General features: G+C 61.8%; 102 protein-coding genes and 2 other RNA genes (2 of these 104 cut by a window edge). 61 read left to right on the top strand and 43 right to left on the bottom strand.

The features are described 5' to 3' along the window. The 3 genes from DMY87_RS08280 to DMY87_RS08270 form a co-directional block, all read right to left on the bottom strand. On the bottom strand, window positions 1–1,189 hold the 5' portion of the coding sequence (locus DMY87_RS08280) for a thiamine pyrophosphate-binding protein (RefSeq protein ID WP_110790806.1). It extends 464 nt beyond the left edge of the window; 1,189 of the gene's 1,653 nt are visible here — the first part of the coding sequence; the start codon lies at window positions 1,187–1,189; the stop codon falls past the left edge of the window. After that, entirely contained in the window at window positions 1,186–2,385 is a 1,200-nt protein-coding gene (gene caiB / locus DMY87_RS08275; RefSeq protein WP_110791016.1) for a succinate--glutarate CoA-transferase, read from the bottom strand. Before caiB ends, DMY87_RS08280 begins: the two co-directional genes overlap by 4 nt. A gap of 150 nt (window positions 2,386–2,535) precedes the next feature. Beyond that, window positions 2,536–3,462 carry an alpha/beta hydrolase gene (locus tag DMY87_RS08270; protein ID WP_110790805.1) on the bottom strand — a complete coding sequence of 309 codons (927 nt, stop codon included), beginning with the start codon at window positions 3,460–3,462 and terminating at the stop codon, window positions 2,536–2,538. Window positions 3,463–3,693: 231 nt separating this feature from the next. Between DMY87_RS08270 and ettA the strand changes: the two genes are divergently transcribed. The 3 genes from ettA (at window position 3,694) to metF (ending at window position 7,438) form a co-directional block, all read left to right on the top strand. Further along, a complete protein-coding gene (gene ettA, locus DMY87_RS08265; protein ID WP_110790804.1) occupies window positions 3,694–5,343 on the top strand; it encodes an energy-dependent translational throttle protein EttA in 1,650 nt (549 codons plus the stop codon). 177 nt (window positions 5,344–5,520) lie between these two features. Next, window positions 5,521–6,528, top strand: coding sequence for an ArsR/SmtB family transcription factor (locus DMY87_RS08260; RefSeq protein ID WP_425353479.1), 1,008 nt, complete (start codon window positions 5,521–5,523; stop codon window positions 6,526–6,528). A 1-nt stretch (window position 6,529) separates the two neighbouring features. Continuing rightward, window positions 6,530–7,438 (top strand): methylenetetrahydrofolate reductase [NAD(P)H], encoded by a 909-nt coding sequence (gene metF / locus DMY87_RS08255; RefSeq protein WP_110790803.1) that lies wholly within the window; start codon window positions 6,530–6,532, stop codon window positions 7,436–7,438. Window positions 7,439–7,990: 552 nt separating this feature from the next. Here metF and DMY87_RS08250 read toward each other — a convergent pair. The 4 genes from DMY87_RS08250 to DMY87_RS08235 form a co-directional block, all read right to left on the bottom strand. Next, window positions 7,991–9,139 carry a lytic murein transglycosylase gene (locus DMY87_RS08250; protein ID WP_245408865.1) on the bottom strand — a complete coding sequence of 383 codons (1,149 nt, stop codon included), beginning with the start codon at window positions 9,137–9,139 and terminating at the stop codon, window positions 7,991–7,993. A 168-nt stretch (window positions 9,140–9,307) separates the two neighbouring features. Then, window positions 9,308–10,087: a glycoside hydrolase family 25 protein gene (locus DMY87_RS08245; protein WP_110790801.1), complete on the bottom strand. Its 780-nt coding sequence runs from the start codon at window positions 10,085–10,087 to the stop codon at window positions 9,308–9,310. A gap of 147 nt (window positions 10,088–10,234) precedes the next feature. Then, entirely contained in the window at window positions 10,235–10,897 is a 663-nt protein-coding gene (locus DMY87_RS08240; protein WP_110790800.1) for a class I SAM-dependent methyltransferase, read from the bottom strand. Then, on the bottom strand, window positions 10,894–12,144 hold the full coding sequence (locus DMY87_RS08235; RefSeq protein ID WP_110790799.1) for a BtaA family protein: 1,251 nt from the start codon (window positions 12,142–12,144) through the stop codon (window positions 10,894–10,896). Before DMY87_RS08235 ends, DMY87_RS08240 begins: the two co-directional genes overlap by 4 nt. A gap of 318 nt (window positions 12,145–12,462) precedes the next feature. Between DMY87_RS08235 and DMY87_RS08230 the strand changes: the two genes are divergently transcribed. After that, window positions 12,463–13,833, top strand: coding sequence for a serine hydrolase domain-containing protein (locus tag DMY87_RS08230; RefSeq protein ID WP_110790798.1), 1,371 nt, complete (start codon window positions 12,463–12,465; stop codon window positions 13,831–13,833). 11 nt (window positions 13,834–13,844) lie between these two features. Here the strand turns inward: DMY87_RS08230 and DMY87_RS08225 are convergent, their stop codons facing one another. From DMY87_RS08225 to DMY87_RS08215, 3 genes are all read right to left on the bottom strand, one after another. Then, the gene (locus DMY87_RS08225; protein ID WP_110790797.1) at window positions 13,845–14,804 is read right to left on the bottom strand and encodes a lytic transglycosylase domain-containing protein; all 960 of its coding nucleotides are present in this window, start codon (window positions 14,802–14,804) and stop codon (window positions 13,845–13,847) included. 123 nt (window positions 14,805–14,927) lie between these two features. Beyond that, on the bottom strand, window positions 14,928–15,563 hold the full coding sequence (locus tag DMY87_RS08220) for a LysE family translocator (RefSeq protein WP_110790796.1): 636 nt from the start codon (window positions 15,561–15,563) through the stop codon (window positions 14,928–14,930). 46 nt (window positions 15,564–15,609) lie between these two features. Further along, complete coding sequence (locus DMY87_RS08215; protein WP_110790795.1) at window positions 15,610–16,824, bottom strand: pyrophosphate--fructose-6-phosphate 1-phosphotransferase; 1,215 nt, start codon at window positions 16,822–16,824, stop codon at window positions 15,610–15,612. Between the two features lie 330 nt (window positions 16,825–17,154). On the opposite strand from DMY87_RS08215, the gene DMY87_RS08210 reads away from it, so the two are divergent. From DMY87_RS08210 to ligA, 28 genes are all read left to right on the top strand, one after another. Further along, the gene (locus DMY87_RS08210; protein ID WP_110790794.1) at window positions 17,155–17,892 is read left to right on the top strand and encodes a J domain-containing protein; all 738 of its coding nucleotides are present in this window, start codon (window positions 17,155–17,157) and stop codon (window positions 17,890–17,892) included. Beyond that, a complete protein-coding gene (locus DMY87_RS08205; protein ID WP_110790793.1) occupies window positions 17,889–18,650 on the top strand; it encodes an N-acetylmuramoyl-L-alanine amidase in 762 nt (253 codons plus the stop codon). Before DMY87_RS08210 ends, DMY87_RS08205 begins: the two co-directional genes overlap by 4 nt. Window positions 18,651–18,906: 256 nt before the next feature. Beyond that, a complete protein-coding gene (locus DMY87_RS08200; RefSeq protein ID WP_110790792.1) occupies window positions 18,907–19,431 on the top strand; it encodes a lytic transglycosylase domain-containing protein in 525 nt (174 codons plus the stop codon). Window positions 19,432–19,515: 84 nt separating this feature from the next. Then, window positions 19,516–20,706: an NAD(P)/FAD-dependent oxidoreductase gene (locus DMY87_RS08195; RefSeq protein ID WP_110790791.1), complete on the top strand. Its 1,191-nt coding sequence runs from the start codon at window positions 19,516–19,518 to the stop codon at window positions 20,704–20,706. A gap of 79 nt (window positions 20,707–20,785) precedes the next feature. Further along, window positions 20,786–21,184, top strand: an RNA gene (rnpB, locus tag DMY87_RS08190) — RNase P RNA component class A. A 424-nt stretch (window positions 21,185–21,608) separates the two neighbouring features. Next, on the top strand, window positions 21,609–22,046 hold the full coding sequence (gene mraZ, locus DMY87_RS08185; RefSeq protein WP_110790790.1) for a division/cell wall cluster transcriptional repressor MraZ: 438 nt from the start codon (window positions 21,609–21,611) through the stop codon (window positions 22,044–22,046). 17 nt (window positions 22,047–22,063) lie between these two features. Beyond that, the gene (gene rsmH / locus DMY87_RS08180) at window positions 22,064–23,089 is read left to right on the top strand and encodes a 16S rRNA (cytosine(1402)-N(4))-methyltransferase RsmH (protein WP_110790789.1); all 1,026 of its coding nucleotides are present in this window, start codon (window positions 22,064–22,066) and stop codon (window positions 23,087–23,089) included. A 2-nt stretch (window positions 23,090–23,091) separates the two neighbouring features. Then, entirely contained in the window at window positions 23,092–23,487 is a 396-nt protein-coding gene (gene ftsL, locus DMY87_RS08175) for a cell division protein FtsL (RefSeq protein ID WP_110790788.1), read from the top strand. Next, entirely contained in the window at window positions 23,487–25,232 is a 1,746-nt protein-coding gene (locus DMY87_RS08170; protein WP_110790787.1) for a peptidoglycan D,D-transpeptidase FtsI family protein, read from the top strand. Before ftsL ends, DMY87_RS08170 begins: the two co-directional genes overlap by 1 nt. 59 nt (window positions 25,233–25,291) lie before the next feature. Then, a complete protein-coding gene (locus tag DMY87_RS08165; protein WP_110790786.1) occupies window positions 25,292–26,746 on the top strand; it encodes a UDP-N-acetylmuramoyl-L-alanyl-D-glutamate--2,6-diaminopimelate ligase in 1,455 nt (484 codons plus the stop codon). Continuing rightward, a complete protein-coding gene (locus DMY87_RS08160) occupies window positions 26,743–28,176 on the top strand; it encodes a UDP-N-acetylmuramoylalanyl-D-glutamyl-2,6-diaminopimelate--D-alanyl-D-alanine ligase (protein ID WP_110790785.1) in 1,434 nt (477 codons plus the stop codon). Before DMY87_RS08165 ends, DMY87_RS08160 begins: the two co-directional genes overlap by 4 nt. Before the next feature lie 24 nt (window positions 28,177–28,200). Then, window positions 28,201–29,301 (top strand): phospho-N-acetylmuramoyl-pentapeptide-transferase, encoded by a 1,101-nt coding sequence (mraY, locus tag DMY87_RS08155; protein WP_062279012.1) that lies wholly within the window; start codon window positions 28,201–28,203, stop codon window positions 29,299–29,301. Window positions 29,302–29,308: 7 nt separating this feature from the next. Next, window positions 29,309–30,718, top strand: coding sequence for a UDP-N-acetylmuramoyl-L-alanine--D-glutamate ligase (gene murD, locus DMY87_RS08150; RefSeq protein WP_110790784.1), 1,410 nt, complete (start codon window positions 29,309–29,311; stop codon window positions 30,716–30,718). A 1-nt stretch (window position 30,719) separates the two neighbouring features. Further along, window positions 30,720–31,874 (top strand): putative lipid II flippase FtsW, encoded by a 1,155-nt coding sequence (gene ftsW, locus DMY87_RS08145; protein ID WP_110790783.1) that lies wholly within the window; start codon window positions 30,720–30,722, stop codon window positions 31,872–31,874. Window positions 31,875–31,877: 3 nt separating this feature from the next. After that, on the top strand, window positions 31,878–32,999 hold the full coding sequence (gene murG / locus DMY87_RS08140; protein ID WP_110790782.1) for an undecaprenyldiphospho-muramoylpentapeptide beta-N-acetylglucosaminyltransferase: 1,122 nt from the start codon (window positions 31,878–31,880) through the stop codon (window positions 32,997–32,999). Further along, window positions 32,996–34,408, top strand: a complete 1,413-nt coding sequence (gene murC, locus DMY87_RS08135; protein WP_110790781.1) for a UDP-N-acetylmuramate--L-alanine ligase — start codon at window positions 32,996–32,998, stop codon at window positions 34,406–34,408. The genes murG and murC overlap by 4 nt, the downstream gene beginning before the upstream one ends. Further along, window positions 34,409–35,383: a UDP-N-acetylmuramate dehydrogenase gene (murB, locus tag DMY87_RS08130; RefSeq protein WP_110790780.1), complete on the top strand. Its 975-nt coding sequence runs from the start codon at window positions 34,409–34,411 to the stop codon at window positions 35,381–35,383. It abuts the gene before it with no gap. 79 nt (window positions 35,384–35,462) lie between these two features. Continuing rightward, on the top strand, window positions 35,463–36,317 hold the full coding sequence (locus tag DMY87_RS08125; RefSeq protein WP_110790779.1) for a GGDEF domain-containing protein: 855 nt from the start codon (window positions 35,463–35,465) through the stop codon (window positions 36,315–36,317). Window positions 36,318–36,523: 206 nt separating this feature from the next. Further along, entirely contained in the window at window positions 36,524–37,450 is a 927-nt protein-coding gene (locus DMY87_RS08120) for a D-alanine--D-alanine ligase (RefSeq protein ID WP_110790778.1), read from the top strand. Next, window positions 37,438–38,370, top strand: a complete 933-nt coding sequence (locus DMY87_RS08115; RefSeq protein WP_425353478.1) for a cell division protein FtsQ/DivIB — start codon at window positions 37,438–37,440, stop codon at window positions 38,368–38,370. The genes DMY87_RS08120 and DMY87_RS08115 overlap by 13 nt, the downstream gene beginning before the upstream one ends. Then, window positions 38,367–39,698 carry a cell division protein FtsA gene (gene ftsA / locus DMY87_RS08110; RefSeq protein WP_062278992.1) on the top strand — a complete coding sequence of 444 codons (1,332 nt, stop codon included), beginning with the start codon at window positions 38,367–38,369 and terminating at the stop codon, window positions 39,696–39,698. Before DMY87_RS08115 ends, ftsA begins: the two co-directional genes overlap by 4 nt. A gap of 95 nt (window positions 39,699–39,793) precedes the next feature. Then, the gene (ftsZ, locus tag DMY87_RS08105) at window positions 39,794–41,542 is read left to right on the top strand and encodes a cell division protein FtsZ (protein WP_110791014.1); all 1,749 of its coding nucleotides are present in this window, start codon (window positions 39,794–39,796) and stop codon (window positions 41,540–41,542) included. A gap of 262 nt (window positions 41,543–41,804) precedes the next feature. Further along, window positions 41,805–42,761: a UDP-3-O-acyl-N-acetylglucosamine deacetylase gene (gene lpxC, locus DMY87_RS08100; protein ID WP_110790776.1), complete on the top strand. Its 957-nt coding sequence runs from the start codon at window positions 41,805–41,807 to the stop codon at window positions 42,759–42,761. Between the two features lie 298 nt (window positions 42,762–43,059). Further along, window positions 43,060–43,863: an outer membrane protein assembly factor BamD gene (locus DMY87_RS08095; protein WP_425353488.1), complete on the top strand. Its 804-nt coding sequence runs from the start codon at window positions 43,060–43,062 to the stop codon at window positions 43,861–43,863. A 33-nt stretch (window positions 43,864–43,896) separates the two neighbouring features. After that, a complete protein-coding gene (gene recN / locus DMY87_RS08090; RefSeq protein WP_110790775.1) occupies window positions 43,897–45,570 on the top strand; it encodes a DNA repair protein RecN in 1,674 nt (557 codons plus the stop codon). 61 nt (window positions 45,571–45,631) lie between these two features. Further along, a complete protein-coding gene (cls, locus tag DMY87_RS08085) occupies window positions 45,632–47,080 on the top strand; it encodes a cardiolipin synthase (protein WP_110790774.1) in 1,449 nt (482 codons plus the stop codon). Between the two features lie 71 nt (window positions 47,081–47,151). Then, window positions 47,152–47,973 (top strand): endonuclease/exonuclease/phosphatase family protein, encoded by an 822-nt coding sequence (locus DMY87_RS08080; protein ID WP_110790773.1) that lies wholly within the window; start codon window positions 47,152–47,154, stop codon window positions 47,971–47,973. Window positions 47,974–48,050: 77 nt separating this feature from the next. Then, entirely contained in the window at window positions 48,051–50,219 is a 2,169-nt protein-coding gene (ligA, locus tag DMY87_RS08075; RefSeq protein WP_110790772.1) for an NAD-dependent DNA ligase LigA, read from the top strand. Between the two features lies 1 nt (window position 50,220). On the opposite strand, the gene DMY87_RS08070 is transcribed toward ligA, so the two are convergent. From DMY87_RS08070 to DMY87_RS08050, 5 genes are all read right to left on the bottom strand, one after another. Further along, window positions 50,221–51,075, bottom strand: a complete 855-nt coding sequence (locus DMY87_RS08070) for a GGDEF domain-containing protein (protein ID WP_165826176.1) — start codon at window positions 51,073–51,075, stop codon at window positions 50,221–50,223. A gap of 235 nt (window positions 51,076–51,310) precedes the next feature. Then, a complete protein-coding gene (locus DMY87_RS08065) occupies window positions 51,311–51,721 on the bottom strand; it encodes a TIGR02588 family protein (RefSeq protein WP_110790770.1) in 411 nt (136 codons plus the stop codon). 10 nt (window positions 51,722–51,731) lie between these two features. Then, complete coding sequence (locus tag DMY87_RS08060; protein ID WP_110790769.1) at window positions 51,732–52,601, bottom strand: TIGR02587 family membrane protein; 870 nt, start codon at window positions 52,599–52,601, stop codon at window positions 51,732–51,734. A gap of 163 nt (window positions 52,602–52,764) precedes the next feature. Then, window positions 52,765–54,858: a DEAD/DEAH box helicase gene (locus DMY87_RS08055; protein WP_110790768.1), complete on the bottom strand. Its 2,094-nt coding sequence runs from the start codon at window positions 54,856–54,858 to the stop codon at window positions 52,765–52,767. Between the two features lie 169 nt (window positions 54,859–55,027). Further along, window positions 55,028–55,567, bottom strand: a complete 540-nt coding sequence (locus tag DMY87_RS08050) for a GNAT family N-acetyltransferase (RefSeq protein WP_110790767.1) — start codon at window positions 55,565–55,567, stop codon at window positions 55,028–55,030. A gap of 256 nt (window positions 55,568–55,823) precedes the next feature. Between DMY87_RS08050 and DMY87_RS08045 the strand changes: the two genes are divergently transcribed. After that, complete coding sequence (locus DMY87_RS08045) at window positions 55,824–56,468, top strand: 3'-5' exonuclease (RefSeq protein ID WP_110791012.1); 645 nt, start codon at window positions 55,824–55,826, stop codon at window positions 56,466–56,468. Window positions 56,469–56,514: 46 nt separating this feature from the next. Next, on the top strand, window positions 56,515–57,003 hold the full coding sequence (locus DMY87_RS08040; protein WP_110790766.1) for a CreA family protein: 489 nt from the start codon (window positions 56,515–56,517) through the stop codon (window positions 57,001–57,003). Between the two features lie 80 nt (window positions 57,004–57,083). Here the strand turns inward: DMY87_RS08040 and DMY87_RS08035 are convergent, their stop codons facing one another. The 4 genes from DMY87_RS08035 to DMY87_RS08020 form a co-directional block, all read right to left on the bottom strand. Further along, a complete protein-coding gene (locus DMY87_RS08035) occupies window positions 57,084–57,446 on the bottom strand; it encodes a hypothetical protein (protein WP_110790765.1) in 363 nt (120 codons plus the stop codon). A gap of 229 nt (window positions 57,447–57,675) precedes the next feature. After that, window positions 57,676–58,140 carry a chemotaxis protein CheW gene (locus DMY87_RS08030; RefSeq protein ID WP_062278961.1) on the bottom strand — a complete coding sequence of 155 codons (465 nt, stop codon included), beginning with the start codon at window positions 58,138–58,140 and terminating at the stop codon, window positions 57,676–57,678. A gap of 1 nt (window position 58,141) precedes the next feature. After that, a complete protein-coding gene (locus DMY87_RS08025; protein WP_425353477.1) occupies window positions 58,142–60,109 on the bottom strand; it encodes a methyl-accepting chemotaxis protein in 1,968 nt (655 codons plus the stop codon). 190 nt (window positions 60,110–60,299) lie between these two features. Further along, complete coding sequence (locus DMY87_RS08020; RefSeq protein WP_110790764.1) at window positions 60,300–61,091, bottom strand: DUF2189 domain-containing protein; 792 nt, start codon at window positions 61,089–61,091, stop codon at window positions 60,300–60,302. A gap of 135 nt (window positions 61,092–61,226) precedes the next feature. Between DMY87_RS08020 and DMY87_RS24140 the strand changes: the two genes are divergently transcribed. The 3 genes from DMY87_RS24140 (at window position 61,227) to DMY87_RS08010 (ending at window position 63,083) form a co-directional block, all read left to right on the top strand. Continuing rightward, complete coding sequence (locus DMY87_RS24140) at window positions 61,227–61,382, top strand: hypothetical protein (RefSeq protein WP_165826175.1); 156 nt, start codon at window positions 61,227–61,229, stop codon at window positions 61,380–61,382. A 130-nt stretch (window positions 61,383–61,512) separates the two neighbouring features. Next, a complete protein-coding gene (locus DMY87_RS08015) occupies window positions 61,513–62,112 on the top strand; it encodes an SCO family protein (RefSeq protein WP_110790763.1) in 600 nt (199 codons plus the stop codon). Between the two features lie 86 nt (window positions 62,113–62,198). Further along, window positions 62,199–63,083 carry a 50S ribosomal protein L11 methyltransferase gene (locus tag DMY87_RS08010; RefSeq protein ID WP_110790762.1) on the top strand — a complete coding sequence of 295 codons (885 nt, stop codon included), beginning with the start codon at window positions 62,199–62,201 and terminating at the stop codon, window positions 63,081–63,083. 143 nt (window positions 63,084–63,226) lie between these two features. Here the strand turns inward: DMY87_RS08010 and DMY87_RS24135 are convergent, their stop codons facing one another. Then, window positions 63,227–63,400, bottom strand: coding sequence for a hypothetical protein (locus DMY87_RS24135; protein WP_165826174.1), 174 nt, complete (start codon window positions 63,398–63,400; stop codon window positions 63,227–63,229). Between the two features lie 266 nt (window positions 63,401–63,666). Here DMY87_RS24135 and DMY87_RS08005 point away from each other — a divergent pair, with 266 nt between their 5' ends. Beyond that, window positions 63,667–65,502 (top strand): aminopeptidase P family protein, encoded by a 1,836-nt coding sequence (locus tag DMY87_RS08005; protein WP_110790761.1) that lies wholly within the window; start codon window positions 63,667–63,669, stop codon window positions 65,500–65,502. A gap of 2 nt (window positions 65,503–65,504) precedes the next feature. On the opposite strand, the gene DMY87_RS08000 is transcribed toward DMY87_RS08005, so the two are convergent. Then, window positions 65,505–65,816, bottom strand: coding sequence for an AzlD family protein (locus DMY87_RS08000; RefSeq protein WP_110790760.1), 312 nt, complete (start codon window positions 65,814–65,816; stop codon window positions 65,505–65,507). Further along, the gene (locus DMY87_RS07995) at window positions 65,813–66,538 is read right to left on the bottom strand and encodes an AzlC family ABC transporter permease (RefSeq protein WP_110790759.1); all 726 of its coding nucleotides are present in this window, start codon (window positions 66,536–66,538) and stop codon (window positions 65,813–65,815) included. Before DMY87_RS07995 ends, DMY87_RS08000 begins: the two co-directional genes overlap by 4 nt. A 141-nt stretch (window positions 66,539–66,679) precedes the next feature. Between DMY87_RS07995 and DMY87_RS07990 the strand changes: the two genes are divergently transcribed. After that, on the top strand, window positions 66,680–66,928 hold the full coding sequence (locus DMY87_RS07990) for a DUF2164 domain-containing protein (protein ID WP_110790758.1): 249 nt from the start codon (window positions 66,680–66,682) through the stop codon (window positions 66,926–66,928). 3 nt (window positions 66,929–66,931) lie between these two features. Here the strand turns inward: DMY87_RS07990 and panB are convergent, their stop codons facing one another. The 3 genes from panB to pncA all read right to left on the bottom strand — a co-directional run bounded on the left by panB (window position 66,932) and on the right by pncA (window position 69,350). Next, a complete protein-coding gene (panB, locus tag DMY87_RS07985) occupies window positions 66,932–67,759 on the bottom strand; it encodes a 3-methyl-2-oxobutanoate hydroxymethyltransferase (RefSeq protein ID WP_110790757.1) in 828 nt (275 codons plus the stop codon). A gap of 1 nt (window position 67,760) precedes the next feature. After that, complete coding sequence (gene panC, locus DMY87_RS07980) at window positions 67,761–68,633, bottom strand: pantoate--beta-alanine ligase (RefSeq protein ID WP_110790756.1); 873 nt, start codon at window positions 68,631–68,633, stop codon at window positions 67,761–67,763. 90 nt (window positions 68,634–68,723) lie between these two features. Continuing rightward, on the bottom strand, window positions 68,724–69,350 hold the full coding sequence (gene pncA, locus DMY87_RS07975) for a bifunctional nicotinamidase/pyrazinamidase (RefSeq protein WP_110790755.1): 627 nt from the start codon (window positions 69,348–69,350) through the stop codon (window positions 68,724–68,726). A gap of 223 nt (window positions 69,351–69,573) precedes the next feature. Here pncA and DMY87_RS07970 point away from each other — a divergent pair, with 223 nt between their 5' ends. The 3 genes from DMY87_RS07970 (at window position 69,574) to DMY87_RS07960 (ending at window position 73,063) form a co-directional block, all read left to right on the top strand. Next, entirely contained in the window at window positions 69,574–71,913 is a 2,340-nt protein-coding gene (locus tag DMY87_RS07970; RefSeq protein ID WP_110791010.1) for a glucose/quinate/shikimate family membrane-bound PQQ-dependent dehydrogenase, read from the top strand. Between the two features lie 151 nt (window positions 71,914–72,064). After that, window positions 72,065–72,343, top strand: coding sequence for a DUF6074 family protein (locus DMY87_RS07965; RefSeq protein ID WP_110790754.1), 279 nt, complete (start codon window positions 72,065–72,067; stop codon window positions 72,341–72,343). Window positions 72,344–72,463: 120 nt separating this feature from the next. Further along, window positions 72,464–73,063, top strand: a complete 600-nt coding sequence (locus DMY87_RS07960) for a thymidine kinase (protein ID WP_110790753.1) — start codon at window positions 72,464–72,466, stop codon at window positions 73,061–73,063. Window positions 73,064–73,094: 31 nt separating this feature from the next. Here the strand turns inward: DMY87_RS07960 and DMY87_RS07955 are convergent, their stop codons facing one another. Together DMY87_RS07955 and DMY87_RS07950 are read right to left on the bottom strand one after the other, a co-directional pair. Continuing rightward, a complete protein-coding gene (locus tag DMY87_RS07955) occupies window positions 73,095–73,886 on the bottom strand; it encodes a glycosyltransferase family 25 protein (protein ID WP_110790752.1) in 792 nt (263 codons plus the stop codon). 76 nt (window positions 73,887–73,962) lie between these two features. Continuing rightward, window positions 73,963–76,428 (bottom strand): ATP-dependent helicase, encoded by a 2,466-nt coding sequence (locus DMY87_RS07950; RefSeq protein ID WP_205908152.1) that lies wholly within the window; start codon window positions 76,426–76,428, stop codon window positions 73,963–73,965. 275 nt (window positions 76,429–76,703) lie between these two features. Between DMY87_RS07950 and DMY87_RS07945 the strand changes: the two genes are divergently transcribed. The 4 genes from DMY87_RS07945 to DMY87_RS07930 all read left to right on the top strand — a co-directional run bounded on the left by DMY87_RS07945 (window position 76,704) and on the right by DMY87_RS07930 (window position 86,374). Further along, the gene (locus DMY87_RS07945; RefSeq protein WP_110790750.1) at window positions 76,704–77,912 is read left to right on the top strand and encodes an efflux RND transporter periplasmic adaptor subunit; all 1,209 of its coding nucleotides are present in this window, start codon (window positions 76,704–76,706) and stop codon (window positions 77,910–77,912) included. After that, window positions 77,909–81,058, top strand: a complete 3,150-nt coding sequence (locus DMY87_RS07940) for an efflux RND transporter permease subunit (RefSeq protein WP_110790749.1) — start codon at window positions 77,909–77,911, stop codon at window positions 81,056–81,058. Before DMY87_RS07945 ends, DMY87_RS07940 begins: the two co-directional genes overlap by 4 nt. Before the next feature lie 121 nt (window positions 81,059–81,179). Then, window positions 81,180–82,589: an FAD-binding oxidoreductase gene (locus tag DMY87_RS07935; RefSeq protein WP_110790748.1), complete on the top strand. Its 1,410-nt coding sequence runs from the start codon at window positions 81,180–81,182 to the stop codon at window positions 82,587–82,589. Window positions 82,590–82,660: 71 nt separating this feature from the next. After that, on the top strand, window positions 82,661–86,374 hold the full coding sequence (locus DMY87_RS07930; protein WP_110791009.1) for an AsmA family protein: 3,714 nt from the start codon (window positions 82,661–82,663) through the stop codon (window positions 86,372–86,374). A gap of 7 nt (window positions 86,375–86,381) precedes the next feature. Here the strand turns inward: DMY87_RS07930 and DMY87_RS07925 are convergent, their stop codons facing one another. From DMY87_RS07925 to DMY87_RS07905, 5 genes are all read right to left on the bottom strand, one after another. Then, window positions 86,382–86,630 (bottom strand): ribbon-helix-helix domain-containing protein, encoded by a 249-nt coding sequence (locus tag DMY87_RS07925; protein WP_110790747.1) that lies wholly within the window; start codon window positions 86,628–86,630, stop codon window positions 86,382–86,384. Between the two features lie 60 nt (window positions 86,631–86,690). Next, window positions 86,691–86,882 (bottom strand): DUF4169 family protein, encoded by a 192-nt coding sequence (locus DMY87_RS07920; RefSeq protein ID WP_110790746.1) that lies wholly within the window; start codon window positions 86,880–86,882, stop codon window positions 86,691–86,693. A 53-nt stretch (window positions 86,883–86,935) separates the two neighbouring features. Further along, the gene (locus DMY87_RS07915) at window positions 86,936–87,439 is read right to left on the bottom strand and encodes an SspB family protein (RefSeq protein ID WP_110790745.1); all 504 of its coding nucleotides are present in this window, start codon (window positions 87,437–87,439) and stop codon (window positions 86,936–86,938) included. A 178-nt stretch (window positions 87,440–87,617) separates the two neighbouring features. Then, window positions 87,618–87,994: a transfer-messenger RNA gene (gene ssrA, locus DMY87_RS07910) on the bottom strand. 41 nt (window positions 87,995–88,035) lie between these two features. Beyond that, window positions 88,036–88,767 carry an AprI/Inh family metalloprotease inhibitor gene (locus DMY87_RS07905; RefSeq protein WP_110790744.1) on the bottom strand — a complete coding sequence of 244 codons (732 nt, stop codon included), beginning with the start codon at window positions 88,765–88,767 and terminating at the stop codon, window positions 88,036–88,038. 206 nt (window positions 88,768–88,973) lie between these two features. Between DMY87_RS07905 and DMY87_RS07900 the strand changes: the two genes are divergently transcribed. The 5 genes from DMY87_RS07900 (at window position 88,974) to DMY87_RS07880 (ending at window position 94,397) form a co-directional block, all read left to right on the top strand. Then, a complete protein-coding gene (locus tag DMY87_RS07900) occupies window positions 88,974–89,768 on the top strand; it encodes a thymidylate synthase (RefSeq protein WP_110790743.1) in 795 nt (264 codons plus the stop codon). A gap of 18 nt (window positions 89,769–89,786) precedes the next feature. Continuing rightward, window positions 89,787–90,311 carry a dihydrofolate reductase gene (locus DMY87_RS07895; RefSeq protein WP_110790742.1) on the top strand — a complete coding sequence of 175 codons (525 nt, stop codon included), beginning with the start codon at window positions 89,787–89,789 and terminating at the stop codon, window positions 90,309–90,311. A 152-nt stretch (window positions 90,312–90,463) separates the two neighbouring features. Further along, window positions 90,464–91,597 carry an FtsH protease activity modulator HflK gene (gene hflK / locus DMY87_RS07890; protein ID WP_110790741.1) on the top strand — a complete coding sequence of 378 codons (1,134 nt, stop codon included), beginning with the start codon at window positions 90,464–90,466 and terminating at the stop codon, window positions 91,595–91,597. A gap of 1 nt (window position 91,598) precedes the next feature. Next, the gene (gene hflC, locus DMY87_RS07885; RefSeq protein ID WP_110790740.1) at window positions 91,599–92,561 is read left to right on the top strand and encodes a protease modulator HflC; all 963 of its coding nucleotides are present in this window, start codon (window positions 91,599–91,601) and stop codon (window positions 92,559–92,561) included. 261 nt (window positions 92,562–92,822) lie between these two features. Further along, on the top strand, window positions 92,823–94,397 hold the full coding sequence (locus tag DMY87_RS07880) for a Do family serine endopeptidase (protein WP_110791008.1): 1,575 nt from the start codon (window positions 92,823–92,825) through the stop codon (window positions 94,395–94,397). 3 nt (window positions 94,398–94,400) lie between these two features. Here the strand turns inward: DMY87_RS07880 and DMY87_RS07875 are convergent, their stop codons facing one another. From DMY87_RS07875 to serB, 3 genes are all read right to left on the bottom strand, one after another. Then, window positions 94,401–96,785: a putative bifunctional diguanylate cyclase/phosphodiesterase gene (locus tag DMY87_RS07875; protein WP_110790739.1), complete on the bottom strand. Its 2,385-nt coding sequence runs from the start codon at window positions 96,783–96,785 to the stop codon at window positions 94,401–94,403. Window positions 96,786–96,865: 80 nt separating this feature from the next. Continuing rightward, window positions 96,866–97,411, bottom strand: coding sequence for a GNAT family N-acetyltransferase (locus DMY87_RS07870; protein ID WP_110790738.1), 546 nt, complete (start codon window positions 97,409–97,411; stop codon window positions 96,866–96,868). Beyond that, window positions 97,408–98,310, bottom strand: a complete 903-nt coding sequence (gene serB / locus DMY87_RS07865; RefSeq protein ID WP_110790737.1) for a phosphoserine phosphatase SerB — start codon at window positions 98,308–98,310, stop codon at window positions 97,408–97,410. Before serB ends, DMY87_RS07870 begins: the two co-directional genes overlap by 4 nt. Window position 98,311: 1 nt before the next feature. On the opposite strand from serB, the gene miaA reads away from it, so the two are divergent. Next, on the top strand, window positions 98,312–99,223 hold the full coding sequence (gene miaA / locus DMY87_RS07860; RefSeq protein ID WP_425353476.1) for a tRNA (adenosine(37)-N6)-dimethylallyltransferase MiaA: 912 nt from the start codon (window positions 98,312–98,314) through the stop codon (window positions 99,221–99,223). 9 nt (window positions 99,224–99,232) lie between these two features. On the opposite strand, the gene DMY87_RS07855 is transcribed toward miaA, so the two are convergent. Next, the gene (locus DMY87_RS07855) at window positions 99,233–101,329 is read right to left on the bottom strand and encodes an ATP-binding protein (RefSeq protein WP_110790735.1); all 2,097 of its coding nucleotides are present in this window, start codon (window positions 101,327–101,329) and stop codon (window positions 99,233–99,235) included. A gap of 339 nt (window positions 101,330–101,668) precedes the next feature. Here DMY87_RS07855 and DMY87_RS07850 point away from each other — a divergent pair, with 339 nt between their 5' ends. Further along, window positions 101,669–103,447 carry an acetolactate synthase 3 large subunit gene (locus DMY87_RS07850; RefSeq protein WP_110790734.1) on the top strand — a complete coding sequence of 593 codons (1,779 nt, stop codon included), beginning with the start codon at window positions 101,669–101,671 and terminating at the stop codon, window positions 103,445–103,447. Window positions 103,448–103,464: 17 nt separating this feature from the next. Continuing rightward, window positions 103,465–104,037 (top strand): acetolactate synthase small subunit, encoded by a 573-nt coding sequence (ilvN, locus tag DMY87_RS07845; protein WP_110790733.1) that lies wholly within the window; start codon window positions 103,465–103,467, stop codon window positions 104,035–104,037. 68 nt (window positions 104,038–104,105) lie between these two features. On the opposite strand, the gene DMY87_RS24550 is transcribed toward ilvN, so the two are convergent. Beyond that, window positions 104,106–104,639 carry a metalloregulator ArsR/SmtB family transcription factor gene (locus DMY87_RS24550; protein WP_110790732.1) on the bottom strand — a complete coding sequence of 178 codons (534 nt, stop codon included), beginning with the start codon at window positions 104,637–104,639 and terminating at the stop codon, window positions 104,106–104,108. Window positions 104,640–104,806: 167 nt separating this feature from the next. Continuing rightward, window positions 104,807–105,652: an aldo/keto reductase gene (locus DMY87_RS07835; protein ID WP_110790731.1), complete on the bottom strand. Its 846-nt coding sequence runs from the start codon at window positions 105,650–105,652 to the stop codon at window positions 104,807–104,809. A 168-nt stretch (window positions 105,653–105,820) separates the two neighbouring features. On the opposite strand from DMY87_RS07835, the gene DMY87_RS07830 reads away from it, so the two are divergent. The 5 genes from DMY87_RS07830 to DMY87_RS07810 all read left to right on the top strand — a co-directional run bounded on the left by DMY87_RS07830 (window position 105,821) and on the right by DMY87_RS07810 (window position 109,290). Then, on the top strand, window positions 105,821–106,414 hold the full coding sequence (locus DMY87_RS07830; RefSeq protein WP_110790730.1) for a LysE family translocator: 594 nt from the start codon (window positions 105,821–105,823) through the stop codon (window positions 106,412–106,414). A 10-nt stretch (window positions 106,415–106,424) separates the two neighbouring features. Next, window positions 106,425–107,069, top strand: coding sequence for a nitrile hydratase subunit alpha (nthA, locus tag DMY87_RS07825; RefSeq protein ID WP_110790729.1), 645 nt, complete (start codon window positions 106,425–106,427; stop codon window positions 107,067–107,069). After that, window positions 107,066–107,725 carry a nitrile hydratase subunit beta gene (nthB, locus tag DMY87_RS07820; protein WP_110790728.1) on the top strand — a complete coding sequence of 220 codons (660 nt, stop codon included), beginning with the start codon at window positions 107,066–107,068 and terminating at the stop codon, window positions 107,723–107,725. Before nthA ends, nthB begins: the two co-directional genes overlap by 4 nt. Then, entirely contained in the window at window positions 107,712–108,086 is a 375-nt protein-coding gene (locus DMY87_RS07815) for a nitrile hydratase accessory protein (RefSeq protein ID WP_110790727.1), read from the top strand. The genes nthB and DMY87_RS07815 overlap by 14 nt, the downstream gene beginning before the upstream one ends. 73 nt (window positions 108,087–108,159) lie before the next feature. Continuing rightward, window positions 108,160–109,290, top strand: a complete 1,131-nt coding sequence (locus DMY87_RS07810; protein WP_110790726.1) for an ATP-dependent DNA helicase — start codon at window positions 108,160–108,162, stop codon at window positions 109,288–109,290. A gap of 15 nt (window positions 109,291–109,305) precedes the next feature. On the opposite strand, the gene DMY87_RS07805 is transcribed toward DMY87_RS07810, so the two are convergent. From DMY87_RS07805 to DMY87_RS07795, 3 genes are all read right to left on the bottom strand, one after another. Further along, entirely contained in the window at window positions 109,306–109,818 is a 513-nt protein-coding gene (locus DMY87_RS07805; protein ID WP_110790725.1) for a DUF4405 domain-containing protein, read from the bottom strand. A 101-nt stretch (window positions 109,819–109,919) separates the two neighbouring features. Next, the gene (locus tag DMY87_RS07800) at window positions 109,920–110,606 is read right to left on the bottom strand and encodes a MerR family transcriptional regulator (protein ID WP_110790724.1); all 687 of its coding nucleotides are present in this window, start codon (window positions 110,604–110,606) and stop codon (window positions 109,920–109,922) included. A gap of 210 nt (window positions 110,607–110,816) precedes the next feature. Next, entirely contained in the window at window positions 110,817–111,800 is a 984-nt protein-coding gene (locus DMY87_RS07795; RefSeq protein WP_110790723.1) for a hypothetical protein, read from the bottom strand. Between the two features lie 263 nt (window positions 111,801–112,063). Between DMY87_RS07795 and DMY87_RS07790 the strand changes: the two genes are divergently transcribed. Then, window positions 112,064–112,816 carry a pyridoxine 5'-phosphate synthase gene (locus tag DMY87_RS07790; RefSeq protein ID WP_110790722.1) on the top strand — a complete coding sequence of 251 codons (753 nt, stop codon included), beginning with the start codon at window positions 112,064–112,066 and terminating at the stop codon, window positions 112,814–112,816. A gap of 25 nt (window positions 112,817–112,841) precedes the next feature. On the opposite strand, the gene DMY87_RS07785 is transcribed toward DMY87_RS07790, so the two are convergent. Continuing rightward, complete coding sequence (locus tag DMY87_RS07785; protein ID WP_110790721.1) at window positions 112,842–113,555, bottom strand: aspartate/glutamate racemase family protein; 714 nt, start codon at window positions 113,553–113,555, stop codon at window positions 112,842–112,844. 162 nt (window positions 113,556–113,717) lie between these two features. Here DMY87_RS07785 and DMY87_RS07780 point away from each other — a divergent pair, with 162 nt between their 5' ends. After that, window positions 113,718–114,182 carry an Lrp/AsnC family transcriptional regulator gene (locus DMY87_RS07780; RefSeq protein ID WP_110790720.1) on the top strand — a complete coding sequence of 155 codons (465 nt, stop codon included), beginning with the start codon at window positions 113,718–113,720 and terminating at the stop codon, window positions 114,180–114,182. Between the two features lies 1 nt (window position 114,183). On the opposite strand, the gene DMY87_RS07775 is transcribed toward DMY87_RS07780, so the two are convergent. Further along, window positions 114,184–114,250, bottom strand: the 3' portion of a protein-coding gene (locus DMY87_RS07775) for a DUF4087 domain-containing protein (protein WP_110790719.1). Its footprint extends 320 nt past the window's final position; the window shows 67 of its 387 coding nt (coding positions 321–387); its start codon lies beyond the right edge, outside the window; its stop codon occupies window positions 114,184–114,186.

Here is a 114,250-nt window from a genome sequence, read left to right as displayed (position 1 = left end):
GATGGAAGCGATGCAGCCAGGTGGCGTAGTTGCCGGCGCCATTGGTGAAGATCGCGTCCTTCGGCGTATTGGCTTCTATCCACTCCATGATCTCGCCCATCTGGACGGGGCCGGGGCTTGTCTTCGGCGGGGTCGACCAGGCGAGATAGGCGGCGTGCATGGTCTCAGTGCGCTCGGCCCAGGCGGGGGCATCCTGCGCCTCAAGCGTGGCGAGGGCGGAGACGAATTCTTCGGGCGCTGCACAGATGGCGAGATCGGCGCGGTAGACGCGGCCGAGTTCGGACGGGTCAGGATGTATGTGAACCAGCTTTTGCGCCGGGTAGGGGATGTCCATCAGGGTGTAGGACGAGGACGGCATTTCGGAGAAGCGACCGCCGAGCAGGATCAGCAGGTCGGTTTCCTTCACTTCCCTAGCCAGCGCCGGATTGATCCCGATGCCGACATCGCCAGCGTAGGACGGATGCAGGTGATCGAAGAGCATCTGGCGGCGGAAGGAGCACCCGACCGGCAGCTTGAACTTTTCCGCGAATGCCTGGATGCCGGCGACGGAGGTCTCGCTCCAGCGCGTGCCGCCGAGGACGACCATGGGGCGCTTGGCGGTCTTCAGCATCGCGCCGAGGGCGGCGATCTGGCTTGGGCCGGGATGAGATTCCACGGGCGTGTAGGGCTTGGCGTCCGGAGCGTCGACCTCGTCGAGCAGCATGTCTTCCGGCAGCGTTAGCACGACCGGGCCGGGGCGGCCTGAGGTAGCGACGGCGAAGGCGCGGGTGACGAATTCCGGGATGCGGCGGGCGTCATCGATCTCGCCGACCCATTTGGCGAATTCGGTGAAGGCGCGGCGGTATTCGACTTCCTGGAAGGCTTCGCGCTCCTTCATGTCGCGACCGATCTGGCCGATGAAGAGGATCATCGGGATCGAATCCTGTCTGGCGACATGCAGGCCGGCGGAGGCGTTCGTGGCGCCCGGACCACGGGTCACCATGCAGATGCCGGGCTTGCCCGTCAGGCGACCCCAGGCGTCCGCCATCATCGCGGCCCCGCCTTCCTGGCGGCAGACCAGGGTCTCGATGCCGCTGTCCTTCAGCGCATCGAGCACGGCGAGATAGCTTTCGCCGGGTACGCATGAGACACGTTCGACGCCGTTTGCCTTCAGGGCCTCGACGATCAGGGCTCCGCCGGTTCTCTTCATTGCGTCTTCCTTTCCAGCTCGGCCAGTTCGGCCAGGATTTCTTCGCCGTGCTCGCCGATGCGCGGGCTCGGGCTCTCGTAGCGCAGGGGGGTCTCGGAGAGCACGATCGGCGTGCGTACGCTTGGGATCACAGTGCCCTTGTCGTCGGTCAGATCGATCTTGAGGCCGCGTGCCTGGATCTGCGGATCGGCGAACATTTCCTCGATCGAGTTGATCGGTCCCGCCGGCACGGCATTGGCTTCACAGGCCGAGAGCAGATCGCGCTTCTGCCACTTCTCTGTTTCTGCGGTGACGATGCGGCGGACCTCGACCTTGTTGGCGACGCGGGCCTTGTTGGTAGTGAAGCGCTCGTCCTCGGCGACCGAGGCTATGCCGAGGATGGTGCAGAGGCGCTTGAACTGCCCGTCATTGCCGACCGCCAGGATAAGATGGCCGTCCGCTGTCGGCACCACTTCATAGGGGCTGATGTTCGGATGAGCATTGCCGAGGCGAACAGGCGGCTTGCCGGAGATCAGGTAGTTCATGTTCTGGTTGGCGAGCACGGCCGACATGACGTCGAGCAGGGCCATGTCGACGAACTGGCCTTGGCCTGTTTTCATGACGTGGATCAGGGCTGCCTGAATGGCGGTGACGGCATAGATGCCGGTGAAGATGTCGGCGATGGCGACGCCCGCCTTCATCGGCTCGCCGTCCTTCTCGCCTGTGATCGACATGAAGCCGGACATGCCCTGGACGATGTAGTCATAGCCGGCGAAATCGGCATAGGGGCCGTTCTGGCCGAAGCCTGTTATCGAGCAATAGACGAGCTTGGGGTTGATGGCCTTCAGGCTCTCGTAGTCGAGGCCGTATTTTTCCAGCCCGCCGCGCTTGAAGTTCTCGATGACGACATCGGCAGACGCGCAGAGGCGGCGAACGGTTTCCTGGCCTTCCGGCGTCTTCAGATCAATGGCGATCGAGCGTTTGTTGCGGTTGGTCGAATGATAATAGGCGGCCGAGAGGTTTTCGCCATCGGCGCCCTCGACGAAGGGAGGCCCCCAGGCGCGGGTGTCGTCGCCACCTTCGGGGTTTTCGACCTTGATCACATCGGCGCCGAGATCGGCAAGCATCTGGCCTGCCCAGGGACCGGCCAGCACGCGGGCAAGTTCGATCACGCGGATGCCTGATAGCGGTGGCGGGGCAGAAGGCTTGGCGGTCATGCTGCTTCCTTTGCGCAGGGCGACACCTCGACCCAATTTGCCGGCTGTCATGAGTTTTCCTGCGATACAGACCGTCTTAGCGCCGGATCATGGCCTTCGCACTTGATTTTCTCTCATGGGATCATTCCGTTTTGACAAGCCTGGATGGCGTCATGCGGTGAAACGGTCGAGCCACGCGAGGAAATCCGCGACGGCCCGCTCACGGCCGATTTCATTCAGGGTCTCATGGCGCATCTCGTCATAGATGGTCGTGGTCACCTGGGTCATGCCAGCATCCATCATACGCCGGCCGAGCCAGCGGATCTCACGGCCCTTGTTGGTGGCCGGATCCTGCCCACCGCCGACGAGATAAACGGGCAGGCCCTTGGGCAAGAGAGCGAGGCGTTCCTTAGAGGCGCCAGCAAAGGCCAAGCGAAAGATATCCTGCCACATCGAGACGCTGGCGTCGAAGCCGCAGAGAGGGTCGGCAATGTAGGCGTCCACCTCCGCCGGATCGCGCGACAGCCAGTCGAACAGTGTGCGATGACCGGGGATGGATTTGCCCCAGGCGCCGAATGTGGCCTGGGGAAGGATGGTGGAGGGCACGTCGGAGCCCTTCAGGATTTTCTCGATGGCAAGCACGGCCTGAGCAAAGCGGCCGGCAGGGCCGGGATTGAAATTGGAGTTCCAGACCGAGAGCGCCTGGAATGCCTGCGGGTGTGTCGAGGCAGTATTGAGCGCGATCAGTCCGCCCATCGAATGGCCAAACAGGGTGACCGGGAGGCCGGGATGTCTGCCGACGGCGTGATCGCGCATGGCACGCACATCCGCGATCACCTTGGTGACGCCGTCGCGGGCAGCATAGCGGCCGAGGCTCGCATCCGGCGCGGTGGTCTCGCCATGGCCGCGATGGTCGTGTGCGTAGACGTGGTAGCCGCGTTTGGACAGTGCTTCCGCAAAGGCGGCATACCGGCGCGCGTGTTCGGCAAGTCCGTGGCAGACCACCACGATCCCACGCGGCGTCCCCGCTGCGGCCAGATGGTGATAGGCGAGGCGCGCGCCGGTCGGCGATTGATGAAAATTCAGATTTGAAAACATTCGGTTCTCCCAGTCGGGCGATAGGAGCGTATTTCCCACTGATGCGCAATATCCTGGAATTCTCGCTTGTGGAGGGGGCGGGCGTGCGCGAAGATAAGGCGGCTGCTCCAAGGCTGCGGTCTCAGAGATCCCCGTTATTTCTCGGCACTTTTTTGTGGGCCGCATTGCCCCGACCGGGCAATTCGCCTAGATAGCGTGCAAACCCCCATCAGCCGCCGGAGCAATTTCCCCATGGCACGCCAGTTCATCTATCACATGTCGGGACTGAACAAGTCCTACGGCGCCAAGAAGATCCTTGAGAACGTCAACCTGTCCTTCTACCCGGATGCCAAGATCGGTATTCTCGGTCCGAACGGTGCGGGTAAGTCCACCGTGCTGCGCATCATCGCCGGCAAGGACAAGGAATATACCGGCGAGGCCTGGCTGGCGGACGGTGCGACGGTTGGTTACCTGGAACAGGAGCCGCATCTCGATCCGTCGAAGAATGCCTTCGAGAACGTCATGGAGGGCGTGGCGGACAAGCAGGCCGTGCTCGACCGTTACAACGAACTGATGATGAACTATTCCGACGAGACGGCGGAAGAGGGCGCGAAGCTTCAGGATATCATCGACAGCCAGAACCTCTGGGACCTGGAACAGCAGGTCGAGATGGCGATGGAAGCGCTGCGCTGCCCGCCGAAGGATTCCGACGTGACCGTCCTTTCGGGTGGTGAACGCCGCCGTATCGCGCTTTGCCGCCTGCTGCTGTCGCAGCCGGATCTGCTGCTGCTCGACGAACCGACCAACCATCTCGATGCCGAGACGATCGCCTGGCTGGAAAAGCACCTGCGTGACTATCCGGGCGCCGTGATGATGATCACCCACGATCGCTACTTCCTCGACAACGTCACCGGCTGGATTCTTGAGCTCGACCGCGGCCGTGGCATTCCGTACGAAGGCAACTATTCCGCTTACCTGCAGGCCAAGGCCAAGCGCATGCAGCAGGAAGCCCGCGACGAAGCCGGTCGCCAGAAGGCTCTGTCGCGTGAACAGGAGTGGATCGCATCCAGCCCCAAGGCCCGCCAGGCCAAGTCGAAGGCGCGTATCAAGGCCTATGAACAGCTGGTGGATGCCGCAGAAAACATCCGCCCCGGCGATGCGCAGATCATCATCCCGGTCTCGGAGCGTCTCGGCCAGGTGGTCATCGAGCTTGAAGGAATCAACAAGGGCTTCGAAGGGCGTACCCTGATCAAGGATCTGTCGATCAAGCTGCCGCCGGGTGGCATCGTCGGCATCATCGGCCCCAACGGCGCGGGTAAGTCGACGCTGTTCAAGATGATCACCGGTCAGGAAACGCCTGACGCCGGTTCGATCCGCATCGGCGATACCGTTCATCTCGGTTATGTCGACCAGAGCCGTGATGCGCTGGATGGCAACAAGACCGTTTGGGAGGAAATCTCCGGTGGTGCCGAAATCATCAAGCTCGGCAAGTTCGACATGAACTCCCGCGCTTACTGCGGCGCGTTCAACTTCAAGGGCGGTGACCAGCAGCAGAAGGTCGGCAACCTCTCCGGTGGTCAGCGCAACCGCGTGCACCTCGCCAAGATGCTGAAGGCCGGCGGCAACGTGCTGCTGCTCGACGAACCGACGAACGACCTCGATACGGAAACGCTGGGGGCGCTTGAAAGCGCGCTCGAAGCCTTTGCCGGCTGCGCGATCATCATCAGCCACGATCGCATGTTCCTCGACCGTCTGGCGACGCATATCCTCGCCTTCGAAGGCAATGGTCACGTGGAGTGGTTCGAGGGCAACTTCGAGGACTATGAGCAGGACAAGATCCGCCGTCTGGGTCCGGATGCGCTCAATCCGGGCAGCCAGTCCTACAAGCGCCTCACACGCTGAGCGCCAAAGCGAGCGTTTCGCTTTGAATTCGAACGGGGATCGGCGCTAGCGCCGGTCCCTTTTTTTTGGCGGACGCTCCCGCAATTCCGTGATAAGCCGCAGCAATATTTGCGCTTGCCTCAATTTCGATAATCACATAAACATATCTTTATGTCGTTTTCGTCATTGGGGCTTCGCATGCAATTTGGTGTCGACACTCTGGTGGATTTGTTGAAGGCGGCGGGAGAACCGACCCGCCTCCGTCTTCTGGCGCTGTTGGCGGCGGGAGATCTTACCGTCACAGATCTTACCGAAATTCTTGGCCAGTCACAGCCCCGCATCTCGCGTCATCTGAAGCTGCTTGCCGAGGCCGAACTGATAGACCGCTATCAGGAGGGCGCCTGGGCCTATTTCCGCCTGAAGCAGGAAGGATCCGCTTCGACGCTGATCCGCACGCTGCTCGATGTCACCGACGAGGCAGACCCCGTGCTCGTGCGCGACCGGGACCGGCTTGCGTCGGTCAAGCGTGCCCGCGCGGAAAAGGCGCAGGAATATTTCAGCCGCAATGCATCCGAATGGGACGAGTTGCGCCGCCTGCATGTGAACGATGCCGATGTCGAGGCGGCATTGCTCGGTGTCATCGGCGAAGAACCGGTGGAGGCACTGCTCGACCTCGGCACCGGCACGGGGCGCATTCTGCAATTGCTGTCCGATCGGTATCGGCGTGCGGTCGGGGTGGATGCGAGCCGCGACATGCTGTCTGTCGCCCGCTCGAACCTGGACAAAGCGGGCGTGCTGTCGGCGACCGTGCGCCACGGCGATATTCTCAATCTGCCGCTCGATGCGAGCGACTACGATCTCGTCACGGTGCATCAGGTGTTGCATTTCCTTGAAGAGCCGGAACTGGCGCTTGCTGAGGCCGCGCGCATGCTGCGACCCGGCGGGCGTCTGGCGATCATCGACCTCGCGCCACACGAACTCGACTATCTGCGCAACGAGCACGCCCATCTTCGTCTCGGCTTCTCCCATGCCGTCATGGCGGAGTGGCTGGCGCGACAGGGCTTGTCGGTCGAGAATGTCGTCGACCTGCCGCCGCAGAGTGCGGCCGGGCGCGGGCTTACCGTGACAATCTGGCTGGCCAGACGCGAAAATGCGACTGCGGCACAGCCTCATTCCGAACCTCTTGTCCTGACGGGGAGCCGATAAGATGGCCCAGAACGAACGCGCCACCAGCCAGCCTTCCAAGTTGAAGGTATCCTTCGAGTTCTTTCCGCCGAAGTCGCCTGATATGGCCGACCAGCTCTGGCAGACCGTTGAGGCGCTTCAGCCTTTCCAGCCGGACTTCGTTTCGGTGACCTATGGCGCCGGCGGTACAACACGGGAACCGACGCTCTCGACGGTCGGCCGTCTGATCGCCCAGACGCCGCTTGCGACGGCCGCGCATCTCACCTGCGTCGCGGCAACCCGCGAGGAGGTTCGCCTGGTGGTGGACGAGTTCAAGGCGCTCGGCGTGCGCCATTTCGTGGCTCTGCGCGGTGATCCGCAGGGAGGCGTCGGTACGCGGTATGAGCCGCATCCGGGGGGCTTCGAAAATGCGGCCGACCTCGTGCGCGGTCTGCGCGAGATGGGCGATTTCGAGGTTTCCGTGTCAGCCTATCCGGAAAAACATCCGGAGAGCCAGGACGAGACGGCCGATATCGAGATGCTGAAGCGCAAGGTCGATGCCGGGGCGACGCGGGCGCTGACCCAGTTCTTCTTCGACAATGACACGTTCGAACGCTATCTGAACCGCGTGCGCGCGGCCGGCATCACCATTCCGATCGTACCCGGCATCATGCCGATCCAGAACCTGAGCCAACTCAAGCGTTTTGCCTCGATGTGCGGCGCAAGCGTGCCGGAGCGTCTGGATCGACGTTTCGAAGGCACTGAGGGCGACGCGCAGGCACGGGCCGAGGTTGCGGCCGATATCGCGGCCGAGCAGATCGTCGACCTTGCCAAGCGCGGCATTGCGGAATTCCATCTTTACACCATGAACCGCGCCCCGCTCACGGTCGCAACGCTGACACGCCTGGGTTTGGGCGCACGGTCGAGCAGTCTGTCGGGCGCTGCTGCCTGAAGAGAGTGTGCTTGAGGCCAAAGAGAAAGGCGCGTGACGGTTCCTGTCACGCGCCTTTTTTGAATGGTTGAAGCATTTCTGCTGGAGAGGCCTCAGCCGGCCGTCTCATGGCGGGTGGTTCGCCTGATCTGTGATCAGATGAACAGCATCGTGGCTATGAAAACAAACGCCGCACCGACGATCAGGACATTAAGCGAATTGGTCAGTCCCATTGTGTGCCTCCTTGCGTTGACCGTTAGATATTATGTCCGATTTGTGTCAGCGAAAAGCGGAATCTGTGCTGCGCTGCCGCATAGATCGGTGGATAAGGTCATGGCTGTTTGTAAAACACTCCAGATATCAGGGAGTTCCGGACCTCTCCCCAAATATTAATGGAGGTTAATTACGGTGAGGTTTGGCACCGTTTCATGGCGTGAACCGGCGATCTCGATGTCGCAATTCCGGCGGTTCTTCTTCTGAAGGTTCCGCCGACGGAACCATTCGCACTGCAAAAAAAAGGCCGGGGCAACAGCCCCGGCCGGCATAACATAGGAGCGCTCGGCGCTGATGCGTTCAGAGGGCGTTCAAGAGTGCTGACGTTGCCCATCCATCGGCCGGCAGGCCGAGGCGTTGCTGTTCCTTCTGGATGGCGACGCGCGTGCCCGAGCCGAGAATGCCGTCGATCTTTCCGACGTCATAGCCAAGACCCTGAAGCTTGGTCTGGAGAACCTTCATCTCGTCGACGCTGAGGCCTGGCTCCGGATTGCCCTTCTGATAGGGCGGAGCGCCGGAGAGACGGGTGGCAAAATAGGCCGCCGAGGTCGTGTAGATGAAGGACTGGTTCCATTCGAGGTAGATGTTGAAATTGGGGTAGGTGATGAAGGCCGGGCCCTTGCGGCCTTGCGGCAGGACGAGCGAAGCGGGCAGGGCGGCAAAAGCGGTGTCTCCGTCCCGCGGCACGACGCCCAGCTTGAACCAGTCCGCTGCCGTCATGGTTCCGCCGAGGCCTGATTTGTCGAAGGGCAGGTTGTCCGGAATGGTGACTTCCTGGATCCAGGGTTCGCCTCGTTTGAAGCCGAGATGCTGGATGAACTTCGCGGCCGTCAGGATGGCATCCGGGCTGCTCGTCTTGACGTTGATATGCCCGTCGCCATCGCCATCGACTCCGAACTCGATGATGTCCTTGGGCAGCATCTGGACCTGGCCGATTTCACCGGCCCAGGCGCCGGTATTGGTTGCGGGGTCGAGGTCGGCATGCTGGACCATCTTGATCAGCGCCAGAAGCTGGGGACGGAAGAGTTCCGGGCGACGGCAGTCATGCGAGAGAGTGACCAGCGCATCACGCGTGTTGAAGTCGCCCTGAACGGCGCCGAAATCGGTTTCCATCGCCCAGAACGCGGTGATGACGCCAGAGGGGACGCCGTATTCCTGTTCGGCGCGGGCGAAGGTGTCGGCAAACTGCTTCAGCTTCTGTCGGCCGATATCGAGGCGGGCCTGAGAGACCGTGCGCTGGGAAAATTCAAGGAAGGTCTGACGGAAAACACCCTGAGAGCGGTCGCGTGACAGCACCTTTTCGTTGATCTGCGCACCGGCGAGCGCTTTCTCCACGACGTCCGCCGGGGTGCCGGCTGCGAGCGATTCCTGGCGAACGCCGTCAAGGAAAGCGCCGAGGTCGCCGCCGCATTGCTGGGCGAAAGAGAGGCTGGTCGAGGCGAGCAACATGACGAGGGGGAGGCTGAGGCGGGGGGCGAGCTTCATCAATCGGTCCTTTGAATATGCCTTGGGGAGGTCGCGGCAACACTGGCCGGACATGACGACGGTTCTGTGGCGTTTCCGCAGCAAACGTAGCTCTCTGCCTGCCTTTGCGTCATGTATCGGCAGGCCGGTTTATCATTTCGAGACGGCGGCGACCCAATTGTGCCAGTTCTTCTGCGTTCCGGCAAAGACGTTGATGTCGGTATCGCCCTTGATGCCGGGGATCACGCCTGTGGACGTGTATTGCCAGAAGGCCCAGCGGCGCTCGGAATAGATCTCGCTCGGATGCTGGGCGACGGCGCGGACCCAGAAGTGATAGTCGTCGAAAGCGCCGGTCAGATTGTCGCGATGGAAATCGACCGACGTATAGATGATCGGCCGCTTGCCATAATAGGCCTCAAGCCGGTCCATGAAGCGCTTCATCTCGCTGCGCACCGTCGCTGCATCCGGCCGCGTGCGGCAGGTCTTGGAGGAGGGGTTCCATTCGGCATCAAGCACCGGCGGCAGCTGGATCGCCTCACGCGGGACGTTGGCGATGAACCAGTCGGCCTGTTGGTCTGCGGTCGAGCAGAAATAGTAGAAATGGTAGGGCGCGTAAGCGAGGCCGGCCGCGCGGGCGCCCTGCCAGTATTCGTTGAAGCGCGGGTCGAGACGGTCGCCTCCTTCCGTCGCCTTGATGAAGACGAAGGAGACGCCGGAGCGCTTCACCTGCCGCCAGTCGACGTCGCCGTTCCACTTGGACACGTCGATGCCGTGCACCTGATGGCGGTGCGGTGTCTTGCCGCCAAAATCCTGCGGATCTGTGTCGTGGAAACGCGGCGAGACGGAGGCCGTCTCCATCAGGTCATAACTGCCCGATGTGCAGCCGGCAAAGAACAGGCAGAGGGGCAGAAATGCCGTCGAAAGCCACCGCATCTGATATCCATGGGTCAGATTGAATCCTGTGCCCGGACAGACGGTGCGTGCGGTCCGATGCGTCGAGACTCCTTGTCCACCCATCATGGTTAAAACGGGGTTACATGCAATCCGTCTGAAGCAGCGATTTCGCTGACGGGGCTTGTCTTACCGTGAGAGCACGGCGTGCCAGGCATAGCCGCGCCACAGAGGCTCGAAGGTCAGCCGGGTTCCGGTTTCGGCGGCCCTGTCCTCCAGCACGTCCCGCAGGTCGGCCCGCGGGGTGACGTGGAAGCGTGCGAGCCAGGCTTGAAGGCCCAGTTGTGCCAGGCGGGGAAGGCGTTCCTGCTGGCCGAAATCGACGATGTGCAGAGAGCCTGACGGAGTAAGTGCGGCGATTGCGCGATCGATTGCGGCCTGCCAGTCCGGGATCATCGACAGGGCGTAGGAGATCATCACCCGGTCGAAGCCACTCGTGCCGAAGTCTTCGGGAGAAAAGCGGGTGGCATCTGTGACGCGGAGCAGCGGTTGATCGCTCTCCTTGCGGAAATTGTGCTTGGCAGAGACGAGCATTTCCGCCGAGATGTCGAGGCCGTGCAGAAGCGCTGTGGGATAGTGGCGGCGGGCCAGGAGCAGGTTGCGGCCCGTGCCGCAGCCGATTTCAAGCAGAGTGCCTCCCTTGGGCATATCGAGACCGGCGATCATCCGGTCGCGGCCAACAAGGTAATATTTGCGGGTCAGGTCATAGATGTGCCGCTGATAACGGTACATCGCGTCCATGCGTTCGGCATGGCCGGGCTGATCGAGGGCCGTGCTCTGGTCGGCGCTCATGCAGGGCGCTTCTCGTAGATGTGGAAGCCGCCATAGATGGCCGAGCGGTCGCGCTTGTCGAGGGCCGCAGACTGATCCGCCAGATAGGACCACTGTTCCAGCAGGCTGTCGGAGAGCTTTCCGTTGAGCACGCTGACTTCGGCTGCCGTGCGGAAAATGACCCGCGCGCCGGGGGCTGCGGTGCGGGTGATCTCGGTCCACAGTTCGTTCAGCTGGCGCGGGGTCATCCAGTCCTGGGCGTCGAGCAGGACGAAACGGTCGACAGTCCCAGCCGGCTTTGCCATCAGAAGCTCGGTAAAGCCGGCATGGTGGACCGTGACCCGGTCCGCGCAGTCGCGGATGGCTTCGTGATGCTGCGGCTGCAGATAGGTGGGCATCCGGCCCTCTTCGGGCCGCGGATAGCGGCGGGCGAAGGCCTGCCAGGCGAAGGGATTGTCCTTCAGCGGGAAATAGCAGGCGAGTTTCTCCAGCCGGTGGCGCAGGATCGGCGCGATCGTGCCTTCCTCGGACAGGCCAGCAAGCTCGTCATATTGCTGCGGTGGGATGCCGAGGCCAAAAAGCGAGCTCTTGCGTGCGGTCAACCAGCGGACGAAGGGGCGGTCGAAGAGCGGTGCGATGCGTGTATCGAAGACGTGGCGCTGTTCACGCAGCGACTTCGTCTCGACCATTTCTTCGAGCCTCACACCATGGGCGCGGGCGAGGAGGTGGCCGATGGTGATGAAACGGCCGAGCAGGCCTGTGCGGTAGATATTGCGGGTGAAAACGCTGACGCGCCGGCGCCCGGTGAGACCGCGCTGCTGCCAGTAGCGGTGCGAGGTTTCATCAAGATGCGGCGCGATGTGGCGGTCGAAGAGCGCCAGATTACCGCGGTCGCCTGCAGTGCCGAGGAAGCTGAGGACGGCGGCGTGATCCGGCAGGTGGCGGAAGGCGGTCAGCTTGAGACGGTTGAGGGCGACGTGGTTGGGGTTGAGGTCGACCACATCGATGGAGGCAGGGCGGCGGCTCAGATAAGCCAGCATGTTGCATCCCCCGGACCCGATGGTGACGATGCGATGGTTCTCGGAGAGTGCCATAGCCTCCATGTCGACTTCCGGATCTTCCCAGATCTGCGCGTAGACGAGGCCCGAGAAAAGCAGCCCGAACAGCCGCTCCGAGAGGCCTGCGGCCGAGAGAGGGGCGTGCTGAAGCAGCGCATCCTTCAGCTTCTTGTTCTGGTGAAACCCGGCATCCGGTGCAATCTCTGTCATGTCGATCCGCCTTCACTTGAGGGTTGCTGGCGTGTAGCGGCCCGGTGCTACAGTTTGATGACGTGGGGCAGGAACGGGCCGGGGCGGCGCATCATTGTCTTGAAAGGGGCGCCCAGACGGCTGCCCAAGGCCTGATAGTCAGTCAGAGGCCTCCTGGCCGGCTCAGGCGCCGTCTCGCTGATTCGTGCGCCGAAGACCGGGGCCTCCGGATATTGCACTCGCCGTTCTTTCCGCGTGTACAGATGTGGGCATCGTTGTTCACGCTCTTTCTCCCGTCATGATTTCCTGATTGCATGGCCGCCAACTGCGGAGGAAAACATGCGTCTCCTGTCGAAACTCGTAGCCGCCCTTGGCGCGCTGTTTGCCGTCTTGCTGATCGGCGTGTTCGCCTGGCTGTGGCTGGCGCCACCCGACCTGCTGCGCGTGGGGACGGGATATGCCGCGAAGATCGTCTGCTCCAACGTCTTCCTGGCCGGACGCGATGCGGACGATGTGCTGGCAGACGATGTCCAGGCGCCGGGGCATCCCCTGCTGAAACTGGTCGGCATCGACGTCGACATGGACAGGCGATTGGTCGAGGCGCGGCTGGCCGGCGTGATTGCGCCATCCGTTGCCGTCTATCGCGAAGGCCTGGGTTGTGCATCGGTGCCGGACGGCGATATCGTGGCCGCACAGGCGATTTTCGCGCCGGTCTCGGAAGCCGAGCCAGCCGTTGACACCATGTCTTGGCCCCAGGGGGAGCGGGTGGAGGCTGCAGACAGGCGTCTGGCCGCCATCCTGCAGGATCAGGCGCTCCTCGGCCCCTCTTACCGCGCCGTCGTCGTCGTGAAGGACAGACGGATTGTCGGCGAGAGCTACGGCGCCGGTTTCAACGCGCAGACCCCGCTTCTCGGCTGGTCCATGACCAAAAGCGTCAATGGCGTGCTGGCCGCCAAGGTGGCTGCGGAGCAAAACATCGACCTTGACACCGACCACCTGTTTTCCGACTGGGCCGGCGACGATCGTGCGCGTATCCGATTGTCGGACCTCTTGGCCATGCAGAGCGGGCTCGAGTTCAATGAAGACTACGGCGACGTTGCCGACGTCACGCGCATGCTCTACCTGCAGCCGGATATGGCGGCTTATATGCGTTCTCTGCCCGCGACCGCGGAACATGGCACGCGTTTCAACTACTCCTCGGGCGAGAGCGTCTTGATCGCGCGGTGGTGGATGTCGCAGTTTTCCGACCAGAAAGCTGCACTCGCCTATCCCCGGAAGGCCCTGTTCGACCCGATCGGAATGCGCAGCGCCGTTCTGGAGGCGGATGCCCGGGGAACACTGGTCGGAAGTTCCTATCTTTATGCGACGGCGCGGGATTGGGCCCGCTTCGGGCTTCTGCTAGCCCAGGGTGGCTTATGGGAGGGACAAGCCGTGGTGCCCGCAGAGTTCATCGCCCGCATGATGACGCGGACGTCCGCCTCAGACGGCGCGTATGGTCGCGCACAGGCATGGCGGCAAGGACCCGGCGACGATGCGGATACGCGTTTCGGCCTCGATACGGAGGTGTTGTGGATGCTCGGCCATGACGGGCAATCCGTCGCCGTCATCCCTTCCGAAAATCTCGTGGTGGTCCGCATGGGCCTGACGCCGAGCCGTGGGGGCTATCGGCCGCAGCGACTGTTGGCTGCGGTTCGCGAGGCCTTGCGATAAACGTGTCGAGGTTACTGCGTCAGGTGCAGCAGACCGCGACGCTTGGCGTCATAATAATAGCCACGGGCGTAAAGGCGAACGGCATTGTCGTGATCGGTGTCGGCCACGAGCCAGGCGCCCTTCAGGTATTTGACGGCATATTTGATATTGGTTTCCGCATCGAACAGGCCTTCCGCCGGGCCATCGTAACCCATGGCCTTGGCCGTGTTGTAGCGGATCTGCATCAGGCCGTAATTGCCCTTGCTGTAGGCGGAGGGATTGTAGCGGCTTTCGCGACGCACGACCCGATGCACGAGCTCCTCAGGGATCTCGTAAATCTTCGAATATTTCTTGATCAGCGCGTTGAGACGTGTCGGACCGACCGTCTCGGGTGTCGGCTTCAGATCTTCAGGCTCACCGGGGGGGGTAATGTCAAAGGGGTCGCCAAAGCTGGTCAGGGCCGTTCTGCGCAAAGGTGCCGCATAGGCGAGCACGACGGGGGCAGGGGAGGCTGTGCTTGCCGTCGCGCCGGGTTGCGCCACGGCGGGGGTGCTTCCGGGCGGAGCGACTGTTGCCTGGATTGGTGCCGCCGCAGCTGTCAGCGTCTCCGGGGCGGGAATGCCTGGCGGCGTGGTTACCATGGCCAGAGCCTGGGTTGCCGCAGTTTGCGGCGCCGTGGCCGATAGTGCGGATTCCTTCAGGGCCGGGATAGGGGCCGCCGTCTCTGTACCGGGGATGATCGGCGCGGGGCCGGGGTTGGCGGCTGCCAGTTCTGCCTGGGTCATCGGGGCCTGGCCCGCGGCCTGTGGCTGACCACTCGTTGCCGCTTCAGCAGCCTTTGCGGCAAGCATTTCTGGGGAGTTCGGATTCGCCACCGGCGCCGTCTTCACATCCGCCTTCACGCTTTCATCGATCGCGGTGCATCCGCCGAGTCCGGACAGTACGGAAACTGCCAAGCACAATGCGATTCCGCGGTCTTTTCTGACGATCATGCCAATATCCGTCTACAAGAAGCAGGCGATCAGCTGGCCAAATCACCGCCGATCAGATTTCCGTTTCTTAATCTATGCCCAGCATTGCGGCAAGCTTACGGTCGAGATGACCTCCGCAGAGGCTCATGCCGCGATCTTCCGGTAGCCCGCAGTGACCGTGCCGGCGGAGATCAACAGGGTACCGCTGGCGCGCGTAATGCCCCGACGCTTGGGGTGTTTCCTGAGGATTTCCCGTATCTTGGCGGCCGCAAGCGCATAGGCCAGCGAGGTCGCGACCGAGAGTGCCGTGAAGGTCGCGGCAAATTCCCAGGCTTGCGGCCACAGGACTTGGCCGGCGGTCATGAATTGCGGCAGCAATACGACAAGAAACAGCGTGTTGCGGGTGTTGCGCACCGTTTCGCTGCAGCAATGGGCGATGACTCGCAGCGGCTTTTCTTCCGGCAGATTGTCGTTGTCTGCAATCAGGCCACCGGCCACCGGCGCGCGCCAGGTCCGGATGGCGACATAGACGATATAGGCGCTGCCGAACCATGCGGCATATTCATAGGTGGCGGGCGGCATCTGCAGAAGCAACCAGAGCGCCGAGAGCGCCACTGCGATCGACATCATGTTGCCCAGGGTGACGCCGGTCACCGTGGCGAAAGCCGTCTTCTTGCCGTGTCCCAGAGCATAGGCCATGACCAGCAGCGCCGACCGGCCGGGCACGGCCAACAGCGCCGCAGAGGCGACGGCGAAAACAATCCAGCTTGCATCGGACATGGCATTCACTCCTCATTCTAGAGGAAGCCAGTTTTCTGAGCCCAGGTCAATTGATCGGACGATACTTCTGGCCGAGATAGTCCATCACTTCCTTGAACCATGGTGTCGAGAGGTCGAAGGGTTTGCCTCCGCGAATGCGCGGGAACTCGATCGTGCGCAGACGGCCACCCTGGTCTTCGTCGTGGCCGGTGACGCCGGATACCTTGTTCAGGCCGCTTTCGACCGCGAGGTCGACCATGCTCTGGATCAGACGAAGATCGTCGTAATTGGCCGGTGCCGAGCGGGCGTAATAGCCTGATTTCTGGACCATGGAGCGATCGGCATCGAGCAGCTTGGCGAAGTGCTTCTGGAACCAGTTGCCGACATTGATGGTGTCCAGCTTCACATGGCCGAAGGCATCGCGCTTGATCTCTTCGCCGGCGGCTTCGCGCTCTGCGACGATCTCGTCCATGCAGGCGCCTTCCGAGACGAAGAGCGTGACGAAGCCAGTGCGGTCCATGATGTCCTTCAGCCGCGCGGCTTCACCCTCCATGTCGAAATGCGTTTCGGGCAGATAGAGGCCGTCGATGTTCTTCAGCTCCTGATTCATCATGAAGCCGTCGACATATTCGTTGTGCTTCGTGCGCTGCATATAGGCACGGGCGGTCGCGGCGGTCAGCCAGCCGCAATGGCGTCCCATGACCTCGTGGATCACAAGCGTGCGCGGCGACGCGCTCTGCTCGTTGGAGACGTGGTCGAAGAAACGGGCACCGACTTCTGCCGCCGTCCAGGCGCCGAGCGTCTGCTTGATCGGGTAAACGTCGTTGTCGACGGTCTTGGGCATGCCGACGACCGTCAGGTTGTAGCCGTTGGCGCCGAGATAGGCGGCGAGGTCGGCCGCGGTGGTGTTGGTGTCGTCGCCGCCGATCGTATGGAGAATGGTGATGCCGTCGGCGGCGAGCCGCTCGGCTGCCACCCGCAAGGGGTTCTCGCCTTCCTTCACCAGGCCACGCTTCACGCAGTCCGCCGTGTTGGTGAGCTTGACGCGGCTGTTGCCGATCGGGGAGCCGCCATAACGGTGGAGGACATGGGCCTTCTCGCGCATGTCCTTGGTGATCTCGATCTTGTAATCCATCAGCAGGCCGCGGAAGCCGGACTTGTAGGCGACCAGTTCGACCTCAGGGGCGATGTCGGTGTAGCGCTCGATCAAACCGCCGACGGCGGAGGAGAGACAGGGTGCAAGCCCCCCGGCGGTCAACATCGCGACTTTCTGCTTGGCCATCGATCCTCCTTGGGCAGACGTCCCGGACGTCGCCATCAACACTGTCGGGTGGCAAATGGATGCGACAGCCGCGCCAAGGTGTAAAGCAGAAAATGCAAGGATTTCCGCGCTTTCGCGGTTTCTTGATAGGCATCCATGCGGAATTTCGGTTTCAATCGTTTCAATCCCGATCTGACGGATTTCTGCAGCTGTGGAAAAGCGTGCGGGCGTGCGTGGGCAACCGTGCGACTTATCGCTTTCAGCAAAACCAATTCAACATGAAGAAACTTTAATCCCGTTGAACGGGCCGATCTCCTTGCTTTTTACCCCCATATTTGGTCAATCTCAGTCATGATTTTCGATTTCGCCTGCGAACAGATATCGTCGTTTTGGGACCGTTTGCTGGGCGCGATCGGTGAGACGGCCAGCAATGTGATCGGGAGCATCGTGGAAGCGGTGCGCACCGCCTTCGAAGGCGATCCCGAAACCCGCCGTCGTGTGTCCTTCTCTGTGGCCATCATCGCGTTGTCGGCGAAGATGGCGAAGGCAGACGGCGTCGTCTCGAATGCCGAGGTCGAAGCCTTTCGCAAGATCTTCGAGTTCCCGCCGGAGGAAGCCCGCAACGTGGCGCGTCTCTACAATCTTGCCCGCCAGGACGTGGCCGGTTTCGAGACCTATGCGAAAAACCTCGCGAATATGTGCCGGACCTGCGACCAGTTCTGCCCGGTCTTGGAAGACATCATCGATGCGCTGTTCCACATCGCCAAGGCCGACGGTCTGGTGCACGAGAAGGAACTCGCTTTCCTTGCCCGCATCGCCGAGATCTTCTCGATTTCCGAAGAGCGTTTCGCGATGATCACCGAACGGCACATCCATGTCGACGGGGATCCCTACGGCGTGCTCGGCGTGAAGCCATCGGACGATTTTGCGACCATCCGCAAGAAGTATCGTGCGCTTGCCGCCGAACATCACCCTGACCGGTTGCATGCACGCGGCATCCCGACCGAGTTTCACAGCGTCGCCAATCATCGCATGGCGAAGTTCAATGCCGCCTATTCGGCGATCGAAAAGGCGCGCCGGGCGGCATGATGTCGTTTATCGCGGATTTTGCCGGTGCCGAGGTTTGCCCATCGCCCAATCACGGCGAGCGGGTCGGTGTCGAGCGGCCCGACATTCTCCTTCTGCATTACACCGGAATGCCATCTGCCGAAGGTGCGCAGGCGTGGCTCTGCAATGTCGAGAGCCAGGTCTCCAGCCATTATCTCGTGCATGAGGACGGCCGCGTGGTGCAGATGGTGCCGGAGGCGCGGCGCGCCTGGCATGCCGGCAAGAGTGTGTGGGGCGGCGAGACCGACATCAATTCCCGCTCGATCGGAATCGAGATCGCCAATCCGGGGCATCCCGGCGGACTGCCGGAGTTTCCCGATCGGCAGGTCGAAGCACTGATCGAATTGTGTCGCGATTGCGTCGAACGCCACCAGATCCCCGCAGAACGCGTGCTTGCACACTCCGATGTGGCGCCCATTCGCAAGGTTGATCCGGGTGAAAATTTCCCTTGGGGAAAACTGGCTGCGGCGGGCATCGGGCACTGGGTTCCAGCGTCGCCGATCGGTGGCGGACGCTTCTTCCAGCGTGGCGATGCCGGTCAACCGGTCGAAGCGCTGCAATCGATGCTGTCGCTTTATGGTTATGGCATTGAGATCTCGGGCGAATACTGCACGCAGACCGAGGGTGTGGTCGCTGCCTTCCAGCGTCATTTCCGGCCCGCCAAGGTTGACGGCGTGGCCGACAGTTCGACCATCGAGACCCTTCATCGGTTGCTGACGGCCTTGCCGCGATACGCCTGATTACCGGGTGCCGTTTGCGCCGCAGGAGGGGCTTGTCCGAACGCGCTGCGGCGGGAAATGTTGCAACGCCACACGAATTCCTTATTGCCGGGGTCTAAAGGCCGGGCTGAACGCGATGGCGGCTCCACACGGCGCCCGTCGCAAACATCAACACTGAAGGTCTGAAACGGGGAGCCCACGAGGGGCTCGCGACGCATGGATTGCGTCCGCTTTGACGCGCGCCGGTTCGACCTTTCCACGGAGACTGACCTTTCCCATGACAAGACGACTGGTTGCTGCTGCGGCATGCCTCGCTATCCTTTTGACTCACGTGCAGACCGCATCGGCGGGCGAGAAGGACGGCCGCTCCGTCTGGTCGCTGAAGACGATTACCCGCGACGCCGGATTTCCGGTGGCGCCCTCCTTCTCCAAAAGCCCTTACGGCAAAATCATCTCGAAATACGCCAAGACCTATGGCGTGCCCGTCGATCTTGCCCATGCCGTGGTCCGCATCGAAAGCAACTTCAATCCGAAGGCCAGGGGCAGCGCCGGCGAAGTCGGTCTCATGCAGATCAAGCCGGCGACCGCGCGCGCCATGGGCTATCGCGGCTCGACCAAGGGGCTCTATGATCCCGAGACCAATATCCGGTACGGTATGAAATATCTGTCCATGGCGCATGAACTGGGCGGCGGGGAGACCTGTGGCACCATCCTTCGCTACAATGCAGGACATGCTGCCAAGCGGATGAATCCCGTCTCCAAACGGTACTGCGGCAAGGTCATCGCACTGATCGGCAACTGACAAAGCTGTGATCGAGTCGCTCGCCTTGGTGGACACTTATGCGCTCCATGTTATCACCGGCTATCGATTTCAGGTGGTGATGTAATGGTTGAGCATTTCAGTACGATTGTCGTCGGTCGTGGCATGATGGGTGCGGCTTCTGCCCGGTATCTCGCTCTTGCCGGTGAGAATGTAGCGGTCATTGGTCCGGATGAGCCGAAGGACTGGGGCCGGCACGAAGGTGTCTTTGCCAGCCATTACGATGAGGCGCGTATCACCCGCACCATCGATTCGGACCCGGTCTGGGCGCACATGGCCAATCGCTCGATCGCCCGCTATGGAGCGATTGCCGAGGAGAGCGGTATCGCCTTCTACCACGAAGTCGGTTGCCTGATTGTCGGACCGAAGCGGGGAGGGAACGATCCCCTGGTGGGCCGGGTGTGCTCAGCTGCTGAGGCGCTTGGTGTGGAGACGGATCTTCTGTCCGCTGCCGACTTGAGACAGCGTTTCGACTATTTCGATTTCGGCGATGGCTGCGAAGGCGTTCATGAGCAACGCAATGCCGGCTACGTCAATCCGCGCCGGCTGGTGCAGGCACAGAGCGCGCTCGCCGAGAAGGCCGGGGCACAGATCATCCGCCAGGCGGTGGTGTCGGTCCGCGAGGAGCCGGGAGCCTGCGTGGTGACCACCGATAACGGTGCTGTCTATACGGCGGAGCGTGTGCTGGTCGCGGCTGGCGGCTTTACCATCAACGAGAACCTGCTGCCTCGCGCTCTTGATCTCAAGGTCTATGGTCGCACGGTCGCCTTTTTCGAAATCCCGGATGCGGATCTCCCGGCCTATGCCGGCATGCCGTCGCTCATTCACCACCCCGAAGATCCGACCGACCACATCTACCTTCTGCCTCCGGTGCGCTATCCCGACGGCAAGACCTATCTGAAGATCGGTGGTGACCCGGACGACCTGCCGCTGGAAACCGAGGCAGAGATCCGGGCCTGGTTCCGGCGAGGTGGACGCATCACCACCCGCAACCACTTGCAGCGGATCGTCGGGCAGATCGTGCCAAGCCTGGCGCAGGCGCCAATCTCCATGGCGGCCTGCGTGACCTCGTTTACGCCCGAGAATTATCCGGCGATTGGCTATGCCAGCGAGCGTATTGCCGTGTTGACGGGCGGCTGCGGCGCCGCCGCCAAGAGTTCGGATGAAATCGGCCGCCTTGGTGCCGAGCTGATCCTGCACGGCAGGATCGTCGACGACGCCTATGGCGACGTTTTCCAGCCTGTCTTCACAGACTGATTCACCAAAAGCGGCCAAGTCACCTTTCTGTCGTCATTTTCGTTGGCTTTCAGGCGGCGCGTCGTTTAAGGACCGCTTGCCAGTTGGCCGGGCAGCCGCGCTTTACCAATGCCGAAAGGCGGTAAGGTGAGGAAAGTCCGGGCTCCACGGAAATACGGTGCCGGATAACGTCCGGCGAGGGTGACCTCAGGGAAAGTGCCACAGAAAGCAAACCGCCTCGCATGCGAGGTAAGGGTGAAAGGGTGGGGTAAGAGCCCACCGCGTCGCTGGTGACAGGGACGGCACGGTAAACCCCACCGGGAGCAAGACCGAATAGGGATGACGCGGGTGACGCGCAAGCGCCACTACAGCCTGTTTCCGGGCCAGTCATCCGGGTGGGTTGCGCGAGGCAGCGTGCAAACGCTGTCCCAGATGAATGGCTGCCACGTCCCGGGAAACCGGGGCCATACAGAACCCGGCTTACAGGCCAACTGGCAAAATTCTCCTCCGTCTCCAGACGTCGTCTCGGCGCTCGGCCAAAGTTTCGGTCAAGCGCCTGAAACTGCGGCCAGAAAACTGCGTGGGGCCTCTCATGCAGTATCCGCCGCAGCGCCGCTCCGCATCGGTCTAAATCTCCTCTCAAAACAGGCGTTTCTAACCATTCGTTAAGCTTAACCGCCTATCAATATTTGAAGCCCGCAAAGGGTGTAGCCCGACCCGTTCCCATTGACGCCCATATTGTCCCATGGTATCCCATTTACATGCTGTTGCGGGGGGCGTGTTCGCCCCCAAGGTACGGAAATCGCATGGTCTCTCCCGTGTTTCGGGCGGGTCTTTTCCGGGTGGTGCGACGGCGGGTGTTGTCATGTGTGTGCGGGGGTCGATCACCGGCTTCCCGATTTCGAGGAGGTCGGTCGTCAGTTATGAACCGCTTCCTGTCCAATGCGACAAACAGGATCGATGCGAAGGGGCGGGTTTCCGTCCCTGCGGCCTTTCGTGCCGTTTTGCTGCAGCGCGACATTCAGGAGCTTTATTGTCTCCAGGATTTCGTCTATCCGGCGATCAACATCGGCGGTCCCGATTTGCTCGAGCGATACGAGCAGAGGATGGCGACCGAGGATCCCTTCGCATTGGAGGCGAACGAGATGTCGCTGCTTCTTCATGGCGGCGGCGTCTTTATGCGACTCGATGCCGAGGGGCGGTTGGCGGTGACGGATTTTATTCGGGATTTCACGGGGATTTCCTCGGAGGTCTGTTTCGTCGGTCGGTCGGATCATTTTCAGGTGTGGCAGCCGCAGGCGTTTTCGGACGCTCAGGCGAGAGCCAGAGAGGTTGTCAGGCTGCGGGGCCTGAGGACCTGACAAAACGGGGAAACGGAATGGCGGCGAATCTTGGCGAAGGGCTTTCCGATGCCAATGGCGGATCGGTTCGCCACATTCCGGTTCTTCTCGATGGCGTGCTGAAGGCGCTGGAGCCGCAGGCGGGTAAAGTCATTCTCGACGGAACTTTTGGGGCGGGCGGTTACACGCGCGCCATCCTCGATGCGGGTGCGGACGTCATTGCGCTTGATCGCGACCCGAATGCGATTGCCGGCGGTCAGTCGATGGTTGACGAGTTCAATGGCCGGCTGACGCTCAATCACACGGAATTCTCGGCTCTGGCCGATTTTGCCCCAGAGGGCGGCCTTGACGGTGTCGTGCTCGATATCGGCGTTTCCTCCATGCAGATCGATGAAGCCGAGCGTGGCTTCTCCTTCCAGCGCAACGGGCCTCTCGACATGCGCATGTCATCGTCGGGCGTCTCGGCGGCCGATGTCGTCAACCGGGCCAAGGTGTCCGACCTGATCCGCATCTTCGGTTTTCTCGGCGAAGAAAAGCATTCGGGCCGAATCGCGCGCGCAATCGAAAAGCGCCGCCTGAGTGAGCCCTTCCAGACGACCCGCGATCTCGCGAACCTGATTGAGACTGTCAATCCGCGCAAGGCCAAGGACAAGATCCATCCGGCAACGCGCGTCTTCCAGGCGCTGCGCATCTTCGTCAACGACGAATTGGGTGAACTGGCGTGGGCGCTGTTTGCGGCGGAGCAGGCGTTGAAGCCGGGTGGGCGCCTTGTCGTCGTCACCTTCCATTCGCTTGAAGACCGTATCGTCAAGAAGTTCTTCTCCGAACGCGCCGGCAAGGCGTCAGGCTCGCGCCACCTTCCCATGGTCGAAGCACGCAAGGCGACGTTTGAGCCGGTGGGCAAGGGCATGGTTGCGGCGAGCGAGGAAGAGGCAGAACTCAACCCGCGTGCCCGCTCAGCCAAGCTGCGCGCCGGCATTCGAACCACGGCGCCGCCGGAGAAGCCGGATATGGCGATCTTCGATCTGCCCGACCTTGCAACGCTTGAGAAGATTGGAGGCTGATTGTGCTGCGAACCTTCGATTTTCTCCTGATCGGTTCCATGGCGGCGGCTGCGGCCGTGACCTACCAGATCAAGCATGACACCGATAACAAGGCCGCTGAGGTCCGCCGTCTGGAGGCCGAGATCAAGCTGGAGAAGGACACGATTGATCTGCTCCGGGCTGACCGTGCCCTTCTGACCCAGCCGAACCGCCTTGATCGCCTGGTGAAGACCTATGCGACGGAGTTGCAGTTGCAGCCGACGGCGCCGACGCAGCTTGCCCGCCCGGTCGAGTTGCCGATGCCTAGGGATCAGGTGCCGCAAAAGGAAGTTGCCGAGGGCAAGAAAGCCGCGTCCGATCCGGTCAAGGACCTGATTACGACCGGTTCGGTCAATCCAGCAGAAGCGGTGAATGACTGATGAGCTTTTTGTCGCGTATCATGCTCCTGAAGAGCCAGGCTCATTTTTCCACCGATGTGCAGCGCGGCGGTGCCGTTGTCTCCGGCCCGCGCATCCAGGGAACGGCAAAGCGCAAATCGGCCATGGCGAAGAACCGCGTCGGCCTGATGATCGCCGGATTCTGTGTGGTTTATGCCATCATCGGTGGACGTCTGGTGCAATACGGCCAGGCCGAGCCCGAGACTGTGTCGAGCATCCTGCCGGCAGACCGGTTGATGGCGTCTCGTCCGGATATTCTCGATCGCAATGGCGAGGTTCTCGCGACCGACATTCGGACGGTGTCGCTGTTTGCCGAGCCGCACAAGATCGTCGACCCAGATGAAGCCGTTGAACGTCTGGCGACGGTGCTGACCGATCTCGACATCAAGGGGACATACAAGAAGCTTTCGTCCAAGTCCCGTTTCCAGTGGCTGCGCCGGCAGTTGACGCCGAAGCAGCAGAGCCAGATCCTCGCCCTCGGCATTCCCGGCATCGGTTTTCGTCCGGAGAAGCGGCGCTTCTATCCCGGTGGCTCCACCGCCTCGCACATCGTCGGTTACGTCAACATCGACAACCGCGGCATGACGGGGATGGAAAAATACATCGACAACCAGGGGCTGGCGGATCTTCGGGCGCTCGGCATGACCAGCGACACGCCGCTCGAACCTGTGAAGCTGTCGATCGACATCCGCGTGCAGAACATCGTGCGCGACGTGCTGGTCGAAGCCATGGCCAAGTTCAAGTCGATCGGCGCCGGCGGCGTCGTCCTTGATGCGCATACGGGCGAAGTGCTGGCGATGGCGTCGCTTCCGGATTTCGATCCGAACAGCCCGGCCGGTTCGGAAGAGGGCTGGCTCAGCCGCATGGCGAACGGCACGTTCGAAATGGGCTCGACCTTCAAGTCGTTTACGATCGCCATGGGTCTCGATTCGGGCAAGGTGTCGCTGAAGGACAGCTTTGACGCCCGTTATCCGATCCGGATCGGCGGCTTCACCATCAAGGACTTTCACGGCAAGAACCGTATTCTGACGGTGCCGGAAATCTTCCAGTATTCGTCCAACATCGGCACCGCCAAGGTGGCCGACCTTGTCGGCACGGATGCGCATAAGGAGTTCCTCACCCGTCTTGGCCTGCTGACCAAGATGCAGACGGAGCTGCCGGAAGTTGCGATGCCGTCGCAACCGCGCGAATGGAAGAAGATCAATTCGATCACGATCTCTTTCGGCCATGGCGTCTCGACCACGCCGCTGCAGACGGCGGTTGCCGGTGTGGCGCTTGTCAACGGCGGCAAGCTGATCGAGCCGACCTTCCTTCCGAGGACACGCGAACAGGCGGATCTCGTTGCCAAGCAGGTGATCAAACCCTCGACCAGCGACGACATGCGCTTCCTGTTCGAATGGAACGGGGTGAAGGGTTCCGGCAAAAATGCACGCGTCGAGGGCTTCGATGTGGGTGGCAAGACCGGTACCGCCGACAAGGTCGTGAACGGTCGCTATGTCGGCGACAAGAACTTCAACGCCTTCCTCGCTGCCTTCCCGATCGACAATCCGCGTTACGTCGTCCTGACCTTCATCGATGAGCCGAAGACCGACAAGGGCAATGGCGCAGCACTCGCCGGCAACAGTGCAGCCCCGATGGTGGCGGACATCATTCGCAGAAGCGCCGCAATTCTTGGTGTAGAACCCAAATTCGGGGAAGACGGGTCCGCGTTGCTCGTCTCTTATTGACCAGACGTAAGACAAACGGGGCGATTCGACTGATTTTGCCTCGGAAGGATGGACTGCACATGCTTTTGGGCACATTGGCCGGCGAGGATTACAAGAACCAGGTATCGGCGGCTGGTGCCGCTGGCGTTGAGGTGGCAGGACTGTCTGCGGACAGCCGCAAGGTCGAGCCGGGTACGGTTTTCTTCGCGCTTTCAGGCTCGAAGGCCGATGGCGGCACCTATGTGGCCGACGCTGTCTCCAAGGGCGCTGTCGCCGTTGTCGCCTCCCATCCGGTTGAGGCTTCCCTTCCTGTGGTCGTGGTCGACAATCCACGCCGCTTCCTGGCGCTTGCCGCTGCCCGCCTTGTCGGGCGCCAGCCGAAGACGATGGTTGCCGTCACGGGCACGGCAGGCAAAACCTCTGTGGCATCCTTCACTCGCCAGATCTGGGCCTTTGCCGGCCATGCGGCCGCGCAGATCGGCACCACAGGCGTGATTTCGCCGAGCCGCAGCGATTACGGCTCGCTGACGACTCCCGATCCGCTGGCGCTGCACACGTTGCTCGGTGAACTGGCCGACGAGGGCGTGACGCATGCCGCGATGGAAGCCTCGAGCCACGGCCTCGACCAGAGCCGCCTCGACGGCGTGGTGTTGTCGGCCGCCGGCTTCACCAATCTCGGCCGCGACCACATGGATTATCATCCGACGGTCGAGGACTACATGGCCGCCAAGATGCGGCTTTTCGATACGCTTCTGCCCAAGGGCTCGCCCGCTGTCATCTATGCCGATGACCCGTGGTCCGACGAGGCGATCCGGGTGGCAACGGCTTCCGGCCATGATGTGCGCACGGTCGGTCGCAAGGGAACCTTCCTCAGCCTGAAGCGGGTGGAACACTTCCGCCACAAGCAGGTGGCCGAGGTGCATCACGGCGAGCAGATCTTCGAAGTGCACATTCCGCTGGCCGGTGATTTCCAGATTGCCAATGCGCTGGTCTCGGCAGGACTTGCCATCTCCACGGGCGTGCCCGTGGCTGTCGCGCTGAAGGCGCTGGAGACGCTCGTTGGCGCGTCTGGCCGCCTCGAATTGATCGGGCAGACCAAGGCAGGCGCGCTTGCTTATGTCGATTATGCGCACAAGCCGGATGCGCTGGAGAATGTGCTGACTTCGGTCCGTCCCTTCACCACGGGACGTGTCATTGTCGTGTTCGGTTGCGGTGGCGACCGCGACAAGGGCAAGCGGCCGATCATGGGTGAGATTGCCTCGCGGCTCGCCGATATCACCATCGTCACCGACGACAATCCACGTTCCGAAGTGCCGGCGACCATCCGTTCGGAAATCATGGCGGCCACTCCGAAAGGAATCGAGATCGGTGACCGGGCCCAGGCGATCCGGGCTGCGGTTGCGATGCTTTCGGCCGGCGATACGCTGATCGTAGCCGGCAAGGGACATGAAGAAGGGCAGACGGTTGGAGGAACCACGCTGCCCTTCTCGGATCATGCCGAAGTTCGACATGCCTTGGAGGAGTTCGACCGTTGACCCTGCTCTGGACCTCGCGCGACATGGTGGTCGCCATGGGTGGCCGGCCTTTCGGCCAGTTACCCGACGGTGTGACCGGGATATCCATCGACAGCCGGAGCATCACGCCCGGTGAAGCCTTCTTTGCGATCAAGGGGGACCGGGTCGACGGCCACGACTACGCCAGTCTCGCCATTGCCAACGGGGCCTCACTGCTCATCGTCAGCGAGGCGAAGCTTCCGGCACTCGGGCGCCTGACCGTTCCGATGATTGTGGTCGAGGACGTGCTCGTTGGTCTGCAGAAACTCGGGGTCGCCGCACGGGACAGGACGGCTGCGACGGTCATCGCTGTCACGGGCTCTGTCGGCAAGACGACGACGAAGGAAATGCTGCGTCTGGCGCTTGAGCCTTCCGGCAATGTCCATGCCGCCGTCGCCTCCTTCAACAATCACTGGGGCGTGCCGCTGACGCTCGCCCGCATGCCAATGGATACGCGCTACGGCGTGTTCGAGATCGGCATGAACCACCCCGGCGAAATCGGTCCGCTGTCGCGGATGGTGCGGCCTGATGTTGCGATCATCACCACGATTGCGCCGGCCCATCTCGGCAATTTCACAAGCGTTGACGAAATCGCCGATGCAAAGGCTGAGATCTTCGAAGGCGTGGTCAATGGCGGTGACGTGATCCTCAACCGCGACAATCCCTATTTCGAGCGACTGGAACAGGCGGCTCAGACCGCCGGGATCGAAAACGTGCATAGCTTTGGCCAGCACGCCAAGGCCGAATACCGGCTGGCGGAATTCGATGGCGCGGCCGAACTCTCGACGCTTTGGGTTTCGTTCCACGGCGAGACCCGGGAAGTGACGATCGGTGCACCGGGGCGGCATCTGGCCGAGAATGCCATGGCGGTCTTGGCGGCCGTGTCGCTCGTCGGCGCCGATGTGGATGCTGCGATCGAGGCGTTCGCACATCTGTCGGCGGTGAAGGGCCGGGGTGCACGGCACAAGCTATCCATCGGCGGCGCGTCGCTGACGCTGATTGACGAAAGCTACAACGCCAATCCGGCATCGATGCGAGCAGCGATCTCGGTGCTCGCCTCATCGCAGCCGCAGTATGACGGCCGGCGGATCGCCGTGCTTGGCGACATGCTGGAGATGGGCGAGTTTTCGCCCTCCGTGCATGCCGAGCTTGCCGGTCCGTTGCTCGCAGCCGGCGTCGAGCATGTCTGGCTTGCCGGCCCGGAAATGGTTGCCCTGCGCGATGCCCTGCCGGAATCGGTCTCGGTCGTCTATCTCGAAACGACGGCGGAACTGGCGAATTTCGTCACCGCAGAAGTCCGCCCCGGCGACGTGGTCATGGTCAAATCCTCACTCGGCATCGGCTTCGGCAAGATTGTTGCGGCTCTGCTTGACAAGTATCCGGCATTCCCCGACACGGAGCGCCACTCTTAATTCGGGCTTTTGGAAAGGGCTCCCATGCTGATTTGGCTTGTGGAACTGGCGAACCACTTTCAGTTTTTCAACCTGTTCCGGTACATCACCTTTCGGACGGGGGCAGCTCTCTTCACCTCGGCGGCGGTGGTGTTCCTGTTCGGACCGATGATGATCTCGTCGCTCCGTGTGCGCCAGGGCAAGGGACAGCCGATCCGCGCCGACGGGCCGCAGACGCATTTCAAGAAGGCTGGCACGCCGACCATGGGCGGCTTGATGATCCTCGCCGGCATCGTCGTGTCGTCGCTGCTCTGGGCGGACCTTTCCAACATCTATGTGGTCGCGACCCTTCTGGTGACGCTCGGCTTCGGCGCCATCGGCTTCTATGACGATTATCTCAAGGTGACGAAGCAGACCGACAAGGGCTTTTCCGGCAAGGCCCGCCTCGGGATCGAGTTCCTGATCGCCGGCATCGCCGTCTATTTCATGATGAGTTCCGCTCTGCATTCGGCACCGCAGGGTTCGACTTTCGGCTCCTCGGTCGCCTTTCCCTTCGTCAAGGACTATCTGCTCGATCTCGGCCTGTTTTTCGTGCTGTTCGGCGGCTTCGTGATTGTCGCTGCGGGCAATGCTGTCAACCTCACCGACGGCCTTGATGGGCTTGCCATCGTGCCTGTGATGATTGCTGCCGCCTCTTTCGGCGTTATCGCCTATCTGGCGGGTAACGCGGTTTTTGCCAATTACCTGCAGATCCATTTCGTGCCGGGTACCGGCGAACTTGCCGTGCTGCTCGGCGCCGTCATCGGCGCCGGCCTCGGCTTCCTGTGGTTCAACGCGCCGCCGGCGGCCATCTTCATGGGTGACACCGGGTCGCTCGCGCTTGGCGGTCTGATCGGCTCCGTTGCTGTCGCGACCAAACATGAGATCGTCATGGCGATCATCGGCGGCCTGTTCGTGATGGAGACGCTGTCGGTCATCATCCAGGTCGGTTATTTCAAGCTGACGGGCAAGCGCGTCTTCCTGATGGCACCGATTCACCACCATTTCGAAAAGCTCGGCTGGACCGAAAGCCAGGTGGTCATCCGCTTCTGGATCATCGCGGTTGGCCTAGGCATGCTCGGCCTCTCGACCCTCAAGCTGCGGTGAGGGCGTCATGATCGCGGCGAGCAGTTTCAAGGGCAAACGGGTCGCGCTCTTCGGGCTCGGAGGCTCCGGGCTCGCAACGGCGAAATCGCTGCAGGCCGGGGGTGCAGAGGTTTTTGCCTGGGACGACAATCCAGACAGTGTCGCGCGTGCCGCCGCCGAGGGGATCGCCACGATCAATCTGCATGGGATCGACTGGTCGTCCATCGCCTCCTTTGTGCTGTCGCCCGGTGTGCCGCTCACTCATCCGAAGCCGCACTGGACTGTGGCACTTGCCAAGTCGGCTGGCGTCGAGATCATCGGCGATGTCGAGATTTTCGTGCGCGAGCGGCGTCGGCATGCGCCCGACTGCGCGTTCATCGCGATCACCGGCACCAATGGCAAATCGACGACGACGGCGCTGATCGCCCACATTCTTCAGGCGAGCGGCCGTGATACGCAGCTCGGCGGCAATATCGGCCGGGCGGTGCTGACGCTCGATCCGCCCAAGTCCGAGCGATATTTCGTCGTCGAGTGCTCGTCCTATCAGATCGATCTCGCACCGACCCTCAATCCGACGGCCGGCATCCTGCTCAACCTGACTCCCGATCACCTCGATCGGCACGGGACGATGCAGCATTATGCCGATGTCAAGGAACGGCTGGTGGCAGGGGCGGGGACCGCGATCGTCGGCGTCGACGATAGTTTTTGCGAGCTGATCGGCGACCGGATCGAACGCTCTGGCCACAAGGTCATCCGCATCTCGAAACGACAGCCGCTGGCGGATGGGCTCTATGCCGAGGGCTCTCGGATTCTTCGGGCGGAGCAGGGCGCGGTTTCGGCGCTTGTCGATCTCGACGGCATCCAGACGCTGCGCGGCAGTCACAATGCCCAGAACGCGGCAGCGGCGATCGCCGCCTGCCTTGCCGTGGGCGTGGACGTCGAGGAGATCCAGGCGGGCTTGAAGAGTTTCCCCGGTCTCAAGCATCGGATGCAGCCGGTTGGCCGCCGCCACCAGGTCGTCTTCGTCAACGACAGCAAGGCGACCAATGCCGAGGCCGCCGCGCCCGCTTTGTCCAGCTATGACCGGATCTACTGGATCGCCGGCGGACTGCCGAAAGAGGGCGGGATCGCAAGCCTCGCTCCACTCTTCCCACGTATCGTCAAGGCTTATCTGATCGGCGAAGCCGCCTCGGCCTTTGCCGCAACGCTGGGAGAACAGGTGGCCTTCGAGATATCCGACACGCTCGATCGTGCGGTTGCCCATGCGGCGGCCGATGCGGCGCGCGATAGCGATCCCTCTGCCGTCATGCTCTCGCCTGCCTGCGCAAGCTTCGACCAGTTCAAGAATTTCGAGGTACGCGGCGACAGCTTCGTCCGTCTGGTCGCCGGGCTGGACGGGATCTCCATGCTGATCGACGTGCCACAAGGAGGCAAATGACATGGTGAGCCGCGTAGAGAGAGGTCCGCTGGCGGACTGGTTCTGGACGATCGATCGCCTGTTTCTGATCACCTTTGTCCTACTGATGGGCATCGGCCTGATGCTGTCCTTCGCCGCCTCTCCGGCCGTCGCAGAGCGCCTCGGTCTCGACAGTTTCCACTTCGTCAAACGCCACGCATTTTTCATGCTGCCGGCTCTTACCGTGATGATCGGGCTTTCCTTTCTCTCGCCGCGCCAGGTCCGCCGGACCGCCATGGTGCTGCTTGCGACGGCGCTGATCATGATGGTGCTGGTGCTGTTCGTCGGCGTCGAGGTCAAGGGCGGACGTCGCTGGCTGTCATTGCTCGGCATGTCGATCCAGCCGTCCGAATTCATGAAGCCGGCTTTCGTGGTCATCTGCGCCTGGCTGTTTGCCGAACATGCGCGGCAGCCGGAAATTCCGGGCAATCTCTTTGCCATCCTGCTTTTCGGCATGACGGCAGCCCTCCTGATTGCCCAGCCCGACCTCGGCCAGACGATCCTGATCGGCAGCGTCTGGAGCGCCATGTTCTTCATGGCGGGAATGCCATGGCTCTGGATCGTGGTGCTCGGCGCGCTGGGTGCCACCGGCTTCTTTGGTGCCTATGTCACCCTTCCGCACGTTGCGGGGCGCGTGGACCGGTTCCTGACCGGGGAGGGCGACACCTTCCAGGTGGACACGGCGCGTGAGGCGATCATCCGTGGTGACTGGTTTGGCCAGGGGCCGGGCGAGGGCATCGTCAAGCGGATCATCCCGGACAGCCACACCGACTTCATTTTCTCGGTCGCAGCCGAAGAGTTCGGTATCGTCTTCTGCATGGTGCTGGTCGCCATTTTCGGCTTTCTGGTGCTGCGCGGCTTGAGCCATGCCTATCGCGAGCGCAACGACTTCAATCGCCTGGCGGTCGCAGGTCTCGTTCTGTTGCTCGGCATCCAGTCGATGATCAATATCGGTGTCAATCTCGAATTGCTACCGGCCAAGGGCATGACGCTGCCGCTGATTTCCTATGGTGGCTCTTCGATGACGGCGATCTGCGTGACCGCCGGCTTCATTCTCGCGTTGACGCGACGACGGCCGGAAAAACGGGCCCAGGAGCGGAGCCTGTTCCGCTCGGTGGCCGGCGTTCCGGCGGAGTAAAACATGTCCAAGGGTATCGTTCTTCTGGCCGCCGGTGGGACCGGTGGCCATCTCTTTCCGGCAGAAGCGCTGGGTCACGAGTTGAAGCGGCGCGGCTACAGTGTGCATCTCGTCACCGACAAGCGTGCCGAGCGTTTCGCTGGTACCTTCCCGGCCGATGAGATCCACACCGTGTCTTCGGCGACGATCGGGTCGCGCAATCCGGTTGCCATGGCCAAGGCTTTGCTGACGTTGTGGCGCGGTTACCGCGAGGCGAAGGCTTTGATCACCCGGTTAAAGCCGAAGGCGGTGATCGGCTTCGGCGGTTATCCGACCGTGCCACCAGTTTTTGCAGCCACCAGTCTCGGCGTGCCGACAGCCGTGCATGAGCAGAATGCCGTGATGGGGCGCGCCAACCGGCTGCTCGCCTCCCGTGTCGACGCGATCGCCGGTGGTTTTCTGGCGCCGGGTGGCACCTATCGGTCCAAGATGCGGTTGACCGGCAATCCGGTGCGTCCTGCCGTGATTGCCGCTTCAAGCGTTCCCTATGTGCCTTCGGGCGAAGGGCAGTCTTTCCGGCTGGTGGTCTTTGGCGGAAGTCAGGGCGCCCAATTTTTCTCGGAGGCCATCGCACCGGCCGTGGCGACACTGCCTGCCGACTTGCGGGCTCGGATGGTCGTGACGCAGCAGGCGCGGCCTGAAGACGCTGCGAAGGTGAAAGATGCCTATGCGAGCCTCGGCGTGCCGGCCGACGTCGCTCCCTTTTTCACCGACATGGCGGAACGGCTGGCGGCTGCGCATCTGGTGATCTGCCGCTCTGGCGCCTCGACGGTTTCGGAACTCGCGGTGATCGGACGTCCGAGCATTCTCGTGCCTTATCCGCATGCGCTCGACCACGACCAGTCGGCCAATGCGGCGGCACTGGCGGCCAAGGGCGGTGCCCAGGTCATCGCTCAGGCGGAGCTTTCGCGCGAGCGGATTGCCGCCTTGTTGAGCCAAGCGATGGAGAACCCCGAATCGCTCGCCTTGACGGCTGCTGCCGCGAAAAGCACGGGCAAGCCTGATGCGGCCGGCTTGCTCGCAGACCTCGTAGAGTCTATTGCCGCCGGCAAGGGCATTGCCCAGCGGAACGGAGCCATACAATGAAAATGCCGAAAACCATCGGTCTGGTCCACTTCATCGGGATCGGCGGGATCGGGATGAGCGGGATCGCGGAGGTCCTGCACAATCTCGGACACAAGGTTCAGGGATCTGACCAGTCGGAGAGTGCCAATGTCCAGCGGTTGCGCGCCAAGGGCATTGAGGTTTTTGTCGGCCATACGGCGGAAAACCTCGGCGAGGCCGAAGTGGTCGTCGTTTCGACAGCGATCAAGAAGAGCAATCCGGAACTGATCGCTGCGCGCGAAAAGCTTCTGCCGATCGTGCGGCGTGCCGAGATGCTGGCCGAACTGATGCGCTTCCGCAATGCGATCGCCGTCGGCGGGACGCATGGCAAGACGACGACGACTTCGATGGTTGCTGCCCTTCTGGATGCCGGCGCGCTCGATCCGACCGTCATCAATGGCGGGATCATCAATGCCTATGGCACTAATGCCCGGATGGGCGAGGGCGAGTGGATGGTGGTCGAGGCCGACGAATCGGACGGCACCTTCCTCAAGCTCCCTGCGGATGTCGCCATCGTCACGAACATCGATCCGGAACATCTCGATCACTACGGCACCTTCGACAATGCGCGGGCAGCCTTCCGCCAGTTTGTCGAGAACGTACCGTTCTACGGCTTCGGCGTGATGTGCCTCGATCATCCGGAAGTGCAGGCGCTGGTTGGCCGGATCGAGGACCGCAAGGTCATCACCTATGGCGAAAACCCGCAGGCCGATGTGCGCTTCTCGAATGTCCGTCTCGATGGTACGCGCTCGATCTTCGACGTCGAGATCCGCCGTCGTCGTACCGGCCGCGTGTTCAGCTTCAAGGATCTCGTCCTGCCGATGCCCGGCCGGCACAATATCTCCAATGCGTGCGCGGCCATCGCCGTGGCCAATCGTCTCGACATCTCCGAAGAGGCGATCCGCAAGGGTCTCGCTGGCTTCGGCGGCGTCAAGCGTCGCTTCACGCTGACCGGAACGGCAAACGGTGTCCAGGTCTTCGACGACTACGGACACCATCCCGTCGAGATCAAGGCAGTGCTGAAGGCCGCGCGGGAATCCTGCAAGGGCCGGATCATCGCCGTACACCAGCCGCACCGCTATTCGCGCCTCGCCAGCCTGTTTGACGACTTTGCCAATTGCTTCAACGATGCAGACACCATCTTCCTGTCGCCGGTCTATGCCGCAGGTGAGGATCCGATCGAGGGAGTCGATTCGGAAGCGCTCGTGTCGCGGATCAAATCCAGCGGCCATCGCGACGCGCGCTACTTGGCCGCGCCGGAGCAACTCGCTTCTCTCGTCGCGGGCATTGCGCAACCGGGTGATTTCGTGGTCCTCTTAGGCGCTGGCAACATTACGCAATGGGCGGCTGCCCTGCCGGCGGAACTTGATGCAATTTCGGGAAAGTCTTGAATGAAACAGGTGGATGGGGAAAAGCTGCTGGCCTCGCTCGGCCCAGGCGTCAATGAACTCAAGGGACGGCTGACGCCGGATGCGCCGATGGACCGCGTCACGTGGTTCCAGGCGGGCGGTCTTGCCGAGCTGATGTTCCAGCCGCATGACAGCCAGGACCTCATCACCTTCCTGAAGCTGTTGCCAGAGCACGTGCCTTTGACCGTGATCGGCGTCGGCTCGAACCTGCTGGTTCGCGACGGTGGCATTCCGGGTGTTGTGGTGCGCCTGTCTGCCAAGGGCTTTGGTCAGGTCGAGCTTGCCGGTGAAAACCGCATCCGCGCTGGTGCCATCTGCCCGGACAAGCATATCGCCGCCATGGCCATGGACAACAGCATCGGTGGCTTCCATTTCTACTACGGCATTCCAGGCTCGATCGGCGGTGCGGTGCGCATGAATGCGGGTGCCAATGGCGGCGACACGGCCGGACGGCTGATCGAAGTCGAAGCCGTGGATCGCAAGGGCAACGTGCATGTCCTGTCAAATGCCGACATGGGCTACAGCTATCGACATTCTGAAGCCTCCGGCGATCTGATCTTCACGCATGCAACTTTCGAAGGTTATCCCGAGGACCGGGCCAAGATTCGTGCGGACATGGATGCGGTGCGCCATCACCGCGAGACCGTGCAGCCGGTGAAGGAGAAGACCGGCGGATCGACCTTCAAGAACCCCGAGGGGCATTCTGCCTGGGAACTCATTGACGAGGCCGGTTGCCGTGGTCTGATGATCGGCGGCGCCCAAATGTCGTCGCTGCATTGCAACTTCATGATCAATGCCGGCCATGCGACTGGCTACGATCTCGAATATCTCGGCGAGACCGTGCGTCAGCGCGTGCTTGAGCATTCCGGGGTGAAGCTGGAATGGGAAATCAAGCGTCTGGGCATCTTCATGCCGGGCCGCGAGGTCAAGCCATTCATGGGCGCCGTGACGGCGTGAATCTGAGCGCCTTGCAACCGGCGTCTGCGTGAAATCTTAACTCGGAGCCATTACGCTCTCTCGCGAAATGGGGGCTGTGATGGCTGCGAGTGTACATGCGTGGATTATACGGCAGCTGACGCTGGGTGAGTTTTCGTCACGCCGGGCGGTCCTCGCCAAGGCCGTGGTGATGGCCGCAAAGATTGCTGTCTTCGCCTATGTCCTCAACATCCTCTCGCATTTCGTTCTCGTTGCCTTCAATCTCCTGCCCTATGATCTCTGGCCGGCGCTTGTTATCGCGACCGTTCTCACGCCGCCCGTATCCTTCGTCGTTGCCGTGATTGCCTATAGCGTGGTTGGCCTGGCCATCTATGATCTCGGACTTTCCAACCAGCGTTTCGAAATGCTCAGCCGCACAGACATGCTGTCCGGACTGATGAATCGCCGTGCCTTCCTGGAGGAGTTCGAGCGCGTGCGAGGCCGGACCTGTCTGGTTCTCTTCGATATCGATCGGTTCAAGTCCATCAATGACGGGTTGGGCCACAAAGCCGGTGACGATGTCATCGCCAAGGTGGCGCAGGTGTTGACGACGGTTGCGCCGCCCATCGCCCAGGTTTCCCGCCTCGGAGGCGAGGAGTTCGCCGTGCTGCTGCCTGGGACGACAGGCGCTGAAGCGCTCGCTGTGGCAGAATCGATGCGTGAGGCCGTCGAGGCGACAGTGTTTACGGGCCCGGCAAATCCGTTCTCGGTCACTGTTTCCGGTGGCATCGCCGAAGGGCTTGCGGAGCTCGGGTTCAGCGAGATCTTCTCGCATGTCGACCGTGCGCTTTATCTGGCAAAGGCTGCTGGCCGGAACCGAATCGTGCATGCCAATGCCCTTCAGGATGCAGCGCTTGGCGCGACCACCGCCGAATTGCTGCCGGTCATTGCGAACGAGACGCGCCGCTTGGCCTGACTTCTTAACGTTCCAATTTTTCTTTATTTCAACGGGTTATGCCTGTTTTATCAACCGCTGTCTGCGCGGGTGGCCATCTCCCGCGTCCATCAAAGTTAACGAAAGTAAACGCTTCATTAACCTTAATGTTGTTCAACTGACATGGAAGAGATCGGAGCAGCCAGAGGGGCTGTGGGTCGGTCGAGTGATTATTTGCGAGGCGTTTTATGAGTGGCAAGCATGTCGCGGTTTTGATGGGTGGAATTTCATCGGAGCGCCCGGTCAGCTTGTCGTCCGGGACCGCCTGCGCGGCTGCACTCGAAGGTCAGGGCTACACGGTGACGCGAGTGGATGTTGGTCGTGACATCAGTCGCGTGCTGGAGGCGCTGAAGCCCGACGTCGCCTTCAATGCCTTGCATGGTCCATTTGGTGAGGATGGCACCATTCAGGGTGTGCTTGAATATCTTGAGATCCCTTACACGCATTCCGGCGTACTTGCTTCGGCGCTGGCGATGGACAAGCGGCAGGCAAAGATTGTCGCTGCCCAGGCTGGCATCCCTGTTGCCGAAGCCGTCGTCATGAACCGTTTCGACATCGGCAACACGCATCCGATGGCTCCGCCCTATGTCGTCAAGCCGGTCCGCGAAGGCTCCAGCTTCGGTGTCGTCATCGTGCGCGAAGACATGGCTCATCCGCCGCAGATCCTGACCTCCAGCGAGTGGCGCTATGGCGATCTCGTGATGGTCGAGCGTTATGTCGCCGGCCGTGAGCTGACATGCGGAGTGATGGATGGTAGGCCGCTCGGCGTGATCGAGGTGGTGCCGCTTGGTCACGGCTTTTACGACTATGACTCGAAGTATGTCGCGGGGGGCTCGCAGCACATACTTCCTGCGCAAATTTCACCGAAAATTTACCAAAAAATACAATCATTGGCGGCTGAGGCGCATCGGGCGATCGGGTGTCGTGGAGTGAGTCGGTCAGACTTTCGCTACGACGACCGTTTCTCGGAGGATGGTGATCTGATCTGGTTGGAGCTTAACAACCAGCCTGGCATGACCCCGACCTCGCTTGTGCCGGAAATGGCTGCCCATGAGGGTATCGCCTTTGGTGAGTTTGTAAGTTGGATGGTGGAGGACGCATCGTGTTCTCGATGAGTGGCAACAGGGTGGCTGAGGGCGCGGGCGGATATTCCGCCATGCCGACCGGCGCGGGTGAGGGGGTGGTTCTGCCGCGTCCGCTTCGCCGTATGGTGCGTTCCGTCGCCAGTCTCTGTTCTGGCCGTATCCCTTTGCCGCGCCATCTCGGCAAGATTTCTCTCGCCGGTTTCTACTCGGTTGTGGCGCTTCACGGCGTCATCGTTGGCGGCCATGGGTCTGAGGTGATGCAGTCCCTCACGTCGACGGCGGGTTTCTCCATCGAGGATGTCCGTGTTTCCGGCAATCAGCACACGTCCGAAATTGATATTCTTCAGCTTCTCGGGCTCGATGGCGCTTCCAGCTTGCTTGAGCTTGATATCGCAGGTGCCCGCAAGGCGCTTTCCGATCTTCCGTGGGTCGAATCGGTTGAGGTTCGCAAGGTCTATCCGGGTACGGTCGAGGTGATGCTGAAGGAGCGTCAGGCCTACGCGATCTGGCAGCATGGTTCGGACCTGTCCATTATTGAGCGCTCGGGTAGCGTGATCGCACCGCTGCGCGACAACAAGTTTGCCTCGCTTCCGCTTTTCGTCGGCCGCGATGCCGAAACGGCGGCGGCCGCCGTCGAAGAGGAATTTTCCAAGTGGCCCGCGATCGCCTCTCGGGTGAAGGCTTTTGTCCGGGTTGCCGGACGTCGCTGGGATGTTCATCTGGACAACGGCATCATCGTCAAGCTGCCGGAAGATCACATCGCCGAGGCGCTCGCCCTTCTGACCCGTTTTGACCAGGAGCAGCAGGTCCTGTCGCGCGATATCGCCGCCATCGATATGCGTCTTCCCGATCGTGTCGCTGTGCGCCTGACACCGGAAGCGCAGGAGCGTCGCCAGGTCGTCGTCGATGCTCGTACCAAGGAACTCAAGAAGCTGGAGCAGAAGATATGAGTATCTTTGGTGGCTCCTCCTTCGGTCTGCCGCGCACCAAGCCGCTGTCTTCTAAGCGTGCTCATGTAGTCTCGGTCCTCGATATCGGTACGACCAAGGTCGTGTGCATGATCGCACGGTTGACGCCGCGTCGTGAAACCTCGGTTCTGCCGGGCCGGACCCATAACGTCGAGGTGATCGGGCTCGGCCATCAGCGCTCTTACGGTATCAAGTCTGGCGTCATTGCCGATCTCGATGCGGTTGAGAATGTCGTGCGCCTTGCCGTCGATGCGGCGGAGCGCATGGCGGGTCTCACCGTCGAGAGCCTGATCGTCAATGTTTCGGCCGGTCGCATCGGCTCGGACGTCTATACGGCAACGATCGATCTCGGTGGTCAGGAAGTCGAGTCTGGTGATCTGCGCAAGGTGTTGATCGCCGCTGGGCAGAAGTCGCAGGGCAATGACCGCGCCGTGCTGCATTCGCTGCCGACTGGCTTTTCGCTTGACGGCGAACGGGGAATCCGTGATCCACTGGGAATGTATGGCGACGTCCTCGGCGTCGACATGCATGTGGTCACAGCCGAACGTGCAGCGCTCCGCAACCTGGAACTCTGCATTAACAGGGCTCACCTGACCGTCGAGGGCGTGGTTGCCACGCCTTATGCCAGCGGCCTCGCTGCCCTGGTCGATGATGAAGTTGAGCTCGGTTGCGCGGCGATCGACATGGGTGGTGGCATGACCACCATCTCGGTCTTCGCAGAAGGCAAGTTGATCCATACGGACGCCATCGGGATCGGCGGTCACCATGTGACGACCGATCTGGCGCGCGGGCTTTCGACCCGTATCGAGGATGCAGAACGCCTGAAAGTCGTTCACGGTTCGGCTGTCGCCAACGGCGCCGATGATCGTGAAGTCGTGTCCGTCCCGCCGATCGGCGAGGATGACCGCGATCAGCCGACGCAGGTGCCGCGGGCTCTGCTGACCCGGATCATCAGCGCGCGTATCGAGGAAACCCTCGAACTGCTGCGCGACCGGATCCAGAAATCGGGCTTCTCGCCGGTTGTCGGCAAGCGGGTCGTTCTGACGGGTGGTGCGTGCCAGCTGACCGGTATGCCGGAAGCAGCGCGCCGCATTCTCGCCAGGAACGTGCGTATCGGTCGTCCGATGGGCGTGTCGGGTCTTCCCGCCGCTGCCAAGGGCCCAGCCTTCTCGACCGCAGTCGGGCTGACGATCTATCCGCAGATGGCGGACCAGGAAACACATGCCGGGCAGGGTGGGTTGTTCTCGCCCTTCGGCAATGGAAGCAGCCGGATCGCCCGTATGGGGCAATGGCTGAAAGAGAGTTTTTGAGCTTGCCCACCGACCGCAAGGTTCGGCCAAGGGAAATCTGTTGAAATGACATGGCCGGCTTGGCGATGCGGCCGGAAAAAGAAGGAACGGGTACCATGACCATCAAGTTGCAGAAGCCAGACATCACTGAGCTGAAGCCACGCATCACCGTGTTCGGTGTCGGTGGCGGTGGCGGCAATGCCGTCAACAACATGATCACCGCTGGCTTGCAGGGCGTCGATTTCGTCGTCGCCAACACCGATGCCCAGGCGCTGACCATGACCAAGGCCGAGCGCATCATCCAGCTCGGCGTGAATGTCACTGAGGGCCTCGGCGCCGGTTCGCAGCCGGAAGTCGGCCGCGCTGCTGCCGAAGAATGCATCGATGAAATCATCGATCACCTGAACGGGACCCACATGTGCTTCGTCACCGCCGGCATGGGTGGTGGTACCGGCACTGGTGCCGCCCCGGTCGTCGCCCAGGCCGCCCGCAACAAGGGCATCCTGACCGTCGGCGTCGTCACCAAGCCGTTCCACTTCGAAGGCCAGCGTCGCATGCGGCTTGCCGAATCCGGCATCGAGGAACTGCAGAAGTCCGTCGATACCCTGATCGTCATCCCGAACCAGAACCTGTTCCGCATCGCCAACGATCGCACCACCTTTGCCGACGCCTTCGCCATGGCAGACCAGGTGCTCTATTCGGGCGTTGCCTGCATCACCGACCTGATGGTCAAGGAAGGCCTCATCAACCTCGATTTCGCTGACGTCCGTTCCGTCATGCGCGAAATGGGTCGTGCGATGATGGGCACCGGCGAAGCATCGGGTGAAGGCCGCGCCATGCAGGCCGCCGAAGCCGCGATTGCCAATCCGCTGCTCGACGAAACCTCGATGAAGGGCGCCCAGGGCCTGCTGATCTCGATCACCGGTGGCCGTGACCTGACCCTGTTCGAAGTTGACGAAGCCGCGACCCGTATCCGCGAGGAAGTCGATCCGGACGCCAACATCATCCTCGGTGCGACCTTCGACGAAGCGCTCGAAGGCATCATCCGCGTGTCGGTCGTTGCGACCGGCATCGACCGCGCGGCTCTGGCTTCCAAGGGCTTCGAGGCCGCACCGCTGACAAAGCCTGCTATGCGTCCCTCCGCGGCCGTTGCTCCGGCACCGGCCGCATATCAGCCTGCAATGGCGCAGGCCCCCAAGCCGACCATGGATCCGGTCGCAGACACCATTCGTTCCGCTGAAGCCGAGATGGAACGTGAACTCGAAATCGCTGTTGCCCGCCAGCCGGTCATGAACCAGCAGCCGCAGCCCGCTTCCCAGCCGGAATTCCGCCCGGCCAGCAAGCTGTTCGCCGCTCCGGCACAGGAAGCCGCTCCGGCCCCGCAGATGATGCAGCCGGTTGCGCCGGCCCCCGTCATGAGCCAGCCGGCTCCGGTGATGCAGCAGCCGGCACCCGTCATGCAGGCGCCTGTCGCGCCGGCGCCTGTTGTTGCGGAGCCCCGCATGGCCGAACCGGTCCGCATGCCCAAGGTGGAAGACTTCCCGCCGGTGCTGCGTGCTGAAATCGATCACCGCGCCCATGCTGCCGCACCTGCTGCCCAGGATGATCGTGGTCCGATGGGCCTGCTGAAGCGAATCACCAATTCGCTCGGCCGCCAGCACGAGGAAGAGCCTTCGATGGGCGACATGACGGGTTCTGCTCCGACCGCATCGTCGCAGCAGCGCCGCCCGCTCTCCGCCGAGGCCAGCCTCTACGCACCGCGTCGCGGCCAGTTGGACGACCTCGGTCGCGCAACGCCGGCTCGCGCCACGAGCGAAGACGACCAGCTGGAAATCCCGGCCTTCCTGCGCCGCCAGACCAACTGAGGCTCGCCTCAATTGCATGCTTCCGGACCCGGGCTCGCAGCCCGGGTTCTGTCGTTTTCGGGCGGCTTTTCCTGAGCGGAATTCTTGACGAATTTCAGTTGGTTGACTTCGTTACACAGCGAAAGAAACAGTGATTTGGTAATGACGCCGGACACTCGTATGTATGAAATCGAAACAGGGCCATGTTTTAGGTTCTCCTCAGGTAAACTTCGGCGCATGTGAGGGCTTCGGCTCCGGCGCCTCGCAGATCAGGACAACAGGAATGGCAATTGCCTTGCTCGGATTTCAGACCACGATCGCAGCGCCGCTTTCGCTGACAGGGATCGGGGTTCATTCGGGCCGCGACGTGACGATCACGTTCCTCCCGGCAGAAGCCGGCAGCGGCATCACCTTCGTCCGGCAGCATGATGACGGTAGCACCAGCGAATATCGCGCGGTGTCGGCCCATGTCGGCAATACCGACCTTTGCACCGTTCTCGGCACCAATCCCGCCCGTTCCATCGCCACCATCGAACACGTCATGGCAGCCATCTACGCGCTCGGCCTCGACAATCTCGTGATCGAGGTGGACGGTGCGGAGATGCCGATCATGGACGGCAGCTCGGAAGTGTTCATCGACGCCATCGAGCAGGTTGGGATCACCAATCTCGGCGTCAAGCGCCGCTATATCCGGGTGACCAAGCCGGTTCGCATCGAGGCCGGATCGTCCTGGGCTGAATTCCGTCCGTATGATGGGACCCGATTCGAGGTCGAGATCGATTTTGACAGCAAGCTGATCGGCCGCCAGAGCTGGGCGGGTGAACTCAATGCCGAGACCTTCAAGACGCAGCTGTCGCGTGCCCGCACCTTCGGTTTCATGCGCGATGTCGAACGTCTCTGGGCCGCCGGCTTCGCACTTGGCTCGTCGCTGGAGAATTCCGTCGTCATCTCGGACGACGACACCGTTATCAATGTCGAAGGCCTGCGTTACGAGAGGGACGAATTCGTCCGTCACAAGACGCTGGACGCCGTCGGTGATCTTGCGCTGGCCGGTGCCCAGTTCATCGGTTGCTATCGCTCCTATCGCGGTGGTCACAAGCTCAATGCCAATGCGCTGAAGGCGCTGCTGAGCGATCCGACGGCTTACGAAGTGGTCGAGGCTCCGAGCCGCAACCTCAAGGTCCGGGCGCGTGAATTCGTGCCGGTCCAGGTTCCGGAATTTGCGCCCTGGACTGCGTGATCGACACGTCCATGCAGTTGCGACCTTGTCCGCGCCGGCTTTCTCTGGGAGCCGGCGTTGTCGTTTCTGCGGTGCAACGGTCGTCCAAGTCTGGCGCGATCGCGACTTTCTCCAGCGCGCGCCACAAAAATGCGTTAAATCATCATCACTGCGTTGCCCTAATGCTGCTTTTGCGGCTAGAAACGCCATCTGAAAGCGACGGCTCATGGGCGGCGCTGCAATCGGGATCTTTCGAATGAGTCATGTAGGGTCGGTCGTTGTGAAGAAAGCCGTGCGTGTTGCAGGCCTCTGCGTCTTGATGTCGGTTGCAGGCGTTCTCGCCAGCTGCCAGTCGGACCCGGATATCGACATCACCAAGCTTGCGGCAGAAACCGATCCGCCGGAGGTGCTCTACAATCAGGGCCTCGCCAATATCAAGGCGGGCAACATGAGCGAAGCTGCGCGCAAGTTCGATGCGGTCGACGCCCAGCATCCGTTCTCGGAATGGTCGCGCAAGTCTCTGGTGATGAGCACCTTCACCAAGTATCGCCTCGGCCGCTATGCCGACGCGATTGCGACCGGTAACCGCTACATGAACCTCTATCCGAAGTCGGAAGATGCCGCTTACGCGCAGTATCTCGTCGGCCTGTCCTACTGGAAGCAGATTTCCAGCGTGACGCAGGATCAGAAGAATTCGGTCAAGACGATCGAGGCGATGCAGCGCGTTGTCGACGAGTTCCCGAACTCCGAATATGTCGACGATGCTCAGGCCAAGATCCGATTCGCCCGCGACCAGCTCGCCGGCAAGGAAATGCAGGTCGGCCGCTACTATCTGGAGCGCAAGGAATATCTCGCGTCGATCCAGCGCTTCCGCGTGGTCGTCGAGCGTTATCCGAATACCAACCAGATCGAAGAGGCGCTGGCACGTCTGGTCGAGGCCTACTATGCCATGGGCGTGGTGCAGGAAGCGCAGACGGCTGCTGCCGTACTGGGTCACAACTACCCCGACAGCCAGTGGTATGCCGATTCCTACCAGCTGCTGCAGAAGGGTGGCCTCGAGCCGCGTGAAAACGCCGGTTCCTGGATCGCACGCGCCGGCAAGCAGCTGCTGACCGGCTCCTGAGGCCCCTTCGTTCGCAAGTGAGATCCTGAGCCCATGCTGGTCCAGCTGTCGATCCGTGATATCGTCCTGATCGAACGGCTGGATCTTGCTTTCGAAACCGGCCTCTCCGTGCTGACCGGCGAAACGGGTGCCGGCAAATCCATTCTGCTCGACAGCTTGTCCCTGGCCCTTGGTGGCCGGGGTGATGGGTCGCTCGTCCGTCATGGCGAGGACAAGGGCCAGGTCACGGCGGTCTTCGACGTTTCAGGAAGTCACGCGGCTCGCGCACTGCTCAAGGGCAATGGTGTCGATGACGATGGCGACCTGATCTTCCGGCGCGTCCAGTCGGCCGATGGCCGCACACGCGCCTATATCAACGACCAGCCGGTCAGCGTGCAATTGATGCGGCAGGTCGGCCAGCTGCTGGTTGAAATCCACGGCCAGCACGACGACCGGGCACTGACCGATATCGACGCCCACCGCATGCTGCTCGACGCCTTTGCGGGTCTCACTGACGAGGTGGTGACGCTGGGTGAGAGTTATCGCCGGTGGCGCGATGCCGAGCGCAGCTTCAAGACCCACAAAGCCAAGGTGGAGGCTGCAGCGCGCGAGGCCGATTATCTGCGCGCTTCGGTCGAGGAACTGGAGGCGCTCTCGCCGCAGGACGGCGAAGAGGATGAACTCGCCGAACGTCGTTCGCGCATGCAGAAATCCGAGCGAATCACCGGCGACATTTCGGAAGCCTCCGACTTCTTGAACGGCAATGCCTCGCCAGTGCCCCATATCGCCTCGCTGATGCGCAGGCTGGAGCGCAAGAGCCATGAGGCACCCGGTCTGCTGGAAGAGACCGTGCAGCTCCTAGGCTCCGCCCTGGACACGCTGTCTTCGGCGCAGATGGAGGTGGAGGCCGCGCTGAGGCGGACCGAGTTCGATCCCCGCGAACTGGAGCGGGTCGAAGAACGGTTGTTTGCCCTTCGTGCTGCGGGCCGCAAATATGCCGTGGCTGTTGCCGACCTTCCGGCACTTGCCGAAAAGATGGTGACCGATCTGGCCGATCTCGACGCCGGCGAGGAGCGCCTCGGACAACTCGAAGCCGCCGTCCGCGAGACGCGGGCGCATTTCGATCATCTCGCTCTGCAGCTTTCCGACAAGCGCCGCCATGCGGCATCGGCGCTTGCCGATGCGGTGATGCAAGAACTGCCGGCGCTGAAGCTGGAGCGCGCGCGTTTCATGGTCGAAGTGTCCACGGATGCCGAGACTGCCTCTTCCGAGGGCATCGACACTGTCGAATTCCACGTGCAGACCAATCCGGGCACGCGACCGGGGCCAATCATGAAGGTGGCGTCTGGCGGTGAGCTGTCGCGTTTCCTTCTGGCGCTCAAGGTGGCGCTTGCCGATCGCGGCTCTGCACCGACCCTGGTTTTCGATGAGATCGACACGGGCGTGGGTGGTGCGGTGGCCGATGCCATCGGCCAGCGGCTGAAGCGGCTGTCGGATCGGGTGCAGGTGCTTTCTGTCACGCATGCACCGCAGGTGGCGGCGCGGGCCTCGACCCATTTCCTCATCTCCAAGGGGCCTGCTGGCGATCAGGGCGACAAGATCGCCACCCGGGTTGCCGTCATGGAGCCGGAACATCGGCGCGAGGAGATCGCGCGCATGCTGGCTGGCGCTTCGGTCACCGAGGAAGCCCGCGCCGCAGCTGCCAAGCTTCTCGCAGGCGAGGCGTGATCGAACCGATCGCACCGCGTTTCGTTGCATTGTTTCCTGGAAACTGTTTCGCTGGACCATCATGTTTGCCGTGATCGAGACCTACTGGGCCGAGACTCTCGCCGTGCTGTCCGTCGTGTTCGGCACGGCCGCAGCCATCCATGCGGCGATGACCAAGCGCGAGGTCCGGTCCGCTCTCGGCTGGGTCGGCGTGATCATTCTTTCACCGCTGGTCGGGGCACTGATCTATGCCGTGGTCGGCATCAACCGTATCCGGCGCAAGTCGCTCATCTCGAGACGTGCGCTGGCGCTCGACGAGATCTGGCGGAGCCTCTCGCAATTCGCCATCAGCCGGGAACAGGTGATCGCCGAGTTCGGGCCGCGATTCGGACAGATGAAGCTTCTCGGCGACCGCGTGACGCGGCATCCTTTGTCTTCCGGCAACAGCATCACGCTTCTGGCCACCGGTGAGGAGACGTTCGACGCCATGTGCGCGGCGATTGACGGTGCTGTCTGCAGCGTCATCCTCGAGACCTATATCTTCGACCGTGATGCGGTGGGTCTGCGCGTGGCGGATTGCCTGATTGCCGCCCATCGCCGCGGGGTGAGCGTGCGCGTGCTCGTCGATGCCGTCGGCGCCCGTTACAGTGTGCCGAGCATCATCGGCTATCTGGAAGATGGCGGCGTTCCGGTTGCGAGTTTCAACGGTCAGGTCATCATGGGCCTGCGCCTGCCTTATGCAAACCTGCGCACCCATCGCAAGATCCTCGTCGTGGACGGTGCCGTTGCCTTTGTCGGCGGCATGAACATTCGCGCGGGCTTTACCGGTCCGGAGGCGGCGCGGGACACGCATTTTCGAGTTACCGGGCCTGTCGTCGCCGATATCCTGGCGGTGGCGGCCGAGGACTGGCATTTCGAGACCAATGAAGTGCTTCTGTCACCGGACTGGAGCATTCGGCTGGAAGGCGCAACGCTGGGCGAGGGAACGGCCGTGCGCGCGGTCGTCTCCGGTCCCGATGCGCATCTTGAGACCAATCACCGGCTGCTGATGGGCGCCTTTTCCGTCGCCGAGCGGACAATCCGGATTGTCTCGCCGTATTTCCTGCCGGACAACACCTTTCTCGCTGCACTCAATACGGCCGCTCGACGCGGCGTGCAGGTGGAGATCGTCATCCCTGCGAAGAACAATCTCGCGATTGTCGCGCGTGCCATGATCGCGCAGTTTGATCAGGTTCTGCGGGAGGGCTGCCGGATCTACATGGCGGACGGGCCGTTCGACCATTCGAAGCTGTTGGTCGTCGACGAGCAGTGGTGCTTCATCGGCTCCTCCAATCTCGATTCGCGCTCGCTCAGGCTCAATTTCGAGATCGATCTCGAGGTCTATGATCCTGATCTCGCGGACCGGATCGGCCAGCGGATCAATCTCACTCTGCAGACGGCCACGGAATTGACGACTGATGTGCTGAAGGCACGTCCTTTCTGGCTGCGATTCACCGACCGTTTATTCTGGCTCGGATCGCCCTATCTCTGACAGGTGTCGCCGGCCGGCGGCATCTGACGTTTCAGCCTTTGCGTCTGTCGACGCACAACCGAAGGGGTCCCATGAAGACGAGCAGACCGAGCCTGGCGCGCACGATGATGACCTCCTTCCGCAACCGCCGTCAGCGACCGGACGGTGCGAGTGCGGTCGAGGGTGGCAATGGTGTGATGACGGTTGCCTCCTACAATGTGCACAAATGCGTGGGGACCGACGGACGCTTCGATCCCGGTCGGATCATCGATGTCATCAGGGAGATCGGCCCCGACGTCATTGCGCTGCAGGAGGCCGACCAGCGTTTTGGCGAGCGATCCGGCCTTCTGGATCTCAACCGGCTGCGGCTGGAGACGGGGCTTCTGCCGGTGCCTGTGATGGGCGGCACGAAATCGCATGGCTGGTGTGGCAATGTCCTGTTGTTTCGCGAGGGGATTGTCGAGGATGTGCATCAGGTGTCGCTGCCGGGTCTTGAGCCGCGCGGGGCGCTGGTGGCGGAGATCGAATTGCAGGGACGGGAAGGGCGCTCCAGTCTGCGCGTCATTGCCGCCCATCTCGGCCTGATGCGATGGGCAAGGCGACAGCAGGCCGATGTGATCCTCGACATGCTGCAGTCTCGCCAGGAGCGGCCGACGCTTCTGATGGGCGACTTCAACGAATGGCGGCTGGGGCCGGGTTCTGCCCTGACCAAGCTTGAGCCGGTCTTCGGGCCGCTGCCACCGCCGATCCCAAGCTTTCCGGCCCGGCTGCCGGTTCTGTCGCTGGATCGGATCATGGCGAACAGGACAGGGTTGATCACCGACGTCACTGTGCATGACACGCCGCTTGCGCGGGTGGCATCGGATCATCTGCCTCTGACGGCGCGGGTGGATCCGAACAGGCTGGGGGATTGACGGCCGGCGCGCGTCACGCCGCTTTTCATTCCGCAAAATTCGATTAAGACCGACGAAACACGCATTCGGAGGACGGCATGAGCACGGATTTGGGCATTGGCGCAATCGCAGTCGAAGACCTGACGGAAGACCAGGCCAAGGCCGAGCTGCAACGGCTTTCCGCCGAGATCGCCCATCACGACGCGCTGTATCACGGCAAGGACCAGCCGGAGATCACCGATGCCGACTACGACGCCCTGAAGCGGCGCAACGACGCGATCGAGGCACAGTTCCCGCAATTGGTGCGCACCGACAGTCCGTCGCAGCGTGTGGGGGCTGCCCCCGCCGGCATCTTCGCCCAGGTCGTGCATGCCCGGCCAATGCTGTCGCTCGACAATGCCTTTTCCGACGAGGACGTGCAGGATTTCGTCGGCTCGGTCTACCGCTTCCTCGGTCAGATGCCTGACGGTTCCATCGCCTTTACCGCCGAACCGAAGATCGACGGCCTCTCGATGTCGCTGCGCTACGAGAACCGCAAGCTGGTGACGGCCGCGACCCGCGGCGACGGCACGACGGGTGAAAACGTCACCGCCAACATCCTGACGATCAAGGAAATCCCTGTCGAACTGCCGGCTGACGCGCCCGACGTGGTCGAGGTGCGCGGTGAAGTCTATATGGCGAAGTCCGACTTCCTGGCGCTCAACGCGCAGATGGAGGCGGAGGGCAAGCAGACCTATGTGAACCCGCGCAACACGGCGTCGGGGTCACTGCGCCAGCTCGACCCGAAGGTCACGGCCAACCGGAAGCTGCGCTTCTTCGCCTATGCCTGGGGCGAGATGAGCGTCATGCCGGCCGAGACCCAGTCGGGCATGACCGACGTTTTTCGCCGTTGGGGTTTCCCGGTCAATCCGCTGACGCGGCGTCTGGGTTCGGTCGAGGAGATCCTTACACATTACCATGACATCGGCCTGCAGCGCGCCGATCTCGACTACGACATCGATGGTGTCGTCTACAAGGTGGATCGGCTCGACCTGCAGGCCCGGCTCGGTTTCCGTTCGCGCTCGCCGCGCTGGGCGACCGCACACAAGTTTCCAGCCGAACAGGCCTTTACGACCGTCGAAGCCATCGACATCCAGGTCGGACGCACGGGGGCGTTGACGCCGGTCGCACGCCTGACACCGGTGACCGTCGGTGGGGTGGTCGTGACCAACGCGACGCTGCACAATGCCGACTATATCGAAGGCATCGGCAATGCCGGCCAGCGGATCCGCGAGGACGGCCATGACATCCGCATCGGCGACACGGTGATCGTGCAGCGCGCCGGCGACGTCATTCCGCAGGTGCTGGATGTGGTGATGGAGAAGCGGCCCGAGGGGGCGGCGAAGTATGTGTTTCCGACACAGTGCCCGGTCTGTGGCAGTCATGCCGTCAGGGAGAAGAACGAGAAAACCGGCAAGCTCGATTCCGTCACGCGTTGTACTGGCGGCTTCGTCTGCCGGGCGCAGGCGGTCGAACACATCAAACATTTCGTCTCGCGCAATGCCTTCGATATCGAGGGGCTCGGGACGAAGCAGGTCGACTTCTTCTTCGAGAGTGACGATCCTGCCCTGATGATCCGAACAGCGCCTGACATTTTCACGCTTAAGGAGCGCCAGGAGCGATCTCTGACCAAGCTGGAGAATATTGAAGGCTTCGGTCGGGTCAGCGTGCGCAAGCTGTTCGACGCCATCGACGCGCGGCGTGAGATTGCGCTCAACCGCTTCATTTTCGCGCTTGGTATCCGCCATGTCGGCGAGACGACGGCCAAGCTTTTGGCGCGCTCCTATGGCTCGTACCCGGCCTTTGCCGAGGCGATGCAACTCGCAGCGCCGAAGTTCGGCGATGCCTGGAACGAGTTGAATGCGATCGAGGGGATCGGTGAAGTGGTGGCCGCCTCGATCGTCGAATTCTTCAAGGAGCCGCGCAATCTGGAGGTTGTGCAGCGCCTGTTGGTTGAAGTGCGCCCGCAAGATGCCGAAGCGCCTGTTGCCAGCGACAGCCCCGTTGCGGGAAAGACCGTTGTGTTCACCGGTTCGCTTGAGCGCTTCACGCGTGACGAAGCCAAGGCCCGTGCAGAGGCGCTTGGGGCCAAGGTTGCCGGATCTGTTTCCAAGAAGACGGATTATCTCGTGGCCGGTCCCGGAGCGGGTTCCAAACTGGACAAGGCACGCGAAGTCGGAGTTACCGTCATGACGGAAGACGAATGGCTGGCGCTGATCGGCGGCTAGGTCAAGCCGCAGTAAAGGCGGCGTCGCCCCGGTCGGCGAGGGTGCCGTAGATCGGCTGTTCCTGCTGGGGGCTGCGCCCGAGATCCCGCTCGTGATGGAGGCGGTTTCGGCCGGAGGTCTTGGCGAGGTAAAGGGCGCGGTCGGCGGCGGCGTAGACCGCCGAGAAGTCGCGGGTGGGGGTAAAGTCGGCAATGCCGCCGGAAACCGTCACGGAGATCGTCTGCTGCATGCTGTCGATCAGCCGACCCGCCACCATGCGGCGCAGCTTCTCGGCAATCTGCATCATTTCGCCATGGTCGAGACCGCAGAAGAGCACGGCAAATTCCTCGCCGCCGACGCGGGCTGCCAGATGCGGTGCCTTGATGGTTTCCCGCAATGTCTGCGCCACCGCGATGATGACATCGTCGCCCGCCAGATGGCCGTATCGATCGTTGATCTGCTTGAAACGATCAATATCGAGGATGAGCAGGTGACCATGTTCGACGCGCGAAATATCCTCGATGAAGGCGCGGCGATTGAGGAGGCCCGACAGCATATCCGTGCGGCTCATCTGCTGGAATTCCCGCCGCGTCCGGGCAAGGTGAATGACGGCATAACCCATATACATCGAGGAAAGCATGGTCAGGCTGTAGGCGACGATGACCGTGATTGCGCAACCAATGGTAATGTCATGCAACAATGGATTGCGCAGGACATTGAGAGACCACAAGCAGACCAGCATGGCCGCCACCATGATGCAGGCAATGATCGATACGCGAATGGAGAGCCGATTGCCAAACCGAATTACGGGTGCCCAATGGTCGAATTCCGTCAAACCGATGTCGCGGATCACCCAGGTTTCAATATGTTGCTTCAACATCGGTTTCCGACCAGGTTTCTGAAATAATTCATGCCAGAAAAAGACTGTCGGCCATGGTGGCTGCAGTCCTTCGTCTAGCGTTATAGGCAAGCGGATGTGTAATTCTACCGTAAAGTCGCGTCGGGTCGATTGAGTGCCCTTTCCGCGTGTGTTGAATTTATCCTTCTAAAAATTAAGCTTTGGTGAAAACGTAACCTAAGATTGCGTTATTGCCAAATCCGGCCGGTTGCATTTATGGCTCTGTGAAACCGACAGCGCGTATGCTGAGCGTGAGCGTCGAAGGATCATTTTCGAAGATGACGGCGCCGCGCGAGAGCGATCCCGCAGCCACATAATCGAACGTCACCTCCGCCTCTTCCACGAGCCGGGCTTTGTCGAGGAGTTGCGCACGAACCTCGACGCCGGCTGCGGCAAGCGTCGCCGTGTTTCTCAGTTCGAAGACGACCTGCCAGCCTGAGGTGACCTTTTCGGTCGAAACGACATGGGCGACGAGTTCCGGCTGGCGATCCTCGGCGGTCCAGATATCGACGACGAGCCAGCCGATGACGGCACAGATCGCGGCGAGCGAGACGAGACCTGTCACCCACTCGACCCAGTGTGGACGGGATTTTTCGGCATTGCTGCTCAAACGTGACGGTGTCATTTCGAGCTCCTTAAAGAATGAGGCGGGCAGCGGCCGCCCCGATGGCGGCGGGGAAGGCCAGCACGATGACGACCAGCAGGGCTTCAACACTCGCCATGCCGTCCAGCCTCTCAAACGTCCAAAGCGCGTAGAGGCTCACGGTGAGCGCCACCATGTAGCCCGGCAAAGTGAAGCGGATGAAGGCGTGCCAGCGCGGCTGGTCTTTCTCCAGAGTGTGGCCGCCGCGAAATGCGAGCGCATAGACGAAGCCATGCATCAGGAGGATGGAGACGAGCGCGAGCGCGAGGGCATGCCAGGGCGTCATCTTGTAGGCGAGTACGATCATCTCTTCCGTCGGAGCGAGGTTCAGCGACAGGAAGAGGGCGCCGACCGCCATCATGAACAGCTCCATCGCATATCCGGTGCCTGACTTCTCGTCCTGGTCGTCTTCGCCCTCGTCGTCTTCATCGTCGTCGTCGGACATGCTGAGCTGGCTGCGGCCGAGCATGGCACCGATGCTGGCGGGGACGGCCTGGATCGCCACCATGCCGATCCACTGGTCGACGGGCATGTCGATCGAGATGACGCCGAGCAGGACCAGGAAGGCGGCACTGGCAATGATGCCCATGCCATAGGCGACGATGGCGTCACGCGCCGACTGCGCCCAGGTGGCCGTGTGTTCGAAGCCGATCCGGTGCGACAGCACGAGCAGGAGGGGGATGTTGAGGACCAGCAGGAGGAGAAGACGTTCCCGCGACATGTAGAAGCCGAGGAACCACATTTCCATGGTCATCAGCATGGGAATGGAAAAGAGAAGGGCGCCGGCAAATCCGCGGGCAATGCCTCTCACGAACGCGTCGACGTCCGTGCTCGTCGTCTGCCGAATTGCTGTCGATGCCATTGTTCCACCTTCCCATGCCCGCCGACAATGCGGGAGGGAAATGTGTTGTTCCATGGCTGCAGGGCCAAACTTTGGTTCTGGCACCGTTTGGTGGATTAAACCGGGTCAGGCGGCGGGGAAGGCAGGGGCGGGCAGGCCCCTCACGGGGCCTGCAAGGATCCGATCAGCCTTTCGGCTTGAAGGTCTTCTTTTTCGGTCCGCCAGCGGCGCCCCGGTCGTCGAACTTGCCCTTCGGCTTACCGGCATAGGCAGGCTTGTCACCCTTGGGCTTGCCGCCCCAGTCGGGCTTGGCCGACTTGTCCCAGGCATTGGACGCGTTCTTCGGCTTCTTGAATGCGGGTTTGGCCGGTGCATCGCCCCAGACTTCGGCGTCGGTTGCCGCCATGGCATCGCGCGGTGCGCGGGCCGGGGCCTCATCCTTGCGGGCATAGGGCTTCTTGTCGCCATAGGCAGGCTTGTCGCCGTAGGGCTTCTTGTCGCCAAAGGGTTTCTTCTCCCCGTAAGGCTTCTTATCACCATAGGCCTTCTTCTCGCCGTAAGGCTTCTTGTCGGCGTAAGGTTGGCGTTCGCCCTCTTCGCGCGGCGGGCGGGCGGCGCGTTCCTTCGGGGCGGCGTTGAAGTTCGGCATGCCGGGCAGGCGCTGCACGGTGATGCCGCGCTCCAGGGCCGAATTCGGGCCAAGCGCTGCAACGAAGGTGTCTAGGCCGCTTTCGGAGATCTCAATGAAGGTCTCCTCGGGCTGCATCTTGATCGCGCCGATTTCGTTCTTGGTGATGTTGCCGTTGCGGCAGAGCATCGGGATGAGCCAGCGCGGCTCGGCATTCTGGCGACGGCCGACGGAGACCGAGAACCAGACGCTGGGGCCGAATTCGCTGCGCGGCTTGGTCGCTGCACTCGACGGGTTGGCGTAATCCGGTTCGCGCTGCTTGCGCACGGCTTCGGGATTGACCGGGATCAGGTCTTCCGGTGCCGAGCGATTGCCGCGCTGCAGGCGCAGGAACGCGGCGGCGACCTGTTCTGCGCCGTGGGTTTCAAGCAGGGTCGCGACCATGGCACTTTCGTCCTCGCCGATCGGCTGGGTCAGCGACGGATCGGCCATCAGTCGCTCGTCGTCACGGGCCATGACTTCGTCGGCCGACGGCGGCAGCGCCCAGGCGGCCTGGACATTGGCGCCGCCCAGCAGGCGCTCGGCCTTGCGGCGGGCGCTGTTGGGCACGATGAGCGCGGAGACGCCCTTGTTGCCAGCGCGGCCGGTACGGCCCGAGCGGTGCAAGAGGGTTTCGGAATTGGTCGGCAGATCGGCGTGGATCACGAGTTCGAGGCCGGGCAGGTCGATGCCGCGGGCGGCGACGTCGGTTGCAATGCAGACGCGGGCACGGCCGTCGCGCATGGCCTGCAGCGCGTGTGTGCGTTCGTTCTGCGACAGTTCACCGGAGAGCGCGACGACGGAGAAGCCGCGATTGTGCAGACGTGAGGTCAGGTGGTTGACGGCCGCACGGGTCGAGCAGAAGACGATGGCGTTGCGGGCCTCATAGAAGCGCAGCACGTTGATGATGGCGTTCTCGCGGTCGGGATTGGCAACCATCAGAGCGCGGTATTCGATGTCGACGTGCTGCTTCTTTTCCGAGACGGTCTCGATGCGGCGGGCGTCGCGCTGGTAGCTCTTGGCGAGATCGGCGATGGAGCGCGGCACGGTGGCCGAGAACATCATCGTGCGGCGATCATCCGGCGATTCTTCGAGAATGAATTCGAGGTCTTCGCGGAAGCCGAGATCGAGCATCTCGTCTGCTTCGTCGAGGACGACCACCTTCAGTTCGGACAAATCCAGCGCGCGGCGGGTGATGTGGTCGCGCAGACGGCCCGGCGTGCCGACGATGATATGGGCACCGCGTTCCAACGCACGGCGTTCGTTGCGGATATCCATGCCGCCGACGCAGGAGCCGATGATGGCGCCGGTCTCGGCATAAAGCCATTCCAGCTCGCGCTGTACCTGCATGGCCAGTTCGCGGGTCGGCGCAATTGCAAGCGCGAGCGGTTTTCCGGCGCGGCCGAAGCGAGATTCGCCTTCGAGAAGCGTCGGAGCCATGGCGAGACCAAAGGCCACCGTCTTGCCCGAGCCGGTCTGGGCGGACACCAGCGCGTCGCGGCCCAGAAGTTCGGGGTCGATCATGGCTTCCTGAACGGGGGTGAGCGTCTCATAGCCACGCTTGCGCAAGGCCTCGGCAATCGCCGGGACGATGGCGTCAAAATTGGTCATCGGTTTGTCTTTCGAAAGTGATGGATGGTGCGGGCACAGGCTCCGCGCCCGCCGAGTGCGGGTATGTTGGCGCCGTTCCTATCTGGAACCTCCGCAAAAGTACAGGGGGCCGGGGCGAAAAGGCCGGATATGGTGAAAGGCCCGCCGGATGGGGCGGCTTCCTCCGGCTTCACATCCTGAGGCGCGCCATGGCAAAGGCATCGACATAGGCACCGTCGCGAAAGGCGAAGGCCCGGTGGACGCCTTCCGTCTCGAAGCCGAAGGACTGGTAAAGTGCGATGGCTGCCTGGTTGTCGCAAAAGACCGTCAGTTCCAGGCGGTGCAAACCGATCCACTGATCGGCAATCGCGATGACCTCTCCGAGCAGAGCCCGGCCGATGCCGCGGCGGTGGTACCTGTCATGGATGCCCATGCCGACCATGGCCGTATGGGATCGGCGTCCGTTTGCGCGGATGAGGCCGATATCCCCGACAATCAGATCATCCATGACGGCGACAAGGTTCATGCTGCCGTTGCTCGGCTGCTCGAGGTAGCGGCGGACTTCATCCGCCGATTGGTAGGGCAGGCGCAGGGTGCCGCTTCGGTAACCCGGCAGGTTGTGGAAATCGGCAATCTGTTGGGCGTCGATTGGCGTGGCGGAGCGGATGACCAGGCCTTCGGGCCAGGAGGCTGCCGACGAGACGGGAGGAGGGGTGGCGGGTGCGTGCATTGGCTCTCACTTTCAGTCAATGGAGAGAGCCGGTTCCTGCAACCCGGCTGTCTCGCAGGGTTGCCGGGGGATGACTTGCGGTCGATCAGACCGTCGAGACACGCCCAGCGCCCTGGTGAAGGGCGACGGTCATCATGGTCACGAGGTGGATCGAGATCGCGAAAGTCATGGGTTCAAGCTGCAGACAGAGCTTTCCATTGTCAAGCGTCGGGGTCAGGCGGTTGCCCGAATCCGCCCGGCGGTTTATGCCGGTTGCATGTCCAGCCCTGCATCGTTCCACGAGCGCGCGATCGCCATCGATTTCGAAACCGCCACCGAGGCTCGGGCGAGTGCCTGTTCTGTCGGCCTTGCCTTCATCGAGAATGGCGTTGTGGTGAGGGTCGAGGAGCGTTTGATTCGTCCACCCGGCAACCGGTTCTCGCCCTTCAATACCGCTATCCACGGCATCAGGCCTGAGCATGTTGCCTTCGCACCGGAGTTCCCCGAGGTCATGGCGGAGTTTTTCGGCGACTTCGAGGGGGCTGTCATGGTGGCCCACAACGCGGCCTTCGATTTCTCGGTCATCCGCGCCAGTCTCGACTTCTACGGAATGCCCTATCCGGAGTTCTCCTATCTCTGCAGCGTCAAGCTCGCGCAGCGGCACTGGCCGGATCTCGGATCGCATCGCCTGAATGTGCTCGCCGCACATCTCGGCCTCTCCTTCCAGCATCACAATGCGGCTGAAGACGCGCGGATCTGCGCACAGGCCTGCCTCGCCATGGCGGGTCAGGCGGGTGCGAGCGGCTTGATGGATCTGGCGACCCGGCTTGCCCTCAATCCCGGCCGGCTGCATCGCAGCGGTTACGACGCGTGTTCGTTTGCACGCAAGCCAAAGAAGACGGCCGCCGCCTTGCAAGGCTGAACCGCCGTCTTATCTAGAAGCCTATCGATCACAAAGGAGTGAGGCCATGTCTCCGCGTCGACTGTTTTTCATCGCTGCTCTCACAGCCGGCATCGCGGGTCCCGCTTTGGCCGAGGTCGTCGGCAAGGTCGGCGTCGACTGGGTCGGCAACGACATCGTCGTGGAAGCGGTGACAGATCCGGACGTGAAAGGTGTGACCTGCCACGTCACCTATTTCGACCGGTCGATCATCGACCGTCTGAGCAACGGAAACTGGTTCGAGGATCCCTCCAACAATTCCATCGCCTGCCGACAGACGGGGCCGATCGAGGTCGGCCAGATCGATCTGTCGGAAGAAGGCGAAGAGGTGTTCCGCGAAGGGCGTTCCATCATCTGGAAGTCGCTCGTCGTGAACCGCATCTATGACAAGAAGAACGACACGCTGATCTATCTGGCACATTCGCGTCAGGTGGTGGAAGGATCGGCGAAGATGTCGATCTCGACGGTGCCTCTGTTCAACCAGAATGTCACCTGGACGAACGGAAAACCGCAATAAGCCGTTGCCGCGACGCTGACTTGGAAAGCAAAAAAGCCCCGCAGCGTTTCAGCTTGCGGGGCTTTTGCGCGTCTCGTTGATTAACGGACGTAGACGATCTTGCCGCCATTGGCTGCCGTTTCAACGGAGATGACGTTGGTGGCTTCGATGCTCTGAGCCTTCAGGGCTTCACCAACAGCCGGGTCGGCGCTGACGTCAGACTGGGCCTTCGACATGGCGGCCTGGTCGTTCACCATCTTTTCAAGACGGGTGTGTTCCTGGCGGCCCTGGTCGTTGTCCAGGCTGTCGAGACGGATGATGCTGACGCCGTCAGTCATGGCAGCCGTCGAATTCGTGGTGGTGGTCGCATCGACCATCGGGTCAGCTGTCTGAGCCAGTGCAACGCCCGAGAAGGACGCGATAGACATGGCACCGGCGAGCGCGATCTTTACTGCAGAATTCATAGTATTTCTCCTTGGTTTCCTTACAGAAACTTCCGCTTCGTCGGAAGCAATGGAGAAACGCGCGATGCTGCCACCGGTTCCATTACAAAAGATACTGTTTTTAAAAAAACATGTGTGGCGTTCAGTCGGCAAACGCCAAAAGCGCGATTGGAAGCGTGCCCAACCGCGGTGCAGACATTGAGACATGAACCCCGAAATCCGGGGTCCATGTTCTGGGAAGAGAAGCGGCTCAGGCGGCCTGAGCGAGTTCGTCGGCGATGACGGTGTCGAGATTGAGGAAGCAGACCATCGACTTTTCGAGCGCCACGATGCCGCGGCAGAAGGCACGCTGGGCTTCCGGAATGATTTCCGGTGCCGGCTGCAGATCCTCCGAGCGGATCGTCATCATGTCGGAGACCTGTTCGACCAGAAGGCCCACCAGCTTGCCGGCAATGTCGGTGACGATGATGGCGGCGCGTTCCGACGGCTCGGTCATCTTCATGCCGAGACGGCAGGCCATGTCGATGACGGGAATGACGGCGCCGCGCAGGTTGATCAGGCCGAGCACGTAGGGCGGTGTATGCGGCATCGGGGTGACCGGTGCCCAGCCGCGGATTTCCCGGATCGCCATGATGTCGATGCAGAATTCCTGATCGCCGAGATGGAAGGACACGATTTCGAGATACGCACCCGACTGTTTGATAGCATTGCTCATCTTAGAACTCTTCCCAGTGTTCTTTTGCAGCGGCACCGCTTGCGGATGCCGAGGCCGTTCGATTGAATGTTCCCGCCACCTTGTTGATCAGAGCGCGCGCGGGAGAGGGTCTTGCGGGAGCTGAGGCGGCAGCCGGCTCCCAAGCGTTTGCATGAGCAGTCTCGCCCAAGGTCATCTTGAACTGTCCGACCAGTCGCGAGAGGTTCTCGGCGTCGCTGGCCAGAGTATGGGATGCCGCGTTGGTCTGCTCCACCATTGCCGCATTCTGTTGCGTGACCTGGTCCATCTGTCCGACGGCCGAGTTGATCTCGCTCAGTCCCACTGATTGTTCACGCGCGCTGGTAACGATTGCCTTAACGTGCTCGTTAATTCGTAAAACATCTTCGCCGATGCGGTGCAGAGCCTGGCCCGTGGCGGTGACCAGATCGACGCCGCTGCGCACTTCCTCGCTGGACCTTGTGACGAGTGTCTTGATATTGCGGGCGGCCTCTGCGGCGCGGCCGGCGAGCGCGCGGACTTCCTGGGCGACGACGGCAAAGCCCTTGCCGGCTTCCCCGGCGCGGGCGGCCTCGACGCCGGCGTTAAGAGCCAAGAGGTTGGTCTGGAAGGCGATCTCGTCGATCACATTGATGATCTTGCCAATCTCGCCGGTCGCATCCTCGATGCGGTTCATTGCGGCCATGGCATCATTGACGACTTCGCCGGACTTCTCGGCATAGTCCTTGGCATTGTCGACCATGTGGCTGGCTTCCTCGGCGCGTTCGGTCGAGGTTTTGACGGTCTGGGTTATTTCGGAGAGGGCTGCCGAGGTTTCCTCCAGCGAGGCAGCCTGCTGTTCGGTGCGGCGGGCGAGGTCGTCGGCGGCGCTGCGCATCTGCTGGCTGTTGGCGTGGATCGAGCTGCTGTTGCTGGAAATCTCCGTCATCACCTTCTTCAGGTTGGTCGCGACCTGGTTGAAGTCGTGGCGCAAGCTTTCGAGATCCGGCGGGAAGGCGGCGCCAATTGCGGCGCAGAGGTCGCCTTCCGAAAGTTTCTTCAAGCCGTCGCCAAGTGCATCGACGGCCTGCTTGAGGGCGCGCGTATCGGATTCCGCGTCGGCCATGCGGCGCTCGCGTTCGCTTTCGTCCTGCAGCCGCTGGCTGCGGGTGCGCTCCTCGAGTTCCTGCTTTTCGATGGCTGCCTGTCGGAAGATGTCGGCCGAATTGGCCATGCGGCCGATTTCGTCGCCGCGCTCCGTGGCCTCGATGGCGGCTTGATAATCGCCGTCGACGATCCGCTGCATGCTGCGGGCAACGGCGCGGATGCCGTTGGCGATCGAGTTGCCGTGGATGAATTGCAGGCTGAGCACGGTCATGAATGCAATCACGCCCAGGAGCAACTGAACATAGAGGGCCTCGGCACTGCGCTGGGTGGCCTCTGCAACGCGTTCTTCGACAATGTTGCCGCCAAGGGCGGAGACATTGTTCAGCGTGGTTCCCAGTCGCTCGCCCGCACCATCGATGGCGTCATCGATTGCGGCATAGTCCGCCTCCGGTGCGCCGGTCTCGACCATTCGCTTCAGGTCGACCTTGATGGCCTGGAGGACGGCCTGCAGATCCTGGTCGTAGGTTCCCGCTTCGCCAGCCGCACCGGCTTCTACCGCGATGGATTTGAGCGTGGCGCTGCCTTCGACGAGAATGTCTCCTGCGGCATTGATGATCTCAATGCGCTCGGGCTGGATACTGCCTTCGCCGCGATCGATGATCGTGTCCATGGCGGCCAGGACGAGATTGGCATTGGCCAGCCGCATCTCATTGACCTTCTCGACCTCGGCTTTCACCGTGATGGCCCGTTCCAGGGAGAGGTTGAGCTGCGCATTCTGGTACCAGCCGACGGCCAGCATGGAGCCGATGCCGAACACTGCGGCTGCGCCTAGTGTCATCAGGCGCTGTCTGACCGACAGGTTCTTTCCCGTAATGTAGTTCAACAAGCTGTATCTCCCCAGGCTCGGTCCGGCAGGCGATCTGCCGTTGTCGTGTCATGCGAAGATCAGGTGTGAAGACCTGAGGACGGTCATGTCCGTGTGGCGGTGCGGGCCACGACGCTGCGGCAGAATCGCACGCTATAGTTAAACCTAAGCTAATTTAATTTACCGTTGTAGGCCGCTCGATCAATTCTCGTCATGGCGATGTTGAAATTGCCCGCCTGTAGAGGTGCCAGGTCGCGTGACCGGCAATCGGCAGGACAACCAGCAGACCGGCGAATATCGGCACCAGAGCCAGAAAAGCGGCGACAGCAACGATCAGACCGAAGGCCAGCATGGGGATCGGGTTTTCGATGACGGTCCTGAGGCTGGTCAGCATGGCGGTGACAAAATCCGGATCGTGATCGAGCAGCAGCGGCATCGAGATCACGGTGGCCGTAAACAGGATCGTTGCAAGGACGGCGCCGACGACGGTGCCGATCGCCAGGAAGGTGAGACCCTGAGGCGTCGTCAGAACAAGGTCGACAAAGGCGTTGAGCGTTGCCGGAATGCGGAAGCCGAGCAGCAGCGCCATCAGCAGGCGGACCTGATAGATCCAGATCCAGAAGATGAACAGCACGACGAAGGCCATCCATGACAGCTGGCGCTCTCTCTGCCGGAAGACCTCGGTCAGGATCGCTTTCCAGCCAACGGGTTCACCAGCGCGATGGCGCCGGCTGATCTCGTAAAGCCCGACCGCGACGAAGGGCCCGACAAGGGGAAAGCCAATGGCGACGGGGATGATCATCCATGGCAGATGATAATAGGCGAGCATCACTGCGATGAAGACCCCACCGAGCGCATAGATCGCGCCGAAGAACAGGCCGAAAAGAGGGTAGGTGCGAAAATCGCGCATGCCATCCGCAAAGGCGCTACCGACATCCTCCAAGGTCAGTCGGTTGATCCGGAATTTCGGCACGGAGCCGTCCTTGACCGCTTGCTGTTCCATCTGTCCCTCCCAAGACGCTGGTGCTGCGACAATGTGTCAGCAAAAGCTGATTCCCTTCCTTGATATCCGTCAAGTGGTCGGCGTCCGGCTGCGAAAGGACGTGTCTTGTCTCTGCAAATGCGGTATGTTGAGACCATGATCCATTCGGAACACAGGTCGCGGCATCTTCCGCTGGCAGCCCTTGGGCTTGCCGGTCTTCTTGCCGCGTTCCTGATCTTCCTCGGCTGGATGCGCTTCGGCAGCGAGATTTTTCTGTCGCTGATCGATTCCGGCCTGGCATACTGCTTCTGAGCGGAAGAAGCGTATTCGCCGTGACATATTGGCGCTGACTGCGTCGTCGCTTGAAGTTGAATTGCTTTTGCGCCGCCTTCGGACTATCCGGCTCGACATTGGAATTTTTTGTCGCCAAGGATTTTCGTTCATGAAAACCATTCGCATCGTCTTGTGGGCCGCCGTCATTCTCATGGCTGGTGCGCTCGGCTGGTTGACCTATTCTGTTACGCAGTCCGGCGAGAAGATTGCAGAAGCGCCGTTCGGCGTTCCGTTCCAGCTCGTCGACCAGAACGGCCAGCCGATCAGTGAACAGGCCTTTCGCGGCAAGCCCACGGCCTTGTTTTTCGGCTTTACCCATTGCCCCGAAGTGTGCCCCACCACGCTGTTCGAGCTTGATGGCTGGCTGAAAAAGGTCGATCCCGACGCGAAGGGCCTGCAGGCCTATTTCGTCACCGTTGACCCCGAGCGTGATACGCCGCAGCTCCTTGGCCAGTACATCTCCAATGTCACCGATCGGGTGACCGGCATTGCCGGGGAGCCGGCGAAGATCGCGGAGGTCATCAAGGGTTTTCGCGTGTATGCCAAGAAGGTGCCGCTCGACGAAAGCAAGCCTGATGGCGATTACACGATGGATCACACGGCGTCCGTCTTCCTGCTCGATGCGGACGGACGCTTCAAGGGCACGATCGCTTACGGCGAAAACCCCGATACGGCGGTGAAGAAGCTCGAAAACCTGATGAAGGGCTGATCCGCCCTTCATCTGCGGCGGTTGCCTTGGCGGCCATTGCGTTGTACCGCAACGCCTGACCTTCAGACGTCCGAGGAAGTACAGCCGTGAGCGAAATCCGCCTATATGTCAGCACGACCGAACAGAATGCCAATCGTGTCCTCGATCTGCTGGGTTTCGAGTTCGGTGAAGAGGATTTTGCCATCGCGACCACCGAGGTCGACGAAAAGGCGGATATCTGGGAAGCCTCGATCTATCTGATGATGGAGGATGAAGAGGCGGTTCGTGACCGTTTCGCAGGCGCGATCGCCGAAGAGTTTGCCGAGCTTGCGATCGAACGCGAGGTCATTCCTGACATCGACTGGATCGCCAAGTCGCTGGAGGGCCTGACGCCTGTCAGGGCAGGGCGTTTCCTGGTTCATGGTTCGCATGATCGCGACAAGGTGCAGGTGCATGACATCGCCATCGAAATCGATGCGGGCCAGGCTTTTGGCACGGGGCATCACGGCACGACTGCCGGCTGTCTTGAGGTGATCGAAACGGTCGCGCGGTCGCGCAAGGTGCGCAATGCGCTTGATCTGGGTACCGGCAGCGGTGTCCTGGCGATTGCGGTACGCAAACTCCTGCCGATCCCGGTTCTCGCCACCGACATCGATCCGATCGCCGTGCGTGTGGCGCGCGACAATGCGCGGCGCAACAAGGTGGTCGATGCGATCGATTTTCGCACGGCACCGGGATTTCATTCGACCGCATTTCGCGAACACGGACCCTTCGACCTTGTTATCGCCAACATCCTGGCGCGGCCGCTGATCAAGATGGCACCGCAGCTGGTGACGCATCTGGCGCCGAACGGTTCGGTCATTCTGTCGGGGATCCTCGCCAACCAACGTTGGAAGGTGATCGCGGCCTATAGCGGCCAAGGTCTTTCGCATGTGCGCACGATCTGGCGGAACGGCTGGGTGACCATGCACTTTACGCAAGGGAAGGGCTGACTCCCAGAGTCAGGCCCTTTGTTCGCGATACGGCAATAAAAAAAGGCGGCTCCCTAAGGGGCCGCCTTTTTGGCATCGGCATCATGCCGCGCCTTGGTCCGCGAGCGTGGGAGGAGCGCTCGAGCGGATGCTATCGTGAAGTCTCAGATGAGGGAGTGCCGCGACGGACGACGGCGCAGCTCGTCGCGGGTCAGGCCCATGGCCTTCAGCGATGCGTCATCGAGAGAGAGCAGGGCGCCCGTTGCGTAGAGATCGGCCCGGCGCTGACGGGCTTCCACGAAATTGTCGAGGGCTGTGCGCAGGAAGGACTTGGCCATTTCTCTGATCCTTTCGGTTCAACGCGGTCACCGCGTCGTCATGCTGATCATATAGGCGCGCTCGGTCCGTCGAGGCAGGGGGATTTGGGCACGGGAGCCCTGCAATTGCTGCATAGCAACATAAGGCCGACCTTAAATTTAGGCATGGCGGATATATGGTAAGATTGGTGTCATATCCGTGCCGGGGCAAATCCTGCGGATGGGCAGGGGAGGTCGGGCTTGCTATAAAGCCGGACAGAATCCCGTTCATCAGCCGCAGGCATCCCATGTTCCAGTCCTTCGACGTCAAATCCACTCCGCAGCACGGCAAAGCCCGCATCGAGTCCCTGCGCGGGCTCTTTGCCGACAACAAGATCGATGGGCTGCTCGTACCTCGCTCCGACGCGTATCTCGGAGAATATGTGCCGGCCTCGGCCGAGCGCCTTGCCTGGGCGACCGGCTTTACCGGTTCTGCGGGACAGTTGCTGGTAACGGTCAGTCAGGCGGTCGTCTTCGTCGATGGCCGTTATGTCACGCAGCTCGCCCAGCAGGTCGATCCTGCCGTGTTCACGGCGGGCGATCTGATCGGCGAGCCTCCGCACAAGTGGATCGTCAACCATGCGGCCAAGGGGTTCCGTCTGGGCATCGACCCGTGGATGCACACGGGCGCAGAAGTGCGCAGGCTGGAACAGGCGCTTGCGGAGATCGGCGGCGCGCTGGTGCTGCTGTCGTTCAACCCAGTCGATCGGCTCTGGACCGACCGGCCGGCCGAGCCTCTCGGCAAAGTCGCCATTCAGGCCGAAAACCAGGCTGGTGTTCCGGCCAAGGACAAGATTGCGAAAATCGCCGCCGACCTAGCGGAGCGGGGGCTCGCCGCCGTCTTCATCACCGATCCATCGTCAGTCGCCTGGATCTTCAATATTCGCGGCAATGACGTTCCGCATACGCCGCACCCGTTGTCGCGTGCCTTCATCAAGGCGGATGGGACGGCTGAACTGTTTCTGGATCCGCGCAAGACCAATCTCGACGTCGAAACCTACCTGCGTGATCTTTGCGAGCAGGTCGATCCGCAATTGCTTTCCGAGCGGCTGGAGCGGCTTTCGGCGGGCGGTGCGCGTATTCTGGTTGATCCGGATCTCGCGCCGCATGTGCTTGGCCACATGATCCGCGAATTCGGTGGCGTGGTGGTCGAGGGCAATGATCCGGCCAAGCTCGGGCGGGCTGTGAAGAATATGGTCGAGCTGAACGGCTCTGCCGCCGCTCATCTGCAGGATGGCGTTGCGATGGTCGAGTTCCTGCACTGGTTCGACGAACAGCCGGCCGGCAGCCTCACCGAGATCACAGCTGCCCAGGCACTGGAAGCTGCGCGGACACGGGTCGGCGAGCACATGCAGAATCCGCTCAAGGACATTTCCTTCGAGACCATTTCCGGGGCCGGCGAACATGCTGCCATCATGCACTACCGCGTGACGACCGAGAGCGATCGTTCGATCCGCGCGAACGAGATGTTCCTGATCGATTCCGGTGCACAATATGTGAACGGGACCACAGACATCACCCGGACGCTGGCCGTCGGCGCGGTGCCGGACGAGCAGCGGCGTTTCTTCACGCTGGCGCTGAAGGGCATGATCGCGATCAGCACGGCGCGTTTTCCGAAGGGAACGCGCGGCTGCGATCTCGATCCGCTGGCGCGTATCGCGCTGTGGAAGGCGGGTGCCGATTTCGCCCATGGAACCGGCCATGGCGTCGGCTCCTATCTCTCGGTGCATGAGGGCCCGCAGCGGATCTCGCGCGTCTCGACCCAGGAGCTGCTGCCGGGCATGATCCTGTCCAACGAGCCGGGCTACTATCGTCCGGGAAGCTTCGGCATCCGCATCGAAAACCTGATCTATGTCCACGAGGCAGAGGCCGTCGAGGGCGGCGATCAACCGATGCTCGGTTTCGAGACACTGACCTTCGTTCCGATCGATCGCAGGCTGATCGTCGAGGATCTGTTGACACGCGACGAGTTGCGCTGGCTGGACGACTATCACCAGAAGACGCGCGACGCGTTGATGCCTCTGATCTCAGATCCGGCGCAGCGCGCCTGGCTCGAAAAGGCGACGGCGCCTTTCGGGCGCTGATCTCAGACCAGGACCTGACGCAGCACCATGACGACTACCCATCCCGCTATTAGCATCGGGATGGCCGAGAAGCGAAGGCCGACAAGCAGGGAAACCGCCATGGCGAGCTTGATGTCGATGCTGCCGGCGAAAAAGGCCGGGGCGACGAGGGTGGTCAGCACAGCCGCTGGTACGGCGTTCAGTGCGGCCTCCAGACGCGGCGGCATGGTCTTGAGACGCTTGACCAACACATATCCGCCGATCCGCGTCAGGTAGGTGGCAACCGCTGCCGAGAGGATCAGCAGAACCATGTAGGGCGTGAAAAGCGCGCTCATGACGCCTGCTCCTCCGCTACACCTTGTGTCTTCGGCGGCAGGAGGGCGGCCAGCGCCACGCCAGCAATGGCGCCGATGCTGATATGCCAGGGCGCGCCGACGAGATGCTGGGCCAGGACGGATACCGCGGCACTCACGACAACGATCGGCAGGAAATTGCTGCGCCTGCGGAAGCCAAGCACCAGCCCCATGAAATAGATCGGCAGCAGCACGTCAATGCCCCAGATCGCCGGGTCGCCGATGATCTTGCCGAGCATGCCGCCGATCGCCGACATGACGACCCAGGGGAAATAGATGACCGTGCCGAAGCCGAGATACCAGCGGAAGGTGACTTTATGGCCGGTTTCTCCGCGCGCCAGCGTTTCGGCGAACTGGGGATCGGTGAGCAGGAAGAAGCTCAGCAGCTTTTGCGGCAGGGTGAAATGGTCGACCAACGGGGTCAAAGCAGCCGAATACAGAATATGACGGAAGTTGACGGCCAGGATCGATAGAACCACGATCCAGAGCGGTACATGCTGGCCGAAGAGTTCGATGCCGACCAACTGACTGGCGCCTGCATAGACGACTGCGCTCATCAGCGTGGCTTCCGCGACCGTCTGGCCGTTGGCCACTGCGACGGCGCCGAACAGGATGGCGAAAGGGCCTGCTGAGATGATCACCGGAAGGGCCTTCAATGCACCTTCGGCGAAATCGGAGCGAGTGGCGTGTGCGGCGTTCGGCATGCGGATCTCTTTGGCTTTTGGCCTTGGCTAGCCTGTTGGCTGTCCGTGCGCAAACCAATAGGATTGATGGAACGACCATCGCGATTGATGTTTGGTGTGGTGCGGCTATCGGCAAGCGCCTGCAGGGCAGGGGAGGAAAAGATGAACGATGACAGCTTCCCGAAGGACGCGCGTGGCCGCATCGCCTTGGAACTGAAGGCGTATCTGAGTGACGAGTTCGATCTGGAGATTGGCCGCTTCGAAGCCGAAGGCCTGCTCGATGAAATGCTCAGGCTTGCGGGGCCGTATCTCTACAATGCCGGGCTTCGCGACGCCCAGGCGCTCCTGATGCGGCACGTCGATGACGTCAATGACGGTATTGACCAACTGGAGCGCAGGCCGGAAGCCTGAGGATTACTTCTTCGGTCGGACCTGGAACGTGTGCTCCGGACCGGGGAACGTCCGAGCCTTTACCTCTTCCGCATAGTCCGAAACCGCCTTGTCGATGACGTTGGCGAGTTCGGCGAAATGCTTGACGAAACGGGGCTTGAACTCGTTGAACAGGCCGAGCATGTCGTCGGAAACCAGGATCTGGCCATCGCAGGCCGGCGAGGCGCCAATGCCGATCGTGGCGGATTTGACCATGGTGGTGATCTCGCGGGCGATGGGTTCGACGGTGCCTTCGATCACCATGGCGAAAGCGCCGGCTTCATCGATGGCCTTGGCATCGCGGCGGATCTTGTCCTGTTCGGCCTCGCTGTGGCCCTTGGAGCGGTAACCACCCGAAGTGTTCACCTGTTGCGGCATCAGGCCGATATGACCGAAGACGGGAACTCCGCGCGATACCAGGAAGTCGACGGTTTCGGCCATTTCCGCGCCGCCTTCGAGCTTGACGCCGTCACAGCCGGTTTCCTTCATCAGGCGCACGGCATTGCGGAAGGCTTGTTCCTTGCTCTCCTGATAGGAGCCGAAAGGCAGGTCAACGATGACGCAGGCGCGCTTCGTGCCACGCATCACGGCCTGGCCGTGCGCGATCATCATCTCCATCGTGACGGCGACGGTCGTGTCGAGACCGTAGAGAACCATGCCGAGGCTGTCCCCGACCAGGAGCAGATCGCAGTGGGGATCCATGATCCGGGCGATGGGTGTCGTATAGGCGGTCAGCGATACGATCGGGCGGACGCCTTTCAGGGCGCCGATATCAGCCGGGGTCAGGCGTTTCTGGCGGGGTGGTGTGCTCATGTCAGGCGGCCTCCATGCCGGTGGCGGCCGCTTGGCCGATGATGCGGTTGTCGAGAAGCTTCGTCTTGCCGAAGCGAACGTAAAGAAGCACGAGCGCGTTGCCGTTGACCGTTTCGATGCGCTGCAGGGTCTGCGGATCGCGGATCGCGACGACCTCCGGTTCGGCCAAGGGTTCCGTGCGCAGGAATTCCAGGAGCTTTGCCTCCAGCATGGAGACGTTCCTGATCCCGGTCAACAGCAGGCGCTCCGCTTCTGCGAGGGTCTGCGGGACGATAACGGCGGCGGCCCGTTCCTCTTTCGACAGGTAGACATTGCGCGAGGAGCAGGCGAGGCCATCCGCCTCGCGCACCGTGGTGACCGGCACGATTCGCACCGGCTGTGCCAGATCCTCGACCATCTTCTGGATGATCGTCACCTGCTGGTAGTCCTTCTCGCCGAAATAGGCGGCATCCGGCTGAACGATGTTGAAGAGCTTGGTGACGACGGTCGCGACGCCAGCGAAGTGGCCGGGGCGCGCTTCCCCTTCCAGTTCCGCGCCGAGTTTCGGCAGGTCGACCACGGTCTGCATGGGTTCGGGATACATTTCGGCGACGGACGGCGCAAAGAGGAAATCCACGCCCGCCGCGCGCAAGAGAGATGCGTCACGCTCCAGATCGCGCGGATATTTCTCCAGGTCTTCATTCTTTCCGAACTGAAGCGGATTGACGAAGATCGACACGACGGTCACGTCGTTGTCGGCTTTCGACCGGGAAACGAGGCTGAGATGCCCCTGGTGGAGATAGCCCATCGTCGGCACGAAACCGATCGCCTGACCGTTTCGTCGGTGAATGGCGAGCTTTTCCCGCAAAGCGGCGATCGTGGTGATGATGTCCATGACCGGGTGTCCTCCCTGTCTGCTCTTGCGCTGGCCTCTAACGCGTGGCGCGAAAAAAGGCAATCGCACGGATCATTTGCAGGCCTGTCTTCAGATTCCGATTCGGGTGCTGTCGATGATCTCGACCCCGGCATGTGCCATGGCGGCGAGCGCTTCCTCGACGCCCTTTGGGTCGATGCCGCGGCAGCCGTCGGCGATGAGCCGTATCTTGGCCCCTGGCAGCATGTCGACGGCATCGAGTGCGGAGAAGTGAACGCAGTAATCCGTGGCCAGACCCATGAGGTCGAGTTCGGTGACGCCTTTTGATTTGAGATAGTCCGAAAGGCCTGTGATCGCTGCCTTGTCGTTGTCGCGGAAGGCGGAATAGCTGTCGACGGCAGGGTTCTCGCCCTTTCGCTGGACATAATCGATACGGGCTGTGTCGAGGTCGGGATGGAATTCCGCATCCGGCGTGCCCTGGATGCAGTGATCCGGCCACATCACCTGCGGCTGGCCGGACAGCACGCCCATGTCGAAGGGTTTCTTGCCAGGGTGCTGGGAGGCGAAGCTGCCGTGATTTGCCGGGTGCCAGTCCTGGGACGCGACCACGAGATCGTAGCCGCCCTTTTCGATCACCCTGTTGGCGATCGCTACGACTGCATCACCGTCTGCGACGGGAAGATTTCCGCCGGGGCAGAAGCCGTTCTGGATGTCGATCAACAACAATGCCCTGGTCATTGCATGCGCTCCCGTGTTGTGCGCCGCAAGATGGCAATGCACGGGGAAGGGATCAAGAGAAAGTTCAGAAAATTCAGCCTGGCAACGCGCTCAAACCTTGTTCCATCGTCGATGGAACAATCGGGCGCTCACCTCGTTCGACCTCAAGTCGCAGGTCCCGCATCCCGCGCCCTTCGACGCGCAGGACCATCTCGAATATTTTCCAGCAATGAATGGACTTGGTATGTTTTTGACCATCACCATCGGCATATTCGCCCTGTTAGGGCTCGTGCTCGGGGTCGGCGGAGTTCAGCTCGCCGTTCTCGGTGGCAGTTTGTACTATCTGATCGCCGGCATCGTTTTTCTCGTAACCGCGATTCTCCTTTTCCTGCGCCGTGTGGAGGCGCTCTGGCTCTACGGTGCCTTTATTCTCGGCAGCCTTGCCTGGGCGCTGTGGGAAGTGGGCCTCGACTGGTGGCAGCTCGGCCCGCGGGGCGGTCTCGTCGTCGTTCTCGGCTTATGGCTGATGTTGCCGGGCGTTCGACGTCGTCTGGGGTCTTCCCATGGCATGGGCCGTGTTGCGTCTGGCATCATGCCATTGGCGCTGCCCGTGCTGGTCGCGGTGGTGGTCGCCGGCATATCGCTCTTCACGGACCCCTATGATCGTTCCGGCAGCCTGCCGACCGACCAGGTGGCCGCAGCACCGGCGCTTGGTGGTGATGTGCCGGATGGAGACTGGCACCAGTATGGCCGCACGCCTTACGGCCAGCGATATTCGCCGCTCACCCAGATCAACACCGACAACGTCAAGGATCTTAAGGTCGCCTGGACCTATCAGACGGGCGATGTGAAGCTTCCGGAGGATGTGAACGAGACCACCTATCAGGTCACCCCTCTGAAGGTGGACGACACGCTTTACCTTTGCACACCGCATAATTGGGCGATCGCCGTTGATGCGGCAACGGGCAAGGAAAAGTGGAAGTTCGATGCCAATGTGGGTCTCAATCCTGACCGACAGCACCAGACCTGCCGCGGCGTGACCTATTACAAGGATCCGGCGGCGACTGCCGGCGCCGCGTGTGCAACCCGTGTCTACCTGCCGACGTCGGATGCCCGGTTGATCGCCCTTGATGCGGCGACCGGCAATGTCTGCGAGAATTTCGCAAATGGCGGGACCCTGCAACTCGGCCAGGGCATGCGCTACAATCCGGCGGGTTATTACTACTCGACCTCGCCGCCTGTTATCGCTGCGGGCAAGATCATCATTGGCGGTGCGGTCAACGACAACTACTCGACGCAGTCGCAGTCGGGCGTCATCCGTGCCTTCGACGTCAATACCGGTGAACTCGTCTGGAACTGGGACAGCGGCAACCCCACCCAGACCGCACCGATCGGCGAGGGAGAGACCTATACGACCAACTCACCGAACAGCTGGTCGGTGTTCTCGGTCGATGAAGAGCTTGGTCTCGTCTACATCCCGCTCGGCAATCAGGTGCCGGACCAGCTTGGCATGGGGCGCAGCGAAAGTGTCGAGAAATATTCGTCGTCCATTGTCGCCCTCGACGTGAATACCGGACAGGACCGCTGGGTCCGCCAGACCGTGCATCACGATCTCTGGGACATGGACGTTCCCGCGCAGCCGGTGTTGATCGACATCACCAACAAGGACGGCGCCGTGGTGCCGGCTCTGGTGGGGCCGACCAAGCAGGGTGACCTCTATGTGCTCGATCGCAGGAGTGGCGAGCCGATCATTCCGGTTCGCGAAATCCCGGCACCGGGTGGAGCCATTCCGGAAGACTTCACGTCTCCGACCCAGCCGATCTCGGATCTCACCTTCCGACCGCCGACGCTCACGGAAAGCAATATGTGGGGCCTGTCGATCATCGACCAGATGATGTGCCGGATTGCCTTTCACAAGTTGAACTACGAGGGCCAGTATACGCCTCCGTCGCTCAACGGAACCCTCGTCTATCCCGGCAATTTCGGCACGTTCAACTGGGGCTCTGTCGCAGTCGATCCGGAACGGCAGGTGATGTTCGGCATGCCGACCTATCTGGCGTTCACCTCCAAGCTCGTTCCCCGCGCCGATATTCCGCCGAAGGGTGAGGGCGAAAAGGGTTCCGAGCAGGGCCTCAATCGCAATGAAGGCGCTCCTTACGGTGTCATCATGGGGCCGTTCCTGTCGCCGCTCGGCATTCCGTGCCAGGCGCCGCCATGGGGCACTGTCGCCGGTGTCGATCTGCGCAGCGGAGAGATCGCCTACCAGCATCGCAACGGTACCGTCTACGACATGACGCCGCTGCCGCTGCCGTTCAAGGTCGGCGTTCCCGGCATCGGTGGCCCCATGATCACCAAGGGTGGCGTGGTCTTCCTCGGTGCTGCCGTGGACGACTATCTGCGGGCCTATGATCTGACCACGGGTGAACAGCTGTGGGAGGCCCGCCTTCCGGCAGGTGGCCAGGCGACGCCGATGACCTATGCGCTCGACAACGGCAAGCAGTATCTCGTTATGGTGGCCGGTGGTCACGGTTCGGTCGGCACCAAGCCGGGCGACTATGTGATTGCCTATACGCTGCCAGATTAAGGGAGATCTCCTCGTCCGAGGGCCACAGCACCCCCTGTCGCAAGGCAGGGGGTGTTTCCGTTTGAAGCACGTCGCGGCAATCGCGATGCCCCGGAAACGGAACATTAACCATGTGATTCTAAACACATCTCGTAACGTGAGGATGTTTCGCATGAGTAGCAAAGCCATGACCGGCCAGACCAACCCGACCATCGCCTTCTTTCCGCTTGCGAGCCGCCGGGACCTGGTGCGCCGGTCGGCCGTCGAACTCGACCGCCTGAATGGCTATGCCGCCGCCGAATTCTGGAAGGCCACCTGCCGCGGACTTGGCAACGAGCTTCTTGCGCTCGGATGCCCGGAAGACGAGATGCGCGCCGAGATCATGGATTTCCAGGCGGCCGTTCAAGTTGAGCTGATGTGGCTGCACCGCGAGGAAGCCGCTCAGGGCTGAGCTTGCATCTCCCTTCCAGCCAATAGTTCCTGTTGGCAAAACTGCTTTGCGCTTGTCCGCTCGCTTGCTGCTCCGGTAAGACAGCGCCAAACCTCCGGTCCCTTTACGAGCAGCAGTGTCTTGGCCAAACTTCATTTCATTTACGCGACCATGAATGCCGGCAAGTCGACGCTCTTGCTGCAGGCTGCCTATAACTATCAGGAACGTGGCATGCGGGTCGCGATGCTGATCAGCGATCTGGACAATCGTGCCGGGAAGGGCTTCATCGGTTCGCGGATCGGTCTGAGGGCGGAGGCGGATGCCTTTGGTCCGGAAGCCGACCTCTTCGCCGCCATCAAGGCGGACCATGATTCTTCGCCTCTCTCCTGCGTCTTCGTCGACGAGGCGCAATTCCTCACCACGGATCAGGTATGGCAGCTGTCGAGAATCGTTGACGATCTCGACTTGCCGGTCATGGCCTACGGCTTGCGCACGGATTTTCGCGGCGAACTGTTTCCGGGATCGCGCGGCTTGCTGGCCGTCGCCGATGAACTCACCGAGGCGCGTTCTATCTGCCATTGCGGACGCAAGGCGACGATGGTCGTCCGTGTTGGCGAGGACGGCAAGGCGCTGAAAGACGGGGCCCAGGTGATGATCGGTGGCAACGAAACCTATACGGCGCTGTGCCGCCGTCATTGGCAGCGCGCGTTTTCGGTGGACGAGATACACACCGAAAACTGAACTGCCGCGCACATCAGGGAAGAAATCGCCCTCAGGTCGCGATCCGCTGTCCGTTTCGAAGCTTGTGCCAAAGCAGAAGACCTGAACGCGCGAGGAAACGGCTCACCTCGAGATAGGTCCGGTACGGCAAAACCGTCAGGTATCGCCAGCGCGGCAATTTGTGCGCGTTGATATTCGCCTGGATCTGCGATTCGAATTCCGAATCCTGGCTGGCAACCAGAGGCGTGACGAAAGCCCCCTTCAGTCCCGACAGAAATTCGAGGTCAAAGGCAATGTCATAGGCGAGGCGCATCGGGACAAGGCGCTTGGTGATCCACCGCGCCGCCTTGCGGTTGATCATATAGGCACCGGAGCCTTTTTCTCGGGTCAGCGCCATCGACAGCGAACGACCGCTCGTCAATTTGCGAAAGGGAAACTTGCGGCCTCGGCTCACAGTGGTGAGCCTGAGGATATCCCAAGCATCGCTGTTCTTTGCAGCAGAATCGACCGTCTGCAGGAAGTCCGGCTGGAATGATACGTCGTCTTCGAGGATCAGGCAGAGATCGGCATCGGATGCCAGGAACCGGCGGGCGCATTCCACATGGCTGAGGTAGCAGCCGACCTCTCCGTGTTTCAGGCGCCGGCCGTGCAAAATCTTGTAGGAGAGCTCGGAGAATTCCGGGATGGGGAAGGAAAGGTTGCGGCCGATGACTGCGGGAACACGTTCTGCCGCGATGCCGACAGCTGCGGTTTCACGGTTCATCACCGCCAGGCGATCTTCAGCGCCATCCATGTTGATGAGATAAACGGCGAGCGTCGAACGGCTTTCCGGAAGGACTTGCAATCTTGTCTCCATGCACCAGAAAATGCCATGCTTTCTGAGCAATCCTGACGCCATCGTCAATAGCGGAGAGGGGCCGTCACCCCTTCTCGACGAACCCATCCAAAACGCGCTTCTGGCCGGCCCGGTCGAAATCGATCGTCAGCTTGTTGCCTTCGATCGAGGCGATGTTGCCATTGCCGAACTTCAGGTGAAAAACCCGATCTCCGACGGAGAAACGCGAGGGCTCGGTGCTCGTCGATTTCGCCACCAGTTCGCCATCGATCGTGCGGGCCTTGGGACCGCTTTCGCCATAACCGATGCGCTCGACGGAATGGCCGGAGCGGTTGCCCCAGTTGTCGCGGGTGGCATCCGTCTTGTTGGCCTGGGCACGTTTCCAGCCGGGTGTGGTGTAGTTGTTCTGGAAGGGCTCCTGCTTGTCGAAGCGGGACTGGCCGTAAGGGTTGCGGCCATAACCGCCATAGGAGGTCTCAGCTTCCGCCACTTCGACGTGGGTCGTCGGCAGTTCATCCAGAAACCGCGACGGCATGGTCGACTGCCACAGGCCGTGGATGCGGCGGTTGGAGACAAACCAGATGTGGCAGCGGCGCTTGGCGCGGGTGATCCCGACATAGGCGAGGCGACGTTCCTCTTCGAGACCCGAGCGGCCCCCTTCATCAAGCGCGCGTTGATGCGGGAAGAGGCCTTCTTCCCAGCCGGGCAGAAAGACGGTTTCGAATTCCAGGCCCTTGGCCGAATGCAGCGTCATGATCGAGACGGCATCCATGTTTTCGTTCTGCTCGACATCCATGACCAGCGAGACATGTTCCAGGAAACCGCGCAGGCTCTCGAAGGCCTCCATCGAGCGGACGAGTTCTTTCAGGTTGTCGAGACGACCCGGCGCTTCGGCCGATTTGTCGTTCTTCCACATGTCGGTATAGCCGGACTCCTCCAGAACCTGCTCGGCTAACTCGGTGTGTGGCGTGTTCTCCAGCAGTTCGCCCCAGCGGCGGAACATCATGACCACGTCGAAAAGCGCCTTGCGCGCCTTTGGCTTCAACTCGTCCGTCTCGATGATGTCGGAGGCTGCCGCCAGCATCGGAATATCGCGGGCGCGGGCATAGTCGTGCAAAGCGCGGATCGTGGTGTCGCCGAGGCCGCGTTTCGGCGTGTTGACGATGCGCTCGAAGGCCAGATCGTCGGCCGGCTGGCAGATCAGGCGGAAGTAAGCCATGGCATCGCGGATTTCCATACGCTCATAGAAGCGCGGGCCGCCGATGACGCGGTAATTGAGGCCGAGCGTGACGAAACGGTCTTCGAATTCGCGCATCTGGAAGGAGGCGCGCACCAGGATCGCCATGTTGTTCAGCGGATGCTGATTACGCTGCAACTGCTCGATTTCCTCGCCGACGGCGCGGGCCTCCTCTTCCGAGTCCCAGGCCGCGTGCACGACGACCTTTTCGTCGTTCGGGTCGACGCGATCTGTGAACAACGTTTTCCCGAGGCGGCCTTCATTGTGGGCGATCAGATAGCCAGCCGCCCCGAGAATATGTTCTGTGGAGCGGTAGTTGCGCTCCAGCTTGATTACCTTGGCGCCCGGAAAGTCCTTTTCGAAACGCAGGATGTTGTCGACCTCGGCCCCACGCCAGCCATAGATCGACTGGTCGTCGTCGCCGACGCAGCAAACGTTCTGTGGCACGCCCTGTGGGCGCTGGGCGAGCAGGCGGAGCCACATGTACTGCGCGGTGTTGGTGTCCTGATACTCGTCGACCAGGACATATTTGAAGCGCTGATGATATTCCTTCAGCACGTCCGGATTGGCCTTGAACATCCGGATCGGATGCAAGAGCAGGTCGCCGAAATCGCAGGCGTTCAGCGTCTTCAGGCGGGCCTGGTAGGCCGCATAGAGTTCGCGGCCCTTGCCGTTGGCAAAGGCGCGGGCATCGCCTTCCGGGATCTGGGCGGGGTCGAGGCCCTTGTTCTTCCAGCCGTCAATCATCTGGGCGAATTGCTTGGCCGGCCAGCGCTTGTCGTCCAGACCCTCGGCCTGGATGATCTGCTTAATCAGCCGTACGACATCGTCGGTGTCGAGGATGGTGAAATCGGAGGAGAGGCCGACCAGTTCGGCGTGGCGACGCAGGAGCTTGACGCCGATCGAGTGGAAGGTGCCGAGCCAGGGCATGCCTTCGACAGCGCCGCCGACGAGATGGCCGATGCGCTCCTTCATCTCGCGGGCGGCCTTATTTGTGAAGGTCACGGCGAGGATCTGGCTGGGATAGGCGCGGTTGGTCGCAAGGATATGGGCGATGCGGGTGGTGAGCACGCGTGTCTTGCCGGTGCCGGCACCAGCCAGAACGAGCACAGGACCATCAACCGTTTCGACGGCTTCGCGCTGTTCCGGGTTCAGGCCCGTCAGGTAATCCGGAGCGCTCGCCTGTCCGCGCGCGGCCATGGCGCGGGCTGCAATGCCCAGTCCACCCGTCGTCGGCGGGGCAGGGGCTGCTTCCTTCTTGCGCGGGGCTGGTTCCTCGTCGAAGAAGGGAATATCGTCAAAACCGTTACTCATGCGGCCCAATGTAGTGATTCGGGATCGAAAGGCCAGTGAGGGCGTTCTGGTTTTATTCCTGCGGAGACCATTCACCACCGGTTTTCGACCGCAATCCGGCGACACCGTGGCTCGCTGTCGACCGTGCGGCCAGCGGTGCAATCGATCGTCTGATCACGCGGGCGTGAATTCGCGCGAGATTACAAATCAGTAAGCTTGCCTCGAAGGCATTGCCAGACACAATCTGAGCCCCATACTCCGCCCTATCGATTGTACGATATCATCTGGAGCCTTGCATGCCGCTTTGGAAGCAACTCATCATCAGTGTTGCGCTGTTGTTTCTCGGACTATGCCTCTGGGTTTATATGTCGCCCGGCGCCGGGCGGAGCCTTGTGCAGATGGGCGTACCCGAGGGTCTCGTCGCAATGATCTCGGCCGGTGAGCCCGAGGTCCCGTCTGGGAACGGGTCGACGGCCAGGGGACAGGGGCAGGCTCAAGGGCAGGGACAGGGCCAAAGACGAGGCGGCGGCCGCGGCGATCAGAACATCCTCGTTGCGACCCAGCCGGTTGTCATGGCCGTCGTCAACGACCGGCTGAACGCGATCGGCGACGGCGAGGCGATCGATGCGGTGACCGTCATGCCGCAGGCCTCTGGCATGATTGCCGAGATCCTGGTGACCTCTGGTCAAAAGGTCAAAAAAGGTGACGTGATCGCGCGCCTCGACAGCGACGAGCAGGTGATCCTGCGCGATCAGGCGAAGGTTGCGCTGAGGAGCGCGACGGAGAAGGCGGAGTCCTACGGAAATCTGAAGAGTTTTTCCCGTCTTGAGGTTCTGGATGCGCAGATCGCGCGCGAGCAGGCCGAACTCCAGTTGACCACGGCCGAACTGAACCTCAAGCGCCGGCAGATCACGGCGCCGATTGATGGCGTGATCGGTATTGTCGGCGTGAGCGTCGGTGACAATGTGACCAATGCGAGCGCCATCGTCTCGCTCGACAATCGCTCACAGTTGCTCGTTGATTTCTGGGCGCCGGAACGTTTCGTGGCGGCGGTGAAGTCCGGCATGGCTGTGGAGGCCGCGTCGGTTGCACGGCCGGGCCAGCGCTTCTCAGGCACGATCGATGCCGTCGACAGTCGCGTCGATCCGGCCAGCCGGACCATTCGCGTCCGCGCACGGATTGACAATCCCGATGATCTCCTCCGGGCAGGCATGTCGTTTGCCGTTTCGATGAGCTTTCCCGGCGATCGATATCCGGCCGTCAACCCGCTTGCAGTTCAATGGGACGGGCAGGGGTCCTTCGTCTGGCAGATCGTCGACAACAAATCCGTGAAGACGCGTGTCCGCATCATCCAGCGCAATTCGGATCAGGTGCTGATCGATGCCCCGCTGAAGGCGGGGGATGTGGTCGCCGTTGAAGGCCTGCAGCGTGTCCGGGAGGGCGGGACCGTCGAAGTGGCGGCTGCCGGAGCCGATGCGAAGGCACCGGAGGTCGCAACGCGATGAGTGCGACAGAGACCCCTCCCGAACAGTCAGGTCGCAACTTTACCGCACTTTTCGTCCGTCGGCCGGTCCTGGCCGCCGTGCTGAATACGCTTCTGGTGGTGGCCGGCCTTGCGGCCCTGGCCGGCATCGAAGTGCGCGAACTGCCTGATGTCGATCAGCCTGTCATCACTGTCAGCACGAATTACGACGGTGCATCTGCCCAGACGATGGACCAGGAGGTGACCCGCGTCATCGAAGGTGCCGTGGCACGCGTCAGCGGGCTCAAATCCATGTCGTCGCGCTCACAGTTCGGATCCAGCCGCACGACACTTGAATTCTCCGATAGTGTCGATCTCGCCGTTGCGGCGAACGATGTGCGCGATGCGCTCGGCCGCGTCCGCAACCAGTTGCCCGATGACGTCGACGAGCCGCGCATCGTCAAGGCGGATTCGGATTCCCAGCCGATCATGCGGCTCGGCGTGACGTCCACGACGCTGTCGATGGAAGACCTGACGCTCCTGGTCGAGAACGAGATATCCGACCGTCTGGCGGCCGTTGACGGTGTCGCCGATGTCGAAATTTATGGCGATCAGGAAAAGGTCTTCCGGATCGACGTCAACCAGGCCGCCCTTGCCAGCCGCGGCCTGACTGTCGCCAACCTTTCGACTGCGCTCCAGGGAGCTTCGCTCGACGTGCCCGCCGGGTCGCTGGAATCGCTGACCCAGGATATCGTTGTGCGGGCGACGGCAAGCCTGACCTCGGTCGAGGATTTCGAGAATGTTCTCATCGGCAACCAGGTGCGGTTGCGTGACGTTGCGACGGTCACGCTTGGACCGGACGACGGTTCAACCGCTCTGCGTTCCAATGGGGTGGCTGGTGTCGGTCTGGGTGTCATCCGTCAGGCGCAGTCGAATACGCTCAGCATTTCAAGTGGCGTGCATGCCGCCGTCGCGGACCTTCAGGATGTCCTGCCAGAGGGCACCAGGATCGTTGTCAGCAGCGACGACGCGGTGTTCATCCAGGGCGCTCTGCACGAGGTGGAGCTTGCGCTCTCCCTGTCTGCGGCGATCGTGCTCGTCGTGCTCTTCCTTTTCCTGCGCGACTGGCGCGCGACGCTCATTCCAGCGCTGACCATGCCGGTGGCGCTGATCGGGACGTTGGCCGCTATCTACATGGTCGGCTTCTCGATCAACATCCTCACATTGCTCGCGATCGTTCTGGCGACAGGTCTGGTGGTCGATGATGCCATCGTCGTCCTGGAGAACATCGTCCGGCGAAGATCCGAAGGCATGGGGCCGCGCGCCGCCGCCGTTCTCGGCACGCAGGAGGTGTTCTTCGCGGTGCTCGCAACGACGGCCACACTTGCGGCCGTCTTCGTTCCGCTTTCCTTCCTGCCGGGGCAGCTTGGCGGGCTCTTCCGTGAATTCGGCTTCGTGCTCGCGTTTGCCGTTCTCTTGTCCTCCGTGACGGCACTGACGCTCTGTCCGATGATGGCCTCGCGCATGCTGCGGCAGGCCAAGGACGAGGATCACGGGATACTTGGCCGGTTCGGTGCGCGTTTCTCGTCGGTCTACCGTCGCAGCCTCGGCGCATGCCTGCGCAACCCTCTCATCGTCGTCGTGGTCGCCGTGATATTCTCGGCTGCCGCCTATGGCACCTTCACCGGTATCCGCAGCGAACTGACGCCGCGGGAAGACCGGTCCATGGTGATGATGCGGCTTTCGACGCCGCAGGGATCAAGCCTCGCCTATACGCGGGATCAGGTCCAGCGGGTCGAGGAAAAGCTGAAGCCTCTGATCGACAATGGAGAAATTCGCAACGTCTTCTCGATTTCCGGACAGGGTTCATCCAACAGCGCCTTCATGGTGCTCACGCTCGCGCCGTGGGACGAGCGGACGCGCACGCAGGACCAGATCGTGCAGGACGTGAATGCGGCTGCGGCCACAGTGCCCGCCCTGCGCGGCAACGTCTTCCAGTCGAACAGCCTTCGCATCCGCGGCGCCGGCAGCGGTCTGCAGATGGCGATCGTCGGCAGTAGTCACGAAAAGCTGACGGAGGCGGCGATCAAGATCGTCGACCAGATGGGCAATTCACCGCTGTTGCAGACGCCAAGGCTCGATAACGAGCCCACGCAGGCGCAGATTTCCGTCACCATCGACCGCGAGCGCGCGTCCGATCTCGGCGTCGACATCAACGCAATCGGAACGTCGTTGCAGGCGCTGCTCGAAGGGCGCTCGGTGACCGACGTGTTCATCGACGGCAATTCGATCCCGGTCCGGCTGGTGTCGAGCACGCAGCCGATCAACGATCCGACCGATCTCGAAAACATCTTCCTCACCACGTCCGATGGTCGCGTCGTGCCGATGTCGACCATCGCGACATTGGAAGAGAGGGCGGTGGCGCCGCAGCTCAACCGTGAGCAACAGCTGGCTTCCGTCTCCTTCTCCGCCGGTCTCAACGACGGGGTGGCCCTGGGCGATGCGGTCGAGGCCGTGAAGGCCATCGCCGAGCCGCTGCTGCCGCCGGGTTCGCGTCTGGTGCCGCTTGCGGAAGCCGCGACCCTGCAGGAGAATTCCTACGGGATGGCGCTAACCTTCGGATTTGCCATCGCCATCATCTTCCTGGTGCTGGCGGCGCAGTTCGAAAGCGTGATTTCCGGTCTGATCATCATGGCAACGGTGCCTCTGGGGCTTGCCTGCGCGGTCTTTGCGCTGGTCATCACGGGGTCGACGCTCAACGTCTACAGCCAGATCGGTCTCGTGCTTCTGGTCGGGGTCATGGCGAAGAACGGCATCCTGATCGTCGAATTCGCCAATCAGTTGCGCGACCGGGGGCAGAGCGTACGCGAGGCGATCGAAAATGCCTGCGCGATCCGCCTTCGTCCCGTGATGATGACGATGATCGCCACCGTTCTCGGCGGATTCCCGCTGGTGCTGGCGCAAGGGGCGGGTGCGGAGGCCCGCATCGCGCTCGGCTGGGTCATCGTCGGCGGGCTGGGCTTCGCGACCCTGGTGACGCTCTACATCACGCCGGTTGCTTACCTGCTCCTGGCGCGTTTCTCCAAGCCGCATGCCCATGAAGAGGCACGGTTGAAGCGCGAACTTGACGATGCCACCCTCAAGGGCGCGAACGATGCCGGAGAGCCGCCACGGATCGCCGCCGAGTGACTGCTGCGCGCGCGTCATCGCGCGCGGCGTTTCTGTCACTGGACAATGAAATGCGCCTATCCCATAGCAGGGACGCCGCAGGCGATGCGATGTCGGCAATGGAAATTTCGGGAGGTAGGGGATGGCGCGCAAGGATGTGATCGACGGCAAGCGCAACGAGGCGGGGATCGCGGCCGCGCTGCCGATCCTCAAGCAGCGTTTCGGCGACCGCTTCCAGACCGGGCAGTCTTTCCGCGAACAGCACAGCCACACGACCACCTATCTGCCGTCGCAATTGCCCGACGGAGTGGTTTTCGTCGAGCAGACCGCCGATGTGCAGGAGGTGGTGCGCATCTGTGCTGCTCACCAGGTGCCGATCGTCGCCTTCGGGACGGGGTCGTCGCTCGAAGGGCAGGTCAATGCGCCATTCGGCGGCATATCCGTCGATTTCAGCCGGATGAACAGGGTTCTTGAGGTCAATGCCGAGGATCTCGACTGCACAGTTGAGCCAGGCGTGACGCGCGAGGATCTGAATACCTATCTGCGCGATACGGGCCTTTTCTTTCCGATCGATCCCGGCGCCAATGCTTCGCTTGGTGGCATGACCGCGACCCGCGCGTCGGGCACCAATGCGGTGCGCTATGGCACGATGAAGGACAATGTGCTGGCGCTGACCGTTGTCACTGCCGATGGCGAGGAGATCCGCACCGCGCATCGGGCGCGGAAATCATCCGCCGGTTACGACCTCACCCGCCTTTTTGTCGGCTCCGAGGGCACGCTTGGTCTCATCACCTCGATCACGCTTCGACTGCAAGGCATACCGGCGAAGATCGGCGGCGGCGTCTGTGCTTTCCCAACGCTCGAAGACGCCTGCAATGCCGTGATCATGACCATTCAGATGGGCATTCCGGTGGCGCGGATCGAACTGCTCGACGAGATGCAGATCCGTGCCTGCAACGCCTATTCGAAGCTCTCTTATCCGGAGAGGCCGACGCTTTTCGTCGAATTCCACGGGACGGACGAGACGGTTGCCCTGCAGTCGCAGCAGTTTGCCGAGATCGCGGCCGAATTCGGTGCCGATGCCTTCCAGTATACGGCCAATGCCGAGGAGCGCGCGCAGCTGTGGAAGGCACGTCACAATGCCTATTGGGCGAGCCGGGCGCTGGCTCCGGAACTTGCCGCCCTGTCGACCGATGTCTGCGTGCCCATCTCGCGGCTGGCCGAATGCGTTGCCGAAACGCAGTCGGATATTCGCGAACATGGTTTTCTTGCGCCGATCGTCGGCCATGCTGGTGATGGCAATTTCCATGTGCTGCTGCTCTTCGACGACAAGGATCCGAAGGGCGTCGCGGAGGCGGAGGCCTTCCTGGAGAGACTGAACGGACGGGCTCTCGCCATGGACGGGACCTGCACCGGCGAACATGGCATCGGGCAGGGCAAGATCAGCTATCTGAGACAGGAGCTAGCCTCGGCGCTGCCGGTCATGCGGGCGATCAAGGCGAGCCTCGATCCACAGGATCTGTTCAATCCGGGCAAGATTTTTCGCGTCTGACTACAAGACCTTACGGCTTGCTACCACGGCGAATTGGGTTACCCTGCGGCCGAAATCAAGGAGTGGCATTGGTGCTCGGACGCATACTGGTAACGCTGGGCGGTCTTTTGGTGGTGGCGCTGTTTGCCGCGCTGCTGGCGCCCTTCTTCATCGACTGGACCAGCTTTCGGCAGGACTTCGAAAGCCGGGCGAGCCAGCTTCTGGGCAAGAAAGTCGTCGTGAATGGGGCGGTCAGCGCCCGCATTCTGCCCTTTCCCTCGGTGACCATGGAAGACGTGACCGTCGGCACGGATGTCGACGGTTCACCGCTTGTCCAGATCGCCCGCTTCTCGCTTGATGCAGAACTGGCGCCGTTCATGTCTGGCGAAGCGCGGATCTTCGACATGCGCATCGAGCAGCCCAAGGCGCGGATCCGGCTTCTTCCTGACGGCACTCTCGACTGGTTGCGCGGCAGCCGGCCGAGCATTCCCGCGCGGACCGTGATTCTGGAGAGGGTGTCGGTTACCGGCGGCCATGTCGAATTCATCGACGAGCAATCGGGCCGCAACCGCGTTCTGTCGGATCTCGATGCTGACATTTCCGCCCGCACGCTGGCAGGTCCCTGGTCGGTTTCCGGACGGGCATCGCTGGATGGAGAGGTTGGTGGGTTTGCCTTGACCAGCTCGGAAAGCACCAACGAGACAGTGCCGATCCGGCTGCGGATCGAACCGGATGCACGCCCCTTCGACGTGTCGCTGGAAGGTGAACTGGCGCTGCAAGATGGACGGCCGATCTACAAGGGGCAATTCCTCTCGACCTGGAAACAGGCGGAGACTGCCGCGCCTGCAGCCGGTGCTCCGACGCCTGCGCCGGGTCCACGGCTGCGCGGGGCGTTCGAGCTGACCAATGAGAGCGTCGCAATCCCGTCCTACCGCCTGGAGCTCGGTGACGTCGCCGATCCCTATGTGATCACCGGCGAGGCCAAGCTCGACACGGGGGCGAAACCGGAATTCCTGCTGACGGCCGAAGGGCAGCAGGTGGACGTCAACCGGCTCGCGGCCGATGGCAGCCGGGCGGCGAAGACGGCCCGCAACGGAACAGTGTCGCTGCAGCAGCGGCTGACCCTGCTCCTGCAAACGGCGGCCAAGATCCCCGTGCCGAACGTACCGGGACGTGCCACGCTGAAATTACCGGCGATCCTTGCAGGCGATACCGTCTTCCGCGATATTCAACTCGACGTTCGGCCGGCGGCCCCCGGCTGGACCGTCGATCGCGCCGTCGCCGTGCTTCCGGGACGCACCCAGGTGGAGGCGAGCGGGCGGCTGATGCTGACCGGTTCGCCGTCATTCGATGGCAATCTGCTGGTCGCCTCCACCCAACCATCGGGTCTTGCCACCTGGATCTCCGGCAAGGTGGATCCGGCAATCCGGCAACTCCGCTCTGCCGGGTTTTCGGCGACCGTGAACCTGACCCCCGAACTTCAGCGCTTCGAAAAGCTGGAGCTTGCCGTCGGCGATGAGCCGCTGAATGGCCGCCTGGAGCGGGAATCGCGTTCGGGCGTGGCACCGAGCCTGTCGGTCGATCTCACAGGTGCCGGCCTCGATCTCGACGCGGCGCGCGCCATTGCTGCTCTGGTCATCGGTGAAGATGCCGAGCGCAATCTGCTGGCCGAGCGGATCGCCGCCCGGCTGAAGCTCGGCCGACTGACGGCTTTCGGGGTCGATATCGGCGATGTCGACAGCATTGTCAGCTATGAAGGCGACCGGCTTTCGGTCGAGCGTATGAAGCTCGGCAACGTCGCCGGCGCGTCGCTCGACATTGCCGGTGCCGTAGCCCTGTCTGCGGGCGTCTTTGACGGCGAGGGGCGGGTATCGCTGCGTTCGAAGGATCCATCCGCGTTCCTGGCGCTGCTCGACCAGCGGTTTCCCGGACGCCCCGTGCTTAAGCGTTTGGCTGAGAGCGCCGACTGGTATGCGGATACCGATATCTCGGCCGATATCGCCCTCGACGGAGGCGGCAGTGTGCGGGTGAGCGGTGGCGGCCGGACCGATGGCAGCCGGGCAACTTTCACGGTCAGCGCACCGACCCTGGCTGCACTAACGAGCGGCGAAGGACGCAGCATCGAAGCGAGCCTGGAAAACGACGAAGCGCAGATCCTGATGGGCCAGGCGGGGCTTGCGCCGCTTCCGTGGACGATCGGCGAAGGTGGACGCCTGGGACTGGTCCTCAAGGGTGGGGATTCCCGGACTGCCGATGCCGAGATCCGCTTCGATGGCGCACGCACCAGTCTGTCCGCGACCGGCAGGCTGACCGGCGTTGACGGCCCGCATCTTCTGGACGGCGCGTGGGATGCCTCCGTCGAGAGCGCGGATATCGGACCCTACCTGATGGCGCTCGGGGTCAGTCTGCCCGCCGCCGAATCCGGGGTTCCGACCAAGGCGACGGCGCAGTTCGGACTTTCCGAAGGGCAGGTGACGATCGATGATCTCACCTCGACCGTAGCGGGCCAGGCGGTCAGCGGGCGTGGCACGCTCGATCTGCGTGGCGTCGTGCCAATGGCGAAGGCAACGGTGTCGCTCGACAGCCTCGACCTGGAATGGCTGGCCGAGACGATGCTCGGGCCGGTGCGCGAGCCGGCCTCAGGCGCGCTTGCTGCGACACCGCTTGCGAAGAGCATGGTGACTGCCGATCTCGATCTCGACCTTAAGGCAAAGCAGGTCTGGCCGGGTATCGGCGAGGCGATGACTGATGTTGCCGCGAAGCTGACGGCCAGATCCGGTGAACTGACACTCGACGAGGCCAGAGGTTCCTGGCTTGGCGGCACCATGACCGGACGGTTGTCGCTCGCCAACACCGATGGAAATGGATTTCTGCAATCGCGCCTCGACGTGAAGGGAGCCGATCTCGGTCGCAGCCTGAATGCGCTGCGGCTGGAACGTGGCCTCGATCCGGCGACAGCCTTGTCCGGCTCTTATGACATGACCTTTGTGGGCGAGGGGGGCGGGGCCAGCGTTGCCGAGCTGATCGGCGGCGCGAGCGGGTCGGGCGAGCTTGCCCTGCCGCGCCTGTCAATCCGCGATCTGGATCTTGCCATCCTGCCGCGCCTCGTTGCCCAGGCGGATGCACTCGGCACCGAGTTGGACCAGGACAAGGTGCGAGGCATGACCGACGCATTGTTGTTCCAGGGAGAGACGGTGGTCGAGGGGCTGAAGCTTCCCTTTGCATTGTCCGATCATACGATCCGGGTGCAAAATGCGGTTGCCCAGACAAACCCTGCGTCGCTGGATGGCAGCGCAAGACTCGACCTGGACAATGGGACGCTGGAGGGCGAAATCGGTGTGGCGCTCGCAGCTGGAGATCTCGCCATGGAAGGGGCTGCGCCCAATCTGCGGCTTCTGCTGCAAGGGGCGGCTCTTTCGCCGGAGCGTGTGCTCGACGTTACGGAACTCACCAATTTCCTCTCGCTGCGCGCCTTCGAGACGGAACGCCGACGGGTGGAGGCGCTTCAATCGAGCGTGCTGGAGAAGCAGAGACTGAGGCGGGAGGCAGCACTTGCCCGTTCGAGGGCCGAAGAGCGGGCTCGTCTTGAGGAAGAAGCGCGGCAGCGCGCCGAGGCGGAGCGATTGCAACAGGAGGAACCGCCGGCCGATCCCGCGACAGCGGACGATGCGGGTGCCGTCGCGCCATCGGGTCCGACGACAGAAAGCGTGCCAGCGTCGCCGCTTCTGCCCGTTCCACAGCAGGAACGGGTCGTGCGCCAACCGCTGCCGGGCATGACCTTTGAGGGGCTGCCAGGTGTGCGGTGAAGGCCGCCTAACTCTGTGATGTGGGGACTTCCGTTGCCTCCTGCACCTTGATCTGCTTGAGCTGGGCCAGCACATAAAGCCGCAGGGCCGAAGAGAGATTGGCTCCTGAGGGGCGGTTTTCATCGACTTCCGCGATAAGGGCGGCAAAGCTGATGCCGCGCCGCGTGGCAATCTCTCTCAGTTCGGCGAGAAAATCATCTTCGACGGAAAAGCTCGTGCGGTGGCCATGAAGGGTGATCGAGCGTTTGCGGATCATGAACGCGGGGCCTCTCGCATCTTCAGGGCGCGGAAGACATGCGCCGGACGGGCGGTGTGGCTAGTCTTCGCTGGGCTGTTCGATGCGTCCCTGGTCGAGCTGCCGGGCAGCCTTTTCGTTCAGGGTGCGGGTCAGGTTTTTTTCCGCCTTGGTCCGGCCGTGGGTAAGGCGGTTCTGCTCGGCGATCGCCTCACGTTCGGCGCGCGCCTTGGTCTTGCGGAACTGACGGAGATTGACGATGTCTGCGGCCATGTCTGTCGTTCCAGGTCAAAGAGAGCCGGCCCTGGGGCCGGCTTCGGATTCCGTTACTGCTTCTTGCGGAAAGCGTCGAGCGAGACGACGGAGCCTTCCTTCTTCTCGTCCGAGGCCGCAGCTTCGGTCTCTTCGACCTTGGCGGACACATCGAGCGGATAGGCGGTAATCTCCGCGTCGTTTTCATCTTCATCGGCCAGCGGCACATCGAATTCGAGTTCGAAGTTGACCGAAGGATCATAGAAGCCGCGGATGGCGTTGAACGGAATAACCAGCTTTTCGGGCGTGTCGGAGAAGGAGAGGCCGATCTCGAACAGGCTGTCGGTGACCTTGAGTTCCCAGAACTGGTGCTGGATGACGATGGTCATCTGCTCGGCATACTTGGCCTTCAGATGCTGGGAGATTCGCACGCCCGGAGCGCCGGTCAGGAAGGTGATGAAGAAATGATGGTCGCCCGGAAGACGGCCGGTGGCAGCAACTTCGGTCAAAACCTTGCGGATGACACTTCTCAGCGCGTCCTGGGCCAGAATGTCGTAGCGAATGTGGTCGTGCCCCATCAGATCCTGTCTTTCCTTCTCATGCCGTTTCGACGGCTATATGCCACGGCGCGTCGGTATCGAAAAGCCCCGTCACGCGAAAGCGCTTCGCCACAGGATACATCATTTCAGCGCGTTCGGGTAGGCGCGCGACACCGGGTAATATCAGGAGCAACGAAAAGGCACAGGAGGGAGATTAGGTGAAGGCTTCTGTTGCCAGGTGCCTTCGGACCCCGCCTCAAGGGGCTAACCTAGAGGACTTGGTTCGGATTTCCCGCACCGCCATTAGGCAGCGAGAGCATAACCCTTAGCGTTGTTGTCGTTTGCAACTACACTTGTGACCCGATAACGGCGGTATCATGCCGAGCAAAAGTTCGATCTTTACGCCCTTGTCGATCCTATTTCGCCCCCATCAAAAGCCGGTCTGACTTCAAATCAGATCCGACCGGTTTTTGGTGGAGGCGCCGGGTACCGCCCCCGGGTCCAATAGGTTTATTACACCGACCGTTTATTGCCATAGCCGGAGCAAGCCCCGGCACGAGTGATATAGGTGTTTCCACGGCGGTTGGAAAGAGGGCCCGGTCAACTATCGCGCGCCGCACCGGGCCTCAGTTGTGTCAGCGGCACTGATTGCTGAAGACGATGTAGTCGCCGGTCTGATCGCTGAAATATTTGATCACGTATCCCTTCTTGCCGCTGTCGCCGACCGGCACGCGGCAGCGCAGGCCCCATTGCGGCGTCTGGCGGCAGGCTTCGACCAGGAAACACTGGCCGACTTCGAGCTTTCCGATGACGGTGCTCTTCATGTCTTCCCCGGCTCGGATGTTCAGCTGATTGAGCGCCTGAACGCGCACCGGACCGTTGCCGGTAAAGGGCGGGACGAGGTCGGTTGCCTCGGCGCAGCGATCATTGTCGTAGCGGCGGCGGCAGTTTTCACGCTGCCCGGGGGCTGCAGCCGGCGGCTGGGCCAGGCGTGGTGCGCCGATCCTTTGGCCGCTTGCCGGCTTCAGCGTCACGAGGCTCCCGTCATTCAATTGTCCGACGAGAACGCCTCTGCTCGGCCGCAGTGTCGCGATCGGGAAATTGTTGGTGCCGAGAATGCTCAGTCCTGTGCCATTCGGGGCCCAGGCCCAAGCGAAGGACATGGGGCCGACACAGGTATAGGTGGTCGCTTTCAACTGGCCGCCCATGGCCTGGCCGGAGAGGTTGATGCTGCAGGCGCCGAGCGGACCGCCCTCGACGGTCCAGTTTCCGACGAAATCCTGCGGTGCCTGAGCCTGTGCCGGATTGATACCTAAAAGCAGACTGAGGCCTGACATCAGTATTGCGGCTATGGTGGGCGCTTTCATCGTTCCGATCCCTCGTGTTCGCGGCCGTCTGGCTTGCCTTTCATCGGAGAGGCGGGAGGGAGTCGGCTAGTCCAAACTCTGCCGGTATTCTCGAAGCGGGAAAAGGTCGGCTGCAACGGTCGGAAGGGGAAAACGCGGAAAGCCCGCTTGGTTCGGGGGGGCGAAGGCGTTAGACTGCGTCATACTCCATGACTCGCCAGGGACCCATGCACCAGTATCACGACCTCCTTCGCCACGTGCTGGAGACCGGCAGCGATCGCGGTGATCGCACCGGTACCGGAACGCGTTCCGTCTTCGGATACCAGATGCGCTTCGATCTCGCCGATGGCTTCCCGGTCGTGACGACGAAGAAGCTGCATCTGCGCTCGATCATTCACGAACTGCTGTGGTTCCTGAAAGGCGAAACCAATATCGGCTATCTGCGCGAAAACGGCGTGACCATCTGGGACGAATGGGCCGATGAAGACGGCAATCTCGGGCCGGTCTACGGTGCACAATGGCGGTCGTGGCCCGATTATGACGGCGGGCATATCGACCAGATCGCGCGCCTCATCGAGGGTATCAAGACCAACCCCAATTCTCGCCGGCATATCGTCTCGGCCTGGAACCCCGCGCTTGTCGACGAGATGGCTCTGCCGCCATGCCATTGCCTCTTCCAGTTTTACGTTGCGGACGGGCGGCTCTCCTGCCAGCTCTACCAGCGCTCGGCCGACATTTTTCTCGGTGTGCCATTCAACATCGCCTCTTATGCGCTCCTCACCCTGATGGTGGCGCAGGTCACAGGCCTGGAGCCGGGTGACTTCATCCATACGCTGGGCGATGCGCACCTCTATGCAAACCACTTCGATCAGGCCAACCTACAGCTCTCGCGGACTCCGAAGGCGCTGCCGGTGATGAAGCTCAATCCTGAGGTCCGGGATATCTTCTCTTTTGCCTATGACGACTTCACCCTGATTGGCTACGAAGCCGATGCCAGCATCAAGGCGCCGATTGCCGTGTAGGCGAAGGGCGAATGCCTCATGACCGATATCAAGACCCTGATCATCGTCGCCGTCTCTCGCAACGGCGTCATCGGGCGCGACGGTGATATGCCCTGGCGGCTGTCGACCGATCTCAAGCGCTTCAAGGCGCTGAGCATGGGCAAGCCGCTTTTGATGGGGCGCAAGACATTTGAATCCGTCGGTTCCAAGCCGCTGCCGGGCCGTCCGCATGTGATCGTCAGCCGCAGTGCTACTGTCGACATGCCAGGCGTCGAGATGGCAGCGACCGTCGACGAGGCCCTGGCCCGGGCGAAAGCGCTGGCGCGGGAGACGGGCGCGGATGCCATCTGCATCGCCGGCGGCGGGGAGATCTATCGCCAGACGATCGCATTGGCCGACGAGCTGCATGTGACCCATGTCGAGACGGATCTCGACGGCGATACGCATTTCCCTGCGATCGATCCCGAAATCTTCGAATTGGTCGAGGAAACCGCAGTTCCGTCCGGGGATAAGGACAATTACCCGACGCGGTACGCGATATACCGTCGCAGGGCGGGTCGATAACGGAAAATTTGCCCTGTCTTCGGAAGAAGTTGGCCGGTTCGCGTTGAAAGGCCGGGCTGCGATACCTATAACGCTCTGGAACCTTTCGTGATGCGGCTCTCAACCGTCGCGACCGCAAGGACTTGGGAGCGATTTACAGCAAAGAGGTATGAATGCCCTGGAGCAATCAGAACGGCGGCGGCGGTCCTTGGGGCGGCGGTGGCGGCGGTAACAATCAGGGCCCCTGGGGGCAGGGGCCGAACCGGCCGCGTGGCGGCGGCGGTGGCGGCAATCAGCCCCCGGATCTCGAGGATCTGATCCGACGCGGTCAGGATCGCTTGAAGAACGTCGTACCCGGCGGCTTCAACGGCGGTGCCTTCGTGATCATTGGCCTCGTGCTCATCGCCTTCTGGGCGATCCAGGCCATCTATACGGTTCAGCCGGACGAACGCGGTGTCGAACTGCGCTTCGGCAAGCCGAAGGACGAAGTGTCGATGCCCGGCCTTCACTTCCATCTCTGGCCGATTGAACAGGTCGAGATCGTCAAGGTGACGGAACAGCAGCAGAATGTCGGCAGTCGCGCCACTTCCAACAATCCTGGTGCCGGCCTGATGCTGAGCGGCGACCAGAACATTGTCAGCGTGCAGTTCTCGGTCCTGTTCACGGTCTCGGACCCGCAAGCCTATCTCTTCAACCTCGAAGATCCCTCGCAGACGCTGCAGCAGGTTGCCGAAAGCGCCATGCGTGAAGTCGTCGGTCGCCGTCCGGCGCAGGACGTCTTCCGTGACAACCGCGAAGACATCTCGACCCAGGTGCGCGATATCATCCAGGGCACGATGGACAATTATGGTGCCGGTATTGCGATCAATGCCGTGCCGATCGAAGACGCCGCACCGCCGCGGGAAGTGGCCGAGGCTTTCGAAGAAGTCCAGCGCGCACAGCAGGACGAGGACCGTTTCGTCGAGGAAGCCAACCAATACGCCAACCAGCGTCTCGGTCAGGCTCGCGGTCAGTCGGCACAGATCCGCGAAGAGGCGGCTGCCTACAAGGATCAGGTCGTCAAGGAAGCCGAAGGTGAGGCCCAGCGCTTCGTCTCGATCTATGACGAATACGTCAAGGCACCGGATGTGACCCGCCAGCGGATCTATCTGGAAACCATGGAGAATGTCCTGCGCAATTCGAACAAGGTGATCATCGACGAGAAGCAGGGCGTCGTGCCGTATCTGCCGCTCAACGAAATCACGCGCCAGCCGGGCAATCAGGCGGGCAACCAGCCTGGCGGCCAGTCCGCAACGGGAGGCAACTGATATGGCCAATCGTTTGCCCTATTTCGTCGCGGCCATCGCGGTCGTCCTGTTCTTCGGCTACTCGTCGATCTTCGTGGTCAACGAACGCGAACAGGCCATTGTCCTGCGTTTCGGTCAGATCCAAGACGTCAAGACAGAGCCTGGTCTTTACCTGAAGCTGCCGTTTGCCTTCATGGACGCCGACCGCGTTCAGTATATCGAGGACCGGGCCCTGCGCTTCGACCTCGACAATATCCGCGTGCAGGTTCGTGGCGGTGCCTTCTACGAGGTCGACGCCTTCGCCGTCTACCGGATCAACGACGCGCGGCGTTTCCGCGAAACGGTGTCCGGTGATCGGGAAGCGGCTGAATCGCGCTTGCGCACCCGTCTCGATGCCGCTCTTCGCCGCGTCTACGGTCTGCGCAACTTCGATGCGGCCCTGTCGGAAGAGCGTGGTTCGATGATGTCGGATGTGCGGAACGACCTACAGGCAGCGGCGGGAAGCCTCGGCCTGCAGGTCACCGATGTGCGTATTCGCCGGACTGACCTGACGCAGGAAGTCTCGCAACAGACCTTCCAGCGCATGAAGGCCGAGCGTCTCGCCGAAGCCGAACTGATCCGCGCGCGTGGTAACGAAGAAAGCCAGCGTCGCCGGGCTATTGCCGACCGCCAGGTCGTCGAACTCCAGGCGGAAGCGCAGCGCGATTCGGAAATCCTTCGCGGTGAGGGCGATGCCGAACGCAACCGCATCTTCGCCGATGCCTTCCAGCGTGACCCGGCATTCTTCGCATTCTACCGGTCGATGCGTGCCTATGTCGCCTCGATGAGCAACCAGGGCACGACCATGGTTCTGTCACCCGATTCGGACTTCTTCCGCTTCTTCAACAGTGGCGTCGGCCGAAGCGATGCGCCGGGTGCAGCAGCCCCTGGCCCGGCGGCTCCTCCCGTTGCGACAGATGCTCCGGCGGCGCCGGCAGCCAATTGACGTAACGGAAGTTCGACACACTGCCGTTACGGACATCAGGAGGGTCGGCCCATGGGCCGGCCCTTTCTCGTTTTTGATCCCGCCGATGCCGAGGCGCACTGTGACTGATGTTGCCCTCGAACCGGGAATCGTGTGGTAGCTGTCTTATCGACAAGATCTGGTCGCATGTTGCGGCTATGCCGGTTCCGGGAAATGTGATTTTCCGTTTGCCCGTTCCGCCCTATGTTCAACGTCGCCATGACACTCCCAGCGAGGAAGCCGATGACACACCCCGCCCGCACATCACGAAAGATCCTGCCGGCGCTTCTGGTCGGAAGCGCCCTTGTGATGGGGGGTGCCGGCGCTCCGTCACCGGTCGAAGCCCGCGGACCGGAGTCGGTTGCAGATCTGGCGTCCGGTCTGCTCGGCGCCGTGGTCAATATCTCGACCTCGCAGAGCGTCAAGGAAGAGGGGGAAGGGCCGCTGCCCCAGGTGCCGGAAGGCTCGCCTTTCCAGGAACTGTTCGACGATTTCTACAAGAACGGCGAGCAAGGCGACAGCAACAGCAAGGTGAACTCGCTCGGTTCCGGCTTCGTCATCGATCCCAAGGGCTTTATCGTGACGAACAACCACGTCATTGAAAATGCCGATGATATCGAAGTGATTTTTTCCGACGGCTCGAAGCTCAAGGCCAAGCTGATCGGGACGGATACAAAGACAGACCTGTCCGTTCTCAAGGTCGAGCCGACGCAGCCGCTCACCGCCGTCAAGTTCGGCGATTCGCGCAAGCTGCGCATCGGTGACTGGGTCATGGCGATCGGCAACCCGTTCGGGCTTGGCGGCTCGGTGACGCTCGGCATCGTCTCGGCGAGCGGCCGCAATATCAATGCGGGGCCCTATGACAATTTCATCCAGACCGATGCCGCGATCAACAAGGGCAATTCTGGCGGCCCGTTGTTCAACATGGATGGCGAGGTGATCGGCATCAACACGGCGATCATTTCGCCGAGCGGCGGCTCGATCGGTATCGGCTTCTCCGTGCCGACGGAACTTGCCGAAAACATTGTCAAGCAGCTGATCGAGTTCGGCGAGACGCGACGCGGCTGGCTCGGCGTCCGCATCCAGCCCGTCTCGGACGAGGTGGCCGAAAGCCTCAAGATCGGCCGCGCGCGGGGTGCGCTCATCAGCGGTATCGTCGAAGGGGGCCCGGTCGCCAAAGGGCCGATCCTCGTCGGCGACATCGTCGTCAGCTTCAACGGTCGCGCCATTACCGAGACGCGTGACCTGACACGCATGGTGGCGGAGAGCCCTATTGGCGAACCGCTTGACGTTGTCATCCTGCGTGACGGGAAGGAACAGACCGTCAAGGTGACGCTGGGCCTGCTTGAAGACGACGACGTGGCCAGTGAAGATGACGGGTCGCCGGACCAGACCATCGAGCCGGATGAAGAGGGTGAAGATCCCGGCGCTGACGATCAGGCGCAGCAGGCGCCCGACGCGGGCGAGGGTGAGGGCGAGCAGGCATCGCCTGACGCTGCGCCACAGGCCGCACCTGTTACAGAAGGCCTGATCGGTGTGGAACTTGCGCCCCTGGACGATGCACAGCGCAGTTCATTTGGGATTGCGAAGGGCGTCGAAGGTGTCCTGATCACGCGCGTTCTGCCGGGATCGAAGGCCGAAGGCAAAGGTCTCAAGCCGGGCGATGTGATTGTCGAGGTCGCACAGGAGTTCATGCGCACACCCCAGCAGGTGGCCGAGAAGCTGACCAAGATCAAGAGCGAAGGCCGTCGCAGCGGTTATCTCATGATCGCCGACAAGGAAGGCAATCTGCGCCTGATCGCCGTTCCGCTCGAATAGGCGTCAGGCGTAGCGCCGCTCGCTATCCGCATCGTTTGTCGCGAGAAACGCGGTGAAGGCTTCGGCCGACATGGGCTTCGCCACCAGATAACCCTGAATTTCGCAACAGCCGAGCTGGCGCAACATGGTCAGCTGACTCTGCGTTTCGACGCCTTCCGCAGCCACGCTCATGCGGAGGTCCTTGGCCAACCGGATGACCGATTCGACGATCGCGCGGCCGTCATCGTTCGTTTCCATGTCCGAGATGAAGGACTGGTCAATCTTCAACTTGTCGAAGCGGAAGCGCCGCAGGTAGCTCAACGAAGAAAAGCCGGTGCCGAAGTCGTCGAGCGCGATGCGTACGCCCAGCTTGCCGAGCGTCTTGAGTGTGTGTTCGACACCCGGTGTCGAGTTCATCAAAAGGCTTTCGGTCACCTCGAGCTCAAGGCGTCCCGGGCGCATGGCGTTGGCCTTCAATGCGTTTTCGACCATCGGAACCAGGCCGGGGCTGAGAAACTGGCGGGACGAGAGATTGACGGCCACCCGAACATGGTCCGGCCAGTCTTTGGAAATCCGGATGGCTTCGCGCAGCACCCAGGCGCCAATGCTGGTGATCAGGCCGGTTTCTTCCGCGATCGGAATGAACTCTGCCGGGCTGATCGGCCCGAGCCTCGTGTGGTTCCAGCGCAGAAGGGCTTCGGCGCAGACGACGGTGCCGCTTTGCGCATCAATCAAGGGCTGGAAGGAGAGATCAAGCGTGCCGAGGCTCACGGCGAGCGCCAGTTCCTGTTCGATCAGGTTGCGACGGCGGGCCGTGGCATCGAGCGACGAGTCGAAGTAGCGGAAGCGATTGCGGCCATCTGCCTTGGCGCGGTAGAGGGCGAGATCGGCATTGCGCATCAGCTGGTCCGGGCATGTGCCATCCAAAGGGGCACAGGCGAGCCCGATGCTGACGCCGACATGGGCGGTTCCCGATCTGAGGTGGAAGGGCTGGCCCAGCCGCTTGATGATCCGCGCTGCAAGGTTGCCAGCACTTTTGGGGTCGTCGCCGGACATGTGCAGGATGACGAATTCATCGCCGCCCAACCGTGCGAGCGTGTCGCTTTCGCCGCACATCTGCTGCAGCAAACCGGCCACTTCGCGCAGCAGTTCGTCGCCACCGGCATGGCCGTGGTTGTCGTTGACCTGCTTGAACCGATCGAGGTCGAGCAGGAGGAGCGAGAAGCCGTCGCCGAAGCGCTCCAGACGCGAGACGGCGCGGGCCAGATCCTCGTTGAGCAAGACGCGGTTGCCGACATCGGTCAGAGGATCATGGCGCGCCATATGTTCGATGCGAAGGCGGGTCTGGCGGTTGGCAGTAACGTCACGGCCGACCCCACGATAACCGACGAACCGACCGCTCTCGTCGTGAATGGCTTTTGCCGTGAGGGACCAGATGCCGAGCTCGCCGGCCTGTTCGATGCAGATATCCACGTCGCGGAAGGATTGGCGTGCCTCGAGCTTTCTGCGGAAGCTGTCGCGGTCGCCGATCTGTTCGATCTCGGCCATGAAATGGGTGGCAAAGGGAATGGCGTCGACCATCAGCTTGCCGACGATCAGGCTGTCCGGTGTCGCCAACTGTTCGCAGAAGCGGCTCGATGCCCGCTCCAGGCGCAGATCCTCGTCCGCCCCCCACAGCCAGTCGGCCGTGTTCTCTTCGAAGTCGTTGAGAAGCAGGTTGATCACGTCGCGCTGTTCGTCCGCCGCCATCTTGGCGCGAACCTTTTCGGTGAGGCTGGCACAAACGGCTAGGGATGACCGGATGATGATGGCCGCGAAGATGACGTAGAGCGAGAAGAGATAGACGCCGACCATCGAGTTGTCGCCGGCAAGTGCGATGGTGGCGCCAAGGCCCATCATGCCGCAGAAGGCGAGAGAGGCCGGCGGGATCGTGGCCAATGCGAAACCGCCACCGCCCGCCATGCCGACCGTCAGCGCGATCAGCACCATGCGTTGGGTCTCCGTCGCATCTGCATAGGCCACGACGACGAGCGATGCCCAGAGGCCGCTGAGCACCATTGCGTTGAGAACGGCCTTGCGAGTTCCACGGACGCTGGCGCGCTCGGGCGAGGGGCGCATGCGTGCATGCCACCAGACAATACTTGTGTATGCCGCGATGGCGATCAGGGAGCCGCAGATCAGATTGACGGCCAAGGCGGAAGGACTATCCCAGAACGCAAGCGCTGCCAGCGAAGCGTTTCCGATATTCGCAGCCATCATCCAGGGCGTGTTCTTGCCGACGATCGACAGACGGACGGCACGAATGAGCGGCGCTTCCTCCGCTGTCTGGCCGCCTTCACCCAGGCGCCAGAAGCGGTCGATCCACGAGGCCCCTGGGGCTGCCGAATGCACCGTAAGAAGATCTGTCATGCCACAACTCTAGGCATAACGCTTTAAGGTCACGTAAATTGCTGAATTAGTCTTGTCTGTAATTTGCAGAATTGCCGGCTTTAGTTTGCTTTCAGGCAATAAAGAACGTGATTTTTCAGATGCGGATGGGTGTCCGGGACCGACGGGTGGTTGAAATCGCGTCCTGCCACCCGCTCCATTCCAAGTCTTTCCATGACCGCAATCGAACGGTGGTTGCCCTCGACCGCGAAAGCGTAGATTTCGTCCAGGCCTCTCTTCTTGAAGCCGAGATCGAGGAGAGCCCGCGCGGCTTCCGTCACGTAACCTTGCCCCCAGAAGCGTGTCGCGAGCCGCCAGCCGATCTCCACGGCGCCTTCCGGGAGAACGCCAGGCAGGCCCACCCTGGAGATCCCGCAAAAGCCCATGGCTTCGTCGGTCTGACGGTCGGCCACGGCAAAGAAGCCGTAGCCGGTGTCATCGATCATCGCCTTCAGCCGATTCATCAGCTCATCGCATTCGGCATGGCTGCGGCGCATGGGGAAGAACTCCATGACCTTTTCATCGCGGTTGATCTCGCGAAACAGGTCCCGGTCTTCATTCCGCCAGTTGCGCAGTGTCAGGCGTTCGGTCTGCAGGATGATGGTCATGGACGGATGGAAGGGTGCTGGATGTCGGACTTGCGGTAACCCTGGAGATAGAGGAGGGCAGTCAGGTCCGAATGGTCGATGCGGATCTTGGCTTCAGCCGCGACGGCCGGCTTGGCGTGCAGGGCGACGCCGGAGCCTGCGATGCCGAGCATGCCCAGATCGTTGGCGCCATCGCCGACGGCAAGTGCGTCTTCCGGGCTAACCCCGAGGGTTTGTGCGATATCGATAAGCGAATCGACTTTCGCCTGGCGGCCGAGAATCGGTTCGGCGACTTCGCCGGTCAGGATGCCGTTGTCCTCGATGAGGATATTGGCGCGGTTCTCGTCGAAGCCGAGAACGGCAGCGATGCGAGAGGTGAAGACGGTGAAGCCGCCGGAAATGAGGGCGGTGTATCCGCCGCGTGCCTTCATCGTGGCGATCAATTCGAGGCCGCCGGGGGTCAGCGTTATGCGTTTGGCGATCACCTCGTCGACAACCGAGATCGGCAGCCCTTTGAGGAGGGCGACGCGTTCCCGAAGCGCGGGTTCGAAAGCGATCTCTCCGTTCATGGCACGCGCCGTGATGGCCGAGACCTTGTCCTTCAAACCCACTTCGGCCGCGAGTTCATCGATGCATTCCTGGCCGATCATGGTCGAATCCATGTCGGCGATCAGGAAGCGTTTGCGGCGCGTCTCAGAGACTTGGACCGCGACATCGACGGGCAGACCCGCAATCGCTTCACGCAGGTGCGCTTCGGCTGCGAGCGGGTCCGTACCGTCTGTCAGCGGAATGTCGCAGGCGACGCCATCGGCGAGCCAGTAGAGCCGTGAGGAGCGCACGGCATCCGCGGCCTTCTCGGCGACCTCGGGAGAAAGAATGGGATTTGACGGATTGGCGACAAGCGTGGCAACGAAGGCCATGATGCAAGATCCTGGAAAGACGACAGAGGCCATCCTGATAACCGGGCCGACCGCCAGCGGCAAGTCCGCACTGGCGATCGCCTTCGCGCGGCGGCACGGCGGCGTGGTGGTCAATGCCGACAGCATGCAGGTCTATGACACGCTGAGGGTGGTGACCGCGCGGCCCGACGAGAGCGAGATGGGGGATGTCCCGCACCGTCTCTATGGCCATGTGCCTGCCGGCGCTTCCTATTCCACCGGCGACTGGTTGCGTGACATGGCCGAGTTGCTCACCGAATTGAAGACGCAAGGCCGCCTGCCGGTCGTTGTCGGCGGCACGGGCCTCTATTTCAAGGCGTTGACCGGTGGCCTGTCGGACATGCCTGTTATCCCGGAGGACGTGCGGGCAGGATTGCGCGCGCGTCTGATCGACGAAGGGCCGGAGGTTCTGCATACGGAACTTGCGGCACAGGATCCGGCGGTGGCTGCGGGACTGCAGCAGAAGGATGGGCAAAGGATTGTCCGGGCTCTGGAGGTTCTTGCCGTCACCGGGCAGTCGATTTCGTTTTACCATCGCCAGTCTGGTCCGGTGCTCGTTGATCCGGAGCGGGCCATGAAATTTGTCGTATTGCCCGAGCGGAAGCTCCTGCATGAACGCATCGATCGGCGTTTTGCGCAGATGATGGAGCAGGGCGCAGTGGATGAGGTGAGGGCGCTACTTGCGCTGGACCTGCCACAGCAAGCCCCTGTCATGAAGGCGATCGGCGTGTCGCAGATCGCTGCGATGGTGTCTGGAGAGATGTCGCGCGACCAGGTGATCGAAAAGGCATCGGCCGCCACACGGCAATATGCGAAGCGCCAGATGACCTGGTTCCGCAACCAGATGGACGAGACCTGGCAGCGGATCGACCCGGTGACCTACCGGATCGACTGATCGCCCCGTTCAGTCGCGCTTGTAAAGACTCGAAAGCGGCTTCTTCAGAATGCTCTCGCGCAGGGAAGAGCCGCCGCCTTCGCGCCGAAGCGATGCCGTGCCGAAGGCGGTATTTCCAGCGTCACCTTCCAGAGCAGGAACAGGGTCGGCCCGTCTCAGCGTATCTCCCGTGCCTGCGCGCGGCAGCATGTCCGGCCGGTAGGGTTCGATTGCCGGTGTCTGCGCCGCCGACAGGCTCTCGCGCAGCAAGGGCGCCTGATACTCTGTTCTGGCAGGTGCCGAGACCGCTGCGGGGGCGGCCGAGAAGCGGCTTGGCAGTTCGTCATCCATCATATCGTCGTCGAAGTCTTCGTCGTCGTAGATGCCTTCGGGTGCCATGGGTACGTCGACCCTGGTCATGCTGCTCTCGAACTGCTGCTGGAATGCGGAGATGTCCGGACCCACAATCGCACGCATGCGGCCGACGATCGAGCGGAGGTCGACCGTATCCGGCGTTTCCTCCGTTGCCTTGGCGTTGACACCATTGGCTTTCGGCAGCCGCTGTTCCTCGACGCGGGTGAAGCGCATGCGCATCGGCACGGCGATGGCCTCGCCGAAGGCGATGGCTTCGCCGTTGCCGATCGACGAGATGAAGCTGGTCGTGGAAATCGAGCTGTCCGGGATCGCAGATCGGATGATTTCCTGGTCGCGGTCATTGGCAAGGCGCATGGCAAACAGCGTCGAACACTGCGACAGGATGGTCTGATCGAGTTCGCCTGGGCGCTGGGTGATGACCCCGAGCGAGACACCGTATTTGCGGCCTTCCTTGGCGATGCGGGCGATGGCCTGGCGCGTCGGGAAGAAGCCGAGATTGGGGTCGGCCGGCACGTAACGGTGTGCTTCTTCGCAGACGACGAGCATGTGGATCGCGCCGTTCGACCAGAGCGCCAGCTCGAATGCCATACGGCAGAGGACCGAAGCGACCGAGTTGACGACCTCCGAGGGAATGCCCGCCAACTGGAAGGTCGAGATCGGGTGGTCACCTCCGGGAATGCGGAAGATATGCGCGATCGTCTCCATGATCGTGTCGGTGATCGTGTTGTTGGAGAACATGAAGTGATAACGCGGGTCGTTGATCGCCGACATGATGCGCATCTTGAGCGAGCGCAGGAACGGTTTTTCGCCACGTCCTTCCAGACGACCGATGCGCTCATCGATCAGCGCCATCAGATCCGCAATGCGATAGGGCACCGGAGTGTCTGCTGTCATCGAGCTCTTGTCCGCCATCCGGCGCATCAGGGCACTCTCGTTGCCGCGAAAGGCGCGTTTGGCCTCGGGCATGAGGTCGCGCAGGATGTCCAGTTCTTCCGGAATTGGCGGCCGGCCCCGGAACAGCACCTCTGCGAATTCTTCGAGGCGCATCAGCCAGAATGGCAGATCGAGCGTGTCTGTGTCGATCACGACGGCCAGATCAGGGAATGCGGCTGCAAATTCGTTGTGCGGATCGAGGATCAGGATACGCAGCTTCGGGTCGCTTTCGATCGCCTTGCGCAGGAGGAGCGAGACTGCCGTTGATTTGCCAACCCCAGTAGAACCAACGACGGCAAAGTGCTTCGACAGCATGGACGGGATATGGATGGCCGCGTCGATCGATTCGTCCTGGGTCAGCTTCCCGATCACTGCCGTATCGTTGTGATGCGTGTCATAGATCCGCAGAAGGTCGGCAGCGCGGATCCTGTGCGCGATTGCGCCGAGATAGGGATAACGCGAGATGCCGGTGGAGAAGATCTCCTTGCCATCCTGCTGGACATAGACTTCGCCCAGCAGCTCCACTTCGATCAGGAACTGGTTGTCGGCGCCTTCACCCCAGTCCTTTCCTTCCGTCTGCATGGAATAGGCAAGTGCCACGACACGGTTTTTCCCGACGCTGATCGAGATCAGTCGGCCGACAGACCAGAGCTCTGTGAGGTCGGTGCCACCCTCCTCGGCAACGGCGGCGATCGTGGCGCGCGAGCCATTGCAGGCGACGACGCGCCCCAGCATCCGATTGCCAGGCCGCATTCCATCGCGGCGGTCTTGATCTCCGGGCTGGCCGGACTTGTGAAATTCATCTTTCGACAAGCGCATTCTCCCTGCTCACGCAAGTCTAGGGCAGGGCGCTTAAAATTTCGTGTAGCACGTTAGGGCCGTGGTGACGGTTTGCGGGATGCTGCGCAACAAACTGTCGCCGTCTCGGGCAAAATTTTCCGAAAGATGCGTTGACGCTGAGGGGCTTTCTGGCTAACACTTCGGCCCATGAAAAACTCGGTTGCACTTATCGTGGTGGGAAGGCGCATGGGCAGGATGGTGTAACCATCCGGCGATAGCCACCCATGCGCTAGATGACAGGCTCCTCAAAGGGGCCTTTTTTTATGCCCTGAACCGGGTTATCAGCCCAAAAACCAAGAAGGCAGATGGAAACACAGCATGACGGGTAAAGACAATCAGATGACTGGCGCCGAGATCGTCCTGCGCGCGCTCAAGGATAACGGTGTCGAACATATCTTCGGCTATCCCGGTGGGGCCGTGCTTCCGATCTATGACGAGATTTTCCAGCAGGACGATATCCAGCACATCCTCGTGCGTCACGAGCAGGGCGCCGGCCACGCAGCCGAAGGCTATGCCCGGTCGACCGGCAAAGTCGGCGTCATGCTGGTCACCTCGGGTCCCGGCGCCACCAATGCGGTCACGCCGCTGCAGGATGCGCTGATGGACAGCGTTCCGCTCGTCTGCATCTCCGGCCAGGTTCCGACCTCCCTGATCGGTTCGGACGCCTTCCAGGAATGTGACACCGTCGGCATCACGCGCCCCTGCACCAAGCACAATTGGCTGGTCAAGGACGTCAACCAGCTGGCTTCGATCATTCACGAAGCCTTCCGCATCGCCCAGACGGGCCGTCCGGGTCCGGTTCTTGTCGATGTGCCCAAGGACATCCAGTTTGCCACCGGCACCTACACGCCCCCAGATGCCCACAAGGCGCTGAAGAGCTATCAGCCGAAGGTCACCGGCGACGCCCGCGCCATCCAGGCGGCAGTCGAATTGATGGCGTCTGCCCGTCGCCCGATCATCTATTCCGGCGGTGGCGTCGTGAATTCCGGTCCGGAAGCAACCAAGTTGCTGCGCGAACTGGTTTCGCTCACCGACTTCCCGATCACGTCGACCCTGATGGGCCTCGGCTGCTATCCGGCGTCCGGCAAGAACTGGCTCGGCATGCTCGGCATGCACGGTTCCTACGAAGCCAACATGGCCATGCACGACTGTGACGTCATGGTCTGCATCGGCGCGCGTTTCGATGACCGTATCACGGGTCGCCTGAACGCGTTTTCGCCGAACTCGAAGAAGATCCACATCGACATCGACCCGTCGTCGATCAACAAGAATGTCCGCGTCGACGTGCCGATCCTCGGTGACGTCGGCCGTGTTCTCGAAGACATGGTTCGTGCCTGGCGGGCGCTGCCGAAGAAGCCCGAGGCTTCGCAGACGGCCGAGTGGAATGCCAATATTGCCAAGTGGCGCGCGCGCAACTCCTTCGCCTATACCCCGGCGAAGGATGTTATCATGCCGCAATATGCGCTGCAGCGGCTTTATGAACTGACCAAGGATCGCGACACCTATATCACGACCGAAGTCGGCCAGCATCAGATGTGGGCAGCCCAGTTCTATGGCTTCGAGCAGCCGAATCGCTGGATGACATCGGGTGGCCTCGGCACCATGGGCTACGGCCTGCCGGCCGCCCTCGGCGTACAGATCGCGCATCCGGAGAGCCTCGTCATCGACATTGCCGGTGACGCGTCGATCCAGATGTGCATTCAGGAAATGTCGGCGGCGATCCAGTATGAAGCGCCCATCAAGATCTTCATCCTGAACAACCAGTATATGGGCATGGTGCGCCAGTGGCAGCAGTTGCTGCACGGCAACCGTCTGTCGAATTCCTACACCGAAGCCATGCCTGACTTCGTCAAGCTGGCGGAAGCCTATGGTGCCGTCGGCATCCGCTGCGAGAAGCCTGATGATCTCGACGGCGCGATCCAGGAGATGATCGACGTGAAGAAGCCTGTGATCTTCGACTGCCGTGTCGCCAATCTCGCCAACTGCTTCCCGATGATCCCATCGGGCAAGGCGCACAACGAGATGCTGCTGCCGGACGAGGCGACCGACGAAGCCGTCGCCAATGCCATCGATGCCAAGGGTCGTCAGCTCGTCTGACCGGGAGGAACCGAGAAATGAACGCACACCTACAGCCGACCGGCTCGGCCTATTTCATCGCCAAGGAAACGTCTGCCATCGAGAGCCATACGCTCTCGGTGCTTGTGGACAACGAGCCGGGCGTTCTCGCCCGCGTCATCGGCCTGTTCTCCGGTCGCGGTTACAACATCGAGAGCCTCACGGTTTCCGAAACCGAGCATGAAGCGCATCTGTCACGGATAACGATCGTGACGCGTGGCACGCCCGGCGTGCTCGAGCAGATCAAGGCGCAGCTGGAGCGCATCGTTCCGGTACATCGCGTGCTGGATCTGACGGTCCGGGCGCGTGAGCTTGGGCAGGAGCGCCCCATCGAGCGCGAAGTGGCCTTGGTGAAGGTCGTTTCCTCGGGCGAGATGCGGGCCGAGACGCTGCGTCTGGCCGATGCCTTTCACGCCAAGGTCGTCGATGCGACGGTCGATCACTTCATCTTCGAGATCACCGGCAAGTCGTCGAAGATCGACCAGTTCGTCTCGATCATGAAGCCGCTCGGCCTCAACGAAATCTGCCGGACCGGGATTGCCGCGATGAACCGCGGCTCACAAGGCATGTAAGGAATTCGTGATTTCGCGAAATGAAAAAGGGCGGCCTTGCGGTCGCCCTTTTTCGTTCTGTCGCCCGCTCAGCCATCCATGCCGAGAAGGTCGAGCAGCCCCATCTGCTGGGGCGGGGGCGCAAGATCGACTGCCGCCTTCTTCTGCTTGTCCTTGGCTGGTTTTTCTGCGGCCTGCTTCGCCTTTTCCGCCTTCTTCGATGCGGCTCCTGCTTCTGCTCGCTCGGCCTTCTTCTTCGATGATTTCTTCGTCTTCGCCGGGGCGTCTTCGATGGCGTCTCGCCCGGCCTCGTCGCCGGAGATGTCGGTCGTCGTCAGCATCGCCAGGAGCGCATGGCGAAGTGCCGCGGGCTTGAGGCTGTAATGGATATATTGCCCCTTCTTCTCGCCTTCGATGAGTTCGGCATTTTCCAGTATCGAAAGGTGCTGGGAGATCGAGGGTTTGGCCATGTCGAAGCGGGCGGCGATTTCGCCGGCGGTGAGTGTGGATTGCTGGAGATGAACCAGCATCATCCTGCGCGGATCGGAGGCGAGTGCGTGGAAGACGCGGGATGATGTCTTGTCCATCGCCGGATGCAGATCTGTCTTGCCGCGCTTTGCCATCTTGGTTCCCCCTGCGGCGGTTGCCCTTCGTGCCGAAATTCTTGAATTAGGCAATCTCCTAATTTCCTGATGGGCTGGCGTAAAGTGCCTGCAATTCTGGGGCTGTGGATAGATCACGGTTTTCCGATGCTGAGATGCGGATCGCGATCTCGGTCGCCCGGAAAAGATCAGATCATCGCCAGCGGCATTTTCCGAGACGGCGGAGGGAAGGCGGTGTCGAGGCGGGCCCAATCCTCGTCGGCGATGTCGAGATCGACCGCATCGCGGTTCTCCTGCAGGCGGCGCAGGTTCGAGGTTTTGGGGATCGGGATCACGCCCTCGCGCTCCAGCAGGAAAGCGAGCGCAACCTGAGCCGGGGTCGCCTGATAGGCCTTGGCGATGTGGATCAGTTCGGGGTGGTGCAGGATGCGCCCCTGCTCGATCGGCGAATAGGCCATGATCGGGATCCGGTGCTCCTGGCACCAGGGCAGGAGGTCGAACTCGATGCCTCGGCGGGACAAGTTGTAGAGGATCTGGTTGACGGCACAGTTCTCTCCATCCGCCACAGAAAAGAGTTCCTCCATATCCTCGACGTCGAAATTGGAAACACCCCAGGCGCGGATGCGGCCTGCGGCCTTCAGTTCCTCCATGGCGGCGACCGTGTCGTCGAGCGGATGTTCACCTCGCCAATGCAGGAGATAGAGGTCCAGATGGTCGGTTCCCAACCTGTCCAGGCTCGCATGGCAGGCCTTGATCGTGCCGTCGAAACTGGCGTTCCAAGGCAGGACTTTGGACACCAGAAATGCGTCCTCGCGACGCTCCTTCAGCGCCTCCCCGACAATGCGTTCAGCACCACCATCGCCATACATTTCGGCCGTATCGATGACCGTCATTCCGAGATCGAGAGCCAGCCTGACAGAATCGATCTCCGAACTGGCCTGCGCTCTTGTCTCCCCCATCATCCAGGTGCCGAAGCCGAGGCTCGGCACCTCCTCGCCGCCCGGCAGGGTGACAGTCGGAATGGTGTCGTGCATTGTTGCGATCCTCCGTGGTGCCAGCAGGAGGATAAGCCTGGCATCAGCCAGTACAAGGGACAAATGCCAAGCGACTGATAGTTTCGCGTTTGTGTCACCGTCACAAGATTGCGGCTGTCGGTCGGCGTTAGGTCAGCTAGGTTGACCAAAATATCGGAGGAAATATCCATGTCGGCCGATACGCTGCTGGCGCTCGTCGTCTTTGCCTTTGCCACCTCCATCACGCCGGGTCTGAACAACATGATGCTGTTTGCCTCGGGGGTGAATTTCGGCTTCCGGCGCACCATTCCGCACATGTTGGGGATCGGCGCCGGCTTCCTGTCCTTGCTCATCGGCGTTGGCTTCGGTCTGGGTGCTCTTCTTGCCGCTTATCCGCCGGCTTTCATTGCGCTCAAGGTCGCGGGAGGATTGTATCTATTGTGGATCGCATGGAAGATCGGTTCGTCGCGGTCGCTGGGGGACGGGGAAATCAAGACGAGACCGATGAGCTTTTTCAGCGCTGCAGCCTTCCAATGGATCAATCCGAAAGCCTGGGTCATGGCGGTTACGGCGATGGCGGTGTATCCAAATCCGCAGCACTATGCTCTGACCGTGGGGCTGGTCGCTTTGGTCTTTGCGGCCGTGAATATTCCGAGCGTCTCAACCTGGGCGGGCTTCGGCTCGGCGCTTCGAGAGTGGCTGTCGGTGCCGGTCAGGCTCAAATGGTTCAACATCACCATGGCGGTGCTTCTGGTACTCAGTCTCTGGCCCATGCTGAAATAGGAAAGTCCCGATGTCCGGTCATCACGACGATCACCATGATCATGGACATGATCACCACCACGACAACCAGTATTCGGACATGCAGGCGCGGGTGAAGGCGCTCGAAACGCTGCTGACCGAAAAGGGCTTGATCGATCCTGATGCGATCGATGCGATCGTCGAGACCTACGAGACGAAGGTGGGGCCAAGGAACGGTGCGCGGGTTGTGGCCAATGCCTGGGCCGATCCCGCATTCGCTGGCTGGCTGAAGCGCGATGCGACGGAAGCGATCGCGAGCCTCGGCTATACGGGCCGGCAGGGCGAACACATGCGGGCTGTGTTCAACACGCCCGACACCCATAATCTCGTCGTCTGCACGCTGTGCTCCTGTTACCCGTGGTCGGTGCTCGGCCTGCCGCCGGTCTGGTACAAGGCGCCGGCCTATCGCTCGCGGGCGGTGATCGATCCGCGCGGCGTGCTGGCCGAGTTCGGCGTGACCCTGCCGGCAACCGTGGGTATCAGAGTGTGGGATTCGACGGCGGAGCTGCGATATCTGGTCGTACCTGAGCGCCCTGCCGGTACGGAAGCATACAGCGAAGATCAACTCGCCGACCTCGTGACCCGTGACTCGATGATCGGCACCGGTCTGGCCCGATCACCGGAGGTTACGCGATGAACGGGCCGCATGATCTTGGTGGCCAGATGGGTTTCGGGCCTGTGGCGCCGGAAAAGGACGAACCCACTTTCCACGCCGAATGGGAGAAGCGCGCTCTCGGCATCACGCTGTCCTGCGGGGCTTTCGGGGCCTGGTCGATCGACGAGAGCCGGCATGCACGGGAGAACATTCCACCGGCCAGTTATCTGGCCGCCAACTATTATGAGGTCTGGATCCGCGGGATCGACATGTTGCTTGAACGGCATGGTTTCGCGACCGCCGAGGAACTTTCAACGGGTCGGCATCTGGAACAGGGCCGCGCGCCGAAACGTGTCCTGAAAGCCGAGATGGTCGACGCCGTGCTGGCCCGCGGCGGGCCTTGCGACCGCCCTGTCGAGACGGAACCGAAGTTCGGCATGGGCGACCGCGTGCGCACCAAGAATTTCCATCCCACGGGTCACACGCGCCTGCCGCGTTATGCGCGGGCAAAGACAGGTGTCATCGAGGCGGTGCAGGGCAGCTTCGTTTTCCCTGATGACAATGCCCATGCACGGGGTGAAAACCCGCAATGGGTCTACACGGTCGTGTTCACGGGAGACGAGATCTGGGGCGAGGGCGCCGATCCGACGCTGACCGTCTCTGTTGATGCCTGGGAGAGCTATCTTGAGCGTGTGTGAGACGGTGACGGATCTTGCGGAATCGCCGGGCTTGCCGCGTTCGCCCGAAGGGGCGCCCGTCTTTGCCGAACCCTGGCATGCGCAGGCCTTCGCCATGACCGTGCATCTGCATGCGCGCGGCGTGTTCAACTGGACGGAATGGGCAGAGGGCCTGTCTGTTGAAGTGCACCGACCGGGGCGGACGGCTGACGGTTCCGATTATTTCGACGCCTGGGTCGCGGCACTGGCGGGACTGCTGGAGCGCAAGGGGCTGGCCGATCGGTACACCGTCGAGGCCTTGCGCGAAAGCTGGCAGCGCGCGGCGGAGGCGACGCCGCATGGTGCGCCGATCAAGCTTTCAAACGACCCGCTCAGGGGCTGATGTCCACGATTTGTTCTGATTTTCCCGGCTTTGGCCTTGCATCGGGCCAACGAATCCGCGCATGACCTAAGCCATGCAATTCGCGCCCCAGCAAGACGAGGCCCTCAAGGCCGTTTCGAAATGGCTGAAGGAGGGGAAATCCCCCGTCTTCCGGCTGTTCGGCTATGCCGGTACTGGCAAGACGACGCTCGCCAAACATTTCGCCGAACATGTCGACGGCGACGTTCTGTTTGCCGCCTTCACCGGCAAGGCGGCGCAGGTGCTGCGCTCGCGCGGGGCCTCGAACGCCAAGACCATTCATTCGCTGATCTACCGCCCGCGCGGCGAGGAGGCGGTGGAGGACGAGGAAACCGGCAAGACCTCGATTGCGCCGATGTTCTCGATCAACCGCCAGAGCCCGGTCGCCAAAGCCGCACTGATCGTCATCGACGAATGCTCGATGGTCGACGAGGCGCTCGGACGCGACCTGATGAGTTTCGGTACGCCGATCCTCGTGCTTGGCGATCCCGGCCAGTTGCCACCCGTCTCGGGTGGCGGCTTCTTCACCGACCAGGAACCGGATTATCTGCTGACGGACATTCATCGTCAGGCACGGGACAATCCGATCATCCAGCTCGCGATGCATATTCGTGAGGGCAAGGAGATCATGTATGGCGACTACGGTACCACGGCGCGGGTGATCTCGAAGAACGAGGTGACGCAGGACCTGGTGCTCGGAGCCGATCAGGTGCTGGTCGGCACCAACAAGACGCGGCGGCGCTACAATTTGCGCCTGCGCGAATTAAAGGGTTTTACCGTCGACTATCCGCAGGCCGGCGACAAGCTGGTGTGTTTGCGGAACGATCAGGTGAAGGGCCTGCTCAACGGCTCGCTCTGGCAGGTGATGACCTCGTCGCGCGAGACGGTGAAGCCGGGCATCAACCTTCTGATCAAGCCTGAAGACGACGACATGGATCGCGGGGCGGCGAAGATCAAGCTTCTGAAGGCGGCCTTCGAGGATATCGAGACGGAAGTGCCGTGGTCGACGCGCAAGCGTTACGACGAGTTCGACTACGGCTATGCGCTGACGGTTCACAAGGCCCAGGGCTCGCAGTGGAACGACGTCGTGCTGTTCGACGAGAGCTGGGCGTTTCGCGATACGCGGGAACGCTGGCTCTATACGGCCGTCACCCGCGCGGCAGAGACGCTCACCATCGTCCGGTGAATGTCTCCGGCCGGCTCAGTTCGCTTTGAGCGTTGCCAGTGTCGCCATCAGATCCATCATGTCCCTCCCGGATGCGCTGGCAATTTCGGAGAGCGTTTTTGTCAGGTCGGCGGCGGTGAAACCCTTCGCCTTGAGTGCCTCGACGATCTCAGTTTCGGATTTGCCGAGCAGAGGTGCGACCTGGCCCGGAGTGCCCGACGCGACCACATTCACCATGGCAAAGGCCGGATTGCCGCCGGTGCCGGTGGCAGAACCCGTGATGGCCGGCCAGGCGAAGGCGAGGCTCGCGACGAGACAGAGGGCAAGCGATATGGCCATTGGAAGGCGCTTGAAATAGGCAAGGAATGGCCGCCAGTTTTTCCAGACATGCAGAAAGAAGGGCAGGATCAGCACCATGCTCAGCCATTCATGCATCTCGCGGAAGGCTGCGGTTCCATAGTGGAAAAAGAGCGAAGTCCCCGAAATCAGGGAGATGAGAAAGAGCCCGGTGGTGAAAGGCGTGGCGTAACGTTGGAGATAAGTCGGCATGACGCACCTGCGGAATGTTGATGACCCGCCGGTTCTAGAACTCGCAAAGACGTGCGTCCCGTTACAAAGTCTCCACCTTTGACGAAGGACAAGCGACAGCTTCAGCTTACGACGATGCCGAGAAGAACCGCCTTGGCCACGGCCTGAAATCGGTTCTGAGCCCCGACTTTTTCGACGATCGTCTTCTCCAGTTCTTCCACTTCGGGGATATTCATCTCGAGGATCCGGGCGATGCGAATGGTCGTGTAGCCTTCGGCCATGAGTTGCAGGCAACTGTGTTCCGGTTCCGAGAGTTCGGGGCTGGCCTGTTTTGGAGTCCGACGAAGGCCGACCACATCCTCGTTTTCCAGAAGCGCGTTCACCTGCTGCAATTGCCTGTGCACCATGGAAAGGCCGGCTGCGAGCTCCCGGCGCCGGGTGGAGAGGGCGTCCTCGAAGATCAGGTTGGCTTCTGCCTTGGATTTGGCCGAGGCGAGCAGTTCGAAGAGGTCCTGGATGACGGAAATCGGCATGCCGATCTCGCGGCAGACGTTGATTACGGCCATGCGGGCGATATCACCCTGTTGATAAACGCGCATGAGGCCGATGCGGCTGGCCTCGATCAGCCCCTTCTCTTCATAGAAGTGCAGGGTGCGGTGGGTGACCCCGAAGCGTTCTGCCATGTCGGCGATGGCCACCGGTTCCGTCGGCAGGTCCTGTGGAACCATGATGTCCGGCAGAATGATGTCGTGCCGTTTGCGGCCGGATGGTTTTGAAATAGGTTGCAAATGGTGTGGTCCGTTCGGCATGTCCCCTCCATGTCGCTGCAGCGGTCCGCCCTTTGACTGAACGGTTCCCGCCTCTTCCTGTCGTCCTGCTCCTTCTCTTCCACCGCCTGTCTCTGGCGACAGATTCGCTGCCGTGAATTCAATCTACACGATATATTCGCTGATGTTAAAATAACTTTGTCGGCAGCGCTGTAATGGTCAGTGAGGCGACGGAAGTGCCGTTCCGCCTCTTCAGGCGTGGCTGGAGCTGAGCGCCAGCAAATGCGGGATTTCCACCAGCGCTTCGCTGGCGTTTTCAAGGCCCGGCCATTCCTGCTGGTGCTTGCGCGCGCGCAGATAGGCGGCATCAGACCGGTCGAGGCTGTAGCGGTAGGTTGCATCGAGGCACAGCATGGCGCTCGTCGAGAGACCAAGTTCGTGGCAGAACCGATAGATGCGGCCGGGAATGGTCAGATTGGCGCCGGCAAATTCATTGGCGGCGGCGCCCAGTTTCAGGATGTCTTCGCAATCCGTGATCGAGCTGTTGTCGTCGAGCAGTTGCGCGCCTGATCGAGCGTGGCGCAGGCTGATATCCAGCGTTGTGTGATCTCGCTGTTTGACAGTGAGCTCGAAATGGAGGGGATCGGCCCATTGATCCGATGCCGGCAGACCGAGGTTGGCGGGCGCGATGCAAACCGCCCAGAGCCTGTGCTCCCAAAGCCGTATGGCATTGACGAAGATTGAGCTGTGATCCTCGGAGCCGGATGTTGGCACAATGAAGAGTTGCGGAAGTCCCGGGACCAGACCCAGTGCGTCGCCACGTGCCCGGCGAGCGATGGTCGCAAGATCCTGGATGCTGCCGGGGGCATCGATCTTCGAGGATCGTTGAGGACCGGCCCATTCGTAGATCGGCACGTAGCCACCGAGCGGAATGCGGATCCGCAGGGGCTCGTTACGCCCCTCTTCGGCGTAAAAGAGATTGAGCAGCTTGCGAAGCTTGCCAGCCTGCACGCGGACGAGTGGATCGGTGCCAGGATCGAAACCTTCGTCGCGGCTGAAGACGTCGATCCCGATGGTGTAACCCTTCAATTGATGGGCGAGGCCGAGTTGCTCCATTTCCACGACGAACTTCAGGAAGCACCGCAACCGTTCGGAGCGCGCGAAGGTGCGGCTCCGGAGCACCTTCTGCAGGGCTTCCGCGACCGTTCCGTTATCGATCCTCAATCCGGTTGTCATGCATGCTCCAAGCCGTGGCGACGCAACTTGCGCGTCCCGTACCGCGTCGATGCAGGATTTGTGCGATCCGTCACAATGATTAAGCTGACTAATGGAAACGGCGCGCGGGTCAATACCCTAAAGTCTAGGAGGGCGAAGCGCATTTTTGGGCTTTTTTCACCCATCAGCCGCGCCAATCAGTCCATCTGCAATTCTGGTTGGTCTTCTGGCGCAGGATGTCTTACATCTGCGGCCTTCAATATCCCCGCCTCGGAACAAACATCATGCCCGCCAAGCTCTCCGTGAACCTCAATGCCATCGCAATGCTGCGCAACCGACGCGACCTTCCCTGGCCGAATGTTGCCCATCTTGGACGGATCGCGCTTCAATCAGGTGCGAGCGGGCTGACCGTGCATCCGCGACCCGATGAGCGGCATATCCGTTTCTCCGATCTGCCGGTTCTGCGGGCGCTGATCGACGACGAATTTCCGACGGCCGAATTCAATATCGAGGGTTATCCGAGCGAGGAATTCCTGGCGCTTTGCGAGGCAACGGAGCCGGAACAGGTTACACTGGTTCCGGATGACCCTTCGCAGGCGACCTCGGACCATGGCTGGGATCTGCACGCGCATCAGGAGTTCCTGAAGCGTGTCGTCGGGCGCTTGCGCGGTCGCGGTATGCGTGTCTCGCTTTTCGTCGACGGTGACGGACGGGCGGAGCCGATGCGGCTTGCAAAGACAACAGGCACGGATCGGGTTGAGCTCTACACGGGCCCGTATGGTGGCTGCTTCGACGATCCGGATGCCGCGCAACGCGAGGTCGAGCGGCTTGGCCAGACGGCCGATGCGGCGAAGGCGGAGGGGCTGGACGTCAATGCGGGCCACGACCTCACCGTTGCCAATCTGCCGTTGCTTGCCAAATGCATCCCGCATCTGGCGGAGGTGTCGATCGGGCATGGATTGACGGCGGACGCGCTCGAATACGGCATGGCGGAGACTGTGCGGCGCTTCTGCCGAGCCTGCGGTCAGGCGATCTGAGCGATCGCCTGAGCCTCAACTATCATCAGGCGGCGCGCATGTCGCTTGACGCTTCAAGGGCGAAGCTGACGGCAGCTTCGGCATGGATCGTGGTGGAATCATAGCCGGTGAGCGGCAGTGCCGCTGGGTCGAGGATCAGGCAGATCTCCGTGCAGCCGAGAATGACGCTGTCAGCGCCTTGCTCCTTGGCTTTTTCGATGATGGCGACAAGCCTTTGACGTGAGGCGTCGAGCACATGCCCGGCGCAGAGTTCGTCGAAGATGATGTTGTGAGTTGCGGTGCGCCCCTCGGCATCAGGCACCATGATCTCAAGCCCATGACGCTTCATCCGCTCGGCATAGAAAGGCTGCTCCATCGTATAACGGGTGGCAAGCAGCAGCGGGCGCTTCGCCCCGCCGGCCTTCAGCGCATGGGCGGTTTCATCGATAATGTTGATGAGCGGTACGTTCAGGCGTGCCTCGACCTCGTCGGCGACCATGTGCATGGTGTTGGTGCAGATCAGGACGCAGGCGGCGCCTGCCTTTTCCAGGCCAGATGCGACATCACCCAAGCGCTTGGCCGCGAGATCCCAGCGCCCGGCCTTCTGCAGGGTCACTATCTCCTCGAAATTGACCGAATGCATAAGGACCTCTGCGGAGGAGAGCCCACCCAATCGGTTGCGCACGGCTTCGTTGACCTGGCGATAATAGACTGCGGAGCTTTCAAAGCTCATTCCGCCGATGAGGCCAATCGTCTTCATGTCTCGTCTCCTCGTTTGACCAGATCATGATGACGCGGAAGAGTTGGGATGGGGTTGCAAAATTTCCGATGCTGGTGAGGCTTGGCGCCGATGTAAGGGCGCGATATGACTGAAGCGCGCCGAATTTTTGCGCGACATTGCTTTAGTGCAGGGGGAGCGGGCGTGATTGACGAAAGAGACAGGAAGATTCTCGAGCTTCTGCAGCGGGATGCGTCCATTGCCGTTGCGGACCTCGCGGAGCGTGTAGCACTGTCGACATCGGCCTGCTCACGGCGAATCCAGAAGCTGGAAGAGCAGGGATATATCGCTCGACGCATCGTGGTGCTCGATCGCGACAAATGTGGTGTGCCGACCACTGTCTATGCCTTGGTGAAGACGGCACATCACGCTGATGACTGGATCGAGGAGTTTCGGCGCGCCATCAGCGACATTACGGAAATCGTGGAGGCCCACCGGCTGACGGGCCACTACGATTATATCCTGAAGATGGTGCTTCCGCGTGTCGAGCACTACGATGTCGTCTATCGACGGCTGGTCAAGCGGGTCGAGCTGTTCGACGTTTCGGCGTCCATTTCGATGGAAACGCTGAAGCACGGATTGGCCGTGCCGGTCGATTACGCGCGGTAACCTATTCGGGCTTTGGCAGCGCCTTGTCACCCCGGCACTGGCTGATGGGGAGCTGCTTGACGCTGTAG

The organism is Peteryoungia wuzhouensis, assembly GCF_003205195.1.
Classification (GTDB): domain Bacteria; phylum Pseudomonadota; class Alphaproteobacteria; order Rhizobiales; family Rhizobiaceae; genus Allorhizobium; species Allorhizobium wuzhouense.
The sequence above is the reverse complement of the archived record's forward strand: the minus strand, read 5'-3'. Positions and strand labels throughout refer to the sequence as shown.

What these genes read in the sequence shown, in the direction of transcription:
- caiB (WP_110791016.1), bottom strand. Translation starts at nt 2,385, where the DNA reads ATGACCGCCAAGCCTTCTGCCCCGCCACCGCTATCAGGCATCCGCGTG.
- DMY87_RS08270 (WP_110790805.1), bottom strand. Translation starts at nt 3,462, where the DNA reads ATGTTTTCAAATCTGAATTTTCATCAATCGCCGACCGGCGCGCGCCTC.
- ettA (WP_110790804.1), top strand. Translation starts at nt 3,694, where the DNA reads ATGGCACGCCAGTTCATCTATCACATGTCGGGACTGAACAAGTCCTAC.
- DMY87_RS08260 (WP_425353479.1), top strand. Translation starts at nt 5,521, where the DNA reads ATGCAATTTGGTGTCGACACTCTGGTGGATTTGTTGAAGGCGGCGGGA.
- metF (WP_110790803.1), top strand. Translation starts at nt 6,530, where the DNA reads ATGGCCCAGAACGAACGCGCCACCAGCCAGCCTTCCAAGTTGAAGGTA.
- DMY87_RS08250 (WP_245408865.1), bottom strand. Translation starts at nt 9,139, where the DNA reads ATGTTGCTCGCCTCGACCAGCCTCTCTTTCGCCCAGCAATGCGGCGGC.
- DMY87_RS08245 (WP_110790801.1), bottom strand. Translation starts at nt 10,087, where the DNA reads ATGCGGTGGCTTTCGACGGCATTTCTGCCCCTCTGCCTGTTCTTTGCC.
- DMY87_RS08240 (WP_110790800.1), bottom strand. Translation starts at nt 10,897, where the DNA reads ATGAGCGCCGACCAGAGCACGGCCCTCGATCAGCCCGGCCATGCCGAA.
- DMY87_RS08235 (WP_110790799.1), bottom strand. Translation starts at nt 12,144, where the DNA reads ATGACAGAGATTGCACCGGATGCCGGGTTTCACCAGAACAAGAAGCTG.
- DMY87_RS08230 (WP_110790798.1), top strand. Translation starts at nt 12,463, where the DNA reads ATGCGTCTCCTGTCGAAACTCGTAGCCGCCCTTGGCGCGCTGTTTGCC.
- DMY87_RS08225 (WP_110790797.1), bottom strand. Translation starts at nt 14,804, where the DNA reads ATGATCGTCAGAAAAGACCGCGGAATCGCATTGTGCTTGGCAGTTTCC.
- DMY87_RS08220 (WP_110790796.1), bottom strand. Translation starts at nt 15,563, where the DNA reads ATGTCCGATGCAAGCTGGATTGTTTTCGCCGTCGCCTCTGCGGCGCTG.
- DMY87_RS08215 (WP_110790795.1), bottom strand. Translation starts at nt 16,824, where the DNA reads ATGGCCAAGCAGAAAGTCGCGATGTTGACCGCCGGGGGGCTTGCACCC.
- DMY87_RS08210 (WP_110790794.1), top strand. Translation starts at nt 17,155, where the DNA reads ATGATTTTCGATTTCGCCTGCGAACAGATATCGTCGTTTTGGGACCGT.
- DMY87_RS08205 (WP_110790793.1), top strand. Translation starts at nt 17,889, where the DNA reads ATGATGTCGTTTATCGCGGATTTTGCCGGTGCCGAGGTTTGCCCATCG.
- DMY87_RS08200 (WP_110790792.1), top strand. Translation starts at nt 18,907, where the DNA reads ATGACAAGACGACTGGTTGCTGCTGCGGCATGCCTCGCTATCCTTTTG.
- DMY87_RS08195 (WP_110790791.1), top strand. Translation starts at nt 19,516, where the DNA reads ATGGTTGAGCATTTCAGTACGATTGTCGTCGGTCGTGGCATGATGGGT.
- mraZ (WP_110790790.1), top strand. Translation starts at nt 21,609, where the DNA reads ATGAACCGCTTCCTGTCCAATGCGACAAACAGGATCGATGCGAAGGGG.
- rsmH (WP_110790789.1), top strand. Translation starts at nt 22,064, where the DNA reads ATGGCGGCGAATCTTGGCGAAGGGCTTTCCGATGCCAATGGCGGATCG.
- DMY87_RS08170 (WP_110790787.1), top strand. Translation starts at nt 23,487, where the DNA reads ATGAGCTTTTTGTCGCGTATCATGCTCCTGAAGAGCCAGGCTCATTTT.
- DMY87_RS08165 (WP_110790786.1), top strand. Translation starts at nt 25,292, where the DNA reads ATGCTTTTGGGCACATTGGCCGGCGAGGATTACAAGAACCAGGTATCG.
- mraY (WP_062279012.1), top strand. Translation starts at nt 28,201, where the DNA reads ATGCTGATTTGGCTTGTGGAACTGGCGAACCACTTTCAGTTTTTCAAC.
- murD (WP_110790784.1), top strand. Translation starts at nt 29,309, where the DNA reads ATGATCGCGGCGAGCAGTTTCAAGGGCAAACGGGTCGCGCTCTTCGGG.
- ftsW (WP_110790783.1), top strand. Translation starts at nt 30,720, where the DNA reads ATGGTGAGCCGCGTAGAGAGAGGTCCGCTGGCGGACTGGTTCTGGACG.
- murG (WP_110790782.1), top strand. Translation starts at nt 31,878, where the DNA reads ATGTCCAAGGGTATCGTTCTTCTGGCCGCCGGTGGGACCGGTGGCCAT.
- murC (WP_110790781.1), top strand. Translation starts at nt 32,996, where the DNA reads ATGAAAATGCCGAAAACCATCGGTCTGGTCCACTTCATCGGGATCGGC.
- murB (WP_110790780.1), top strand. Translation starts at nt 34,409, where the DNA reads ATGAAACAGGTGGATGGGGAAAAGCTGCTGGCCTCGCTCGGCCCAGGC.
- DMY87_RS08125 (WP_110790779.1), top strand. Translation starts at nt 35,463, where the DNA reads ATGGCTGCGAGTGTACATGCGTGGATTATACGGCAGCTGACGCTGGGT.
- DMY87_RS08120 (WP_110790778.1), top strand. Translation starts at nt 36,524, where the DNA reads ATGAGTGGCAAGCATGTCGCGGTTTTGATGGGTGGAATTTCATCGGAG.
- ftsA (WP_062278992.1), top strand. Translation starts at nt 38,367, where the DNA reads ATGAGTATCTTTGGTGGCTCCTCCTTCGGTCTGCCGCGCACCAAGCCG.
- ftsZ (WP_110791014.1), top strand. Translation starts at nt 39,794, where the DNA reads ATGACCATCAAGTTGCAGAAGCCAGACATCACTGAGCTGAAGCCACGC.
- lpxC (WP_110790776.1), top strand. Translation starts at nt 41,805, where the DNA reads ATGGCAATTGCCTTGCTCGGATTTCAGACCACGATCGCAGCGCCGCTT.
- DMY87_RS08095 (WP_425353488.1), top strand. Translation starts at nt 43,060, where the DNA reads ATGTCGGTTGCAGGCGTTCTCGCCAGCTGCCAGTCGGACCCGGATATC.
- recN (WP_110790775.1), top strand. Translation starts at nt 43,897, where the DNA reads ATGCTGGTCCAGCTGTCGATCCGTGATATCGTCCTGATCGAACGGCTG.
- cls (WP_110790774.1), top strand. Translation starts at nt 45,632, where the DNA reads ATGTTTGCCGTGATCGAGACCTACTGGGCCGAGACTCTCGCCGTGCTG.
- DMY87_RS08080 (WP_110790773.1), top strand. Translation starts at nt 47,152, where the DNA reads ATGAAGACGAGCAGACCGAGCCTGGCGCGCACGATGATGACCTCCTTC.
- ligA (WP_110790772.1), top strand. Translation starts at nt 48,051, where the DNA reads ATGAGCACGGATTTGGGCATTGGCGCAATCGCAGTCGAAGACCTGACG.
- DMY87_RS08065 (WP_110790770.1), bottom strand. Translation starts at nt 51,721, where the DNA reads ATGACACCGTCACGTTTGAGCAGCAATGCCGAAAAATCCCGTCCACAC.
- DMY87_RS08060 (WP_110790769.1), bottom strand. Translation starts at nt 52,601, where the DNA reads ATGGCATCGACAGCAATTCGGCAGACGACGAGCACGGACGTCGACGCG.
- DMY87_RS08055 (WP_110790768.1), bottom strand. Translation starts at nt 54,858, where the DNA reads ATGACCAATTTTGACGCCATCGTCCCGGCGATTGCCGAGGCCTTGCGC.
- DMY87_RS08050 (WP_110790767.1), bottom strand. Translation starts at nt 55,567, where the DNA reads ATGCACGCACCCGCCACCCCTCCTCCCGTCTCGTCGGCAGCCTCCTGG.
- DMY87_RS08045 (WP_110791012.1), top strand. Translation starts at nt 55,824, where the DNA reads ATGTCCAGCCCTGCATCGTTCCACGAGCGCGCGATCGCCATCGATTTC.
- DMY87_RS08040 (WP_110790766.1), top strand. Translation starts at nt 56,515, where the DNA reads ATGTCTCCGCGTCGACTGTTTTTCATCGCTGCTCTCACAGCCGGCATC.
- DMY87_RS08035 (WP_110790765.1), bottom strand. Translation starts at nt 57,446, where the DNA reads ATGAATTCTGCAGTAAAGATCGCGCTCGCCGGTGCCATGTCTATCGCG.
- DMY87_RS08030 (WP_062278961.1), bottom strand. Translation starts at nt 58,140, where the DNA reads ATGAGCAATGCTATCAAACAGTCGGGTGCGTATCTCGAAATCGTGTCC.
- DMY87_RS08020 (WP_110790764.1), bottom strand. Translation starts at nt 61,091, where the DNA reads ATGGAACAGCAAGCGGTCAAGGACGGCTCCGTGCCGAAATTCCGGATC.
- DMY87_RS24140 (WP_165826175.1), top strand. Translation starts at nt 61,227, where the DNA reads ATGATCCATTCGGAACACAGGTCGCGGCATCTTCCGCTGGCAGCCCTT.
- DMY87_RS08015 (WP_110790763.1), top strand. Translation starts at nt 61,513, where the DNA reads ATGAAAACCATTCGCATCGTCTTGTGGGCCGCCGTCATTCTCATGGCT.
- DMY87_RS24135 (WP_165826174.1), bottom strand. Translation starts at nt 63,400, where the DNA reads ATGGCCAAGTCCTTCCTGCGCACAGCCCTCGACAATTTCGTGGAAGCC.
- DMY87_RS08005 (WP_110790761.1), top strand. Translation starts at nt 63,667, where the DNA reads ATGTTCCAGTCCTTCGACGTCAAATCCACTCCGCAGCACGGCAAAGCC.
- DMY87_RS08000 (WP_110790760.1), bottom strand. Translation starts at nt 65,816, where the DNA reads ATGAGCGCGCTTTTCACGCCCTACATGGTTCTGCTGATCCTCTCGGCA.
- DMY87_RS07995 (WP_110790759.1), bottom strand. Translation starts at nt 66,538, where the DNA reads ATGCCGAACGCCGCACACGCCACTCGCTCCGATTTCGCCGAAGGTGCA.
- DMY87_RS07990 (WP_110790758.1), top strand. Translation starts at nt 66,680, where the DNA reads ATGAACGATGACAGCTTCCCGAAGGACGCGCGTGGCCGCATCGCCTTG.
- panB (WP_110790757.1), bottom strand. Translation starts at nt 67,759, where the DNA reads ATGAGCACACCACCCCGCCAGAAACGCCTGACCCCGGCTGATATCGGC.
- panC (WP_110790756.1), bottom strand. Translation starts at nt 68,633, where the DNA reads ATGGACATCATCACCACGATCGCCGCTTTGCGGGAAAAGCTCGCCATT.
- pncA (WP_110790755.1), bottom strand. Translation starts at nt 69,350, where the DNA reads ATGACCAGGGCATTGTTGTTGATCGACATCCAGAACGGCTTCTGCCCC.
- DMY87_RS07970 (WP_110791010.1), top strand. Translation starts at nt 69,574, where the DNA reads ATGTTTTTGACCATCACCATCGGCATATTCGCCCTGTTAGGGCTCGTG.
- DMY87_RS07965 (WP_110790754.1), top strand. Translation starts at nt 72,065, where the DNA reads ATGAGTAGCAAAGCCATGACCGGCCAGACCAACCCGACCATCGCCTTC.
- DMY87_RS07950 (WP_205908152.1), bottom strand. Translation starts at nt 76,428, where the DNA reads ATGAGTAACGGTTTTGACGATATTCCCTTCTTCGACGAGGAACCAGCC.
- DMY87_RS07945 (WP_110790750.1), top strand. Translation starts at nt 76,704, where the DNA reads ATGCCGCTTTGGAAGCAACTCATCATCAGTGTTGCGCTGTTGTTTCTC.
- DMY87_RS07940 (WP_110790749.1), top strand. Translation starts at nt 77,909, where the DNA reads ATGAGTGCGACAGAGACCCCTCCCGAACAGTCAGGTCGCAACTTTACC.
- DMY87_RS07935 (WP_110790748.1), top strand. Translation starts at nt 81,180, where the DNA reads ATGGCGCGCAAGGATGTGATCGACGGCAAGCGCAACGAGGCGGGGATC.
- DMY87_RS07925 (WP_110790747.1), bottom strand. Translation starts at nt 86,630, where the DNA reads ATGATCCGCAAACGCTCGATCACCCTTCATGGCCACCGCACGAGCTTT.
- DMY87_RS07920 (WP_110790746.1), bottom strand. Translation starts at nt 86,882, where the DNA reads ATGGCCGCAGACATCGTCAATCTCCGTCAGTTCCGCAAGACCAAGGCG.
- DMY87_RS07915 (WP_110790745.1), bottom strand. Translation starts at nt 87,439, where the DNA reads ATGGGGCACGACCACATTCGCTACGACATTCTGGCCCAGGACGCGCTG.
- DMY87_RS07905 (WP_110790744.1), bottom strand. Translation starts at nt 88,767, where the DNA reads ATGAAAGCGCCCACCATAGCCGCAATACTGATGTCAGGCCTCAGTCTG.
- DMY87_RS07900 (WP_110790743.1), top strand. Translation starts at nt 88,974, where the DNA reads ATGCACCAGTATCACGACCTCCTTCGCCACGTGCTGGAGACCGGCAGC.
- DMY87_RS07895 (WP_110790742.1), top strand. Translation starts at nt 89,787, where the DNA reads ATGACCGATATCAAGACCCTGATCATCGTCGCCGTCTCTCGCAACGGC.
- hflK (WP_110790741.1), top strand. Translation starts at nt 90,464, where the DNA reads ATGCCCTGGAGCAATCAGAACGGCGGCGGCGGTCCTTGGGGCGGCGGT.
- hflC (WP_110790740.1), top strand. Translation starts at nt 91,599, where the DNA reads ATGGCCAATCGTTTGCCCTATTTCGTCGCGGCCATCGCGGTCGTCCTG.
- DMY87_RS07880 (WP_110791008.1), top strand. Translation starts at nt 92,823, where the DNA reads ATGACACACCCCGCCCGCACATCACGAAAGATCCTGCCGGCGCTTCTG.
- DMY87_RS07875 (WP_110790739.1), bottom strand. Translation starts at nt 96,785, where the DNA reads ATGACAGATCTTCTTACGGTGCATTCGGCAGCCCCAGGGGCCTCGTGG.
- DMY87_RS07870 (WP_110790738.1), bottom strand. Translation starts at nt 97,411, where the DNA reads ATGACCATCATCCTGCAGACCGAACGCCTGACACTGCGCAACTGGCGG.
- serB (WP_110790737.1), bottom strand. Translation starts at nt 98,310, where the DNA reads ATGGCCTTCGTTGCCACGCTTGTCGCCAATCCGTCAAATCCCATTCTT.
- miaA (WP_425353476.1), top strand. Translation starts at nt 98,312, where the DNA reads ATGCAAGATCCTGGAAAGACGACAGAGGCCATCCTGATAACCGGGCCG.
- DMY87_RS07855 (WP_110790735.1), bottom strand. Translation starts at nt 101,329, where the DNA reads ATGCGCTTGTCGAAAGATGAATTTCACAAGTCCGGCCAGCCCGGAGAT.
- DMY87_RS07850 (WP_110790734.1), top strand. Translation starts at nt 101,669, where the DNA reads ATGACGGGTAAAGACAATCAGATGACTGGCGCCGAGATCGTCCTGCGC.
- ilvN (WP_110790733.1), top strand. Translation starts at nt 103,465, where the DNA reads ATGAACGCACACCTACAGCCGACCGGCTCGGCCTATTTCATCGCCAAG.
- DMY87_RS24550 (WP_110790732.1), bottom strand. Translation starts at nt 104,639, where the DNA reads ATGGCAAAGCGCGGCAAGACAGATCTGCATCCGGCGATGGACAAGACA.
- DMY87_RS07835 (WP_110790731.1), bottom strand. Translation starts at nt 105,652, where the DNA reads ATGCACGACACCATTCCGACTGTCACCCTGCCGGGCGGCGAGGAGGTG.
- DMY87_RS07830 (WP_110790730.1), top strand. Translation starts at nt 105,821, where the DNA reads ATGTCGGCCGATACGCTGCTGGCGCTCGTCGTCTTTGCCTTTGCCACC.
- nthA (WP_110790729.1), top strand. Translation starts at nt 106,425, where the DNA reads ATGTCCGGTCATCACGACGATCACCATGATCATGGACATGATCACCAC.
- nthB (WP_110790728.1), top strand. Translation starts at nt 107,066, where the DNA reads ATGAACGGGCCGCATGATCTTGGTGGCCAGATGGGTTTCGGGCCTGTG.
- DMY87_RS07810 (WP_110790726.1), top strand. Translation starts at nt 108,160, where the DNA reads ATGCAATTCGCGCCCCAGCAAGACGAGGCCCTCAAGGCCGTTTCGAAA.
- DMY87_RS07805 (WP_110790725.1), bottom strand. Translation starts at nt 109,818, where the DNA reads ATGCCGACTTATCTCCAACGTTACGCCACGCCTTTCACCACCGGGCTC.
- DMY87_RS07800 (WP_110790724.1), bottom strand. Translation starts at nt 110,606, where the DNA reads ATGCCGAACGGACCACACCATTTGCAACCTATTTCAAAACCATCCGGC.
- DMY87_RS07795 (WP_110790723.1), bottom strand. Translation starts at nt 111,800, where the DNA reads ATGACAACCGGATTGAGGATCGATAACGGAACGGTCGCGGAAGCCCTG.
- DMY87_RS07790 (WP_110790722.1), top strand. Translation starts at nt 112,064, where the DNA reads ATGCCCGCCAAGCTCTCCGTGAACCTCAATGCCATCGCAATGCTGCGC.
- DMY87_RS07785 (WP_110790721.1), bottom strand. Translation starts at nt 113,555, where the DNA reads ATGAAGACGATTGGCCTCATCGGCGGAATGAGCTTTGAAAGCTCCGCA.